Origin of the sequence: Apibacter sp. ESL0404 (assembly GCF_019469245.1) — a bacterium.
Taxonomy (GTDB): Bacteria; Bacteroidota; Bacteroidia; order Flavobacteriales; family Weeksellaceae; genus Apibacter.
Genome location: NZ_CP048267.1, coordinates 865072 through 980414, shown reverse-complemented (window position 1 = coordinate 980414; position 115343 = coordinate 865072). Strand labels below are relative to the sequence as shown.

Genomic DNA, 115343 nt, shown 5'->3' with positions numbered 1-115343 from the left:
ATGAATTTCTGCTGTCTTTTTCATTAAATATTACCGAAAGCAATCGATTGTCTTTGCCCCTGTTAGTCACTAATACCTTAACATCCGTTCGTTGTTTGATGTTTTCTATATCATCAACTATTTTATAACATTTGGTTTCCAAAATAACATCATTAAATTTATTATAAGTATAATCACAATGAAGGTCTTTATCCTTAATATATCCCGTCATTAAATTTTCGTCATCATAAATATATTCTGTAACCATGTGTTCCGATCCATCATCATCTTTATAATATTCTTTTTTTAGATTTCCTTCCTCATCATATTCATACAAAACGGAGCTGTTAAAATCATTATTTTGATAAATATTCTTTTTAGTTATATTTTCATTTGCATCATAATCAAAATAGGTTTCTTCGGTAGTTTGATTAGCATAGTCGAGTTTCACAGATTTATAAGGTAAACCATTTTCATTATAATAATAAAAGGTATCATTTAAATCATCTATGTGCTGTATAAGAAAATCGTTATAAAAATAATTTACATACACATCTTTCTTATCCACACAATCATGCTGAAACAAAGCAATACCCTGTTTATTGAATTCTGTTAATTTACATTTTTTACCGAAAAGACTATCTTTAACAATATATTGAATACTTTTTAGAGCCTTTTGATCATATAAAGTATTACTTGTAGTTTCTAAGGGAATAATATGACTGTACGCTTTCTTATTAATATCTTTATAAGTAATCAATTTTTTGAATAAATCAATCATAGCTACATTATCGGATTCCAAATCATTTAATTCAATATTTTTATTATCAACAATCGGTTCATACCAATCTTGTTTGTAAAAATATTTTACATCATCCGGATTTGAAAAACTATATCCATACCTGGCAAAAATTTCATTTTTCATCAATTCCAACTCTTTCGGTTTTTTATCTTTCAAATCTTCAATACCTAAACGAGTAAAAGCAGTTTGTGGATATTTTCCGGGAAATTCTTGGGGAGTTAAGATAACTTCATCATCATTAATACGACAATTCCTGTTTCCGATTTTATCTTTGGTACAAACCATTAATTTGATTTTCGAATTACTTTCGTTGTGAGATTTATCCTTTTCTTTTAAAAATATAAAAGATGCTTTGACCTGATCTGAAATAAAATTACCGTCTTCTATCTTGATGTTGGTTAATTTTTGCACTTTACGGTGTAAATCGCCCCCTTTTCTGCTGTTAAAATCCAGTTTAATAAACTCACTTATTCCCTGTGCATATGTTTTACCGTCTAGATTTAAAATTTTAATGAAGTAATTTTTTGTATCATTCTTGAAATGAAAAACGGTATTTATTTTAGTAACACTATCTCCCACTTTCTCATCAACTAAAGAGGGATCAACTCTCATTCCACTTTGCGAATAAATTGTTTTTTTTTGTGCAATAAAAAAAATAGGTATACATACCATTACACCTAAAAATACTTTTTTCATATAAAAATGTTTATTAATGCAAAAATACACAAATATGTATAACCTCAAATTTACCTTATATATTTATGCCTATTTTTATATAAACATGGTTTTTTAAAAAAACAAATTAAGCTAAAAGTTGGGTATATAAAACATTTGCATCCATAAATATCAAAAAAATTTAAATATTAATCCTATCATGAATTATAATTATTTAAGCTATATTAATAATAATATAAAATTTTATTATTTTATTACAATATTAAATAAAGTTGATAAAAATAAAATGAATAAATATTATTAATTTTTACTGTTCAGTTACTTGAATTTTTTTATTCCTGACATCTCTGCTCCATCTTCGGGATTTAAATATTTAAATGTGAAGGATGAAAGTATGGTTATAATACCCAAAATGAATAGGGTTGCTTTAAAGCTTGAACTTACTTCGGTAAATATTTCCGATTGATTGAATCCCCTTAAAATTAGAGAACTTAAGGATATTCCAAAACTCACGGATAGCTGTTGTGTAACTGAAAGTATCGTATTACCTCCACTTGCATTAGCGGGAGTTAAATCTGCCAGAGAAATGCTATTCATTGAGGTCATTTGAATGGAATTAAAAAAGCCATACAAAACTAAAATAGGAATCAACCAAAACAATGAAGTATTTTTATCCGGAAATGAAAATAATGAAATCGACAAACCTAAAATTATCGTATTTGAGATTAATAAATTTCTATATCCAAATTTCTTTACCAACCGGATTACCCAAGATTTAGCAAAAATGGTTGAAATAGCAGAAAATATAAGCATCATTCCTGATACTGTGGGTGATTTACCGAATCCGACTTGCAACATAAGTGGAAGCATCAAAGGAACGCCTCCAATACCTAATCGAGTGATCAAATTTCCAATAATTCCAATTTTTAACGTCCTTATTTTAAATAAGTTTAAATCGATAATAGGCCGAACTATTTTTTTTGAATACATCACATATACACTTAATAAGCTAATACCTATGAGTAATAAAATCAAAACATTAATTATATCTGTCATTCCTTCTCCGGCAAATTCTAAACTTAACGAAAGCAATACTAAACCTAAACTGAATAAAATAAATCCGAAAAAATCAAATTTGCCTGTATTTTTTTTATAGTTTGGAAAGGCTTTCCAGGCAACTAAAATTCCTATGATACCTACAGGGATATTAATTAAAAATATCCAATGCCAACTAGCAATTTCAACTAACCAGCCTCCTAAAGTTGGACCAATAACCGGTCCTATTAATCCGGGAATAGTAATAAAATTTATAACTTTCAAAAGTTGATGTTTAGGATAGGAATAGATCAACGTTAATCTTGAAACGGGAACCATCATAGATCCTCCAATGGCTTGCACAATTCTCATGCAAACCAACATTTTCAGAGATACAGAAACTACACATAAGAAAGATCCTATGGTAAAAACAGCAATAGCTAAAATAAATATATTTTTAGATCCGAATTTATCTGAAAGCCAACCGCTTAAAGGAATTAGTAATGCTAACGTTAATACATAAGCTATCAAAACCGATTGCATTTCGAGAGGAGATTTATGTAAGTCTTTTGCTATGGAAGGAAGGGCTGTATTTAATATGGTTGAATCCAGAAATTGCATAAATATAGCCATTGCAGCTATCCAAGGTAAAAATTTTGAAACTTTTCTTTCTTTCATTTTTTATGTAAATCACAAAATAATTTTACAAACCTCTCAATATATACATTATATTTGGTAAAGTTATAGTTTAACCATACAAAATTTGTACTGGAAATATATTTATAAAAAATATGTTAAACATTACAATAAGTTTACATTTTTATATTTCACATAATTTTATCTCTGTTTAATTTTTTATAATTTATAATATATAAAAAAGCCCTTTTTTTAAAAGGGCTTTTTAGTGAGATTAAATCAATTATTCTACTGTAAATTTAAGTTTATATGCTTCTTTACTGTTATGTAAAATCAGATAATATACTCCACTCTGAATTGGACTTATATTAATTAGTTTCTTAAAGTTATCAGTTACTTTTATTTTTTCTTCACCATAAATTTTACGTCCGCTTAAATCATAAATTGACAAATTGAAATTTCCTTCTTTACCTTTCATCAACAAGGTAAAAATTCCTTTATTAGGAACCGGTACTAATTTTAACGTTTTAGTATCAGCTATTTCAATTTCATCAATGGACAAAGAATTATCTACTTTTACTTCATCAAATCGTAGAATATTTCCTCCCATGATGGTGCCGTTTTGGTGATATGTGGATTGAAAAAAATATATGTCATCTCCTTCGTTAATGGTAGCCAATAACTCCTTAGATATGGTAAGTACCCCTTGATTAAATTCCAAAAAACTAGACTCTATGATAGAATCTCTAATGACGGGATATATTTCTGCTGCATAGCTAAAATCATTTTTATCTCTGTTATATGAAAATATTTGGGGTAAGCTTATTTTTATATCTTCTCCTTTATATTCTAACAAGGGTAAGGTTATTTTTTGATGTCTTAAATCATAGTTTCCAATGCTATAAGGCAAGAAACCTTCTATCTCTGAAATTTGATTTTCATTAAGTCTCAAATTATATAAGGTTTTTACTTCTTCCAATTCTTTAGGTACTTTTTTTAAGTAATTGAAGGAAAGATCTAAGAATCCAAATTTACATTTAGAAATTGATGTGGGTAATTCTTGTATTTGATTTCCAGCTATTATTAATGTTGTTAAACTTGACATATCTCCTATGGTGGAATTTATTTGGGTCACATTTGCGAAGGCTATTGATAAACTTTCAAGGTTTTGTAAATCCCCCCAACTTTCTGGTAACGGCCCCTGTATATTACATCCATTTAGAGCTAAAGTATTTAAATTTTTTAATCCGGATAATATACTCCAGTCTGTGCCTTGATAATCATTTTCTTGTTCTATGGAATTAATTGATAAATCTAAAGTTTTTAAATATTCCAAGTTTTTTATACTTACCGGCAGCTTACCTTTTACATTATTAAAATACTCTAAACTAAGTTTGGTAACATGTCCATTCTCTACCGTTACTCCACTCCATGGTATCTCATGTAAATTATTCTCTGTTATGTTCCATCTTTTCCAATTTTCAAATCCATCCCAATTGGAGCCATTCAATTGATTATAGATATCTATTAAAGCCTGGTATTCTTTTTCCGGTATTTGATTGCTAGTAGAGGTATAATCTAAAGTTTGTGATATACTATTGTTTTGAAAAATTAGAAAACAAATAATAAAGTGTAAAAAGTGTTTCATAAATTAATTATTCTATAAAATTAAATTTCACAAATAATTAAAGCATTTAAATATATAAAATGAAAAATAAATTATATTTATATACAATAATTACTATATAATTTATACAAATATACAATAATTATTAATTTATATTTATTTTATTTAAATTTAATTTTAAATATTATAAACAATTTGTTATAACACTAAAAACAAACAATAATAAAATATTTTTTTATATAGTATTTATGTAAATTTTGTGATAGTTATATTATATAAAACAAGTAAAATAGTTTAACTAATTAATAAATATAGATATTTATTAAAAAAATTGATATAAATACATGAAATGAAAGTGAAGAATATTTTAATATGGAAAAATTATATATCTTATTATAATATATTACTAAATTTTAAAAACTAGATTAGATCTTTAAATTTTATTCTATTTAGTTGGATGAAGATTAAGAATATTGAATGGTATATATAATTTTTTATTAATATATTTAAACTATCAAAAAATCTATAAATTTTTGATACCAATTAAATAAACTACTTAAAGGTAAATGAAGATTATTAAAACTGTATGTATGATAAATAGTTTAGCTGAAGAAAGGAGATTGAAATAATTTTAAGATAAATTTAATTTATTTGTTAAATTAATGATTTACAAATGAGAATTTATTAATGATGTATGTAAAACATCATATTGATATCTAGGGTTTATAATAATAAACGATATCGATGACATCAGATTTAGACATAGCTCCCGGATTAATTCCTAATTTTCCTTCCGGAATAGGAATTCCTAATTTTTGAAAATGACTTTCCCAATACGGAATAAATTTTCCTGTCTCGGAGGATTTAAATGTCATTACATTTAAAGGAAATACTTCTTTATTGTCATTGGATATATACAAAATTTTATATATAAGCTCTGAACAATAGTATTGATCATTAGTTAAATCAAAAGCGTCATCGTATTCTTTACCTACTAATTTTTGAGCTTCTTTTATCGCTTGTGGAATTAACTTTTGATAGGGTGCTTTCAATCTCCCAACAACAGAAATGGGTGGTTTATTTTCATATTTTTTTGGAATTAAAAATTCTTCCAGCGGTGTAATTTGTACTTTGGGATGAGTTGCTTCAATTACATAAAATGAATTTGTTATAGAATCTTTATATACCACTCCAACATGGGTGAAATTATAATTATCTATGCCTGAAGTAACCTGTTTGATTGCGCTATCCATATTTTTAGCATAGGATTCTTGAAACAGTAAATCTCCATCTTTTAAATCAAATGTAAATGAACTATAACTTTGTGAAAAAACAAAACAAAATTGATATATAACGATTAGGTTAAAATACTTTTTCATAGATTCTATTTTTCGTTACAAATATAAAAAACACATAATGGTTTATGTGTTTTTTATATTTTTTTATATTTAAATTAAAATTTCAACATTTTAAATCAGTTGATTGTTATATAATCTACACCACTATGAGCGGACATTTCAGGCGCATACACGGATTGCACTGAAGTAAACCCGTTTGAAAATTCTCCTTTATTAGTAGCTATTACCTCATATTCAAACACATACGTTTCCTTTCTTATATGTTCAAAGAAAAAATTAGTAGAAGAATCGCGAGTACTTTCATAATAACTTAATCCGTTTTGATATTTATGCGAAGAAAAAATATTCACAGGCTCAAATCCTGAAGCTCTCATATCTTTAATATGAATAAAATCCATATCACGATCTGCTTTTAGTATCAGTCTTATAGTAATTACATCACCGATGGATATATAATTTTTACTCGTAATTTCCTGTAATATAAAGCCTTGATCGGATACCGTTTTTTTAAATATTTTTTTCTGAATTTTAATAGCATTTCCTGCATCTGTTATTTTATCTAAATCTTCGATATATTGATAATATAATCCTCCCCAAACTATACCGGGAGATGTTTTCTCAATTTTTATATCTCCTATTTCCGATTTCATTTGCTCAGCAATCCATGATTTTTTAAAATATCCTGTAGTTTGAGTCAAGGAAGCATCGAATGATGGATAAATTTGCTTGTTTCCGCTAAAAATGGTCACATTTTTTTCTCCTTCAGACCAATCTTTTCCAAAATTCAATAAAGCATACAAAGCATTAGTTGTAGCTTTCTTAGAGCCCCAAGAATTAGTCTGTTTATTACCTAGCAGCCAAATTTTCATTTCTTCTATAGAATTAATATCTCGGGGATTCACCTCTGCAAAGGCTTCTATAATTTTAGTTTGAGATTCGATCGGTGTTTGGTATCTCGACCATCCGGCTAGATTATCTTTCCAATACATACCTGTATTTTCTGATTTCACCGATGTTTCTTTCAAATTATGAAGCACAGTTTGCGCTGATGTTTTATATCCAAATCTATGCAAAGTGACGGCCAACATCGCTTTATTTTGTGTATCTAACTTTTTAAAATACTTTGTAAAATTTCTGTTAATCTCTTTACTGTAGTTTTCTGTTTCTAACGGTAATTGATAACGATCTTTCCAAAAACTTCTTACATAATAATACTGTAGTAAATCGCCCTCCTCTCCTGTTTTTTCCATTTGATTTTTATGGATATAATCCAATGCGTTTTGATCGGAATATGCAATAGCTTTTTTAATCACCTGTTCCAGATCATTCGGTATATACGTTGAATACTGAATGCCCAACATTTTTCTAAGTTGACCAATTCCGGCAATAATATTATCAGTTATATATGCATTGGAATTTCCTCCTTCAAACCAAGCAAAACCGCCATCAGGGTTCTGTAAGTTTTTGAGTTTCTCTAGAACTTTAGCATTTTCTTGAGCCATTTGGTTTAAATCAAACAGCAAAGAAATTCTCTTTTTCTCTTCGGTTTCATTTTCACTGGTACGTATCCAAGGGGTTTCTTCTAATAGAATATTTTTCAATTCTTGATTCTTTTCTAAATTGGATATGTTGATCCCTTTAGAATTCCAATCATTTAATACATTTTTAATATTCGGAACGGTATTTACTATAAAAGAGGCCAATACATTCCCATACAAACGACTAAACACTTGCTCTGAATTTTCATAGGGATATTCCTTTAAATAAGGAATGGTAAATACAGCCAGCCATATAGGGTTAGTAGCAACCTCCAGATTTAAACTTAATGGAGATAAGGACTTTGAAGAATGAGTACTAAGCTTATCAAAATGATATTCTTTTGTTTCATTTTCTTTTATGTTGATAGGTATAGATTCGGTGATTAATACCCTATCGGAAAGTATAGGAAGTACACTTTCTTCTCCATCCGAAAAATTACCTTCATTTGCAACTATGCGTAAACTGACGGCTTGAATATTTTTTGGAACTTTAATTTTCCAACTTATTTCGGTATTTTTAGAAAGTTCTGCTTTGAAAGGTATAACAGGGGATAAATTATTAAATATATCATCTACCGATTTTTGAGTAAATGCATCAAAAAGAAAAAGCCGGGCATTTCCGGTTATATTTTTTCCGGTTAAATTATTAATTTTTGTACGTATCGTTAGTTCGTCCCCTTCTCTTAAAAATCTGGGAAAATTAGGCACTACCATGAGATCTTTTTGAGTTTGTGCATGAAATTCGGCTGTTCCCGTTTGTAAATCTTTAGTGTGAGCTAAAATAAGAAGTTTCCATTGAGTTAAAGCCTCAGGTGAGGTAAATGAAAATATAACGTTTCCTTTCTCGTCTGTATAAAGATTAGGATAAAAGAATGCGGTTTCTTCTAAATTCGTACGATATTTCAATTGAGAAAGATTCTTTTCTACATCTGCATCTTGATTTATTATCTTTTGCTTATTATTTCTTCCGGTTAATCCTTTTTCCCAATTAGAATCGGATTGCATATAATCAGCGTTTTTAGGAATGGCAATTGCAGAAGTAGCTACCACTTCCCCATCGTATAAAGTACCTATGGATATATCCTTCAAATCAACATTTTTTGGATTTTTATAAATTAAATTAGGTAACTTTTCTGATAATCTATTTGAAATGAGATTATAACCAATGGTAGAAGCCGATTGATATAATACCCCATACGTATAATATTTCCAAGGAGTGAATGTGTAAGTAGTAGGAACAAATTGGTCTAAAGACTCGTCGTACATTGTAGCCAGTACTTCTGCAGCAATTTTATCTTTATCATTCCCGCTAATAGTCAAAGTCCAGGTTTCTTTTTGTCCCGGAATTAGCTTATTCCTAAATACATCAGTTTTAATTTTTAAGTCTTTAGTTTTTTCAACAACCTCAATTTGAAAGCTTTTTACTTGATATCCATTTTCATTAACCAAATAAGTTAAAACAAATAGTCCATTACTAATAAAATCCTTAGTTGCCGTAAAGGAATAGGTTCCTCTACCTTTAACTAAAGGTATTTCTTTGTGTACTATCCATTTCCCGTTACTTTCCAAATGTAAAACGGCTGTTGAATTTTTTAAATCAGAAAAAATGTTGAGTTCAATTTTTTCTCCTACTTGATATGATGATTGTGTAGCGTTTACACTAAAATATTCATAATCTGATGATTTTAATGTTTTATCATCTTTTATTTCAATAATTCTTTGAGTTTTAACGGTATCAGTACCCAATACAGTTTCAGCTTCCACTAAATAAAATCCTTTAGATAATTGTGTAGAAAGATTAAGAGTATCTGATATTTGAGTATCAAACTTATAGGTATTTATTTTTTCTTTTTTCCATGACGACGGATCCTGCTCATCTTTAGCATAAGGTAAATGTGGAAAATAACGTTCAAATGATTCTTTATCGTATAATTGATATTCCGGAACGATTGCTAATTTATTTGGAAGAAGTATTCTGGATGGACCTTCTAATTTATATAGGTTAACAATCCCTTGAGCATATACTTTTACCTCATTTAAATTAGTAGATTGTATGATAAGTTTAGTAAAATCTTTTTGAGTGGATACATCCGGTGTATGTAAGGTTAGTTGCAAAGGGAGATCTCCCAATGAAATTTTAGTTTTTTTAGTTTGGGTTTCTCCGGTATTATCTGTAACATCTACGGTTAAAATATAGGTATAATATCTATATTCATTATCCTTTTTAACATCTTTAGCCTTAGCGAGATAGGATATTGTAAAAGCTCCATCTCTATCTGTATTTACTTCTCCATGTGCTATTATTTCGGATTGATCCGTATAAGGCATGGGATAATACATCCTATATAAAGGTACTAAACCTTTTCTTTCAACACTGTAAATAACTTTTGCATCAGAAACAGGCGATCCGTTATATGATAATGCTTTACCTTTACTTACCACCTGTTCATCTAGTTTATAATTTCCTGAAAAATCATCAAATGTGATTTCAAATTTAGGTCTTTTGTATTCTTCTACTGAAAAATAATGAGTATCATTACTAAAATTGGAAGATATATAATAATTTCCTGTCAATCCTTCTTGAGGTAGAATAAACTCTCCAAATATACTTCCGTAATCATTTGTAGTTAAATTTAATGTTGAAATTTCCTGTCCATTCGCATTATTTAATGATAGAGTCACTTTTTGCTGTTTTACTACTAAAGTTTTATCCTTATCTTTAGTATAAAATATTACTTTAAAAAAAACCTTTTGTCCGGGTCTATAGATGGATCTGTCCGTAAAAAAAGCACTCATCTTTTGAATATCATTTTTAATTACATCACTTTCATCATTGTATATGCTTGAAAGAAGTTTCATATAGGAATGTGAAGAAGGAATATACATATAAGTATCTCCAAATTTTGAGCTGAGTTTAGATAAATCAAAAAGTCCGTGTGAGTCGGTTGTAATGGTATAGGGCTCAAGTAAATTTTTTGAATCTATATTTTTATTTTGTTTTTTGTATACGGTTATAGATTTATTTGGATAGACCTTTCCCATTTTACGATTTAATAATTGAAATAATGGATTTACGTATCTTCCTAATTTAACAATACTCCAATCATGGACCATAAAGTATAAGGTTCCATTGAACTCTAAATTTAATTCTTTATTGGGTATAAATGATGAATTAGTTGACAATTCCAACATATAATTTCCTTCGGAAAGACCTTCCAATTTAATTAACGTGGAATGAGTCTTAAAATCTGAAAACGATTTCCATTCCAACACACCATTTCTTATCTGTTTTTTATTTACCATGGAATAAATTCCATTGGATATAAATTCTGAATTAGTCGAATTTATCATCGTATTATTATCCGTACTTAGCTGAAAAATTCGATAATAAACTTTATTGATATTAGTAGCTTCTATTATCAACGGGATGTTTTCATTTGGTAATTGAACTTCATCCAATGAGGCATTGAGGGATATTTTTTGAATTTCTTCGATAAGATTTTTACAATTTATAGACCACGGGTTATTTTCAGAATAGGTAACATTTTTACAAATTGAATATGCTTTTTCTTTGTTTGAATTCATATTCATACTCGCTGCTTTGTAATATAAATAGGCGGAAAATTTTTGAGTCGGATAAGAATTTGCTAAATTCTCTACTAAAGCTGCTTTCATCTCCAAAGTTTCAGAAGAATGAATAGTATTTTCAATTTGTTTTAATTTAACGTTTAGAAAAGCTGATTTATCCGGATCATTTTTATGAAATTCGTATAAATCTTTATAAAGATCGTTAATTTCTTCTTCTTTATTTTTTTTATCCAAAGACCCTTTGGTCTCAATTGTATTCTGCGTTAAAATAAACTCGCTTGATAAATTATTTTTTTCTAAAGCATGGATATATCGAAACACTAAAATATCGTATAAAGTAGGATATAATTCTATATCTTCATCTGAATTTAAAATGTTTTTCCAAAGTAATGTTTTTTCTTTCTTAAGTAATTGATCATTTTTAATGGATTCTTTATACAAGGAAAAACTTTTTTGCATAAGTTGTTGAGTGGACCAATCGCTAATATCATTGGAATGAAATTCAGTTTCTGTAATATTTCTTCTTTCCCAACGAGTTCTAATTGAATATTCTTCATAAATTTTTGCTAACATCGATTTTGTTAAGGATAAAGTAATCCCTTTAAAAGAATTCATTTCCTTTTCAAAATTTTGGATTACAAGTTTGTACGGATCATTATCTTTATCCTCTTGAGTTTGTGATAAGATTTGATATTGATATATCAAGGAATTAATAATTTCCGAAGAATTATTTTCTTTTTTTGCCTGAATGTAAAGTTGATTAACTTTAGGAAGTAAAGATTTAAACTTTCCATTCTTCATTTCTATATCAATTTCCTTCCATTCTTTATCATAATTGATAACTTGTGCCATACCTATTTGAATTATCCAAAAACTTAAAAATAAAAAAATCGATTTCATATGATTTTATTTCAAATTATAAAATATCTATTGTTAATTTATTACAATAAAGATGCTTAAATTACTAAATTCCATAAAGATTGTATATAATTTTTTAAAAAAACTAATCTTATAGATGGATAAAATAACAATAAACATAATTGATAATATGATATAATATTGTATAAATTATATAATACAATAAAAAAAATATAAAGAATAATTATTCGTATTAGAACTAATTATCTTACTATGATTACTAAATTTTAGCGTAAAAATTACATATAATTTTAAATGAAAATGATCTTTGTGTTAACAAGTAATTTGCTTTACAATACCAATTCATTAAATAATTTTAAAAATGTTTGATTAAGATCCGAAGAAAACCCGGGATGTGGTCTGGATGTTTGAATCATAGTACTTCTTTCAGAAGTTAGCCAACGAAATCTTTCTGCAATACCCATAGCAGCTATGCCTCGTCCTTTAGAATCTCCTATACTAATTTTTTTAAATGCATCCAACGCATTTATGATACAATCAATATCAAAAGTATTATCTTTACTAAAATATTTTATTTTCTCTTGATCAACTATATATTCGACTTTAATAAATTTAGCTTCTTTTGAAAACAAAATAATTCCCACATTTATAAATTCTTCTCTTTCTACTTTCGGCACCAATCGTATGACGGAATATTCATATAATCGTTTTTCTTGCATTATTAGCTTCTTTTATAAATAGTTGTGAATTATTTAATCTGTTAGAAAGGAATTCTTGATAAATATTTTTTATATCCTGTATGGATTCTTCTGAACTTCTCCAATCTAACCAATCATCGGGTATTGAATTTACTATTTCACCGATTTTTTCTAAACTTATTAGTTTTTTGCACTGTTGATCAATTTCTTCGAGGTGCGAGGCAAAAGGTAATAATACATGGTTTTTAATTTCGGCAAAAGGTGTAACCGATAATCGTTCCCAGTTTATCCAAGAATGATGAAAATATAAGGAAGCTCCCATATCAATCAGCCATAATTCTTTATGCCAAATAAGCATATTCGTATTTTTAATCGTTCTGTCAATATTAGTTAAAAACGCATCTAACCATACAATTTTTGAGGCTAGATAAGAATCAACCTTTGTAACCACCGGATCATAAGTTAACGCTCCTGACAAAAAATGTAAACCTAAATTCAAACCTCTACTTGCTTTAAGTAAATCTTGTATTTCTTCATCAGCTTCCGTACGACCAAACGCTTCGTCTAAATAGATAAATACTATTTCAGGAATGTTCAATCCTAACAATCTTGCAATTTCCCCTCCAATTAACTCAGATATTAAAGCCTTAGTTCCGTGTCCTGCTCCCCTGAATTTGATCACGTAATTAAACCCGTCATCAGCTTCTGCCAAGGCAGGTAAGGAACCTCCTTCTCTCAACGGGGTAATGTATCTTGTAACGTGTACGCTTCTCAGTTCCATAGTGAATGGGTTATCCTCGGTAAAGTTACATTTTTTTCTAACTATTAATTTTTATTAAAAATTAAATTTTTACTCAACATAAGTTTTTATCTTAGCTTAAACTCAAATTAAATCCGAATACCCTTTACTAGGCAAGTTAAAAATTTAATATACTTTGATTCATTTAAACTATTCAACTATAGATTTTCTTTAGTAAAAAGTATACATAAATCCATAAAGATTAATACATTTGTACAGACAATAAAAAGGAATTATACTTTTTTATTTTAAGAAAATACAAGATGGCAAGTAAAGAAGAAATTAAAAACTTTTTGAAGGAAATAGAGGTTGATGACTTAGTCAGGAATATACAAATAATGGGTGATACCGTTATCATCGATATGCTTTCTCATTCACCTGCCCTACATGAAAAGAAAAGAATGGAAACAGCTATGCATACAGCTTTTGAACAAAAGTTTGGAAAAGATGTACAGCTTAAATTGAATATTTCAGTAGAAGTACCGGAAAAAAAGGATTCCAGAGGAAATGCTATTCCGGGTATTAAAAATATAATAGCGGTTGCTTCAGGAAAAGGCGGTGTCGGAAAATCTACCGTTGCATCCAACTTGGCAACAGCGTTAGTTAAAATGGGATTTAAAGTGGGCTTATTGGACGCTGATATATACGGACCTTCGGTTCCTACCATGTTTGATGTTACCAATGAAAAGCCTTTATCAGATAATAATAAAATTATACCTGTGGAAAGTTACGGAGTAAAGCTTCTTTCTTTAGGATTTTTTGCAGGAGCCAACCAGGCGGTTATTTGGAGAGGAGCTATGGCTTCCAAAGCGATCCACCAATTACTTCATGATGCCAATTGGGGCGAATTGGATTTCCTTCTTATAGACCTTCCTCCGGGAACCGGAGATATACATCTATCGATCGTTCAGGAAGTTCCCGTAACCGGATCCGTAATCGTTAGTACACCGCAACATGTGGCCCTAACGGATGTAAAAAAGGGGGTGGCTATGTTCCAAATGCCGGAAATTAATGTACCTGTTCTTGGTTTAATTGAGAATATGGCTTATTTTACGCCAAAAGAATTACCAAATAATAAATATTATATTTTCGGAAAAAAAGGTGTTAAAAAATTAGCTGAGTCTATGGACCTTCCTTTCCTCGGTGAAATTCCTATCATACAATCCATCAGAGAGGCTTCTGATTACGGAAGGCCGGCCGTATTACAAGAAGATGAAATGGTATCCGGAATTTATATGAACTTGGCTAAAAATATGATAAGCAGCCTGGTTAAAAGAAATGAAGATTTACCACCTTCAGAAGCGGTAAGAATTACAACAATGGCGGGATGTTCTAACAATTAATTTTTTATTTTACATGCAAATGAATACATTAACAGACAGAATAAATCAAGCATTAGAAGAAATTCGTCCTTTTTTAATGTCCGATGGCGGCGATGTTAAACTTATAGAAATCAGAGATAATAAGGTTTTTGTAAGTTTTACAGGCGCATGCTCTGATTGTTCAATTAATCAAAGTACATTAAAATTAGGAATTGAATCAACTATAAAAAAACATGTACCCGAAATTGAAGAAGTAATAAGTATAAGCGAATAAAAATTTAATCCTGCTCTTTTGTTATTTAATTTTTGGCAATAAGTTTGATAGAATTATGATATTTTAATCTATTTTTATATTAATTACTTTTATTTAATAAATGTTATGAGCTATAACTAATAACCAAAAATTTGGAATGAAAAAATTATTTACGATAGTAGTTACGTTCTTATTCTTTTTTATATTTATATCAGCGGATTATTCAACTCCCTCTCCTACTCAATTTAAAGACGGGGAATTTTTAAAGTATAGGATCCATTATGGTTTTTTAAATGCCGGATATGCTACTTTTACCACAAATGTGGAAACTTTTAATGAGAAAACTCACTATCATGTGGTTGGTAAAGGATATTCTACCGGTGCGGTAAAATTATTTTTTAAAGTGGAAGATCTATATGAAACTTATATAGATAAATCCACTTTGCTTTCTTCTAAATTTATACGTAAAATTCGTGAAGGTTCTTATGTAAGAGATCAAACGATGGTCATTGATCATACGAATAAAAATATTACTTATACCAATAATAAATCCAATACTTCCAAAATCTATAATTATACAGGAGAAATGCACGATATGTTATCGGCATTTTATTATTTAAGGCATATGAATACCGATAATTATACAGCGGGAGATTATATCAGTCTTAATATATTTATGGACGGTGAAACTTTAAATTTTAAACTTAAAATTTTGAATAGAGAAACAATCTCTTCTAGTTTTGGAAAAGTAAAATGTTTAAAAATCAGACCCTACGTCCTTGCAGGAAGAGTTTTTAAAGAGAAAGAAAGTGTAACCATGTGGGTAACCGATGACTCAAATCATGTTCCAATTCAAATTAAAGCTGAATTAGCCGTTGGATCTTTAAAAGCCGATTTAAGTAGTTATAAAAATTTAGAAACTCCAATTAATTTTAGTAAATAATCAAGTTATCTGACAAAACGATATATTCCTTCTCCTTCAGTCCAATTGCTTCCCGATTTTATTAATTTAATGATTCTATTGGCTAATTTATCGCAATTGGATTGAAGAATGTGTAATTTCTTCGGTCTGCCTTCTTTACTTACAGTAAATCCGATAACTATCTTAACTTCATTAGTATCGCATTTTTCTTTTTTAAATGATAGATTTTCATAGATATAGACATTGAAATTTTCCCTTCCTATAGTAGGCTCAGATTCTAAACTTTTATTCATACTACTATAAGATTGTGAATCTCTTACTAAAGAATCGCTTAAATAAGTTTGATTTATTTCTCGTTCAGTTTTGTTGAGTTTTTTTACCGGTTTAAGAGAGGAATCTCTATTCATTGTTTTCAAAGATAATAACGGTTCCTCAACTTTTTCTTGACTGAGTTCAGCGCTTATATCCCGGTGTGCAATAAATTTATTTTCAAAGGTATCGGTATCTTCTTCGATTGATTCCGGTTCTATATTTCGAATAAATTCTTTAGGATCAATTTTTTGTTTCAATGTATGATTAGATACGATAGTCAAAGGTTTACTTTTATTTTGTGATTTTACTTTGAAAGTATCGGAAAAATCCTTCTTTTCATTGTTTGAACTATTGTTGTATTCATTGATTGCAAAGGGAATATTCGTATTCTTGTCGTTACTTCCTGATTTTTCGTAAGCGATTAAATTTCTTTCCTTTCTTTGACCGTTTGTTAATTTATATAGTATACTTATACTGACTAGAAGAACTAATCCAGCAGCTTCGACATAAATTGGAAATATATTCTTTCGAGGATTCGTTTTATCTAAAATTTTTCTTTCGAGCTTTTTAATATCCTTATTTGGGTCTCCTTGAACTTCTTCATAACCCTCTAAAGCTTCTCTTAAAAAGTCATCCTTCATGGATTGCCTTTCAATATCTCTAGCATCTTTACCTCTTTTTTTGCCTCCTATATAGTTAAGTAATTTTTTCATTTAAGATTTTTTTCTAAGCAAAGCTTTAAATTTCTTTTACCGTTCTGTATATAACTTTTAACACTTTTCAAGCTGTATTGAGTAGCATCACAAATATCCATATACGATTTATCTTTGAAAAAAAACATTTCAATGGATGTCTTTTGAGGTTGAGGTAGCCTGGATATACAATCGTCTAACATTTGATATTTTTTATCATCATTATTTTCATCCAATAAGTCCCAAACATCCTCAGATTGCACATTTTCCATAGCATGATCTATATTTATTTCTATACCTTCTCTTCTTAATTGTTGTAAACAATAATTTTTGGAAACTGTATATAACCATGATCTGAAATAATCTATTTTATAATTTAAAATTTTAGGAAGTAAATTTTCAAACAGTTGCATTACTGCATCTTGGGCTTTATGCTCATCTTTTAAATATTTAAGGCAAAGTCCATATTGTAAAGGAATATACCTGCTATATAATACACCAAAATATTCGATATCTTGAGTTTCCCTATATTTATCTAAAAGCTCTTGGTCTTTGTATGTCTTAAGTTCTAAACGATTTTTCAAAAATCCTCGAATAAATAATATTTAACGCTAAAATACAAATTAATTAGCCTGATAGAATTTTCAAAATATATAATTTTCAAAATTATTGTAAACAACTGAGAAAAAACTTAGGTTTTTCCGAGCTTTATCATTTGTTTACTAATAATCTTTAGTAAATTGCAGAAAATTTTGACGTAATGAAAAAATTGTCAGTCGTATCTTATTTGTTTATATCTATTTTATTGGGTGGTGGTCTTTTATCATGCAAAAATGAAGAAAAATCCAAACAATTACCAGATACTTCCATTTCAAAAAAAGATGAAACAAACCGTTCAGGAATATCTTTGAACGCGGAATCAACTTTACCGAGTAATGATACTAATAAACAAGAAAAAAGTAGTCCTGAAATTTTAACCGGTATCTATCAAGATGCGGATAGCCTTTATCATCTTAGATATATTCTTGAAAAAGGTAAAACCTATTCTTTTAATTCCAGAGAAATTAATAAGCAAACAGTATCTTTTAGAGATAAAAGTCAATCTGTTTCGCAAGAATCCATAGATCCAATAAGCTTTACGGTATTAGATATCAAAAATGGTATATATACCTTACAAGTATCCATGGGGGGCAAAAAAGTTATTACTAAAGCGGATGGTAAAGTAGTGGTATTTGATACCAACGGTAAAAAACCGGAAAATCCCGATCAAGCAAAATTGTGGAAAATATACAGAGCAATCAGCAATGTTACTTTTACATTAACGATGGATATTTACGGAAATGCTTCCAACATAAAGGGTATGGACGCCATTTATGAAAAAGCAAAATCAACCTTAAAATCCGAATTGAAAGGAAAAGAACTGGAAGATTTTATTAATGCTTTTAAATTGGGTCTGAATCCTGAAACTTTTAAAGCACAATTTGAAGGTTCCATTATGAAATTTCCTTCAAAAGGATTAAAAATTGGAGAGAAATGGAATTCTCATCCGGAATTGAAAGACCAAGGGTATAATCAGTTAGTAAAAGTGGGTGACAGTTTAACTGAAGTTCGTATTCAGGGAACTTTACCGTCTAAAACAGATTCTAAAGTGGTAGAAGGGATAACTTATAAATTGTCTGTAAAGGGAACTCAAAGTGGAAAAATTATCATAAATAATAAATCCGGTTGGATTTCCAATGCCAATTTTACTATGACTGTTACAGAAACCAAATCAGCCAGTAAAGGTGATGAAACTGAAAAGGTGGTTCAGAAATCTGTAAATAACACGTATATTAATTGATAGGTTACTAATTAATTTATATATTTATCGATGGGAAGATTAATTGAATTTATATTTTTTGCCGCAGTTGCTTATTTTGTTTTTAATATTTTAAATAAAATTTTCTCGGGTACTCGTGCAAAAAAGAAATATTCCAAGTCCAAGCCCCATCAATTTAATAACCAAAGAAAAAATTCTTCTCCGAATAAGGGTATTAAATGGGATGCAGAAACAGTTGATTACGAAGAAGTAGAAACTAAAGACAATGAAAAAAAATAGTTATTTTTTGCCGGTTGTAGGATGTTTGCTTTTTTTTGTCATCCTCTCCTTTATGTATTTTAGTCCATTATTATCAGGTAAATATATTTCTCAACCTGATATCATTCATTATAAAGGCGGCGCGCATGAATTAGAAGAGTATCGATCTATTCATGGAGAAGACACTTATTGGAGCAATTCCATGTTTGGGGGAATGCCCACCTACCAAATGGGAGCTAATTATCCTTCAGATATAATTAAGAGTATCGATCGTTTATTAAGAACTTTTCCTACTCCCGCAAGTTATTTATTTTTATTGTTATCCGGTTTTTACTTGTTAGGTATGGTATGGTTAAAAAATTGGAAATATGCTTTGCTGGGAAGTATTATGTTTTCTTTTTCAACCTATTTTTTTATCATAATTGGAGCCGGTCATAATGCTAAAATTCATACGATAGCCTATTTTGCGCCATTTATTGCAGGTGTATATTTACTGTATCAAAAAAAATATGTTACTGGATTTATTCTTACCACTTTATTCTTATCGTTACAAATTGCAGCCAATCATCCACAAATGACGTATTATCTGTTTTTAGCTTTAGGAATTTTTGGTTTGATTGAACTTATTCACAGCTTTAAAACGAAAACATTAAAATCTTTTGGTATTTCTTCTGGCTTTTTTCTTCTGGCCATTTTACTGGCGCTAGGAATGAATTCTACCCGTTTACTATCAACCTATGAATATTCAAAGGAAACTACGCGAGGAAAGTCAGATTTGACTATAAGTAAAAATAACGTTTCCCCTAATCAGGGATTAGATACGGATTATATTACTCATTGGAGCTACGGCATTTTAGAGACGGCAAATTTATTTGTTCCTAGTTTTATGGGAGGTGGTAACAATGAAAAAGGATTTAAAACCTCTAATCTTGAATCATCTTTACAGGAAAATATTAGATCACAGGAAGAATATACTCAATTTCAACGTGCTTTTAATGGCTCTTATTGGGGAGAGCAACCGGGGACCGTAGGCCCTGCTTATCAAGGTTCTGTAGTAATATTCTTAGCCTTTTTAGCTTTATTTTACTATAAAGGCAAATATAAATGGTGGTTGGTTGCAGCAACCGTTCTAAGTTTCTTTTTAGCTTGGGGTAAAAATTTTGGGATATTTACTGATTTCATGATTCAATATTTCCCATTATATAATAAATTTCGAGCTGTTTCTTCCGCTCTCGTGATTGCTGAATTTACTATTCCTTTATTAGCTTTATTGGGTACGTATTCATATTTTATGGATGAAACTCTTACCCAAGTTTATAAAACTAAAATTTTATATATAAGTTCCGGTTTTATATTGGTTATATTATTACTTCTGTATGTATTAGGATTACAAATATTTAGCTTTCATACTACTTTAGAAGGTAATGCTATAAAATCTGAAATATTAGAAGCAATTAGAAAAGATCGTTTTGCCCTTTTCCAATCAGATATTTTACGAACTTTTTTCTTCGTTTTAGTTTGTTCTGTACTTCTTTGGGCTGCTCAAATTAAGTCCTTTAAATCAAGTTATGCAGTTTTAGCTATTGCCGCATTATCTTTAGTTGATTTATGGGGAGTGGATAAACGTTATTTAAATGATGATAATTTTGTGGACAAACAATTTTATAAAAATCCTTTTCCTACTCAAGTAACAGAAAGTCAATTAGAAAAAGCACAAACCGATCCAACCTTGGCTCGTATTTTCAATGCAGCACCTATTAACCATGCATTAGATATAATTAAACAAAACGATCATGCTCATTACAGAGTATTCAATTTGTTGTTAAGTCCTTTTAATGAAACTAATACCTCTTATTTTCATCAATCGATTGGTGGATATCATGGTGCTAAATTAAGGAGATATCAAGATTTAATAGATTTTTATTTATCGGACAGCTTAAATTTACCTATACTTGATATGCTTAATACTAAGTACATCATCACTGCCGATTCTATAATCAGACCTATTCCTAATCCTAATAATAATGGAAATGCTTGGTTTGTAAATGAAATTGTTTTTGCCAACAATGCCGATGAGGAATTATTAGCATTGGGAAAGATTGATAACAAAAGAAAAGCAGTCATAAATTCAAAATATAAAAAAGACCTTACCATAAAATCTTCCTCTGATAGTTTGTCTTCTATAGAATTAAAAGAATATTTACCGAATAATTTAACCTATATTTCTAATAGTAAAGAGGAAAAATTAGGAGTTTTTTCGGAAATTTATTATCCACATGGTTGGAAGGCTTCAATCGATGGAAAAGAAGTTCCTATTTATAGAGCCGATTATACGTTACGTGCCTTAAAAATACCTGCAGGAAAACATACTATAAATTTTTCCTTTAATCCTCCCGTAATTCAAAAAGGAAAATATATAACTCTGGGCACTTGTCTTCTTTTTGTAATCATAAGCAGTATATTATTGATATATGACTACAAAAAAAGAAGTAAATCCGCTGAGATTTCAAAAGCTTTGTAAGACATGTGTAAAAAGGTTTTGATCATTTCCTATTATTGGCCTCCGGCCGGAGGCCCAGGGGTACAAAGATGGTTAAAATTTACAAAATATCTACCGGAATTCGGTATTGAACCTCATGTTTATATTCCCGAAAATCCCTCCTATCCTATTTTAGATCCAAGCTTGGTTGATGAAATAAATCCAAAAATAAAAATTATCAAAAAACCTATATGGGAACCGTACCGTTTAGCTGAGAAACTCACCAAGAAAAATAAAGATTTTAAAGCCGGTCAATTTGAAACCTCTAAAAAACAAGGCATTTTATCCAGGATTTCCGTATTCATAAGAGGAAATTTTTTTATTCCCGATGCTCGTATGTTTTGGATTAAACCATCTATTAAGTTTCTTGAAAAATATATGGATGAATACAATATAGATACTTTAGTTACAACCGGACCTCCTCATAGTATGCATTTAATAGGATTAGGATTAAAGCAAATAAAAAAAGACAAAATCAAATGGATCGCCGATTTTAGAGATCCTTGGACTCAAATTTCCTATTACTCTCAACTAAAACTAACTCAAAGATCAGATCAAAAACATAAGGAAATGGAAAAAAAAGTTTTTCAAAATGCCGATCTGATTCTTTCGACCAGTTATACAGATAAAGAAAATTTTAAAAAATTGGGAGCTAAAAATATTGAATGTATTACTAATGGTTTTGATTCAGAAGTAAATAGAGCAGATGAACCAACTTCTGTATTCACCATTTCGTATGTTGGGATGCTCGAGATTCTACGAAATCCAACTAATTTATGGAAAGTATTAGCAGAATTAATTTTAGAGAATCCAACATTTGCTTCTCAATTCTGTTTAAAATTAGTGGGAAAAATTTCTGATTCGATTATAGAAGAGATAAATAATTCGGCTTTAAAAAACAATTGGGTCAATATAGGATATTTACCTCATGTTGATTCGATTAAAGAAATGAATAATTCTAATTTATTGCTATTAACCAATTTTAATAATGTAAAATCCAAAGGTATCATTCCGGGTAAATTATTTGAATATTTAGCAACAGGTAAAACCATTTTATCTATAGGACCACAAAATGCTGATGTTGAGAAAATTTTAATTGAAACCGAATCCGGTAAACATTTTACTTATAACGATCACGATCATCTAAAACAATTCATTTTAACTGAGTTTAAAAATTGGAAAAGCAATACTGCGCATGTCCCATCATCTAAAATTTCCAATTTTCACAGAAAATTTCTGACTGAAAAATTAATTAAATATTTATAGAAATTATCTCAAATAATAAATACATTTTCTTAGTTTTAAATAGTTATAGTACTCGTAAATCAAAATTTTACCATATATAATTTTAAGTAATAAAACTAATTCATTTAGGTTGTTATTATTTTGTTTTTTTATAGATATTCATCATATTATTTACATTTTGCTTATAAATTGTCAATTTTAATTAATAATGGCATTTTATATTTATTTTTTTTTTTTAATTATTTTGATTAATTGAATATTTTTAAAAATAACATTTTTAATGTCATACATAATAAAATATAACATGTTTATAAATTAAAATAATCTAATTATTATCATAATTTAATAATAAATATAAATTATTAATTTCTAAATAAAAATTAATATTTATCGCATTTTTATTCATATTTATATATTTGAAAAAAAATAATTATGAAAATAAAAATACTGCCTACCTTATTATTAATTTTAATTCCTTTATTTACTTCTGCACAAATCAAAAGTTTGATATTATTCCCAATATTATATGCTAAACAAATCAGACAAGATAAAATTGAAAAATCTAAAAATGAAAAACGTTTAAAAAAGGAAAAACAATTTATAGATAGTGTTTGGAATGCCCATGAAATCAAAAAGCAAATATTGAAAAAAAAGCAAGATAGCATTTATAAAATTAAAGATAGTATTCAAAAAATAAAATTCATGGAAGAAGAGAAATTAAAAAAAGAAAAAGATAGTTTATTAAAAATTCAATTAAAAAAAAATGAACCTACTCCTAAATTATATGATAAATTTCGACAATCTTTATATGGTATGTCAAAAAATAGATTTTTTACCTTATTTAGAGGAATAGACTATAATTATATTAATTTTAAATTCAGCTTTTTTTTGCAAGAGGATTATATGAATTTAACCCCCACAAATGATTACATAGTTAAAGAAAATTATATAAGTCAAAAATATATACCTGTTGTTTCTTCTAAAAACGAATATTTAAAAGTTAAATTTAATCTTATACCTCATACCGATATAATAGGTTATTTTGCAAGCGAATACGGGGATGAGGAAGAAAAAGTATATTTAGTTGATAGTGTTGAGATTACTGGAACAACTCAATTAATTATTAAATTATTTACCGTTTATTGGAATAAAAAAATTACAATAGGTGGAACTAGAAAAGGTGAAATAGCGCATATACAATATTTGAATGATTACGTCTCATTATTTAGAATAGATCATAATACTTGTAAAATTACTATAACTAAAGGAAATATCACCGCTAATTATAATGAAATATATGGAATAAATCCTAAAAAACAGTAAACTTTGAAATATATTAAGATAGTATTCATTTATTATTATCAAGATTAAATATGATTATGTTGATTAGCTATGCTTGATAGGATTAACTTTTTTATATTTTAAAATGTAAATCATTTATTTGTCTTTTTTTATCCAAAAATTAATTATCTAAAACATTTTCGATATTACATAAGCAACAATGTTTTAAAGTTTTAATTTAAAAAATATTCAGCTGTTATAACTTAAAATTGATTCTCTCTATAATATGTATCATGGAAATAAAGATTGTTAATTACTATCTTAATTCACATTTTATGGGTTTATTTTAACTTTATTTTGTTAATTTATGTTAGTAATATTAATTAATTCAATTATTTGAAAAATTTACTTTACTGATTTATTAAGAAAAATAATATGTAAAATGATAAATGAATATTCTTAACAGTCTCATATTCTTCAAAATAGAAATATGGGGTATTCACTTTTTTAAAAAATTATTATAATGTAATATCTATAAAAGATTAATATCTAAAAAATGAGCATCATAAGATATATTAAAAATTATATATAAGTTAATATAAATTAATAAGATATTTATATTCTAACTTTTAAAGAACAAATTGTATGATAATAGCTTGTAAAAATTTAAAAAATGCTATATTTTAGTATAAAATATAATTACAATTTGGTTAAAATAGTATTGCAAAAAATATATTAATTCAATAGTATAACAAAATGTTTAAAAATTAAATAACATAACCAAATTTTATTAAAAGAACTTATATGAAATACCTCAATTATTACATCTAAATGAAATATTTTATTTTAAATAACTATTATGATTTTTTTTATATTAAAATTTTTTTTTTAGTGAAATTAAAAAATATTTTAATATAGCTTTAATTCGGATTTTATTACCATTTTCTTTCGCAATTTTATATATATTTATCATTTTTTTTCTCCTTCCAAAACGATATGACAATATAATATCATCAGTTAAATCTATTTTAAACGAATTCTTTTTAACGTTTTCTAAATATTTATTTATACGAACTTTAGCTAAAAAATTATGATCAAAATCATCTTCAGAGATCATTTTAAAACATAAACTATCTTTTCTGTAAGTAATACAATAAATTGGAAAATCACTTACATAATATTTTCTTGATAATTCTCCAGCTTTAATTACAAATAAAGCATCTTCACCTATTTTCTCTTCTTCAAAAAATAATTTATTTTTTTCAATAAAACTTCGATTAAACATTTTAGCCCAAGCTTCCCAATTTTTATATACTAATTCATTCTTTGCTTCTTCTTCATTTTTAATAAGTTTTTTATAATATTTTTTACGAGTGGTAAGCAAATATTTATTTCTGAATGCTTTATTCATTGTATCACTATAGACACTAGTAGCTAAAAAATATATTATATCATTATCAGTATCAACATATTTATCTGTTTCAGTTAAAAAATTTGTATTAAAAAAATCATCTGCATCAGCAAATAATATCCATTTTCCTTTGGCTTTGGATAAACCTATATTTCTAGCATAACCAGCTCCTTTATTTTCTTTAGTTAAATAAATTTCAATATTCTCTTTATCGTATCCTGGAAATTTATCAAAGTTAACAATTGTAGGATCACTATTATCATCAACTATAATGGTTTGAATATCATTCCTAAATGGTATAGAATCTAAACATCTTTTTAGTAAATGAGGTATATTTTTATGTGGAATTATGATTGAATAAGTGAACATGTTATTAGCTAAAAATTTTCTTCAAATATATTTTAATTCTTTTCAGATAAGAAATTTTTCTCATATTTTTTTCTAATTCAATTTTAATATATTTTGGAACATTATTTTTAGGAGTTGAAATATAAATCTTTCTTAAAATTTTATTTCGGTATAAAATTGTATCTTTCATAAAATAATTTAAACCCTCTTTTTCACAAAAATTAATACGATCTTCTAAGGCCTCTAAAAATGCTATTTCTTTTTTAAATGAAAATTCTTTATATAATCTATTGGTTGTGCTATTTTCTCTTTTATAATAATAATATAATAATGTATCTATTTCGCAAATTTTTTCAGCATTATACATACACTTATACCATATATATTCATCCTCACAAATTTTTACATCTTCTGGCATTCTTATATTATCGAATAAACATTTTTTATATAGTTTATTCCACAAAACCACATAACGAACAGTATCTTTAGTATATTTAAATTCAGTAATAAAAATACTCCCATTATATACTTTTTTATATGTATTTATTAAATCGGAACTTTTAATTTGTATTGTATTAGAAAAACTTTGGAAATTACATATGCAAATATCGCTATCTGTTTCAATTAACTGATTAAGTAATATTTCAAAAAAATTTAAAGAGATAAAATCATCAGGATCAATAAAACTAATATATTCTCCTTTTGCTTTGTCTAATCCTTTATTTCTTGCATGTGAGGGACCTTTATTTTCCTGATGAATAACAACAATTCTGGAATCATTTTTTGCATATTCATCACAAATAAATCCGCTAGAATCTGTAGATCCATCATTAATTAATAGTATTTCCAAATCTGAATACGTTTGATTTATTACAGAATCTAAACATCTACTTAAATATTTTTCTACGTTATAGATGGGAATTATAACTGATATCATTTCTTAGCCGGATTTATATTAAAAAATAATTGTAATTGATTTTCAAATTCTAATTCTTCATTTAGAACTTCGTTTCTGTACTCATTAAAATCCAAAATTGCTTGCTCATAATTAATCATTGAATATTCTATTTTATCAATAATTTTCGAAAGATCATTTTTTACATATTTAAATTTATATCCAATTGGAATATTTAAATCTTGTTGATATTTTGAAGATCCACCCATACCTGAAATAATAATACATTTCATTACAGATGATTCTCTTAACATTTTGTCTCTTCCGGGATTGTATCCAAAATCTATATATACTTTTGCTTTTTTCATGGTTTCAACCACTTGATCGGGTGTCATATTCTTTATGGCTATCCATGTATACTTCGAGCTTTTCTTTTGTATGGATTTTAAATCTTTATTATTTTTTTTAGGATTATAGATTATTATATTTTCTTTATTTACTAAATTTTTAACTCGATTACTTTCTGCTAAAAAAAGTGGATTAACATAATCACATACAAAAGATATCTTATTTTCTGGTATATGGTTTTCGACAAGATATATATAGGATCGGTAAGATTGCGCCCAATGATACACATCTGGAAGATTTTCCAAATGGTACTCCTGCTCTTCTAATTGACCTTTAAAATATTTTGAAATATAAAATTTTAATCCTCTGTGCCTATTCTTCATACAAATTGAATAGAAATCAACACTCAACCACCAAATAATCTTCTTACTTTTTTTAAACTTAAAAATATAATTAGTAAGAGATTCTGGAATGATAATAATATTATTAGGATGATCATCAATAGTTTCAATCTCTGATGTATCGTAGATATTATAAACTTGCGGTTTGGGATTTTCATTAGACTTTTTATGTATATAATACATTTTAGCATCTAATTTAAAAACAGTTCTTAATTTATGGCTTAATTGATGTAATGCTTCAGGCCCTCCGGTTGAGATATTTGCAGGACAAATTATATATATTCTTGTAGAATAATTTATTCTCATAATTTTTTAGTTTTGTAAATTTAATCATTAATTATTTTTAATTAAATTTAGTGATGTCTTTTTACTTCTATATTATATGATTAATAACTTTTATGATAAACCTAATTAAAATTTTTAAGGAATATTTTTCAATTATTAATTATGCAAAACAACAAAAAAAAGATTTAAATATTTATCCTTATAAAATTCTCTTATCATATAGGATGATAGACCATCTTTTTGTTTCTGTAGAACAATTAGCTAGTCAGATTTTATGGATACAAAATAAATTGTCTGATGTAGTAGTTAAACCCAAACAGATATTTTCTTTTTGGAAAATTTTAGGAAATCCAGCTCACATTTCAGAAAATTCTGATTCAATCTTACTATACGAGATATACAGCAGTATTATTTACCATCTAGCACTAGTAAGTGGATTAGCAATACTTGAGAGACATCCTTCCCCTGTAGATCATTTCACTAAAGAACAAAGAATATACCCATTAGGTGCTGAAGCATTGGTTTTATACGAATCAAAAGATTTAAAAATTAAAAACAATTATGATTTTCCTTTAAAATTTAATTTTGAAATAAAAAATCAAATCTTAAATGGATCTATTTTAAGTACAGAAAAAATAATACGTAATGAAGTAGTTTTTACCTGTAGAGATTTTAAAAAATTCAAAGAAGTTTTAACACGAATTAACCGTAGAACAACAGATGTTTCTGTTTATAAAATTAAAATATAAAAAAAGCTTCATGTATTTTAACACGAAGCTATTATAATATTTTTTTAATCAAATTTTACTGATTATATCTTTCAAAAACCAAAATTTCTTGACCATCATTATAAAATGATAAAATAGAATCTTCTTCTCTTATTTCATCAATATTTTGCATAGCATTTAAAAATTGTGATTCATCAAAATCACAAGGCAATTCAGTAGAAGTTAATCTTGAAATGTTAAAAATAGTATTTTCCCAAGTATAATATGCTGTAAATTTATTACAACCTGTTGTTCCGTAAATTTGTTTCCAAGGTTCATCAAATCTCATCAAGGGAACATTCTCATATAAATCTTCAACATTTTGAGAATTCAACCTTACTAATCTCCATTTCACAACATTTTCATCGCCTAAATAGACTAAAATTTTATCTAATTTACCTTTAGGTTTTCTAATATTTAATGTTTCTTTAACTTCAATTATTTTATCTTCATCACCATTCTCAATTATTTCTAAACTATCTATTACATCTTCGTGTTGATTAATCTGAACTTCATCACTATAAACTATTGCTTTTTTTGATGTTCCACAACTTGTAATAAGAAATAATGGAAATAACCCTAAGAAGATCAAATGAAAATTCAATAAACTTTTTTTCATAATATTTAAGTATGTATTATACGATTAATTAACTTTTTGAGCAAAATAAATATTAGGTAAAGATATAAAAAACCTGCAATAACAACTATTTTTTTAGATTTTTTTTTAACTAATATAAATTTTCCCTATACGCCGTATAACGTTTATTATTACTAATTTATTATCTTAAAGTAAATTAAACCCATATATTTAAAAATTATATTTTAATATAAACTTAATATTAAACTATTATATAAATACATATTTAATACATTTGTAATATTCAAGATTACAATACAGACTAAATGTAAATAATTTATTCTTTATGCATCTAACCGGACAACTAACAAAAATGATAACCGAATATAATTCTCCTATTCAGTATTATCTAAATTTTAATGATGAAATACTTATTATAAATCAACTATTAGATAAAAAAATCAAAATACGATTTGATCATTATAAATGTCTGGGATGTGGTTTGGATAAAGAAATATTTGCCATGGGATATTGTAAGGATTGCTATTTTACTTCTCCCTATGCAGGAGATTGGATCCTAAGACCCGAATTATCTAAAGCCCATTTAGGAAAGGAAGACAGAGATTTAAGTGTTGAATCTAAAGCTCAACTTCAGCCTCACATAGTTTATTTAGCAAACTCCGGTGGAATTAAGGTTGGTGTCACAAGAAAATCACAATTACCTTATCGTTGGATCGATCAAGGTGCCGAGTATGCCATAAAATTAGCAGAAACTGAAAATAGATATGAAGCAGGAGTCATTGAATCCATTCTTAAAAAGCACGTTTCAGATAAAACCAATTATAGGAAAATGTTGAGAGAATCAGTTCCCTATATAGATTTATCAATTGTGAAAAATGAGCTTAAAACATTTATACCCGAACAATTAGAAAATTATATTTTAGAGGATAACGAAATTTTTAATTTTCAATATCCGGTAATCGCATACCCACATAAAGTAAATTCGGTAAACCTTAAAAAGGTTTTTGAATTTGAAGGAATTCTAAAAGGTGTTAAAGGTCAATATTTGCTTTTTGATAATAATATGGTGTTTAATGTTAGAAATCATGAGGGATTCGTAATCGACTTAATCCTTTGATTTTACTAAAGATAATTCATTATCTATCAGCCTGTTATTATATTGTTGAATATACGATTTTATTTTTAATTCAAGGTTTTCTTTAGGATAATTTGAAATTGAATGTTGTAATAAACTGTCTTTTGTATAATCATATACACGTAAAATCTTTTTACCGTCAAAAGTAACATAATACTGATTGATTAAAAATCTATAAATACCCTCATTAAAATTGGCAACCACTCGATCTTTACTTTCAACGGGATTGCCAAAAGAAAAAATTTGTTCTTTATAACCCAGATAATTCAAAACTTCAGGGTAAATATCAATTTGACCCATTAATTTATTTTCAGTTCCTTTTAATTTAGAATTAGAAGGATCAAATAATAATATAGGTATTGAATAATTACCAATTTCTGTTAAAAAATATTCAGGTTTAACCCCTCCTCTACTTGTATGATCGGGAGTTATAACAAAGACCGTGTTAGTATACCATTCTTGTTTTTTAGCATTCTCAAAAAATTTTCTTAAAGCAAAATCGGAATAAGCAATGCTCTCATGTATATCTCTGTTTCCTATAGGAAATTTATTTTTATATTGTTCAGGAATGGTATAAGGAGAATGTGATGAAATGGTGAAAATAGTTGAAAAGAAAGGTTGTTTAAATGTATTAAATTTTTTTAATGCAAACTGTAAAAATTCTTCATCAAAAATCCCCCATACTCCATCATATCCACCTTTTTCCTTGTATTCATTTTTACCATAATAATTATCATAGCCGGAAATAAAGGCAAATTCATTGAAATTTTGACTTCCATTAAATGCGCCGTGAAAAAAAGAAGTACTATATCCTTCTTTTTTTAAAACAGCATTAAAACCATCAATTTGATTAAAGGAATAAGGTGAAGATATATAAGAAACTTCCATAAGACAAGGTATAGATGTAATTATTGAAGGTACAGCATCTATAGATTTTAATCCGTTAGCAAAAGCATTGGTATAATACCTGCCCTCCGTAAGTAAGGAATCTAAAAACGGAGTCAATTTCCTTCCTTCAAATTGTTGATTAATGTTTTCTTTTCCAAAACTTTCCAAAATAAGAATTATTAAATTCTTTTTATTAAAACTTCCATCCGAATTGATATCTATAATCGGATTATAAATAGTTTTTAATTGTTGAGAGGTAAAATAATTCTTCTTTTTTAAATTATCTTTTTTATTTATAGTTTTAAAAATTGTAAAAGTTGTGTTTAATACCACTGCGGTATTTTGGGGATAATCGGTGTAATTGATAGCATCAACCGTTTTGATTGGAGCTCTTTGGATTCCTCCTCTCCCCAATAATATAATTAAGCCGATAAATAATAAAAAAACTAATGAGCTTACGAAAATACCTTTCCATCCGTTTTCTTTTTCTTGTCTATATGAAATTTCAGGAATAAATTTCCAAAAACAAAACATAGCCAATAAATATCCTAAAAACATATACCAATATTGAGTTAGGAATACAGGAATTAGTCTGAGTATGTCTCCTTCCATACCGGAAGCAGTAATCAATGAATAGGTACTTCTTTTATTAGTATATATATAATATTTTATATCAATGAAATTTAAACCTATAAAAAAGGCATTGATTAAAAAAAATAGTATTTTTAAACTTTTTTGATAGGTATGATTGTACTTGAAGTTGCCCGGAATCGTACTTAATACAATTATGAGTATATTACTTAAAAAAATTGCTGCCAAATCAAATCGTAAGCCTCCTAAAAACTCCGATAATCCTATATTTTTAAAACAATGTAAATTGAATAGATAGAATATTGTTCTACAAAGCTGATAACAAAAAATTAAGAATAATAATCTAAGCAATAGCAATTTTATACTTAATTTATAATTCATAATAAGTATTGAATAGTTAGTAATTCAAAACTATACAATTTTTCATCATTTTAATCAATAAAATTTGTTTTTTTTTAATAATTCGATACTGATTCTGAGTATAACATAAAAAATTTAATCTCATTCCATATTTTTTTCCTAGTTTTGTCTTTCTAATTATTAATTATGGCTGAATATAAACTTATATTACCTCCTATGGGAGAAGGTATAATGGAGGCTACTATTACCGGATGGGCAAAAAATGAAGGAGATTATGTAGAAGAAGACGAAACTATTGTTGAAATTGCGACAGATAAGGTCGATTCAGATGTTCCTTCCTCCATTTCGGGAAAACTACTAAAAAAGCTTAAAGAAGTAAATGACATTTGCAAAATTGGAGAAGCTTTTGCTATATTAGAAATTGAAGATACTGATGAAAAATCATCTGCTGTTTCTAAAACCGAAATATCTTTAAATCAGGATGATACTTTAACAATCAATACATCTATAAATGTACCTAATATAACAGCTGAATTAGAAAAACCTTTGATTTCTAACTCTGAACTACATAATAGTAATGCTTCTAAAAGTTCGTATTATTCACCCTTAATTAGATCTATTTGTAAAAAAGAAAATATTTCTCAATCGGAATTAGATTTATTACAAGGTACTGGATTAAACGGTAGAATTACAAAAGAAGATATCCTTTCCTATTTAAAAAGTAGAAATCTTTCCGCTACCGTAAAAGTATCACCTATACTGGAACCGGTTCATAATAGCCCTAAAGTATCAGAAAATACATCTGAAACCTCTATATTAAATTCTTCTCCTTCCATATCGGATGGTGACGAAATCATAGAAATGGACCGAATGCGTAAGCTTATTTCTAAAAATATGCTGCAAAGCAGACAGATTTCAGCTCATGTTACTTCATTTGTTGAAGCAGATGTTACCAATATTGTACTTTGGAGAAATAAAAATAAAGATTCTTTCTTCAAAAATGAAGGTGTAAAGCTCACTTTTATGCCTATGTTTATTCAGGCAATTGTAAAAGCAATAAAAGATTTTCCTATGATTAATATTTCCGTAGATGGGGATAGAATTATAAAAAGGAAAAATATTAATATAGGTATAGCAACTGCTGTTCCTAATGGCAATTTAATTGTTCCAGTTATAAAAAATGCTGATCAGTTGAGTTTATCCGGGCTTGCAAGATCAATAAATGATTTAGCAAATCGTGCAAGAAATAATCAGCTAAAACCGGAAGATACCAATTGTGGAACGTATACTTTGAGTAATATTGGAAGTTTTGGAAACCTTGCAGGAACGCCGATCATCAACCAACCTCAAGTTGCTATTATGGCTGTTGGATCGATTGTTAAAAAACCGGCAGTTATTGAAACTCCACAAGGAGACATGATAGGTATACGCCATATGATGATTATCTCACATACCTATGATCACAGGGTCATAGATGGAGCTTTAGGAGGTGCTTTTGCTAAGAGGGTTTCTGATTATTTGGAAAAATTTGATCCTAATACAAAATTTTAAAGTTGAAATATATTTAATAAATTGATTGTTTCCTGTGAACATCCATTCAATACAATATTATATACTGCTAATTATATTTAGTTGCCTTTTGAACAGTTGCGATAAGAAACAAACGATTAAAGCTTCTAACCAAACTGATTCTTTATCAGTATCTTCTTCAATTAGGGATACTTTACCTAAGAAATTTATCGGAACTTATCAAGGAAGTATTTCATGTGATGATTGTGAATTTGTGGTTCTTACTTTAGATCAAAATTATTCGTATATGTTAAAAATTCAGCTTTTTAATGATGAAGATTCTAAAGGATCAATTATTTATGAACAAGGAAATTTCAATTGGGATAGAAAAAATTCAATGATAGCTTTAGACAAGTTTGGTTTTAAATTTAAAGCTTTTGAAAAAAAACTATACTATCTTGACAATACAGGTCAATACGATACTGAAGATTATTTACTTAAACAATAAACTATAATTAATCAAGTATGTTTAGAGTAACTTGATTATTTCAATCTCATTAAATTTTGCCGATTTTTTGAAATAAATATTTAAAATTCTAAATCATAATTAGAGATAGATAAACTTATTAAAATATTTTTTTCATTAAAGTAAAAAGTAGTATAAATTTTATCTGACACTACTTTATATGTAGGCTGTTTCGTATTTTTAAATTTTATTAAACGCTTAGCATATATTTTTTCAATGGAACTTAGAGAAGATTGATATAAGACAATTGAATTTGATAATTCTACTGAATTGATTCCTCCATAATTGAAACTAACCAGTGAAATTTTATCATTACTTCCTAATCGTCCGCCACCCTCTGATATTGCACTAATTTGAAAACCATTCATGAAATCCCAAGTATAAATGTTTCCTGAACCTTCGATGGGTTCTGCATCCGTATAAGTAGCTATAGTATTGATTGCCTCTATTTTTTGCGGTAATTTAAATCCTTTAGCAGTAAAAAATAATTCTTTAATTTTAGCCGCAGATTTGGGACCTAAAATAAGGCTTTTCTTTTTTAATTTAGTAGTTGTTATCCTATTGGTTTTATTTTGTGAAAACAGCTCTCCGCTGTTTAAAATCATTAGTAGAGTGAAAACGAATACAATTTTTTTCATTATAATTATTTTAGTATCTTACAATATATCTAATTTTTTGGCTTTAAGATTACAATTTCAAACGGTAACGTCTGTTTTAGCCTATTGTTTAATTCCATTAATTTATGGAACAAACATTTGTTTTATTTTATAAGTAAACTTTGAAAAAATAGAGGTAAAAAAATACTTGTTTTCCGTCTGATTAGTAGAGAAACTAATAAGAGCTACAAGACTATGATCATTATCGGCTAATTTTAATAGCTTGATTATGATTTTTTCTTTATCTAAAGATGGTAAAAACTTTATACATTTTAAATTTTCAATTATAATCAGCTTACGAACTTCTTTATCACTTTTTAAAAGTAAGAAGTTGATATTTTCATCAGACAATAATTTTTCCAACCCTGAATATAACGCATTTTTACTTATTTTATTAATACCTCTATCATAAATGAATTTACGAATATCCTGAAACTTTTTCAAAAAAATATAAGGTGTAATAGGTTGAGAATAATAAGAAATTTTTTTTCTGTACCTTACGTCATAATTTTTACGAAATTCTTCATTGGATAAAATATGATATGCTTCGTTAATATCTATAAAAAGCTTTTCATTATCTTTATTATTTAAATTCCTATCCGGATGATATTTAAGAGCTAATCTTCTATAAGATTTTTTAATTTCCTTACGCGATGCAGTCGGATCGACTTCTAATATAGTATAAAAATCTTTCATTATTTTAGGCTACAACCAGTATTAAAAAGAACATTTGGCACAAATATAAGCTATTTAAAATACATTTACACCGATTGATAAACATTTAAACGAAAAAAGACTATTTAAAAATAGTCTTTTTTTAAGATATAAGATAGTTATAATCACTACGATTCACAGCTGCTGCAATTAACCAAATTAACCACCAGCTCTTTGGCCACACTTTGACTTCTTTGATAATAAAGAGTTTTAATACCTAATTTCCAAGCTTCTATTAATAATCGGTTTACCTCTTTTACCGGAAGTTCAGCAGGTATATTTAAATTCAAAGACTGGGATTGGTCCACATATTTTTGTCTTATAGAGGCCTGTTGAACAATTTCCAATTGGCTGATCTCTTTAAAAGTTTTGAAAACTTGTTTTTCTTCATACGATAAATCTTTTAAATGTTGTACACTTCCACCATTTAGCATAATACTTCTCCAAGTGTCTTCATTATTAATATTTTTCTCTGTAAGAAGCATATCCAAATACTTATTTTTACGCATGAAATTACCTTTGGAAAGACCCGCTTTGTAGTAATTGGAACTGAACGGCTCTATCCCCGGCGAGGTTTGACCTAAGATCGCAGAAGATGAAGTGGTTGGCGCAATAGCCAATAAAGTAGAATTTCTTCTTCCATAACCTTTTAATAATTCTGGTTCTCCGTAAATTCTGGCTAAATCTTCAGTTGCTTTATTGGATTTATCCTGCAGATATTTAAAAATCTCAACGGTTTTTTGTTTAGCAACCATTCCTTCAAAAGGAATCATGTTTTTTTGCAAATAAGAGTGCCATCCTAATACACCTAATCCTAGTGCTCTGTGCTTTTTAGCAAATTTATTTGCGGGTGACAAGTAATAATTACCTTCTGTTTTTACAATAAATTCCTGTAAAACAGCATCCAAAAAGAATACGGCTAATTTTACTGCTTCCGTGTCTTTCCATTCATCATATAATTCCAAATTCATGGATGAAAGACAACATATAAAAGATTCTTCTTCTGTGGAAGGAAGCATGATTTCAGAACAAAGATTAGAAGCATGAATAACCATTCCTTTATCTTTGTATACCTGTGGCTTATTTTTATTAATATTATCAGTAAAGAATATATAGGGTAAACCTTTTTGTTGACGACTTTCTAAAACTTTAGCCCAAATTTTTCTTTTATCAATATCTCCGTCAATCATTTCCTGCATCCAATAATCAGGAACGCATATACCGAAAAATAAATTTTGAATTGGATTTCCTATATCGCGTATGGATAAAAATTCTTCAATATCGGGATGATCAATATCCAAATAAGCTGCAAAAGCCCCCCTTCTCACTCCCCCTTGAGATATGGTATCCATGGCAGTATCAAATAATTTCATAAAACTTACCGCTCCACTACTTTTGCCATTATCCGAAACCGCTGATCCTCTTTCTCTTAAAGCTCCAAAATAACCGGAAGTACCTCCGCCAATTTTGGTCTGCATGATTACTTCTCCTAATTTATGAGTTATTCCTTCTATACTGTCAGGAATATGAACATTGAAACATGATATAGGCAATCCTCTTTCTGTTCCCATATTTGCCCATATGGGTGAGCTTAAACTCATCCAGCCCCTTTCAATCATTTCCTGAAAAGCTTCTTTTAGTTCAGGTTTGTATAATCGTTGAGCTGCAGCGGAAGTAATACGATCAATTGCTCCTTCAACCGTCTCTCCCTTTAGAAGATACCCCCTATTTAATATTTGTTCACTTTCCGAATTTTTCCACCAAAGTTTTTCGCTCATAATATATATTAATCTAATCTTTTAACCATTAATTCTAATTTACCTTTTAATCCGGTTTCATTATTTACTGCCATTCTTCTTAAAAAATACCCGTTATCTTTTCCTTCTTCATCAATAAAAGGCATTTCATATATTTCAGATAAAGAAAATACTCGAAGATATCCTGAAATTATTTCTATTAACTCTTCCCATATTTCTATATGACGATCTCTGTCTTCTAATTTGGTAGCAATTTCTCTTTCGATAGTTGCATTAAAATCAAGATATATAAAATTGGCTTTAATTAAATAAAAATCTCCCATTTAAAATAAATCGTTTTCAGTTATACTTTTATCATATTTGGTATATTCGGTAGGTCTTTTCGCAAAAAAGTCGTCCAAACTATTGGCAAATACTTCCTCTTCAAACCATGCCATTGGTTTGTATTGCTCTGGTGTAACATGATACAACCGTTCCATTCCTATTTGTTGTAAGCTTTCATCTACCCTGAATTTCATGAAGTTTAGGAGATTTTCTTTTTCAATTGAGTTTACTTCTCCTTTCTCAAATATCCAATCTAATATTTTACCTTCAATGATGATTGAATTCTTAACGGTATCTTGAATGTGCTTAATGGTATCTTCATCAAAAAAGTCGGGATATTCTTCTTTAATTTTATTAACTAAATAGATTCCCGCATTTGCATGAATTTGCTCATCTACCGAAGTCCAACCAATGATATTGCTAACATTTTTCATCAGACCTTTAAATCTTGTAAATGATAAGATTATGGCAAATTGACTGAATAAAGATACATTTTCAATAAGAATGGTAAATAAAATAAGTGATACTACGTATTTTTTTCGGTCATCGGATTTAGCATATTTTAATGCATTATCTAAGTATTCCACTCTTTCCTTGATAACGGGAATTTCCAACAACTTTTCGAATTCATTATTATATCCCAAAACCTCCAACAATCTTGAGTAAGCTTCTGAATGTCTAAATTCACATTCCGCAAAAGTACTTCCTAATCCATTGAACTCCGGCTTTGGAAAATGCTGATATATATTTCCCCAAAAACTTTTAACAGCGACCTCAATTTGGGCAATTGCTAATAAACTGTTTTTGATTGAATTTCGCTCTCTGTCTTCTAAATGCGAATGAAAATCCTGTATATCGGCGGTAAAATCTACTTCTGAATGTACCCAATAGGCATGATTGATTGCTTCTGTAAATTGTAAAATTTCAGGGTATTCAAAAGGCTTGTAATTAATTCTTCTATCAAATATTGACATAATCCTTAATTTATTTTTCTTTTTTTATAATTTTTACTTTATTTTTAAAAGACAGAAAATTCTTTATAAGAGCCGGTCTCGTGTATAATTTTTAACGTATACAAACCCTTACACTCAAATTTTATAATCTTATGATTTTTATAATTAACTTTCTTTCAATTAATTAATTCTTTTGTTTTAGGCTCTTACTATGTATTTAAAATTAAAAATATTTAACATACTTGACTCTAGAGAAACTCAAAAGATATTAAGAAGTTATAAACACAATTTTATTTTGAATTGAAAAAACAAGTTTTTTAATTCCTCGAATCAGTTCCCCATTTTAATTTTTCCCGAAGATTTTTAAAATAAGAATAATTATTATACTTGACTATTTTTATTTTAAATGGTGCTTTTTTTATGATTATTTCATCGTCTATTCCTACCGTATTATATCGTGAATCCAGACACAAGGAATATTTTTCCGATCTACTATGAACTTTCAAACGTATTTCAACATCATCTTTTAAAATTAATGGTCTTACATTTAAATTGTGCGGACAAATTGGGGTTATAACAACAATATCGGCTTTAGGATAAATGATGGGTCCTCCACAACTTAAAGAATAGCCCGTTGAACCGGTAGGTGTGGATATAATTAAACCATCTGCCCAAAAGGTATTCAGAAATATATTATCTACATAGGCATCTATGGTTATCATTGAGGTTGTATCCTTACGCATTACTGCAGCTTCATTTATGGCATAAGGCAAGAATTTATGAAAATTACTTTTCACTTCTAATACGGAACGTTCACTTATAGTGCAATTACCATCTAAAATATGGGGCAATTCTTTCAAAAATTCATTTTTCTGAAATGTGGCTAAAAATCCTAATCTCCCTGTATTGATTCCCACAATCGGAATATTAGATCCTTTAATATAAGCAACAGTAGACAAAATAGTTCCGTCTCCACCAAAAGTAAATAATAATTGGGTTTCTTTTGGAAGCCCTTTCTTTTTGGTGAAAGGAATAAAGCCGGGATTTTTTAATCCTAACATTTCTTCTAATTCCTTTACGTAGGATTCATATACATAAATGGTTATACCTTTTTTTTCTAATTGTTGAAAAAAAGCCGCATAAAGTTCATAATCTTCTTTGTGAACTACTTTTCCATATACACCTACTATCATTGAATTATAATTAATTTATACTTCCATAAATTTTTGCAACTGATCAAATCTCTCTTTTAAAAGCTCTTGCTTGGAATCTTCAAAGTATTTGTTGGAAATTTGATATCCAAATCTCTCGAAAGTATCTCCAATGGAACTTATATTTTCTGCACTAATTTTAAGTACTATTTGAGTTGAGTCTTCATCGGTATTGACTAATAACATCCCTAATATCCTTCCATTATTGCTTTCTACTATATTCGATATTTCACTGGTAGAATATTTTTTTATAGGAGTCGTAATGATCATAAAAACTCCATATTCGGTAGTAAATTGAAAGGAGGCTAATTCATCAATAACTGTTTCCTCTAATACTACTCCTAAAAATTTTTCTTGATAGGATAAGATTGGGATTATATTGGTTTCATTTTCGCTAAAAACGCGTAAAGAATCAAAAAGTATAGCACTATCAAGTAGATAGAACTGTTCTAAATCTAAAAGATGATCTTTTAATGATTCTGATTTATCTAAATCTCTAATGATATTTAAACCTATATTTCCTTTTACTCTTTCTTTACTTATAACAGGATAATGGCTAACTCCCAGATCAATCATCAATTGCTCTGCTCTTCCAACGCTGTCATTTTCATAAAGAGTTAATACATCATTTGAAATATAATTGGTAATTATCATTATGCTAAGATATAATAAGATTTTTGAGTAACCAAAATTTTAAAATTTTGTTCTTCTCTTTTTAGTTATTTTTTTAAGCACCTCTGTATAAGATAGTTTAATAAGATTTTTTATAAAATCATCCGTTAAATTTCCATTCATAAAAACTGTATTCCAATACTTTTTATTCATGTGATATCCGGGTTGTATTTCCGAATAATTTTCTCTTAACTCCAATGAATATTCTGCCTCACACTTTAAAATTATCTTAAAATCCGGATCATATAAATTCGTTAATGCAAACATCTTACCCTTTACTTTAAAAACTAAAGTTTTTTCATCAAAAGGAAAACATTCTTCCACATCTGAAAATTGTAAACAATATTCTCTAAATTCTTCGATATTCATAGATTGATTAGCTTAAATTTTAAAAATTTTAAATTTAAGATAAAAAATTAGATTATAAGATTTCATAGTAGTACATTTGAATGAAATGCTATAAATTAGTTATCATATGAAAAAAATATTTTTTATAGTTTATTATATTTTGATAAGTATATCTCTTTATTCACAAAAAACATTTTTAATTAACCATTTTGATTCTGATTTTTATACAAAACAGTGGGCCGGCTTTTATTTATATGATCCTGTGCAAAAAAAGGAAATTTTTAATTATAATGGTAATAAGTATTTTATTCCGGCATCCAATGTAAAAATTTTTACCTTATATACCGGATTGAAATTAATTTCTGATTCTATACCTTCCCTAAAATATGTTTCCAAAAATGACACGCTTTATATTTGTGGAACAGGAGATCCAACTCTATTGGAACCCTATTTTAAACAAAATAAAGTAATTGAATTTTTAAAAAATCGAAAAGAAACTATAGCTTTATTTACAAAAAATTTTGATGATACTATTTACGGCCCCGGTTGGTCTTGGGAAGATTATAAAGAATATTTTTCACCCGAACGCACTTCTTTTCCTATGTACGGAAATTTAGTAACTATTTCTTCACCAACTCAAGTATATCCCTCTTATTTTATAAATGATGTACTATTGGACCATAAAGAAATTGTAAGAGATTTAAGAAAAAATAAGTTTCATTACTCCGATAATAAAAAAATGGAGATACCCTTTATTACTTCCGATTCGTTAACTAAAATACTTTTAGAAAGAGAACTAAATAAATCCGTTTATTTAACCGAAAAATTTCCCAAAGAAAAACCTTCCTATTTATATAGCATACCCGGCGACAGTTTATACAGGAGAATGATGGTTGTAAGTGATAACTTTTTAGCAGAACAAATTCTACTGATGGGAAGTCTTTCCATTTCAGATAAATTAAACAGCTCCTCTGCAATAAATCTTATGTTATCTTCTTACTTAAAAGATTTGCCACAAAAACCCAGATGGGTTGATGGATCCGGACTTTCCAGATATAATAATTTTACTCCTAAGGATATGGTTTATGTTTTAACTAAGCTCTATGAAGAAATTCCGTATAAAAGATTAATTTCTTTATTTCCGGCAGGAGGAGTTAGTGGAACTTTAAAAAATTATTATAAAGGGAATCCGCCGTATATATTTGCAAAAACAGGAGGAATGAAAGGAGTATCAAACCTGAGCGGATATTTAGAAACCAATTCGGGAAAAGTATTGATATTTAGCTTTATGAATAACAATTTCCAAGGTTCATCCGGGGAAATAAAGGAGAAGATGCAAAAAGTATTGGAATATGTGAGAGATTATTATTAATCAATGTTTCACAGCACATGTGGATATTTGCGTAGGTATATTTCTGCTAAATTCTATTCCAAATCCAAGTTCTCCGTAATCATTCCTACCCCATCCCCATAAGCTCCCATCTTCTTGGATGCCTATACTATGCTCAAAACCGGCGGAAACTGTTTTCCATTGGGAATGATCCAATAATACGGGGGAATTTTTATTAACTTGAGTTCCGTCTCCTACTTGTCCGCTATTATTCTTTCCCCATCCCCAAAGTGAACCGTCTTCTTGAATACCTAAGGAATGGTATTCTCCTGCAGCAACCATTTTCCATTTAGAATGACCGATACGAACAGGAAAATCTTTATCCCGATTGGATTTATCACCTAATTGGCCAAATTCATTGTATCCCCAAGCCCAAAGGCTACCATCTGCTTGAATTCCTAAAGTATAGTCAAATCCGGACGTAATGTATTTCCATTTACTGTAACCAATTCGAACAGGAATATTCGAGTATTTAAATTGGTCAGTCCCTAACTGCCCGTCTTCATTATTACCCCACCCCCACAATGTCCCGTCTTCCTGTATTCCCATACTATAATTAAAACCGGCCGTTATAGATTTCCATCTTGCATTTCCTATTTTAATCGGTTTATTTTTATCGTCGGTGGTGCCATCTCCTAACTGACCTTCTTCATTGCTTCCCCATGCCCATAAAGTACCGTTTTCTTTTATAGCTAATGAGTGATATTCTCCAGCGGAAACACTTTTCCAATTGGAATGATCAATTTGAACCGGATAAATTTTGGTATAGTTAGTTCCTTGACCTAACTGACCATTATCATTCAATCCCCATCCCCATAGGGAACCATCTGACTTTATACCTAATGAATGATTGTAACCGGAATACACCAATTTCCATTTTTTGGAAAGATCCACTTCGGTTGGGAGAGACTTATTTTGGTCGGAGCCATCTCCTAATTGTCGTTTATCATTTTTTCCCCAGCCCCATAAAGATCCATTATAATGTATACCCAAACTGTAATAATTTTTTACAGATATATACTTCCAGCATGCATTAATTTGTGCATTGATTTTACTTATAGATAAACACGATATTGCCAATAATAAACAGTTAATTTTCATACAACGTTAGTTTTTCTATTTACTATAATTTTATAGTATATATAAAATATACTTAATAAGTAATTTGATTAACTTATTAAGATTAATTTATAATATAAACAAAAGATGTATGAGTTTTATTATAGATTATACAATTTTTTATTAATTATTTTGTAAATTAACATTAAAATGAGCTTCTAAATCAATTTCACCACCTAATAATGCTGCAGAAGTTGCTTCAGGATCTTTCTTTGCCGGTTGATGCAGTAAATAAATATACACCGTTGAAAAAGCTTGATCTTCTACGGTCCACACTGTATGATGTCCTAACTTTCTGCCTAATGTATCAATATTATCATAATCAGCATAGGTAATGCTTAACCCTTTAGAATCAACCTTTTGATATAATACAAAATGATCATCGGCATCTTCAATAAAAATTTCATCGGTCAAATCGTGTAAATGATTTTCATGTTGTGAATAAAATTTTATTTCAACATTATACGTTCCTGTGGGTAAGCTAATATCCGTAATCGGTATTTCGGTGCTTCCTTCCGGTACTTCGTAAACATATTCTCGAATTAAATTTGGGTCTGAACTATTTCTAAATTGCAATATCACCTTTGACATTTCATCGTGATCGTGTTCCGGTAGGGAATTTAAAATGTCATCTCTGTCATGGGAAGAACAAGAAAAAATAGTAACTAAAAGTAAAGTTAACGGTAACCAAAAAATTAAATTTTTAATTTTCATATATGTATTGTATATTTTTAAAAGTTAAATTGTATTTTTAATAAAAAGCTTCTTCCGCTTTCGTCCGTATAATAACGCAACCGATTCATATAATCTCTGTATGCGGTGTCAAAAATATTTTTTACACCTAATGAAATATTCATCGTGTGTATGGTTGTGATATCGAATGAAAAACCGGTAATAAAATCAAATAGCTGATAAGCAGCAGGAGGAGAACTAATATCTAATGTTTCCGAAACCACTGCTCCATTTTTCACTATGTCAATTTCAAAATTATAATTAGGAAAGTGCGTTTGCTTAAACACCGAAGTGGAAGTAAGTTTTGCAAAATAATTTCTCCATTTTTTATTTTTATATTCTATTGAATTGATCCATTGCAAAGGAGGCATGGAAATTAAGGACGTTTTATTTTTTATATCATTTCCTCTCAAATAAGAAAAATTAGTGGAAAATTTCAATGGTCCCAATATTTGATAATCAGCCATTACATCGATACCGTAAATTTTAGCATTGGTTTGTTTATATTGCCAAACCGGAAATGCTCCTCTAATCGTATATTCAGCACTTACAGGAATTGAGTTTATAAAATCATTTATATAATTATAATAAGCCGTTAATTCAAAAGTTAGCTTATTATCCAATCCAAGCCCTTTATAGGTTGTCATGAACTTATTAGACTTCTCATTTTTTAAGTCTAGGTCTCCCAATTCAATAGCTGCGGCTGAATGATGCAATCCGTCGCTAAATAATTCACTTGGGTTGGGTGCTCGACTGCTTAATGAATAATTAAATGTAATTTCATCAAACATTCCCAACTTTAATTTTAAGCCTAAAGTAGATGCAAAACCGTTATAGGTAAGAATCGGATTTACCAAATAATTAAGACCGGTATCTTTAAGTATTTTTTTTGAATATTTTTTATCGTAACCCAAAGATACCCATCGGCTTTTTTTATAAAATTTTAAAGCATCTATTTTTTGATGATCAAATCGTATTCCTCCTTCGATTAGTAATTTTTTATTTATGGTAAAATATTCAATCCAATAGAAGGAATAATTATTTTTTTCATAAAAGGGGATTAATGGACTTACGCCGGTTCCAGCATTTGGAAAATTTTCTTGATAAGAATAGCCGCTTCCTAATTTTGTTTTAAGCTTAGTATGGGCAATCGATTCGTAATCTAAATTGAGAGTATGTGTAGTTAAATCCAAATTGAGAGACGCCTTGTCGGCAAGTTCGCTTCTTCTGATATCATATTCTTTCCGATTATTAAATTGATATCCGTACACTAAACTTAATTTACCAAAATTAAAATTATAATGAGTATTGAATTTAAATAAATTATGCTGAATTTTCTGTTTGGGCGCATCAATTTTCATCGTAAAATCATCAATAACTAAGGGTTGTTTATTATTGATGGCATTTAAAAGATTTTCCAGGTTACCTACATGCGCTGCTTTTAAAATCCCAGTGTCTGAACCGAAATAACTATAGAATAATTCAATGCCGTAATTTCTTTGATTTTTACCTACTTGAATTGAAAAATCATTTTCTTTAAGCCCCGTATTAGACATAATATAATCAGGCGCTGATAGATCTCCGGATCTTTTATAAGTACCTTGTAAGCGCATAGCCCATCCTTTTTTCCATCCTTTTTCAATTTGGGCTGTAGTATTTCCTCCTTTGCCGTTGGAAACATAGGAAGTTATAAGACTTCCCGTAAGAGTATCTTTTGTATATAATTTTTTTGGTTCAACCAATACGATACCCCCAGTAGCATCGCCCGCATATTGTAATGCTCCCGCTCCTTTAATGATTGAAATGGAATTGGCAACATTAAGGTCAATATCCGGAGCATGTTCAACACCCCATTGTTGATCTTCCTGTCTTATGGCATGATTAAATATGGGCACTCGGCTGCTATGCAATCCATGAATAATTGGTTTAGCTATATTATTTCCCGTTTTTAATATACTCACTCCTGCAATCGAAGCTAATGCACTAGCTAAGTTAGTATCCGAAAATTCATTAATTTGATTTTTGGTTAATTTATTTTCTGTTGAAGTTTTAGTTTTTCCTAAAGATTTTCCAACAGTTACTATTTGTTGTAATTCTTTTTCATTATGTTCTAATGAAATATCTTGATTTAAATTATTCTTTACTGTTATTTCTAATGTTTGAGAACTATAGTTAGGATGTGAAATGATAAGTCGATACATTCCTGGACAAACATTGGAAATAGTATATTCTCCGGATAAATCAGTTATTGTTATGGATTCTTTTCCATTAGTTGCTATGAGCTGTATAGAACCGTTTTTTATACCACGAGTGGAATGTAAATCGGTAAGTTTACCTTTAATATGCAAGGTACATTGAGCATACGATTTTATATTTAATAAAATAAGAAACGTAAAAAAAACGTATATTGTCTTTTTCATAAAATAATTATTATAAGGTATGACTTAACTAAAAAAGTTATATCCTTTAAAAAGATATAAATACGGATCTTTTTTTTTAATTTTTATTAAAAAATCCGCATCATATTATTATTTTTATGAAAATTTAGGAGGTGGCCTGTTGAAATAATTAGATTTATTTATATTTTTATAAAATATAAAGGTATAAATATCTTCAGGGTGATTAATTATTTCAGAGTGATGATGAAGTATAAATGTTGGGTCTTCCGCTACATCAAATAATTGATATTTTCCTAAATGAAAAATAGTATGACATTGTTGGCAATGATCATGACTAATTTTGTTTACTTTATGTTGTTCTAAGTGAATATATTCCTGTATAGAAAATATCTTAAATACGAATACTATCGAAAATAAAAGATAGATAATTCGTATTTTATTGGAATGAAGAAATTTCACTTTAGATTGTATAAATTATTTGGAAGCAAATTTAAATAAAAAAAATCTTTCAACTTTATGAAAGATTTTTTATTTTATTATTTTTTGCTAACTACAGCTAATTTTTCTTTTTCTGCAATTTGTTTTTTTTCAAGTTCTTTGCCCAATTCAATAATGTAGTCATGCAAACTATCTTTTATTTGTGGATGGACTAAACCATATTGAATATTAGTTTTCATAAAACCGAATTTATCTCCTACATCATAACGGGTACCGCAAAAATTACGAGCAAAGACTCTTTGAATTTTATTTAGTGTATCAATTGCGTCTGTTAATTGAATTTCACCACCGGCTCCGGGAGCTTGATTTTCCAAAATACTAAATATCTCAGGGGTCAATAAATATCTACCGATAATTGCCAGATCACTGGGAGCATCTTCCGGCTTGGGTTTCTCTACAAAGTTGAGCACATTATACAACCCTTTTTCAATTTCTCTTTCAGGAGCGATAATTCCATATTTTGAAGTTTCCTCATGGGGAACTTTCATTACTGCAATGGTAGAAGCATAGGTTTTTTCAAAATCCATAATTAATTGCTTTGTTAATGGTATTTTATCTTCCATTATATCATCTCCTAACATTACCACAAAAGGCTCATTACCTACAAATGCTTTTGCTTGTAATACAGCATGTCCTAATCCTCTAGGATGAGACTGTCTAATAAAATGTAAATTTATATCAGTCGTTTCTTCAACGAGTTTTAATAATTCCGTTTTATGCTTTTCTCTAAGATTAGCTTCTAATTCAGGATTGGAATCAAAATGATCTTCTATAGGTCGTTTTCCTTTGCCGGTTACAATTAAGATATCTTCAATACCGGAGTTTATAGCCTCTTCTACTATAAATTGGATAGTAGGTTTATCTACAATAGGAAGCATTTCTTTAGCCAATGCTTTTGTAGCTGGTAAAAACCTGGTACCTAAACCAGCAGCCGGAATAACGGCCTTTTTTACTTTTTTCATAATTTTATAAATAACGGTTAAAAATAGCTAGTTCAATAAAATATATAAATGATTTATTTATGTTTGTTAATTCATATTTTATTTTATACAAATATAGAAAAAATGAACTTCAATTTCTTTCAATTAACAATATTAAATTAATTATTTAAATAAAAAAACATTTTAAAAATTTAATTTTCTCGACGATAAAAATGATACAGAAAATCCTATAAATAATACAGTAATCAATACAATAAGATAGTTAGTAAGATCGAATTTAACCGGAAATGGCATAAAAGGATTTGCCATTACTAGTCCGAAATTAGATTGTAACCAGGTCAAAAAGGTTCCTAGTACTATACCTATAACAACTCCAAACATGGTTATGATAATACCAATGGTAAAAAATAATTTTTTTAATCCTGAAATGCTATATCCCAGAGCAATAAGCGATTTGGATTGATATTTCTTATCCAATATAATAATAATAATAGCCCCCGCTAAATTAAATGAGGCAATTATAATTACTAAAATAAATATCAAATAAATAAACAATTGCTCCACTTTCATCATTTTTAAAAAAGAAGCATCTTGCTCTTGTCTATTTTGAATGATATAGTTCTTTCCCAGTTCGTCTTTTAATTGCTTTTGCAAGGATTTTACATTGTTCTTAACTTTTAATTCAATAGAAAAAGCACTATTAGGAGGTAAATTCAAAAGATTGCGTGATAACTGTATGGGTACAAAAATATAATTTTCATATTGATCATTTAAAGCAAATACCCCTGTCATATGCACCGTTGCTTTTTTAAATGCATCATCCGTATTAGATATCAATTTTTTCCCCGGCTTAGGCATATATAAAGAAGCGTAATATTCTTTATCAATAGGAACACCCAGACGATAGGCTAAAGCATTACCAAAAGCTGCTTCATTATCGGAAGATGTGTTAGGAAATTTACCCGCTTGAAAACAAGTATCGATTTTTACAACTTTCAAAAAATTTTCATCCACCCCTTTAAGATATGCTATTTCATCCTTTTCATAAAACAAAACATATACTTTCTCTTCTATGACTTTCGTAAATGCTTTAACTTCTGAATGAGAAGAAAGAATTTTTTCAACCCGTTCAATATCAGGCAAGGTTTTACCTGTTGCAGGTAAAATTCTTAGATCGGGATTTACATCACTAAAAAGTTTAATATTAAAACTTTCTAATCCACTAAACACCGAAAGGATAACAAACATTGCACAGGTAGCAATCGCTATGGCCGTTAAAGAAGTATACATAATGATACTTACAGCTTGAGTGCTCTTTTTGGATATAAAATACCTGAAGGCTATGTACCAGGATAGATTTTTCACAAATTACAAAAATTACAAAATAGGATTTTCATCTTTGCCTTTTAAAGCTTTCTCTATCTTTTCAACTGTATCTAAGGTTACATCAAGATAAAATATCAATTCGGGAACTTGCCTTACCTGTTTAGCAATTCTATCACCTAAAATTTTTCTAATTTTTGGATTAAGAATTTGTATTTCCTTAATTAAGGCCTCTCTGTACTCTTGCGGATAAATACTTAAATAGACTTTAGCCACTCCTAAATCTGAAGACACTTTTACTTCGGTAACAGATATTAGTATTTTAGAATTCATCTCCGCTGATTGTTTCCTAAAAATTTCAGCTAACTCTTTTTGTAATAATTGATTTATTTTCTTTTGTCTATTGCTTTCCATAACTATTTTACAAATTTAGATAATTTTAAGTACTGCAAAAATTTTAATTTTATAATCTTATTTCTATTTAATTTTTCAAACTACTTTACATTCACTACGTTATATCTATAATTTATATTAATTTATAATTATTAATTTTCATTTTATACGTATCAATTTTTTTTATAATATACTATATGTATTTTAGTAATTATTTACCAAAATAAATAAAGTTCTATTAAAATAACCGGTAAATTATAATTTATCAGAAAAAAGTGAAACATTCAACAAATAAAAATTTCAGACGGATAAACTATTTTTTCTAATATCTTAATAACTCGAAGATTTAATTATAAAATAGTATTATTTTTGCTTATATATATAATAATGTATAATTAATAGATAATAAATAAATTAAAAATGAATTTGTACCAAGTAAATCATCAATCAATTTCCAACGAAATAATCAATCCCACAGCTATTGAAAAATTGCTAAATAAATTACTTGATTTGGTTTATGATCTGGGAATAAAAATTGTTACCTGCTTAGTGGTTTATTACCTGGGAAGGTTTTTAATAAAATGGATTGAAAAATTATTTCATAAATTTTTAGAAAGGAGAAAAATTGATCCTTCTGTCAAGTCATTTCTGGGAAGTCTATGTAATATTACATTAACCATTTTGTTGGTTTTGTCCATAATTGGAATTTTAGGAATTCAAACCACCTCCTTTGCAGCATTAATTGCATCTGCCGGTTTGGCTATTGGTATGGCAATGAAAGACAATCTTGGAAATTTTGCCGGAGGAGTCATGATTCTTTTTAACAAACCTATAAAAATTGGAGATCACATCTTAGCTCAAAATCAAGAAGGAGTGGTGCAATCCATTGGTATATTATATACAGTTTTAACGACCGGTGATAATAAAACCATCTATATCCCTAACGGACCATTATCCACAGGATCCATACTTAATTTTTCTACGCAACCACAAAGAAGAATAGATATAACCATAGGGGTTGATTATGGAACTTCACTTCAAGATGTCAAAGACATTCTTAATGAAATTATCAGATCTAATACTTCCATATTAAAGTCTCCTGAACCTTTCATTGGATTATTAAAATTAAATGACAGTTCTATTGACTTTGTAATTAGGGTTTGGGTTGAATCATCCAACTATTGGCCAGTTTATTTCTTTCTCAATGAAAACATTTATGAGAAATTTACACATGCCAAAATTAATATACCATTCCCTCAGCTTACCGTGCATATGGCCAATGATAATTAATAGCTAAAACTAGCTTTTTAAAAATCTAGCTTCCCTTTAAACTAACTTAATTATTTTGAAAAATTTTACGAATGTCTTTAAAAATTTAAGTTAAAAATTTATTCATATTGTTAAAATAACTATATATTTGCACCGTCAAATATTTAGGTCAAATACATTTTGGCTTAGTATTTGATATTGTAAAACACGATTAATAAGCACACTTATTATATGGAAACTTATAAATTTAACAAACATTAATTTGTATTTTAGTAAGTATACATATTATATTTGCACTTTCAATTTTTGTTAAAGAAAAATTATGCAAACTAATTATAAGGGATTTCTCCTAAATATTACAGATAGCGACAAAACAGGATTTCTGCTTTGGAAAGTAAATAATCTTTGGCAAAGAGAATTTAAAAAAAACTTTGAACACTTAGATTTGACACATAGCCAATTAGTTTTGCTTTTATCTATTTTATGGGGAGAAACTAACCAGACCGAAGTAACTCAAAAAGGCCTTTCAGATAAAGCAGGTATTGATCCCATGACTACTTCTACCGTTTTACGAACATTACAAAAGAAAGGATGGATTAAAAGAAAATTTAACAAAAAAGATTCGAGAACTAAACTAATTTCATTAACAGAAGATGGAAAATCAATTATTAAAGATGCAACTAAGATTATAAAAAAATTCAATACATCATTTTTTAGTTCATTAAAAGATCAACAAAACCAATTTCAACAAAATTTGGTAACTCTTTTAGATGACGATATCTATACTGATGAAATTAAAAAAACTTGTTGTAAAGAATACGAATTTAATAATATCAATAATTTAGAAAAATCATAAATATGAAACTCAGAAAAATACAAATTATAGCTTTGCTATTCACTGCTGCAACATCCACATTGTATGTGTCTTGTGGCGGTGATAAGAAAAATGCAGCAGGTATGGCTGCTATGGGCGGGCAAGCCAATCAAGTGTTACCCTATCCGGTAAAAGTAGTTAGTTCACAAACTGCTGTTTTGGAAACAGATTATCCGGCAACCATAAAAGGTGAAGAAGATATTGAAATTCGACCAATGGTTGAAGGATTCATAAAAACAATTAATGTTGACGAAGGTTCTGTAGTTAAAAAAGGACAAGTTTTATTTACATTGGATGCTCCACAATACAAACAAAATGTATTAAATGCAGAAGCTGCCATTAAAACTGCAAAAGCTCAAGTTGACAATGCAGTTATGGATGTAACAAAAATCACCCCTTTGGTTGAAAAAGGAATTGTAAGTAAATATCAATTAGAATCTGCACAATATGCTTTACAGACTAAACGTGCCGCTTTAAATCAAGCACAAACTGCTTTAGCTATTGCGAACACTAATTTATCTTATACCGTTCTTACCAGTCCGGTTAATGGAATTGTTGGTTCCATACCTTATCGTTTAGGTAGTTTAGTTAATAGTACCACTACCTTAACTACTGTGGCGAATACTTCCAATGTATATGTATATTTTTCTTTAAATGAAAAGCAATTATTGGATTTCCTTAAAAATACCCCGGGAGCAACTCAAGCAGAAAAAATTAAAAAATCCGAACCGGTGACTTTAATTTTAGCTGACGGTACGGAATATAATGAAAAAGGAAAAATTGAAACTATCAACGGTATTGTAAATACATCTACAGGTTCTGCAAATTTCAGATCTAGTTTTCCTAACCCGCAAGGTATTTTAAGAAGTGGTTCAACCGGATCCATACGTATCAGTACAACTGTTGAAAATGCTTTGGTTATCCCGCAAAAAGCAACCTTTGAAATTCAAGGTCAAACTTTTGTTTTCGTGGTACAAAAAGATAATAAAGTAAAACAAGTAACCATTAAAGTTACTCCAACACCGGATGGACAATCCTTTATCGTAAATTCAGGATTAAACGAAAACGATAAAATAGTTGTTAACGGAATCCAGAATTTAAAAGAGGGAATGGAAATCAAACCTCAACTTTAATTTTCTTAACGTAAAAAGAAGTATTATAACTTTAAATAATAAAAAAGAAATAAAACAATGCTTAAAACATTCATAGAAAGACCCGTTCTTTCCACAGTTATATCCATTATAATTGTGATTCTGGGTATTTTAGGGGTAGTTTCTCTACCGGTTGCCCAATATCCCGAAATTGCTCCGCCAACGGTACAGGTAACTACAAACTATCCGGGAGCAAATGCCGACGTGGTCATGAAAAGTGTTATCATTCCATTGGAAGAACAAATCAATGGAGTTGAAAACATGACTTATATAACATCGAGTGCAACCAATGACGGTAGTGCTACCATTACAGTCTATTTTAAACAAGATGCGAACCCTGATATTGCTGCCGTTAACGTTCAAAACTTGGCAGCTCGTGCCAACAGTTTACTTCCATCGGAAGTAACCAAAAACGGGGTGATTGTACAAAAAACACAAAGTAGTAATATCTTGTTTATCGGTTTAGTTAGTAAAAGTAAAAACTACGATCAAAAATTTTTACAAAACTATGCGAACATCAACATATTACCTCAGATAAAAAGAATCTCCGGAGTGGGTGATGCTCAAGCTAGAGGTGCTAATACCTATTCCATGCGTATATGGTTGAAACCTGACGTAATGGCAACGTACGGTATTACTCCTGCTGACGTAAATGCTTTATTAGCAGAGCAAAACTTAGAAGCAGCTCCCGGTGCATTAGGTGAAAATAGTGCACAAACATTTACCTATACGTTAAAATACACCGGTCGTTTAGTAAGTACTGAACAATTCGGTGATATGGTTTTAAAATCTCTTCCAAATGGAGATGTTTTACGATTAAAAGATATAGCAAGAGTGGAAGTTGGTTCTGAAAACTATCAAATTACTTCTACCATCGACGGAAATCCATCTGTAATTATCAGTATTGCGCAAACTGCAGGTTCTAATGCACAACAAATTATCAACGAAGTTGAAAAAGTTTTAGATAATGCAAAAAGTTCTTATCCTCCGGGAGTAGAAACTGTATATATGATGAATGCGAACGATTTCCTTAATGCTTCCATTGAAAAAGTTATTCATACCTTATTTGAAGCATTCGTATTAGTATTTATCGTTGTTTTAGTATTCTTACAAGATTTACGATCTACTTTGATTCCTGCCATTTCAGTTATCGTGGCTATCGTAGGTACATTCTTCTTCTTGTTAATATTTGGATTTACCATTAATATTTTAACCTTATTCGCATTAATTTTGGCAATTGGTATCGTGGTGGATGACGCGATTGTGGTCGTCGAGGCCGTCCATGCTAAATTGGAAGACGGAATGAAAGATGCCAAAAAAGCTTCTTTACATGCGATGGACGAAATAGCAGGAGCAATTGTAGCTATCACATTGGTAATGTCTGCAGTGTTTATTCCGGTAAGTTTTATTGGTGGAACCTCAGGAGTTTTCTATAAACAATTCGGGTTAACCTTAGCGGTTTCTATTGTACTTTCTGCGATTAATGCGCTTACGTTGAGTCCTGCATTATGTGCATTATTATTAAAACCTCATGATGACAAAAAACAAAATTCTGTTGTTAAAAAATTAAAAGACGGATTCAACGGAGCTTTTGAAAGTTTAACCAACAGATATAAAAAAGTTTTAATTTGGACCTCTAAAGCTAAATGGTCTGCATTTGCAATTATTATTGTTTTCTGCGGAATTTTATATTTTCTTATGAAAACAACTCCTACCGACTTTGTACCTCAAGAAGATAGTGGATTTATCATCGGGGATATAAGTCTTCCTCCGGCTTCAACACTTGAGCAATCAACAGCTATTGCTAAACAAGTATTTGAAGTTGCGAAAGGAATTGAAGGAGTATCCAATGTTGCTCAAATTAACGGTATGAGCTTTATTAGTGGTGCGGGAGGAAACTACTCCGTAATATTAGTAAAATTAAAACCGTGGAAAGAGCGTCCTAAAATCCAAATAAACGATGTAGTAAAACAACTGTTCATTAGAACAGCAGGAATACAAGGTGGTAAGATTATCTTCTTCGGAACTCCTACCCTTCAAGGTTTCGGTATCAGTAACGGATTTGAATTCCAAATTCAAGATAAAACCGGAGGTGATATCCGTAAATTCTCTGAAATCAGCGGTAAGTTCTTAGGAGCGTTAAATCAACGACCTGAAATCATGTATGCAACTACTTCATTCAACCCGAACTATCCTCAATACCAAATTAATGTAAATGTTGCTAAAGTTAAACAAGCCGGTTTAGCCGTATCAGACATTTTAGGTGCTTTACAAGGATACATTGGTGGTGTATATGCTTCTAATTACAATGAATTCGGTAAACAATATAAGGTTATGATCCAGGCAGATCCTAAATACAGAAAAAATGTAGAAGATCTTAATGGAATGTATGTAAGGACCAATAGTGGAGAAATGGCACCAATTGCCGGATTTATTACCTTGACTAGAGTGTACGGTCCGCAATCTCTACAAAGATTTAACCTTTACCAATCCATACCTGTAAATGGACAACCCAATGCAGGATATAGTGCCGGTGATGCGGTTAGAGCTATTGAAGAAGTTGCTAAACAAACGCTTCCTCAAGGATATTCTTTCGAATATTCAGGAATGACCAGAGAGCAAGTGAACAACAGTGGTTCACAAACTGTTTATATTTTCTTATTGTGTTTGATTTTCGTATATTTCTTATTATCAGCTTTATATGAAAGCTACATTTTACCTTTAGCTATTATCATTTCTTTACCTATAGGTTTAGCAGGAGCTTTCTTATTCGCTAAATTATTCGGAATTACAAACAATATTTATTTACAGATCAGTTTAATTATGCTTATCGGTTTATTAGCGAAAAACTCTATTTTGATCGTAGAGTATGCAGTTCAACGTAGAGAGCATGGAATGAGTATCATTGATGCTGCCGTTGAAGGTGCCGTTGCCCGTTTAAGACCTATATTAATGACCTCCTTTGCATTTATTTTCGGATTATTCCCGTTAATGGTAGCAACCGGTGCAGGAGCTGTTGGTAATCGTTCAATTGGTACAGCTGCTATTGGTGGTATGTTAATTGGTACTGTAATTGGATTAGTAGTTACTCCTATGCTGTTTGCAGTATTCCAATCTTTACAGGAAAAGGCAACGCATAAACCTTCCGTGGTTTTAAGAGAACAAAACGATAACGATGATGATGATGATGAATAAGTATAACAAAATAAAAGAATTAAGAATGAAAATTCGACCAATTCAATATACAACCTTATTATTAGTTTCAGTAGTACTTAGTTCATGTATTACCGCTAAATATGAGAAACCTCAGATAACCGATAATCAATTGTACAGGGATATGCCTGTTAAAGATAGTACAACTATTGCAGATATTCCTTGGAGTGATTACTTCAAAGATCCCAATTTGCAAAGTTTGATTAATGAAGGTATTCAAAACAGTTATGATTTAAAAATTGCTGTTGCAAGAATAAAACAAACAGAAGCTGCGCTTCGTTCTGCCAAACTAGGTTATTTACCTAGTTTGTCTGCAGACGCTTCTTATTCTAACAGTAAATTAAATACTGTTCAAGGAAACGGAGTTAAAACTCATTCAGAAGTTTTCCAATTGGGAGCATCTGCAAGCTGGGAGCTTGACATTTGGGGAAAAATTTCCAGTGCCAAAAGATCAGCTTTGGCTTCTTATCTTCAAAGTGATGCGTATAGACGTTTAGTTCAAACTTCTTTAGTGGCAAATATTGCAAATAATTATTATTCTCTAATTGCTCAAGATGAACAATTGAAAATAACGCTAAACACCATTAAATTATTAGAAGATAATGTGAAAACTATGGAAGATCTAAAAGAAGCTAACATAGTAACCGGTGCAGCTGTTGAACAAAGCAGAGCTTTATTATACTCTACTCAAGTGAGTGTTCCTGATTTGGAAAATAATATCAAAGCTTTGGAAAACAACATCTGTTATTTATTGGGTAGAACTCCCGGACCTATACAAAGATCTTCAATGGCACAACAAACAGTTCCTAGTCAATTTGACTATGGAGTGCCTGCTCAATTATTGTCAAAAAGACCTGATGTAATGATGTATGAACTTGCATATCGTGCTGCATTTGAAGATACCAATGTTGCGAAAGCATCCTTATATCCATCTTTAACAATTACCGGTAATGCCGGGTATTCTACCTTAAAGAATTTAGATAATTTCTTTGACCACTCCAGTCTTTTTGCAAGTGTGGTAGGAGGTTTAACACAACCTATTTTTAATCAAGGAAAATTAAGAAGCCAACTGAGAATAAGACAAGCTCAACAAGAAGAAGCCTTGCTTAATTTCAAAAATTCGGTTTTAAATTCAAGTGTTGAAGTTTCTAATGCTTTATTTGCTTATGAAAAAGCTAAAAGTAAAGACTACGACAGAAGTTTACAGATAAATTCTTTAGTTAAATCTGTTGATTATACTAAACAATTATTAATATACAGCGATGCTAATTATACAGAAGTTTTAAATGCTGAAAGAGACTTATTAAATGCAAGATTAAGTCAAGTAAATGATAAACTTCAACAATTACAAGCTTCAATTAACCTTTACAAAGCTTTAGGTGGAGGTGTTAACTAAATCAAAGATGTGTAATGTATTAAAAAAGTCGGATTTTATAAAAATCCGACTTTTTTATTTTATGCTGTAAATTACCGGTATGCTAAAATGTGAACACACGTATTATTTTAACTCTTGCATTAACTTTAAATAATGTGAGTATCTTTTTTCTGATATTCTTCCTTCCTTGACTGCTTCAATAACGGCACATTTCGGTTCATTGATATGCAAGCAATTATTATACTTGCAATAAGCCTTTTCGCGTAAAATTTCGGGAAAATAATCTTGTAATTCTTCTTTATGAATGTCTACTAATTCAAATTCTTTAATTCCGGGTATGTCAATTATTGCCCCCCCAAAATCCCACTCATACATTTGCGCAAATGTGGTGGTGTGTTTTCCTTTTTCATTATAATTTGATATAGTCGCTACTTTTAAATTTAAATTTTCTTGTAAAGCATTAATGGTAGAAGATTTTCCACTTCCTGAATGTCCTATAAATACAGAAGTTTTATCTTTTATTTTATTTTTCAACTCTTCTATATGAAGATTGGTCAATGCAGAAATTCGTAAGGTTGAATATCCTATATTTTGATAAATATTTTCAATCTCTTGCAATTCTTCTAACTCCGTTTCGGATAACAAATCGATTTTATTAAACACAATCAAAACAGGAATCTGATAGGCTTCACAAGTAATTAAGCATCGATTTAAAAAACCTAAAGAAGTTTGAGGATGTTTTAGGGTAAAAACTATACAAGCCAAATCTATATTAGATGCGATAATGTGCGTTTCTTTAGATAAATTAACCGATTTGCGAATAATATAATTTTTTCGAGGATAAATTTTCTTTATCCAAGCAATATCATGATCTTCTAATTCGTATTGTATGCGATCTCCTACAGCTAACGGATTGGTATTTCTAATTTTATCTTTTTTAAATTTCCCTCGAATTCGAGCATCATAAACTTTTCCCGTTATTATGTCTTTTACTAAATACCAACTTCCTGTAGATTTTAATACGATTGCTTCATTCATAACTCAAAAATATAAAAAAAATGCATCCTAAATTGATGCATTTTTAGTACTATCTAAAACTTATGATTATTCTTCCATAATTTTATTCTGCAATTCAACGGATTCTTTATGAATGGAAACTAAAAGATGTTCTAAAAAATCTTCTGATAATCCCATTCTTTCTCCATTGCGAATGGCTAAGTTTTTTAACACATTCCATCGATCGGGTTGAAATATAGCCACATTATGTTCTTTTTTAAGATTTCCGATTTTTTTGGCTACATCCATTCTGGCTGCTAATAAACCTAACAATTGATTATCCAACTCATCTATTTCTCCTCTATATCGGTTTAATTTGGCTGAAAAATCATCCGAGTTATCATTTTTTTTTCGCAAAGTAATATCTACCAAAATATCCTTCAAGGCTTCAGGCGTAATTTGTTGTTTGGCATCACTCCAAGCTTCATCCGGATTATTATGAACTTCAACCATTAATCCGTTATATTCTAAGTTAAAAGCTTGTTGAGCAACTTCTGCAATTAAATCTCTTCTTCCTGTTATATGTGACGGATCTCCTAAAATAGGAATATTGGGGAATCGGTCTTTAAGTTCTAAGGCTATCTGCCATTGAGGGTTATTTCTATATTTTGATTTATTGTGTGAAGAAAAACCTCTATGAATGACCCCTAAATTTTTAATTCCTTGAGCTGCCAATCTTTCCAATGCCCCGATCCATAAATCCAAATCAGGATTAACAGGATTTTTAACTAAAACGATTTTATCTGTATCTCGTAAAGATTCTGCTATTTCTTGTATGGTAAAAGGGTTTACAGTTGAACGAGCTCCGATCCAAAGGTAATCCACATCAAATTCCAAAGCTAATTTAGCATGAGAAGCATTCGCTACTTCCGTAGCTATAGGCATATTAAATTCATCTTTTACCCTTTTAAGCCAATTAAGACCTATAGCCCCTACCCCTTCAAAGCTTCCGGGTTTAGTACGAGGTTTCCAAATTCCGGCACGAAACACCTGCATATAATTCCGATCCATTCGCTCAGCTATTTCCATAACTTGCTTTTCACTTTCTGCACTGCACGGCCCCGCAATTACTAAAGGCTTTTCGAATTGTTTAATCCAATTCTGGTCTAAATCTTGTAAACTCATAAATATGTTTTCTAAAAGTATGTAAATCTAAAATTTTTTTATTAAATGTCATAAAGTATTTTGCATTTTAAGAGAATTTTTTATGCTTATATGAGAAGTTTTTTAGTAAAAACTACAAAAGAGAATGAAATAAAATAATTTGCTTCTTCGTTTTTCTTCCATACGAAATATGAGTTGTACATTATTCATGTTTGATAAGTTTACATGATTGCTAATAAATTTCATTAATTGTAGTTTGCTTCTCAAAAAAATTAGAATTTGTAATTGTATTTTTGTTAACTATTTAAAAAATTATGAAAGAAATTATAATTAGTATTTTTTTCAATATAGTTGTTTCAATCCTATTAAAACTATATAATAAAAAATCCAAAGGGGTTTCTTTAGTCATTACGTATAATTATTTATTTTCAGCAATTTTTTGCTATATACTTTTCAAACCCGATCTACCTTCTTTAAATTATTCATCGGCTCCGTGGTTCATTTATTTTCTGATGAGTATTTTAATGCCCGTAGTTTTTTTATTGATTGCAGAATCTATTAAATATACGGGAATTGCACGAACGGACATAGCGCAAAGAATGTCTTTACTATTAACAGTGAGTGCATCTTTTTTATTTTTTAATGAGTCTATCAATTCTCTTAAAATCTTGGGATTATTGATTGGATTTATCTCAATACTCTTTATATTTTACGCTAAAAAAGGAGATCAAACTTTTCCTTATACTAAATTGTATCTCCTTATTCTTATATTTTTCGGATTAGGAATTATTAACATCTTATATAAGTTAATAGCAGTAAATCAAAATTTTTCGTTTACGACTTCCACCTTTTTTATATTCATTGGTTCTTTTATAGTTGGTTGTATTATTACTTTCGCGCAAAAAATACGGTTTACTTTTAAAGAAATTTTATGGGGAATTGCTTTAGGTATTTTTAATTTCGGAAATGTATATTTTTATTTAAAAGCGCATCAAACTTTTAAAGATAATCCTTCTCTTGTTTTTGCTTCGATGAATTTAGGAGTAATTGTATTGGGCAGCTTAGTCGGAATATTAGTTTTTAAGGAAAAAATGAATAAACTCAATTATTTGGGATTGGTACTTGCGCTTGCGGCCATTACAATAATTTCTTTATCCACTTAACTTGAAAATCTTTCGAAAACTCCCAGTCCGAATAAGGCAAAATCATATTTCACGGGATCGTCGGCATCCAGCATTTTTAAATTTTTCATGAGAAGGGAAACCGATTTCCAATCATTTTGAGTTCTGGACAACAAATTTAAAGATCTTGCTACATTTCCGGAATGCACATCCAGTGGACAAACCAATTGGGATGGAGAAATGGAATTCCATAATCCAAAATCAACTTTATTAGGATCGTTTCGTACCATCCATCGAAGAAACATATTAATTCTTTTAGCTGATGAATTTTTGGCCGGACTGCTTATATGTTTTTGGGTTCGCTGTAAATGTTCTATTTCGAAAAATCGTTCTCTAAAACGTTCTATTACTAAGAAAGTGTCTTCTTCTTCTTTTTCTGCAGAAAAAACTTTTTCAAGTCCTCCGTGATTTTTATAAATATTTTGCAGGGATTTGATAAAAAACACTAAATCGTGTGAATTAAAAGTTCTATGTATACTTCCTTCAATCTTTTTTAAATCTTGAAAAGAATGATTTAAGATAAAATCATGGGGTGCATGGTCTAAAAAATGCATTATTTTTTCTGCATTTTTAATTATAGACTTCCTGTTTCCCCAAGCTATAATTGCTGTCAGAAAACCTGAAATTTCAATATCTTCTTTTTTACTAAATCGATGAGGAATTTGAATGGGATCTGTTTCAATAAAATTGAGTGTATTATATTGTTCTACCTTTTCATCTAAAAAGGGCTTCAATTTCAGAATTTTTTCCACGTTTATTATTTACCCAATAATGCTAATTAGCTAAAAGGAGCGATTTGAATCTCTAACCCATTTAGATCATTGGTAATTGGAATTTGACATCCTAAGCGACTATTTTCTTTAACATGAAATGCCTCTGAGAGCATAGCCTCTTCCTCATCTCCTTTTTCCGGTAAAGGAATATTGTTACTTAAAATATAGATTTGGCATGATGCACACATCGCCATACCTCCACAAATTCCAATCGTTCCTTCGGGTACTAATTCATAAGCTCGTATTAATTCCATGATATTCATGGACATATCCGTCGGCGCTGAAACCGCATGTTTATTTCCTTCTCTATCGGTGATATTGATAGTTACTTCTGACATATAATTTGTTAAAATTATTGAATTGATTTAACAACCGGTTTTTCTGCTTCTTTTACTGTTCCGTCAAATCCTTGTACACCTCCAACGGTAGTATATTTTAAAACATACTTTCTGTCGGGATATATTTTACTGTAAATACTTTGACACATCAGGGTGGCCTCGTGAAAACCGCAAAGAATTAATTTTAATTTTCCCGGATATATATTAATATCTCCAATGGCATAAATCCCCTCAATATTGGTTTGGTAATCCAACGCATTATTTACCTTGATAGCATTTTTTTCAATTTCCAATCCCCAATCGGCAATAGGTCCTAATTTAGGAATAAGACCAAATAAAGGAATAAAATAATCCACTTCTTTATCAAAGGTTAGCCCTTCCTTTTCAATAACTAAGGATTCTACCTTACCGTTCCCCTTGATTCCAACAATTTCGGCAGGAGTGATTAAATTTACTTTTCCTTGATTTTTTAATGATTGAACTTTCTCAACGGAATCCAAAGCGCCTCTAAATTCATTTCTACGATGTACCAATGTTACTTCTTTAGCGATATCTGCTAAAACAATGGTCCAATCCAACGCCGAATCTCCACCTCCGGCAATTACTATTTTTTTATCCTTATATTTTTCGGGATCTTTTACAAAGTATTCAACTCCTTTTTCTTCATAATCGGCAATATTATCTATCAAAGGTTTTCTAGGTTCAAAACTCCCTAATCCGGCTGCAATCGCCACAGCTTTAGCATGATGCCGGGTACCTTTATCTGTAGTAACAATAAAAGTTCCGTCTGCTTGTTTATCAATGGTTTTAGCTGTTTCATTGAGAGTAAACCCGGGTTGAAATTGCTTGATTTGCTCGCGTAAATTTTTAACTAATTCACCTGCCTGAATGGAAGGATACCCCGGAATATCAAAGATCGGTTTTTTAGGATAGAGTTCTGTTAATTGCCCTCCAATATTTGGAAGCGCATCAATAATATGACATCTTAATTTTAATAATCCCGCTTCAAATACGGCAAAAAGTCCTGTAGGACCTGCTCCTATTATCAAAATATCTGTTTCAATCATAATTTTTTTCTAAATATTTTTATATAATAACAAAGTATACAAGGTTTATTTAAAATCTATTTTTCTTAAGGAAAATAAGTTCTGTATTTTTTATTTTCTATTTTAAATAATGCTGAAACTTACAGATAACTTATTTCCTAATAAATATTAAATTACTTTTAATTGGGGCTTATGTTCTATTTTATCTTCTAAAAACAATTTCCCTCTTAAAATACTTTTAATTAAATCCACAAATTTCTCTGCAAAAGTCGTTCTAATTTGATTGGTTGAATAAATTAATGATATTTCCCTGGAGGGTGAAGATGAAAAATATCTTATATTTTTCTTTTCTTCTTCCGATAAATTTTCAGATTCTAATAAAGGTAAAATGGTAAATCCGAATCCTTCATTAACTAAGTTAATCAATGTAGTAAAACTTCCTCCTTCTAATTTTATATTAGAATTAATGGCTTCTCTATGCTTGCAAAGATCCAACACTACATCTCGGAAGCAATGGCCTTCTTCCAACATTAAAAGATAATTAAAGTCTAATTTATCAACATCTAAAACTGTTTCTTTATACATTTTAGCATCTTGCGAAGAAACGTAAGCTACTAATGGCTCTTTGTAAATTGGTTTTTCAATAATTTGATTGTCATGTAAAGGTGTACTTGCAATTCCAAAATCCAAATAGCCTTCTTTGATGCCTTTTAAAATGTCCTCGGTTTTCATTTCTTTAATAACCAAGTCGGATTCCGGGTATTTACTCCTGAAAGTTTTATAGAAAAGTGGCACTAAGGTGGGGGTTATTGTTGGTATAATACCAATGACAACCGTTCCGTTCATACTTTTTTTATCTTCTTCTACAATTTGTGATAATTTATTAGCTTCAGATAAAATTATTTTAGCCTGTTCTACAATTTTCTTTCCTATAGGAGTTATTTTTATAGGATTGGTTGTTCTGTCGAAAAGCTCAACTCGTAACGTTTTTTCAAGCTTTTGTATCTGCATACTCAAAGTAGGCTGACTTACGAAAGCTTTTTCTGCTGCTATCGTAAAATTTTTATATTCGGCAACAGTTAATACATATTGCAGTTGAATTAAGGTTATCATTTAAGATAATGTTTAATTATTCTTTGCAATTTAACAAGATTATTCGAAATATTCACAAATTAATGCAGGTATTGTAACCTTTTACAAGTAATTTTCGTATATATAATAAGTAAGTATAATTTGTAGGTGAGTAAACAGTTCATCTACTTTTGTTTAAGATAAAAAGAGTTACTATTAAATGAGACAATTAAAGATTACTAAGCAGGTAACGAACAGAGAAACAGCCTCTCTTGACAAGTATTTACAAGAAATTGGAAAAGTGGATCTAATTACTGCTGATGAAGAAGTTGATTTGGCACAGCGTATTAAAGCGGGTGACAGGGTGGCTTTGGAAAAATTAACTAAAGCAAACCTAAGGTTTGTTGTTTCTGTGGCTAAGCAATACCAAAATCAAGGACTTAGTTTACCTGACTTAATTAATGAAGGAAATTTAGGATTAATTAAAGCGGCTAAACGCTTTGATGAAACCCGCGGTTTCAAATTCATTTCTTATGCTGTTTGGTGGATTCGTCAATCCATACTTCAAGCATTAGCAGAACAATCCAGAATTGTACGTCTGCCCTTAAACAAAATCGGTTCTATTAATAAGATTAATAAAGCATATGCCCATCTTGAACAAGAACATGAAAGGGCTCCCTCTGCTGCCGAATTAAGTGAGGTATTGGATATGAGTGAGGACGATATTAAAGAATCCATGAAAAATTCAGGTCGCCACTTATCTATGGATGCGCCTTTAGTGGAAGGGGAAGATTCTAATTTATACGACGTTTTACGTTCGGGTGAATCTCCAAGCCCTGATAAAGAATTGATGTTGGAATCTCTTCAGATTGAAATTGAAAGATCTCTTTCTACCTTAACTCAAAGAGAAGCCGATTTAATCCGTTTATATTTCGGTTTAAGCGGTCAACATCCGATGACCTTAGAAGAAATTGGTGAAACTTTTGACCTTACTCGTGAAAGGGTTAGACAAATAAAAGAAAAAGCTATTCGTCGATTAAAACATACCAGTAGAAGTAAAATTTTAAAATCTTATTTAGGAAAATAATTTTTTATTTACCTGATACTAAAGTACAAAGGCTATTTATTGTATAAATAGCCTTTATTTTTTTTATTTAAAATTTGCAGTAATAAATTAAATAACTATATTTGCAAACGCAAAGCAGCAGCGGTCCCATAGCTCAGTTGGTTAGAGCATCTGACTCATAATCAGAGGGTCCTTGGTTCGAGCCCAAGTGGGACCACTTTAAAATTAAAATCCTTACAAAATTGTAAGGATTTTTTTGTATTATTATTTATTCATATAATTAATACATCAATTAATTCAATTTACCAAATCCAATTATTTAAACTTAAATTGTTATAGGAAGTTATACTCTACTTAATTAAAATTCATGTCTATAATTTTGATCATATGTATAATTATAAATTTACTATGCTAAATTTGATTTTGATAAGATTGATGCATATATTTAAGGTATAGTTCTTTAGGAATATAAAATAAAGGAAAAGAGAAGTTTTTCGATTGTATTAGACGTTTGAATTTAATCATTGAATTATTAAACATCAAGTTATTGAGGCGGTCTTAAATAATTGTCTCTATAGCCTTATTTGCACTATTTCTTAAATGTACATGCTTTAGCATACTGTCAAATATATTAAGAGCTTTATTTATAAGGTATTTATCTTTATTAATTTCTGAAACAAGTTTACTATATATACCAAGAATTAATTGAACCGGTTCTTTATCATAATATCCACACTCTTGAATATTAGGAATAGTTCTAAAATCCATATTTTCCAAAAATTCCATGCAATCTTTAGGATAATATTTTGAACAATTTAACAGATAATCAAGAAAATATTTAGGATCTAATCTACACAGTTTAGATTTTGAGTATTCTTTAAGAAAATCAAAAAGAGAAACAAAATGACTACATTTAAATTTCCTTAAAAAAATACATGCATATTGACCAGCTAAATCTTTATCTTCTTCATTTATTAAATCATAAAGTATTGATAATGCATTTTTATTTATCGTAGCATCTTCTTGATTAATTAAAAATTTTTCAGCAACATTTATAGCACACAATTTTGCATTTTTACCATATGTAATAAATTTTTTATATAATTTTTTATCATGATCAAATCCCAATAACCAGCTTGATACCATTATATCACATTGTTTATAAAGTTCCGGAGTATTCAATAATATATCAAAATAATAATTCATATCATCGTGATATTTATTATTAAAATATTGAGCTATATCAAGAGATGATTTTAGTATATTTATATCATCAGTTTGTGTTATTTCAACGAATATTTTAAAAGCTCTTTCTATATCTAAATAATTCAGGTAACCTAAATTATTTAAAATTAAAATTTTTAAAGTATCATAACACAAAGGATTTTGAATAAAATTCTCAACGGTTGAAAATATTAATTCTTCAAAATTTTTATTATTATAGCAAAACATTAATGTATGTAAAGCAGAGCTTCTAACTGAATTAATAATATCATACAAAGATTTTGTTGAATCATATTCATTTTCACTATTTGGGTAATTAAATATTGTATTTTTTAAAAAATTAATTATATCTAAATCTATATTTTTATTTCTTATAAAATATTTTGCCTGTTGATTTAATAAAAGAACATAATAAGCATTTTTTAGATTTAGCGACATAAATTTTTTATAAAGAATTTTAACTTTATCAGGATTAAAATTTCCTTCAATTAAACCTAAAATACCATAAATAATATAGTGTGGAGATATTCTAGCATCATCAAATAATTCATTTATAAAAGTGTAAAATTTATCTGGACATTCTTTTACTTTATATGAAAAAGCTAATGAGTGTTGAATTATATTCTCTTTATGATTTTCTAAATATGGATAGTTTTCATCATATTTTATCATACTTTTTTTCCAATTTTTCATATCCATCTTATCACAAGCCAATTGATTCACTGGATCCTCAAATCTATCTAATACATTTCTTGAAGTATCTATAGCTATATTATGATTTACATCTCCAAATTTTCTATTAAGTTCTTGATATACTCTATAAAGTGATGCATTTTTTCTAATTCTTTCAATAGGCAAAGATTTTATAAATAGATATTTTTTCTTTCCAAATTCTCTTAAAGAATATTTTTTAACACCTTTATAATCCGTCCAAAAATGGTAATCATATGTTGATCTTATACTTAATAGAGTTTTATCTATAAATTTTGTTTGATTGACATTTAAATACTCATAAACATTACTAATTAATTTTCTTAGTAACAATTGTAAATTATCATCACAACCCGAAAAAACATTTTTCTTACTTAATATATCTAATAATTCAATTATAATATCTTTATGCTCTTCGGGACTTGTATTTAGCCCCTTTACTATTAATTTAATTATGAGTACATTATTTGTATTCTTGTGATTATTATAAAACTCAGTAATAAACTTAGTATCACAACTTTCTATAAATTCATATAAAAATTTTTTTAAATTATTTTCTCCATAAGTTAAAGAATCTTTAAATATTGAGCTGCTATAAAGAGGAGAAGTTATGTTTTCATTGTTAAAGTATGGAATTTTATTTTTTTCTGATAGTTGTTGATATAGTTTAAAAAGATATTCAAAAGTATCTTTAGGAGAATCTATAAAAAATTTTTCAAGGGTGTCATTTAATGAGTAATTAAACTCATAGTTGTTTACATTATCTTCATAAAAATCTAATATAGGCTGTTTTATTTTATTATAAACATATTTTTTATTTACAGGGATAATTTTTTTAAGAATTTCATAAAACCAAAAATTATCTCTTTTTCTTTCAGATTCTTTTTCATATGGAATGTAATTTTCAAAATAATATAGTAGTCTCTTATCATCCCAATTATCTATTTGTATAAGTAAATAATATATAAAGTTTTTTTTGTTTTCAAAATCCAATTTATCAAAATATTCCAGAATTAAAAGAGGACATTCATTCATATTATCTCTAAATAATAACCAATTATAATTTATCTTAGTATCTAAATAATTAAATTCATTATTATTATTTCCATTTTCCTGAATAATAAAATACTTTCTAGGGATATCTTCCGAGATAAAAAATTGTATCCAAGATTCAGAAAATATTGAACTCACAAATACATTTTCATATTCTTTATTTGTTAATATTATATTTGAAACAAATTCCTTTTCTGATATGCTGGGGTTTCTCAACAAACCGATTTCACTTATAATCAAGGATTTTATATGAAATCTATAATCATTAGAATTAATTATGTTTTTAACTGTCTTAAGATAAATAGTTATATTATATTCTCTTAAATACTCCAAAACCATTTTTATAACAGATCTTACATATAAACTTTGCTCATTATGTATAATATAGCTTTCTAAATTTTCTTGATTTTCTACAAACTGTCTGGCAAAACAATATTCATAAAATGTTTGATGAAAGAATTGCAAATCCTTATTACTCTCATTTAACAAGCTATGTGAACATAAATAATTAATTTCAGAAAAATACTCATCTTCGTAGATATTTCCCACAGATATCCTCTGTTCATTGTACATTTTCTGAGATAATAAATAAATAAACTTTTTCAGATTCATATTTCTATTTGAAGAGATATACTTTTTCCACAGTTGATCATATAAATCTTTTAATGTAGAAACAGAGTTTAAATCCTTTTTAATTCCACTTTCAAATATTCTACAATAGATATCTAAATGATTAGGAGTTCTTAATAACTCTAATACTTTTGTTGAAGAGCAGATTATATTAAATTTTGAAAGAGAATTTTTAACTTCTTCTATAGAAAATAGGTTAACTGATATTTTTTTGTATACATCCGAATTATATATACTTAATTCAGCATCATATTCTAAATCATAAGATCTTGAAGATAGAATTACTCTAACGTTTTTATTATCTTCTAAAGAAGAAATCAACCTGATATAAGTTTCAATAAATTCTCTACTGGATGATAAGGTAAGAGACATTGCATCAATTTGGTCAATTATTACAACTAGTTTTTCTCCCTTATCTTTTGTAGTTTTTATAATTCTATCAAATGTCAGTTGATTATTAAATAATTGAGTTTCAAGATCAAAAATTGATTTGCAATAAAACTTATCAGCTTTTATACCTAATACCGTATAGTTTTCGTTTTCAAGTTTTTCATAAATATCTTTGAGAATTACTGATTTACCAAACCCTTTTTCACCTTTTAGTATTAAAACATTCTTTTTATTAATATGCAAATCAGTATTTAACCAATCATATATTAATACTGTTTCTGATCTTTGTATGTGTGTGCTAGTTTTATTTTCAATATAATATTTTACTTGACGTAAAGCATAAGATGCATTTTTTAATACAGTTTTTATATTAATTTCCGAAACACTATTTTTTTTTACAACTTTAAATATTTCTTCTATTTTAATGCTATCCTCTATCTCAAAAGCAGTATTATAAAGATTATTTTTTTTTAGAAGATAGACCAATTCATTTCCATCTTTTAATTTTATAAACTCATTGGTTAAATTATATTCATTTTCATTTCTCCTTTTCCAGGAACACCACCATTTGTTTTGTTGTATATCAAATGTGTTAATAATACATAAAGTCCAACTTTTTGTTTTAAATTCCTTAGAATTAATTACAGTTTTAAAAGATTCTCGTATTTGTGACTTTTGAGATTCTCCCACTCCGTTGATAAAAAATTTACATTGAATTACATCTATTGGTTCAACCCCGATCTCACCAATGAATATATCAATTCCTCCATCCCCTTTGTTCACTTTAACTTTTCTAACATTTCCAGATTGAGATTCACTTCTATAAATGCTTTCACAAATTTCCTCAAATTTACTTCTGGAACCAGCTTCACCATATTTATTAATTAAAATTAGCCACGCATCATTCATTTCATTAATTTATAATTTTTATAAGTATACAAATGATTAAATATATAAAAATAATTAGTAAATACTTATAATTCATATATCAATAAATCTTAAATATAATAATTTCTAATCTCAATTTTTTAAAATATAAGTGAGTAAACAAATCCAGAGATATGAAGGACAACTATAAATTTTAAATAATATTTCTTTTTTAAGATATTGTTACAAACAGGGTAATCTTCAGTATAAATAAAAATAACATTTTAATAAGTTAGATTGAATTTATAAACTATAAATCTTATCTACCCCAAAAACTATTGATAGGATTAATTGTCTCAAAAATGCAAATAATTTAATAATTCCAAAGCCAATTAATTAAGCAAATCAAATTTAAGGAAATATGAGTCATTAAATTAAGGTAATTCTTCATGTTTGAAATTAAATAATTTTATTGATGTATAATCATCTGAAGTTAGATTTCCATTATAAGATTCATTTTGATTAATTAGATTATCAAATACATATTATAAATATATATATTATATTATAAGGTTAAATAAAGAATATAATAAATAAATTAATATTTTATTTTATTGAAAGATATCAAAAACACATTCTTTAGTAATTTATAATATATTATATTCACCTTTCAAACCTAAATTATTTTTTATATCTTTTGTATTACTTAAAACATATATTATTATACTTTAAATAATTAATAAACAATAACTGATATTAATCATAAAAATTATTTTATTTTTTTAAAAATTATTTAAAGATTTTATATTTATTAAAAGACAGTTAAGCTTTTATTTACAATGAATTAATCACATTCATCACAAATAAATATAATATTAAACGAATTACTATTTTAGACCGTAATGTCATACAAATACATATATAATATATTTTAAAACATAAATTTTATCATATTTGATATTATTATTGAAAAAAAATAACTAATTTGCAGATAAATTAGTAAATCATAATTCATTTAGTATGTCTTCATTTTTAGCAAAATTAACTCTCGACGGTGAAACGTATACCGTTTTAAAGTGCGATTACGACTTTAAAAAACCAACCGATTCTACTACTAAACCTTCAGGAGAAGTAACCGGCGGTAAAATTAAATTAACCATTGAAAGCCGTGGTAATACAGGACTTTTAGAATGGATAATAGCGCCTGATAAAGAAAAAGATGGTACAATTACTTTTTTTCGTAGAGATGCCATAAGTAAATTAATGGAAGTAAATTTCAAAAAAGCGTATTGTATAAAATTTAAGGAAAAATTTAATGCTGATGATAATCAGCCCATGCGTATCACTTTTACCTTGGTAGCCCGTTCCCTTGCATTTAATCACTTGGAATATCAAAACGATTGGACAATGTAAATTTTTATTTTATATAAAATCATAGTTAATTACAAAACCATAAATTAATGACGACTTATCATCGAAGCGGATACGGAGAATCTAACTCAACTTTTGCCTTAGTTACTATTAACGGTACAGAAATATCCAAAAAGCATGGTCTTACCATTCATATACATCAATCGATGCTGGAGCATACAACTTTTGAGTTACATTGCCCCAGTGAAGCTTTTAGCGATAAAATTACTTATCCTCTTAAAAATTCAATTAAACTTTTAGGAAAAGAGATAACCATACAATTTCGAAGAAAAGGTGCAAATGAGAGTATTTTTTCAGGATTTATAACTCATGTAAATTATCGAAAAAATAATAAATATCCTTTTATCGTTATAAGCGGAAAATCCTACAGTGCACTTCTTGATAGTCAAAAAGCCTGTCGTACGTATCATAATAAAACACTTAAAGACATTTTACAGGAAGCTTTCAAAGAATATACCGGCTCCAAAATAGATTTTATTTGCCAACCCAATAAAACGGAAATAATCCCTTATACTATCAGTTACAACGAAACCCTTTATGAATTTATTCAAAGGCTGGCTAAACGTTACGGAGAATATTTATTCTGGAATGGATCACAACTTGTTTTCGGTCGTGGCAATCAAAAAAAGATTGAATTGAAAGAAGGAAGAGATTATTTGGAATACAATATAGAAGTAGGAGTAGCTCCTCAGCATTTAATATATGAAAATTACAATCCTCAAACTGCAGAAGTACAATCCGAGCAAAGCAAATCGGCTAGTTCTTATGTAAATCTCTTACAGGAAAAAGCCGTAAATGAAGCACATAAAGTTTATACGAAAATACCTACATCGGTATATTATGATACTTTATCGGAAGAGCAAAGTCTAATCCTGGAACAAAAACTGACAGCACATCAAAAATCATTGGAAAATCTGGTACTGGTGACCGCCAATACTACCCATGCCCGGCTACGTTTGGGAGATATAGCCAAAATGTTAGCACATATTCCTGAATATGGGCAACAAATAAATTCGGGTACTCCCATTGAAAGTTATTTAATTACTCAAATTGACCATATTTATACTGCCAAAGGATATAAAAATCAATTTACAGGTATTCCTATAGAACAGCAAGTTGCTCCCTATTGGGACATTCAAGCTTATCCGCAGGCGGAAGATCAGAGTGCGGTAGTGGTAGACAACAATGATCCTTTAAAACAAAATCGTATAAAAGTTCGTTTTTATTGGCAAAAATACAATAATGAAACAACCCCATGGATCCGCTTATTACAAGGACATGGGGGGAATGAACAAGGATTTCATGTAATCCCGGAAATTGGACATGAAGTACAAATATCATTTCGAGGCAATAATGCCGAAATGCCTATTGTTACCGGATCTTTATATAATGGAAAGCAAATGAGCGGGGTACATACTCCCAAAAACTATTTAAAAGTTTTTAAAACCCGATCAGGAAATACCATAAAAGTTGATGACACCGATGATAAAGAGAAAATACAAATATTTGATAAAGAAAATAATATATTTGAGATTGATACTGCAGCCAATTCAATCAATGTTTCGGCCAATTCCACAATAAATTTAGTGGCAACCGATATCAATATTTTAGCAAAACGAGCTATTAACTTCAGCGCAGGAGCAACGATTACAGGGGAATCCGGGGTAACTACTACTTTATTTTCTGCCGGAACATCTGTGCTATCCTCTGCTAAAGATACCCAATTTATTGCAGGAAAGTGCCTTTCAGCAAAAGGTGGGAAAAATCTTGATTTATTTTCCGGTAATAGTTCATCCATGAAACTAAATGCACAAGGAAATGCTCATATACAGGCAAAAAAGAAAGTGCAAATGATGTCAGATAATAATATAGAAATTAACGGTAAAAAGAAAACCATGATGACAAGTAAAGAAGCTTTTGTAGAAGGTAAAAGCAAAGCTGTGATCAAAGGTTCAAAAATAAAAGAAAATTAAAATCATTACAATTATGGGAAAAAATGATGAATTTGTTGTAGACGGAGCAACTATAAAATGCTCTATGGGAGATGTATCAGCTAAATTAAATGTAACTTCTAATAATACCGTATTGATAAAAAACAAATGTGCAGCCACAAAATATGATTGTACTAATGCCAATTTGATACCCCCGGTAGCAACATTTGGTACTTGTAAACCTTACAAAGCCGTGCCTCCTCCGGGGTGTCTTTGCACATTTGTACCAAACGGACCATGGAAAGGTACATATTCCAAAAAAACGATAAAAGGTAAAGAAGTTGTTATTGGAAGCTCCTTTCTTGTTTGTCCAAGAGGATTCGGAAAAATAACTATAAAAAAAACAGGTCAATAGTATGAGTAGTAATAATTTAAAAGAACCATTAAAATGTCCTAAGTGTGGCGTAATTTTAAGTATAAATGATGATAAACACAAAAGAGGCAGAATACAAGATGGTAACCCAGTAGGAAATGGGGGTAAACTAGGTTTAAACATAGTTAATTTGTATTATAATAAAAAATATTCTGAACACCCTTTTTATATCAAATGTGACATTCCTTCAAAGAATGAAAAAAACGGTATAGAAGCGCACCATTTAATTACAAGTTCATCTTTATGTCAAGATAAAACTTATCAAGATTTAGCCTTATACTTAGGATATAATATTAACCATTCCAAAAATGGAGTTCTACTTCCTAATTCTATGACTGTAGCTTGCCACTTTGGTGTTCCTCTGCATAGAAGTAGACATAATGTAACATTTATTAAAAAACAAAGATCTCGAACTGATATAGATACTTTTGAAGGTATGATAAGTGGTATAAAAATATGGGAACACGGATTTAGTCAATTAGTAGATGAAGAAATTGTTTTTCCTAGTTATGATGTTCCCGAAGAATTAACTACTTTAAATTATGAAAATCATGTAAACAATTTAGTTTCAAATGTTTGTAAAGGCTACATTTTGGATGAAAAATTCTGTGAGTTACCAATTGATAAAATTGAAGAATTAGCTAAAAATTTTATAAATGATCTTGATGACTTAAGTCAATCAATTTTTCGTGAGCTATATTCATTTGACTGGACTTTAACATCTGATGGTTTTGATTATAGACCTGGAGACATTGGATGCTGTAAACTGGTACATATTCCTGATAAAAGAAAATTATTCAAGAAATTAGATAACAAGTTAGCAGATATGAATACTAGGCAGCTTATGAGTACCCTTTATTCAGATAGGAATAGGTATAATAAGTTAAAAGAAAAATTAGAAAAAAAATGTAACTCTGGATCAAGACAACACGAAAATTTAATTACCAATAATAACCATAATTATTTTTTAGAAAGAAAAAATTTAAAACCATTTGAATTTGAATAAAGATATGGAAAATTATTATTTTATACAAAGAAAATCAGACCAGGCTTACCCATTAATTCGCATAACTAAACGTGATGATCTTGTAAACACTACTTTAATAAATTTAGAATTTAATGGTACCATACCACGTAATCCTGTTTTGTCTGATTTTTTATCGGGTCCTGAAATTTTTATTACAAATAAAATTGTAAATATTATTAAAAATTTTAATCCTAAGGGTGTTAAAATTATTAATACAGAATTAACAACTCCTAAAGGTGATCTAATAGAAGACTATTTTTGTCTAATTACTGAAAATATAATCGAGGCATTAGATAAAGAAAAATCTGATTTTGAAAGACCTAGAAGATCTTATTTTATAAAAAAATTAATTTTAGACAGAAAAATTTTAAATGAAATTCCTTTGGAGAAAAGATTAGTTTTTATGTTAAGAGAATCTCTTCATACAGTTTTTCATGAAAAATTAGCCAAAACCATAATGGAAGTAAACCCTACTGGTATGGAATTTATTAATATTGAAACAGGGGGCAAACCGTTGGGGTAGATTATTATTTTTAGACCATGATAATATACGAGCTAAGTATTGATGGAAATAACGCAACCCAAATAGAATTTCCTTTACAAGAGGAGCAAGATAAATTCTTGCTCTTTGCCGAAGAAAAAATTACAAATTTCTATCTGTAAAAAGAAGAATGGGAAGAATTTATGGTTTTAAAAAAAGAACCTAAAATTGATATGGATTTTTATGATATCATGGATATTGGAATCTATATTATTAACCAACGAGTTTATGAACTCCTTTTACCATTATTAGATGAAACGGTGGAAATTTTAATACGTAGTGACGACAGCGATTATTATTTGCTTAATATCATCCTTTCTACCGATTGCTTGGATAAAGAAAATTCAGAATACACTGCCCTACCCAGCGGTCAGATTATGGAATATAATTTTTTTGTATTGATTCACAAAAAAAATAATCATCGGAATCTTACTACCTGCAATTTTTATCAAGAAAAAGAAAATATAGATCCATTTCAAGGATTTAAAAAAAACGAAAAAAATAAAATATGAAAGATTTTGAATATTATTTTATGGAAAGCAAAGAAGACCAAGCGTATCCAATGATTGATCTTTTGGATGAAAATGGTGAAATAATTGAAGCTCAATTAGGTGATCCTTTGCCTCGTCGTCCTATATTAGCCGATTATTTAACAGGCGCTAAAGATTTTGTTACTAAAAAAATAGCAGATGTGATGTTAGCTATGAATATGGAAGGAGTGCGTATTGTTCCTATAGAGTTATCAGACCAAAAAGGTGGCTATATTGAAGATTATTACTGCATATACGTTGATGATAATACCTACGAAGCCTTAGATAAAGAAAAATCTGATTACGAATACGATGAAGAATGCGATATGTACTATATAAATGGATATGTCTTAGATAGAGAAGTTTTAAAAAAAATACCGTTAAATAAACGTTTAGGATGGAGATTATTAGAAGACCCAGGAATTTATTTATATCATAAATCAGTAATTGATGAGATAAAAAAACTAAATCCAACCGGTGTTGAATTTATAAATATTGAAGAATATGAAGGAATCTTTTAAGAGTATATTATATGATTTTTTAAACAAATGATAATATACGAGCTAAGTATTGATGGAAATAACGCAACCCAATTAGAATTTCCTTTACAAGAGGAGCAGGATAAATTCTTGCTCCTTGCCGAAGAAAAAATTACCAATTTCCTATCTGTAAAAGAAGAATGGGAAGAATTTATGGTTTTAAAAAAAGAACCTAAAATTGATATGGATTTTTATGATATCATGGATATAGGGGTCTATATTGTTAACCAACGAGTTTATGAACTCCTTTTACCATTATTAGATGAAACGGTGGAAATTTTAAAACTGCGTAGTGACGACAGCGATTTTTATTTGCTTAATATCATTCATACTACCGATTGCTTGGATAAAGAAAATTCAGAATACACTGCTCTACCCGGCGGTCAGATTATGGAATATGATTTTCTCTGTATTGATCCACAAAAAATAACTTGTCCCATATTTCGAATCCCTGAATTACCCTATACGGTATTAATAACCGAACAAATAATTGAATTATTCTATTTGAATCAGTTAAAAGGATTGCATTTAACTGATGCCGAATATGTAACCAGTGATATTTAATTATTAAAAAATGAGTATCGAATCCCCCGTATATAATACTTTAGCCCTAACTATTAAAAAAGCTATTCCTACTTTAGAAAAAGACGGTAAAATATTTGCCCATCAGATTATTGCCATATCCGAATCGGGAAAATCTTATATTATTAAAGAACGACGCGGCATACCTATTCAAAACTACATTGGAAAAAAAGTACACTGCGTCATTGAAATACTTGATGCCGAATTTTATACGCCAACCAATAAAAAAGAAAGGGAAGATTTACCATCCAATGTAATGAAAGGTATTTATTTATGGAAAGAAACCGGATATAAATTTATTCCGGAATTAGTTAAATTAGTTGATGGAGATCCAAATGAAATCGATCATGATTATGATGAAAATGAATATGATAAACAAGCACCCGCCTATTTTGAAGAATGGGGTGAATATGGTCTAGGGTTAGATATCTATCAAACAAAGCCTATGATAAAAATAGGAAATGGCGTTTGTTTTCTAAATGAATATTGTCAAGAAGAAATGATTGATGAATGGAAATATGGACAAGAAGTATTTTTTTCACCTAAAGAAATGCTCCTTAGAGGTATACACACCGGCAAAGCAAAGATCAATTCAAGTAAAGTTGATAAAAAAGCCAACATATCTTATAATGAAGAAAATGACTATAAAATATATGAAGGAAAAAAATATACTAAGGAAGAATGGATAATAAAAGAGAAAAAAATTTGGAAAGAATATGCTAAAAAAAACAATATTTACCTTGATGATTCAAATGAAAAAGAAAATAATAAACCATCCGACTCTTTTTTATTTGATTAATATAAGGTTTTACACACTCTGAAAAATTCAACTTAAATTAAACAGGGAACTATTTTTTTTATAATTATTGTTGCCTAATTGGATTCAACATTATTAGATAATAAATTCAAAGCATGATAAAAAAGTTTATTTTACATAATTGAGATGGATAAAATTGATGATCATATTCAAATAGTAGGAAGATTTATACATACCTGAAAACACTAATCAATAAAAGAAAAATCAATTTAAACACTATTTTTAGTTAGTAATTATATTTAATTATTAAAATAATAAAATAGATTTTAATACATAGTTATAATTATAATTTAAATAATAAAGATGATTAAGATTTATAAACAAAATTAAGAATCGATTTAATATTTTTTTTCTTTTAACTAAGTTAAATTTATATTTTACATCCATACATTTGCTTTATATATTTTAGCGCAATTAAACCGAGTTACTCTTCTTCTTATCTAATTAGTTAAATTTTTAATTTATAAAATAACATGGGTTAAAAATAATTTTAAATTTTTATTTTTATTTTTGACATAAAATAATTAATTATATATATTTATAATTTATTAAATATACTTATTTATATTTTATATATATATTTAATTTTAACTAAGTTTGCTGCAATACTTACTATTATTTTTAACTACTATGAATTATAAATTAAGGAATACTCTGACTTATTATGTACATAAAGTAGATTTACGAATATTTTTAGTTTTTTCAACATGTATTTTAATTGGTCTCTTACTTTTATACTATAAATATTCTAAGCAAAAGGAATGTAATCAAATTAATTTTGAAATTATAGCTGAAAACAGTCAAGTTGGTGAATCTATTAAATTTAAAGATCTTACCCCCGGTGCCAAAAATTGGGTTTGGGATTTTGGAGATTATACTGAGAAAAAAAAGGATCAATATCCTGTGCATACCTATGAGAATCCCGGAACTTACATTGTGACCTTACACGTTAATGGCACTTGTAAATTGCAAAAAACAATTGAGATTAATCCCGGGGATAGGATCACAGATTCCTTAAAAATGCCAAAAATTATTGTTCCAAGTGTAGTTAGAGTAGATGAACCCCTCGATATCTATTATGAATATATTGGAGAAGCTTTTTCTTGGGAATGGTCATTTGGAGAATCAGGACAAATGGACTCTACACAGGAATATCCTGTATACAGTTATAGCTTACCTGGAAAAAAAAGATTGACCTTGGTGATCAACGGGGATATGACGCATATTGCAAGTAAAGATATTATCGTGATACCTAAAAAATTAACTGCCGAAATGTATAAAACGTACAAAGAAAATTTTAAAAATAAAAATAAGATTGTTTATACATTACCTCCGGGTAAAATTCAAAAAGATCCATTTGAAGAGTTTTTAGAATCCATTCCCTTTCAACCCATGGATAGTTCTTCTAAAAAGAGTAAAACTAAAACAGAAAATACTTCAGCTCCCTCAATTTCTGAAAATCAATTCGAATTATTATTACTGGATGTTTCAAAACAAACGAAAACCATGGAAGACTTTGGAAAATATACGTGTAATAATTATGAATTTCCGGTAATTCATAATAATGAAATAATTACATTTTCAGAGTTTTGTAAAAAAAATTAAAAATAAAAAAATTAAAATTAAATCACTACGACTAGTAAAAAATAAAAAGAATTGTATAGAATCTATAATACTAAGATGCAAAATCAAAAAAACTCGAAAGTAGATTTTTAATCTACTTTCGAGTTTTAATTTATTAAACTGTCAATAATTTCCAATTTTTGCTCGATGCGACTGTCTCTTTCACGACTCCAACTTACTTATCGGTTAGCCGCTTCATTCAAAGAACAAACCGTAGGATGTTGTCTTCTATATTATAATTAAAAAGTTCGAACATAGAATTTTTAAAACTTTCGATTAGAGAAGATTGATATTAAACTCAATCATAATTAAATAATTCAGGAATTGCAGCCGGTTGTCTTCTAAATAATTTTTTTTCAGTTATATTAAAATCTTTAAAATCTGATTGTTCCGAATGGTTAATATCTTTTATTTGGGTAATACTATCTTCTTTTTTATTTAGTATGATGGAAAATTTATCAGAATTTCGATGACTCATTTTTTTGTTAATTAGTTAAATTGTTTCTTAAAATAACGTTCAAATTAGCTGCATAGTACTTTTTAAAGACTAGTTTTTTTTTCAACATTTAATCCTCTTAAGGACCTATAAATACAGCAGGATGAGAAACAAGGGTTTTTGCTTGAGCGGAATTCCAACTTTGTAAGATTCGGGCATTCCAAAAAATATTTGCTAACGGCAGCGGCTCCGGCGTGGGAATCGCTCCTTTGATAGTATTATCCGGCAAACGAATAACGTTGATCGCATCAGGAACATCATAATTTAGATGGATTCTTGTATCAAAATCAATATGTGTATATGCCCAAGGAAACTTAGAATTTACCGATTGTGAAGATGATTGTTTTTTTATAGTTGCCGTTTTTCCTCCGTTTGAAATTGGATATACCCCATCGGCATATCTCGGATTTAAATTAATTCTGTCTAAAGTCCATTCCGGATAATGGCATATTTGCTTTTGATCATGCTCTTCAATAATCGGTCGGGTCATCCGTTTGTTTACATCCCATATTCCCATTCCACCTTTTTTCCTTTGAACCCAAGTATACATTTCGGTGGTACCTGCTTCTTTAACCACAAATTCTGCCGAAAAATCTTTTACAGGCAAACCCAAAGCGTTTTCTGTATAAACATTTTGTATAGTTCGTATTTCAATTAAATTATTACTAACCTCCACAAAATGAACTATACTTTCTTCATTTACCTTTGAGGGATCAGAAAATGATAAAACTTTAAAATAAATTTTCATGGTTGAAAATTCGTGTAACGGTTGTCTGGCTAAATCTCTCCACCACTCTAACGGCATTGTGTAAGAAGCCTTACCCGAAGCATCTAAAGTCAAAGGGATTTCGTCATGAGAATAGCTGCTAAACGTTTTCACAGAAATCCTTTCCACAGATAATTTATTTTTATCCCAACTGTCGGATATTCCTACCGTATTTGTTAATAAAGAAGGATCAACCTTTGCCACCTGAATATCAATTGGTTCCCCGGGTTCTCCGTCGGTAATTTCAAATTCCAGATTGGGAAATCTTGGGCCGAATAAAGTTCCGTCCTTTTTCAACACTACTGTATATTGATCTTGAAGGGCTTTTATTTTTATTTTCTTTTTGGGAATCGGTATGGGAGCTCCTTCCATATTGAGTTCGGGTTTATTGATTTGACCGCTGTCGATAATTTTTATATCTACTCCGCCATAATGGCAAGGAATCGTGCTTTTGAGCAATAAAGGCGGCCGATCTTGGACTTTCATACTTCCCGTGTTTTTCCAATCTCCCGTTATCATGGATACTTGACAAGGAAAAGAACGGTTCGGGCTTTTTTTACAATTTCCCCGAAAAACAAGACTCAAGGAACTTTTCTCTTCTATGGTTGCTGTTTTCTTTTCTTGTGTAGTGGGCGTATCCAAATTTACTTTAAGTATTCCTTTGGGATTGGTACACAACGGACATTCCAGCTCTGCTCCGTCAATAACGATTAATTCATCCCATATTTTCTGCCTTTCTTTTTCTCTTTCTGTATTATCTGATTCGAGTATCCGGGCATTTTCTTCTTCCATTCGGCTAATTTCATTCCATTGCTTATCCTCGGAAGTAGCTGTTTTTCCCATAATCGGAAGTTTTTCAAACTCCTTGTCCCAAGCTTTTTTACTAACTCGAGACGCATCTTGTGGTGTGGGAAAATGGTTTGCTTTATTGTTCGAAAAGAGTTTTTTTAACCAATCCATACTATTCTGTATTTTTTAAGTTGATTTTCATAAATTATATCCAAATATCCCTCATGCAATAGCCCCGAAGAATAGAGATAGCTACCTTCATATAGAGTCGTGTTTGTCTCTTTTGTCTGCCAAGGTTTTCCTTTTACTTGGAACCATTTTTTTATGTCTCCTTCCCTTTTTTTCACTTCATTCCATTCTTCCGCAAAAACTTTATTCCAATGTGGATGTTTTACTTTTCTTGGATACTTCGTATCATTTTCATTTTTTAAATTCCCGATACGGCTTCCGTTAAAAAACATACCGTACATTTCATAACTTAACAAGTAGCCGATCATTCTTAATTCATCTTGAAGTAAACGGCTTAAAAAATCAAAGTACGATTCAATAGAAGAGCCACTATGATAAGCTTCCAATTTTCTCCGCTCTGTGTTCCACCGTTCCTGTATTTTTTTTAGATTTTTAAGCTTAACGGCTTCTCCTTTCTCATTAACACAAATACGTATATCATTAAAAAGATAGGAGATTTCCCGAAGCAAATTATATTGGGGTATGGCTTTTTCCAACTTTACTTCCGTGCGAAAACACAGAATTTGAAAGTGAAAGTGTTCACGGGTTTTTTCGGTAAATAAGACTCCGACATTTCTGGTCCAAAGTTTTTCCTTACCTTTTCCATGATTCATTTGATCCATAAAACTTGTAGTGAGTCGGTAGTAGTACGTTTTTCCCGGCTGCATTTTTATTTCAATTGGTGTCAACGGTTCCATCGGCATTATAATATTCTCTTTTTCTGCTTTTATTGGGCGTATTGCCCAATTCTCCCCAATGGGAAGACCAATGCAAGTAGTAGTTTCTTATTTTCTTTAGCAATCGATCGGAATCGGTGACATATATTTCTTCTAATTCTTTTTCGATTGGTTGGTGGTTAGTTTCTGTTAGTATCTTCTTGTCTGCTTGATTCAAGTGATTTTCCTTGATTTCTTTTGTTGAAGTGGCTTGGTTGAGTTTTTTTTCTTCCTTTTCGCTTTTCAATACCCAGTCTTCATTCCATTTCATGGTATAAAGCTGTAGATACTCTTTGGCCTGTTCCAGGATCTTGTTTCCCGAAAGACTGTATTTCTCCATTTCGCCGGGCATATAATACTTCCCCATATAGGGTTCTGATTCTTCCCGCATCAGGTGTAGAAAGATATAGCTGTATTCTTTCCTTAGGTTCCGTTCGCCTTTTAAGCTGTAATGGCTGTGCTTGGTTACCATTTTAGGTTCTATTTTTAATTGTTCCGGAGTGTACCATCCGCCTTGGATCAGTTCTGCTCGATAGTCTATCAGCTTTTCCAATTCATATTTTGACCTTTTTTCGATCAACAGGTTTTCGCTGCCGGTTTCGGTATAGTTGGAATAGCTGCCTCCTATATCACTGTGAACTCCCGGGAAATTGCGTTCTATGCGATTAGTCCCCGGCTTAATGCGGGTAAGTGGAAAATATTCCCGATGCTCGTCCAACGAGGTAAAATGAACGATTTTTTGTGGTCTTCCTAATTCATCTAAATGTAATTTAGATATTTTACTTTTGAAATTCGGTAAAAGCCAGGTATCCGGATCGTAAGAAACTACTGTATCGTAGATTCCTAAAAAACGCAAATGAATGAAGGTATTGTCAATCAGTTCATGACTAATTTTCTTTTTTAATAAGGCAGTTCCTAAATTACCCATTCGGGGCAGTTTTCCATTTTTTACCCAAGCTTGTGGCACTTCTTTTCCTTCATGATCATAATATCTACCGTTTTTTACTTTCGCCGGATACGCTAATTTTTGAATATTGTATGCAAAATAGCGTGCGGCCGCCGCTCCTCGGCTAAAGCCAAAGACATCTACGGTTATTAGAATAGTATCAAATTGAATATTACCCCTTTTAAATTTTTTAGAAAATTCAGTAATTTTTTCAGCTAATGTTTCACATCCATTGGTTACCTTTCCTTGAATACCTGTCTCTCCCCTTCCTAAGGCATACCCCCATAGTTTATCCTCCTTTTTGTCTTGAGTTCCTATTCCTTCCACGTAAATGGTATATTCTCTATTACAACTTAACGATTTTCTGCCTACATTGGTAAAATCATTTAAATAGCTGGTACTTTCTTTATCTACTCGTTTTCTGCTCAAGAATTTTTTTTCTTGTGCATTTTGCTCAAATATTTCAATCTCTTCTTTGGTGGGATTTCCATAGCCGTCTATGCCCCGCACTTTTTTCCATATTCGGGTATTTTCTCGGTTATTAAGTGTTCCGTCAAAAAACAATCCATAGGTTAGTTGAAGCTCTCCCGGTTCAGATCGGGCCTCTCCGCTGTTAAATACAAAGGTTTTTCCCATTTTAAAATACTTTTACCTCACTTTTATACAACCCGATGCTTTTTCCGTTTCCTTCCAACCATACCGAGGCATCATCTCCGGTATGGGTGATTCGTATGGTTATTTGTAGAGGTTCTTCCGCCTTACCTTGTGTAAGCTCTTCAAAGGCTTTAAATATTTGATCTTCATTAAATTTGATATATCCTCCACAATTCTCTTTTGTTTTTTCCTTCCAACGAAAGCTTATTTGTTTAGGTATGGCTTTTTCCTCTTCATAGTTCCAGTGCAATTCCTTTGGTATTTGATATCTTTTTATTTGATAGTCTCCAAATAAATTTGTTTCTTCTCCGTTATAGAATTCATACGTCATCTCATCCAATTCTGCCTCTTTGGGTAGTTCATAATTTATTTTCCAATTGTATTTTTTCCTGTATGTATCCCATAACCCGTAAGGAATGGGTTTGTCTTTATTAGCATCTTGCACATCTTGTGGGATGATCCCCGGATTTTTCATTATGGATTCTTGATATTCAGGCCGTAGCATGCTGTATTCCGGTTCGTCTTTTAATTTTTCTATTTGTTCTTTGGGTATTTCCGTTTTCACTCCCTGGTATCTGCCTATTTCTAATTGACGACCTATTCCCGCTGCCCAAACTACGGCTACTCCTCCCGGGGCAAAACCTACATTGATGGTTCTATAGTTTTCTTTAAACGGTTCCGGAATTTCTTCATTGTATGAAGGGATGTAGTACCCCTTTCTGAAAAGCCCGGCTATTTTTTCATAATCCAGTTCTGCATCTACATGATAAAAGGTTTTTTCGGCAAATGAGATCCATATTACATTTAGTCGTTTAGGCAACGGCTTTTTTCCATGACTCATACTCCTCCCCTCACTGCCCCACTCTGCATGATCTACCACTCCCGAATATAAACTTGTATAACCTCCATCCGTTAATTCAAGTCCCCCCATAAATACGTCTACCGGATAGCCTGAGGGACAGGAGACGGTTTCTTTCCATTTAAATTCTTCTTTCATAGTTTTTTTATTTTTATCCTGACAGCTTACCACTACGGAAAGCAGTTGTAGCAGTGCTATCAGATAATGATTTTTTATTTTTAGTTTCATTATTAAATATTTATATTATAAATGGTTTCCCATTTTTAAAATATTTTTACCTCACTTTCATACAATCCTATACTTTTTCCGTTTCCTTCCAACCATACCGAAGCATCATCTCCGGTATGGATAATTCGTACGGTTAATTGTATTGATTCTTCCGTATTTCCCTGAGTTAATTCTTCAAAAGTCTTAAATATCTGGGCTTCATTAAAAGTTATTGCTCCTGATCTTAATTTATTTTCTTTTTCAATCCAACTAAATGATATTTTTCGAGGTATGGCTTTTTTTTCTGATTTGTTCCATCTTAATTCTTCCGGTATTTGATATAATTTTATCGGTTTATCCCCGAATAAGATTTCTTTTTCTCCATTAAAGTAAAAACAAGTTACTCTATTGGTTATTTCATTTGAATTCGGAAAATCAAAGTTAAATTTCCAATTATATTTTTTCCTGTATGTATCCCAAAGCCCAAAAGGAATGAGTTTGCCTTTATTGGCCTCTTGCACTTCTTGAGGGATGATCCCAGGATTTTTTATCACCGATTCTTGATATTCCGGACGAAGCATACTGTATTCCGGTTCATCTTTTAATTTTTCAACTTGCTCTTTGGGTATTTCTGTTTTTACTCCCTGGTATCTGCCTATTTCTATTTGACGACCTATTCCCGCGACCCAAACTACGGCTACTCCTCCCGGGGCAAAACCTATATTGATTGTTCTATAGTTTTCTTTAAACGGTTCCGGATTATCTTTATTTATAGATGGAGTAAAATATCCTTTTCTAAAAAGACCGGTTATTTTTTCGTAATCCAATTCGGCATCCACATGGTAAAAGGTTTTTTCGGCAAAAGAAATCCATATCACATTAAGCCGCTTAGGAAGAGGTTTAATACCACTACCCATAATTCTTCCTAAACTCCCCCAACCCTCTCGTCCTGTATGTAAGCCAGAAAAGAGGCTGGCATATCCTCCATCAGTTAATTCAAGTCCTCCCATAAATACGTCTACCGGATAACCTAAAGGACAGGAGACAGATTCCTTCCATTCAAATTCTTCTTTCATAGTTTTTTTATTTTTATCCTGACAGCTTACCACCACAGAAAGCAGTTGAAGCATGGCCACCAGGAAATGATTTTTTATTTTTAATATCATTGTTTAAAATATTTTTACCTCACTTTTATACAACCCGATGCTTTTTCCGTTTCCTTCCAACCATACCGAGGCATCATCTCCGGTATGGGTGATTCGTATGGTTATTTGTAGAGGTATCCCTTCCGCCATACCCTGTGTCAGCTCTTCAAATGCCTTAAATATTTGATCTTCTTTAAATTTGATATATCCTCCACAGTTTTTTTTTACTTTTTCATTCCAGCGAAAGCTTATTAGTTTAGGTATGGCTTTCTCCTCTTCATAATCCCAATGTAATTCTTTCGGGATATCATATTTTTTTATTTGATAGTCGCCAAATAGCACTACTTTTTCCCCATTATATAATTTATAAGTCATTTGATCTAATTCTGCCTCTTTGGGTAATTCATAATTTATTTTCCAATTATATTTTTTCCTGTACGTATCCCATAGCCCATAAGGAATGGGTTTGTTTTTATTAGCATCTTGCACTTCTTGAGGAATAATCCCCGGATTTTTCATTATGGATTCTTGATATTCCGGACGAAGCATGCTGTATTCCGGTTCATCTTTTAATTTTTCTACTTGCTCTTTGGGAATTTCCGTTTTTACTCCCTGATATCTGCCTATTTCTAATTGACGACCTATTCCCGCTGCCCAAACTACGGCTACTCCTCCCGGGGCAAAACCTACGTTAATAGTACCATAATCCTCTCTAAATGGTTCTGGACGTTCTTTATCCATGGATAATGTATAATAACCTCTCTTAAATAGTCCTACTATTTTTTCATAATCCAATTCAGCATCTACATGGTAAAAGGTCTTTTCGACAAATGAGATCCAGATAACATTTAATCGTTTAGGCAACGGCTTTTTTCCATGACTCATACTTCTTCCCTCGCTTCCCCAACCACCTTTTCCAGTATGTAAGCCAGAAAATAAACTGGTATATCCACCATCAGTTAATTCTAATCCTCCCATAAATACGTCTACCGGATATCCTAAAGGACAGGAAACAGACTCTTTCCATTTAAATTCTTCTTTCATAGTTTTTTTATTTTTATCCTGACAGCTGTTGAATATAAATGAAAGCATGAGTAGGAATTTATATATTGTTGTTATTCGAATCACCTTGTTTTTATCCTTTATTTACTCTTGCATCAATGGTCCCTAAAATTGTTGCTGTTCCTGAACTTTGTATCCAAAGATCCCCTCCTACTATTTTATAGGTGGAAGTAGCTGTTGTTTCGGTTAATTCTCCGTTAACCGTAATTTTTTTATTTTCGAATACCCTCTGTGTATAAGAATGAGAAATATGTTTGTGCTCATTCCCTACTTCCAAATGATTGTCATTTCCTACTTGTACATGAAAATTATTCCCTATGGTAACCGTAAAATCATTTCCTACGGTAAAATTCATATTATTAGGGGCATTTACGGAAATATTTCCTTTTCCGTCCATAAACCAGCTGCTTTTTCCGGGATCGGTTATTAAAATGCTACCCTCTGCATCATTAAACAGTATTTGGGTTCCGCTTCTTGTTTGTATGACTTTAATGTCATTTTCGGCTGTGTAATAGGCCGCAATTTCTCCTCCGTTGTATGCTGTTCCTACTACGATAGGCGCTTCGGCATTGCCGCCTTGAAAGGCTATCAATACGGTTTCTCCTATTTCGGGATTCATAAAACAGCCTTTTCCTGATCCGGCATGGGGTTGGATTACTTGAATCCAAGGGGTTTGCTGATTGTCGGGTTTCTGCCAAACAAATTGTACGCGCACTCTTCCCATTCGCAAGGGATCTTTATTATCTGTAACGACGGCATGTTGCAGGGGGGCTTTCGGATATTCGTATTCATCACAATACGCAGGAACGGTTACCTCTTTGGGTAACCCGATAAAGGTATTGGTATATCCTTCTCCATCTGAAAATTCGTGAGTTATTTCTGTTATTCGGTAGGATTCAATGGGGGTTTTACCTGTTTTGAAGATTTCATGCCCGGGCATCCAAATATTTATTTTGGCAATATCTCCTATCCGTAGTTCAGGGTTATTAGAGGTGGCTTCTATATATACCAAATTTTGTTGTTTAACCTTTTGTTTGATAATCGCCTCTTCTATTTCAACCTGTCCTTTGTGTAAAAGACTATGATGGAAATGTGCGGTAGGTGCTTTGGTAAACAAATTTTGACTGGAATTAAAGGCTGATTGTTGAAAGGGATTTGTGGACTTTTGGAGGTTTTCTCTTTCAGAGTTTACCGTGTAATCTTTTTCTTGTATGGGATCGTAAACGGCATAAGAGAATTTTTGAGGTTTGGTTTCCAGTTTAAGTTCATAGTCATATATATCTTCGCCCTCGGACAATTCAACAATGCGGCTGCCCCATGAAGAAAATTGAAATTTTTCTCCGTTATAATAAAAGTATTCTCCATATCTTACGGCGAGATTTTTTATAAATTGAAAATCATTTTGATTGTACTGAACGGTATAGGGTAATTTGTTTTTAAGGTTGGGATTGCAATCAAACGAAACTATATCTTTTGGATAGTCTTGGGAAACTTCTCGTATAATCTCTTCTAAGGTTTGATTTTCAAAACTTCGGCAATGAATTCCATTTTCCATTAGAAAAGCCGGGGTTTTTCCTCGAATAATAATCTTCTTTATCCCGTCTTTTTTATTGGAGGATATGGATGATATAAGTCCTGTCCATACGGAGACAATTTTTCCAAATTGTATGAAACTAAAAGTTATGCGACTTCCCAAATATTTTTTTGAATTCTGAAGCAAATAGGCATTGGATTCATCGAATTCTCCGGGATCAGCGGTTAGAGTAAATTCATGATCTGCATTGATTTTCTGAATTAGCTTCAAATGTATACAGGTATTTGAAAAAAACGGATTTCCGTTTATTTGTACTTCTATATGAACCAAATGTGAATTTCCATAGAGTTGTTGTTTACTTCCTCCATAGGCAGCTATAACTCCTTTTTGTTGTTTAGCTTCTTCTATTTCTTTTTGAGTTAATAGTTTGAAGGATTCTCCTTCATCCGGCATAATTGGATTCATGACAGGAATGTTTTAGTTAGTTTGTTTATAGATATATAAATATATATACAGGATAAATATAAAGATATTTTTAAACCAAATAAAATATTTTTTTATTTTATTTTTTATTAAAATACCATTTATAAATAATTTAAATAGTTTCCAATTATGAACGGTTTATTGTAAAAGATATGTTTAAAAAGTATTTATTTTATATTCATTATAAACGTTAAACATTAATTTATTCCTTGTTTACTCTTTTTTGTTAAATATAGTTCATGATATCATCATTATGGATTAAAATTCAATATTGGATATATGATTAATTCGTTTACATTACGTAATCTTCTATAGTACCGGTTTTTCATTTATTAATGAGGGATGGATCGGCGTCTAAATAAATCGTTTAAGTCAACTCCTTATTAGATTTATTGTAAGGTCTAAATTTGAATCTTTCTTTATAAGAAAAAAGTTTCAAGTAAATTTGTAGAAATAGTTTACCAATAGACAACTATAATTTTTAAGCCTGATTACAATTTTTCTCTAATTTGTTACTTTTTCTTTTTTGTTGACGTGTAGATCAAATGTTTAATTAAAAGTTATTTAAAATTTTCAATTTTATTTTTTATTTCACTTATAAAATCGGATGCTAAAGTACTATTAAGTACATGTTCTTCAAATGTCATGGTTAAATTCATAATAACTTTATAAAACTTTTCATTATTTTTTACAATCGGAATATTTTTTAACTTATCTAAACTTATACTCATTGTTGAACTTATGACAGGAACTTCTGTAATTAGATCATTATCCTTTAGCGAAGTGATCATAAAACTTCCCTGTATGCGGTGTCTTTTAGCCAAATTTTTATAAATCAGAAATGAAATCAAACGTCTTAAATATTGGAGTTGAGCTTCTATTAATCTGGTTTCTTTAAAAAAGATGGAAGTATTATAGTCAGAAAATTTGCATTTATCTATAATTTCTTGAATTTCTTCAGTTTTTTTTCATCCGAATCTTTAATTACACAAGATATATTTTTCTTTTGCCCATTGATCTCTTTGTCTAACATAAATTTTGCATTTATGGATTCGTATTCTACCACTTTCGGAAAAAATTTGGAACGTTTGACAGCTATATTTAGTTCCGGAAAACATCTTAATACATCTGATATTATATATATCATATAAGCAGTATAAGAAATTTTTTTTCTTGTATTGTTATTTCTATGCTCAACGAGATTAGTACCATCTACGGGTACGGAGAGATGGATGGCATTTATTTTTGTGGTGTATATACTCCCTTTATTTGTCTTGATATAGGCTTTATTGGGTTCATTTTTTTATTATTTAAATGTTAGAATCTTTTAGCGATAAATTCTTTACATTCTTTATTAATAAAAAATATTTATTTGAAAATATCTTTACTCCTTTTTCAACATACGCAACTATCTCTAATGGAAATAAAGAATTCCATTTTTCACCTATTTGTGGTGTTGCCCCAAATATGATCATTTTGTATAGCAATCCTTTCAAAAATTCACCTAATTTTTGAGTTTTATTCTTAAGTATTACTTTTTAATAGTTTAAATTTAGTTTGATTGAATTTCGAGTGGTTAGCAGATTCTCTTATTGATTATTTATTTTTTATCTCATATCATTGTATCATTTTTTTATTTTAAGCCATATATGAATTAACAAACGAACCTGTTTTTTGCTATAAAAACACATTCAATCTAATCCTAGTCAATAATAGGAAAATTTTTCCGTAATTATTTTTTTTTAATGAATTAGTTTCATTCACTACTGCGTTCCCTATATTTAGGATTATCTATTCTTAAAAGAATAGCACCTACTTAATTTCTATTTTTTATAATTCTGATTGAAATGACTTATATTCTATCTGATATGTGCAAATCAATATTATAATCGTTTTACTTAATTTTTCATATTTCAAGCAGGATATATTAAATTCATGACTGATCATATATTATTTCTATTATCCTGATGTATGCTTTTTATTTATAAATAATTATTGTCAACGCTTTTGATTAAATTTTTAATTGAATTAATCGAATTAACCTACCGGCTAACATGTCTTTCTTTTAGAATTTAAATACTTACTTTTTGATATTAATTTCATTAAATTATATTTTATATTAGTATAAATACTCAGTGTTTCATCTAAGGTAGTACTACGCAACTTTTCAAATGAATCGAATCCCATCTGTTGTAATCTTTCTATGATTTTATCACCAAAGTATTTAGTTCTAAAAGGTGTTTCTTTTCTTGTTCTGAAAAAGCCATACAGTTCCTTATCTTTTTTGCAATAAATGTTATGATTTTACTGATTCGAATTTAATTTTTTCCATTTTCTAATTTTAGTTCTAAAGGATTTAAATGGTGCAACAGAATTAATATGGATAAATCGTGCAACAGTCCATGCTGGAGGAAAAGGTTTAGTCCAATTACGCGAGTCTTTTATGAAAAGTGTACTATCATCTAATGAGTTAATCCAATTATTCCAGATAACAAGTTTCTCATTAAATAATTTAATCAGTTCTTGTAATGAATAATCCTCATAAATCTTATAAAAGTGTTGATATAATGTGCCTAACTGATTCCATTTGTAGCCTTCTGCTGGTAATGTTGGGGTTTGTCCAGCGAGTTCAAGATCATCCCAAGACTTGACAAGATCCATCCATCCTAATTGATAAGCAATCATTTGACCTGGAGTTCGATCCACTCCATCTATTAATTTATCTTTATCTAATTCGGATAATTCACTGAATTCATCAATAAATAGCTTAGCAGTTTTATTTATGTCATCCAATAGATGCTGTTTATTCTCGTAATTCATTTTATTTTTTTTTAACTTATTAAAATGTTTCATTTTTTCATTTCAAATATATGAAAATAAATATACAATATTTTATTTGTTTTACATTTTTTCAATATATATAAGTTATTTATACATTTTAAAATATAAAAATATGGTTATTTACACTTATTCACTCGAATTTATAATATAAAAATTTATTTTTTAGTTTAATAAAATTATTTTTTTTTATAATTAAATAATAAAAAATATTTACTGAATACGAGTAAAATATTTCGTACCGATTCAATCAAAAAACACAATAACAATAATATATAAATAAACACAAAAATGACAATTATCAGGAGTTTAACTTATATATTTTTATTAATTTTAAAAAATTATTTTAAAATTTATAAGTATTATTGTGTATAAATAATTTAATTTTAAAATGATTTATATGAATGATTATGACTTTAAAAAAGAATGTTCATAAATTAATCAGTAAACTTATTTTATCTAACATGATAAAATTGTATTATCTTATTTATAGTTGTAGATTTTTTTAATAAAACCAATTTCTAAAATTAAGCATACATTATATACTGCCTAGTAAGGAGTAATTATTTATACCAACCGGATACGATTAAAATAATTACGATAAATATTATTGAATAAATATAATTTAATATATGAAAATGAAAAATAAAATTACCTTAAGCTTCTTATGTCTATTATTTATTATTATCAATTTTTCTGCCCAATCAATCTCAAATAATAATAATAATAGTTATAATGTAGGATTTCGTGAATTAAATTTAGATGATAATTCACGACCGCTTCAAATTGCTTTAGTATATCCTACTTCAGCAAAACATCCCATGGCAAGAATTGGAGACAATGAATATATCATTGGCGAAAGTGTAATTTATGATGCTAAAATATCCGATAAAAACTTTCCTTTGGTTATTTTTTCCCATGGACTGAATGGGTCTTGGGATAATCATGTTTGGTTAGCTACAGCTTTAAGTAAAAGGGGATTTATTGTGGCAATGCCTAATCATCCCGGAACTACCTTACAAGATATGGATCCGCAACTTGCTCGAAATATGTTAGCCCGTCCGGAAGATATTCGCCGTACGATCAGTTATTTATTGGAAACTAAACAATTTTCGGATCATATAGATGCTAATAATATCTCTATTATCGGGCACTCTTATGGAGGATGGACTGCAGTAGAAGCTATTGGCGGTAAATCTTCTGCTAAAGTTTTCAAAAAAGAATGCCGAAAATATCCCATCATGTTGGCATGCGATGTTTTCAATGAGCAAATGAAAGACTTAGATGAAACATCAGATTTTTTAAAATTAGATAAAGACATGAAGGATCCCCGTATCAAAAAAGCTGTAATTTTAGATATAGGATTTGGCCGCATGTTTATTCCGTCCAGCTTATCGGAAATAAAAATTCCGGTTTTAGTGTATTCCGCCGGACCATTTGTAGAAAGAATACCGGCAAAATTAGAAACCGGTTATTTAACTAAATATTTACCATCAAAAACAACTAAGCACATACCTTTAAATAAAGCTACCCATTATAGCTTTATGGCTATCTGCAGAAACAATGCAATTGAACTATTTCAAAAAGACAGACCGGATCAAGTTCCTACTTGTCAATTTGATACGAATGAGCGTGCAAATATTCATATTCAATTGATTGACCAAATAAGTAATTTCTTAGTAAAATAACCAGAAGCTTTAAAAAAATTTCATAAATGACAAGGCTGTTAAAACTATTTAATAGCCTTGTCATTTTTATATACATCATTTCAATAAAATTAGCAAAAAATTACCGATAATTATATATAAGTTACTTAATCTTTAAAAAACATGACTTAACTTCTATTGCTGTTATGATATCCTCAAAACCCTTTTCCTTATTTCGTTTTTAATCTCTACTAAAAAAGTGTAAAATTTTATCCCTGAATTTTAAAATAATAATCTTATTTTTGCAGGCAATACAAAGACAACAACACAACGCTAAAAAGTTTTATTATGTTTGAAAAGATTCTTATTGCAGAGAATTTCTCTAACGATAATTTTGCTGTTAAAAAGATAGTTGAAGAACTAAATATTCCTCATATTGACCAAGCAAATTATTGTGATGATGCCATTTCTAAAATTCGAAAGTCTTTTTCTAATAATTTACCTTATGGACTATTAATTACAGACTTAACATTTGACCCTAATCAAGAACATGTCATTACATGCGGGGAAGAACTTATTAAAGTAGCCAAAGAGGAATTTCCCGATCTTAAAATTATTGTTTTTTCCATTGAAGACAGACAGCCTATTATTAATTCTTTTTTTGAAAAATATAATATAGATGCTTTTATAACGAAAAGCGCAGAAAGTGCAAAAGAATTAAAGAAAGCTATAGAAGATGTTTATGAAAATAAAATATACCTGTATTCCAACAAATCTCAAAAAGGCGGATTATTTGAGTTCACAAACAACGACCTGGAATTAGTGCGCCTATTATCGGTTGGTATGAATGTGCCTGAAATTTCAGTCAAATTCAAAACAGAAAAGGTATATCCCAACAGTGAAAGTTATTTAAATAAAAGATTGGTATCGATTCGACAACATGCCGGAGCTGCAACTACTTTACATTTACTTACTTTATTTTCAGATTGGAACTTAATATAAATCGTACGGTAAAATTTATTAAAAAATATTTTACAACCTAATTGATTTATTTTCAATTACATATAAAAGTTTAATGCATATATTCATGAAATCCATCAATTAAACAGTAAATATCCGATCCCTATATCCTTTCGGTATATAAATGATTGTTGAAACAGTTAGCACCTCATAAATATGCCTTTATTTTATTAAGGATATATCATTGATATTATCTAAATATCAATCAAATTGCTATTTTATCGCTTCTTTTTCAACATAATTCATAATAAATTTGCATTTATGAAGCGAAAAGATAATTTATCTTTATGGTTTGCAGGAGACATCAAAGCCGGATTTCCTTCGGCAGCAGATGATTTTCACTTGGAACGAATTAATTTGAACGACGAATTAATAAGAGATCCCGAAACCACTTTCTTGGCACGAGTAAATGGGGATTCTATGAAAGATATGAGGATTTATAACGGAGATCTTATTATCGTGGATAAAGCATTGGAACCTAAAAACGGCAATATTGCCGTATGTTATATAGACGGGGAATTTACATTAAAAAGACTAAAGGTAGTAAAGGAAAAAGGAATAGTAAAAGAAATTATTCTCCTGCCGGAAAACAAGGAATACGAACCGATCCGGGTTACTCCTGATCAAGATTTTATTATTTGGGGAATACTTACCCACACTATTATAAAATTTTCATAGCATGTACGCTTTATTAGATTGTAATAACTTTTATGCTTCTTGCGAAAGAGTGAGTAATCCCTCTTTAACAGGTAAACCTGTTTGTGTGCTTTCAAATAACGACGGCTGCGTAATTGCCCGCTCCAATGAAGCAAAGGCCCTCGGCATCCCTATGGGAGCTCCTGCATTTAAATATGAAAAAGTATTTGAAGAAAATCAAATATTCCTCTATTCCGCCAATTTTCCTCTGTATGGTGATTTAAGTAACCGTGTAATGAATATCATCGGGCGTTATTGCAAAGAAGTTGAAATATATTCTATCGATGAAGCATTTATGAACTTTAACGGCTATATGCAATTAAATTTGCGGGAACATTGTTTAGACTTAAGAAAATATATACTTAAGGGTGTAGGCATTCCTACCAGCATAGGAATTGCTCCTACTAAAACACTTGCCAAAGTAGCTAACAGAATTGCCAAAAAATACCCTGAGCAAACCCATAATGTATATGTTATTGATTCTCCCGAAAAAATTGAAAAAGCACTCAAGTGGTTGCATATTGGAGATATATGGGGAATTGGAAGAAGATTAAACAAACGATTTCAGGCAAAAGGTATTCGTAAAGCCTATGAATTGGTTAATCTTCCGGAAACATTTATACGTCAAGAAATGGGAATAGTAGGAATCCGCATGATCAATGAATTAAAGGGAATTCCTCAGCTGGATATAGATTTGCCGGCTCGTAAAAAGTCTATTGCCACTACCCGCACCTTCGATTATATGACCGACAAACTAGAAGATTTAAAAGAAAGAGTAGCTACCTTTGCCGTGAAATGTTCAGAAAAATTACGCGCACAACAAAGTTGTTGTAATTATGTGACTGTATTTCTGCATACAAATTTCTATAGGGGCGATTTAATTCAACATCACCCCGCTGTTACTTTAACGCTGTCTAATCCCCACAATTCAGCTATTGAGTTAAGTAAATGCGCTCAAAAGGCATTGGAAACCATATATAAAAAGGGGTATCAATACAAAAAAGCAGGAGTTATTGTTTCAGGCATAATCCCTGAATCGGAAAGACAAATTTCTTTGTTTGACGAGGATTATTATCTGAAACACCAACCTATTATGAAGATTATGGATAAGTTGAACCATAAATACCATGAAGATAAACTGAAATTGGGTTGTCAAGATATTAAAAGGACTTGGAAGATGAAGCAGACCCGACTTTCTAAACGTTTCTCTACCGATATGAGGGAACTTATACAAGTTAAGGTATAAGGAAGATCCGGCTAAATATCATCCGATGATAATTTTATAAAAAACAGAGTGAATATGCGTGAGGATTTAAAAAAGATGGTTTCCGATTTACCCACCGTTCCGGGAGTATATTATATTTATACCCATGAAGAACGATTGATTTATATCGGAAAAAGCAATAATATCAAAAAAAGATTAAGCCAACATTTTACCTGTACCGACCGTAAATCGGTAAAAATACAAAACTTTGCTTCCAAAGTCAGGTATGAACCTACAGGAAGCGAATTAATTGCGCTGCTTATGGAATCTGAGGAAATAAAACACCACAAACCTATTTATAATAGAGCGCAAAGGCATAGCATTTTTTATTATGGTTTATATCCCGAAATAACTCAAGAAGGGTATATATCTTTACAATTGAAAAAAATAGATAACCGATCACAGGAAATTAATTCTTACTTGAGCTTAAAGCAAGGAAAAGAAGATTTATTCCGCATTACGGAAACTTATAAACTTTGCCAAAAAATAAACGGATTGTATAAATCCAAGGCTCAATGTTTCCAATATACGCTACACGAGTGTTTAGGCGCCTGCGTTAATGAAGAACCCGTAGATGAATATAACAAGCGTGTGCATCAATATTTAGAAAAAAATTCTTTTCCACAAGAAACCGTATTATTAAAACTTCCGGGAAGAACAAAGGATGAAAAGGGATTAGTTTTAATTGAAAACGGAATTTATAAAGGATTCGGATTCTGCCCGAAAAGATCTCGAAAAGATCCGTTAACGTTTATTATGCCTAAATCGGATAACAAAGATGCAAGAAGAATTTTAAGAAGCTATTTGAAAAAACAATAAAACAGGTTCATTACAAACCTAATAATTTTGTTTTCAATCAATTATTATTTCCATACCGGTAATGTACTGTATTTTTACCCCCGTTAAATACAGACAATTGTTTACGTTTAATAGAACGTTTTTAGCGTTATATTATTTTGCCTAATAATCCTAATAATCATTTATTTTAAAAAAATTTTCAAGATATCTTTTATAAATTTTTACATGAAAAATTAATAATAAAATAAAAATCATACTAGATAAAAAAGTAAACCATAAAGGCGAAAAAACTATCAACCAAGACCATTCTATAATATTTAAAAGTTTTAAAATAATAAAAGTAATTGTTAAAAATCCCGGCAAAGAAGAAAGAAAAATTAATAGTTTCATTTATCTAGAAGTTAGTTTTAATTTTTCAATTATATTGTGAAAAATTTATTTAGTGCACACAAAGATACAAATTTCTAAAAAAATATACGAATTTTAATAAAAATACATGTATTTTATACAAGAAAGATAAAATAAAATAAAATATAGTATAATTCTAAGAATTCTTGATTAGTCGAATTTGATCGTATTCCATATATAAAACACACTGAGCCATTTTGTTAACTTCGTCTTGATCGTGAGAAACTACTAAGGTAGTAGAACCAAAAACAGCATGTGTCTTTAAAATTTCGTTTTGAAGTTTTATCCTCATCGTCGAATCTACAGAAGACAAAGGTTCATCCAGAAGTAATAGATCCGCTTTTTTAGCCAAAGTTCTTGCAAGAGCTGTTCTTTGTTTTTGTCCTCCTGAAAGTTTATCAGGTTTCTGATTTCGTAAAGCATCTAATCCATAAGACTTAATTAGAGTATCCACCCATGCTTTATCTTTTACTTTATTTTGTGCAAAAGATATATTTTCTTCCACCGTCATATTGGGAAATAAAGCATAATCTTGAAACATGAAACCTATGTTTCTTTTTTGCGGACTTAAATTTATGTTATTTAAAGAATCGTAGAAAATGCGATCTCCTACTTGAATTATTCCCCTATCGGGTTTTGTTAAACCGGCAATCATTCTAAGAAGTGTAGTTTTTCCTATTCCCGAAGGCCCGGAAATACATATTAATTGGTTTTCGGTAAGTTCAGTTTGCACAGATAAAATACGACTTCCTTCCGAGGTTAAAATTCTATATTCAATATCAATATATATCATTAAGAAAATTATATAGTTTTAATTTTAAAACCTTTATTAATGCTATAAATGAGAGTAAGCAATATAAATGAAATTAAAAATAAAATAAATGAATATTGATTCGCGGTTTTATAATCTAATGCTTGTACCTGATCGTATATGGCAATGGAAGCTATACGAGTTTCTCCGGGGATATTTCCTCCAACCATTAGCACAATTCCAAATTCTCCTATACAATGCGCAAAAGTTAATGCTACACCGGTGATAAGAGAAGGCTTTATATTAGGTAATAAAACTTTGAAAAATGTAGTTGTTTTGGATTTTCCTAAAGTATAGGCAGCTTCTCTGTAACTTACAGGAAGAGACGAAAATCCATTTTGAAGAGATTGTATCATAAAGGGCAAACCTGCTATAATACTTGCTATAATTATGCCTTCAAAAGTAAAAGCTAATCTGGTATTAAAGTGTTTCTCTAAAAAAGCGCCCGGTATGTTTTGAGGACTAAAGGCCACCAATAAATAATAACCCAGTACCGTGGGAGGAAGAACTAAAGGCATACAGATCAAAGCTTCTACCAGGGGTTTTATTTTGAAATGCGTATATGCCAACAGGTAGGCAACCGGCAACCCTATAAACAATAAGAAAACGGTTGATAGAGTTGCCAACTTACCTGTAAGCCAAAGAGTGTTTATAAAATCTTCGCTCAATTAATTAATCTTTTTTTGCTAAACCGTATCCGTATTTTTTCCAAATATTGTCACATTTGGAACTGATGATATAATCCAAGAAACGAGAAGCTTCACCGTTTTTTTCCCACCCGTTTATAAGTACGGCAGCTTGTGCTATCGGTGGACATATATCTTCCGGTAATACATAATAGTGCCCCTTATTTTTCATTTCGGGTGCTAAGGCCAGCGATAAAGCAATAAACCCTATTTCTGCATTTCCTGAAAATGCATATTGAGCCGTCTGATTAATGTTTTCACCCCATACAATACGTTTACTTATTTTATCGTATAAATCCTCCTTTTTAAGTGCATTAACAGAATTTAAACCATAGGGAGCATTGTCCGGATTAGCAATGGCTATTTTTTTAACTTCCGGTAATAAAACGGCTGACAATCCTTGCGATAAATTCAATGTAGAACTCCACATGGCTACTCTTCCGTAACAATAGTTAACTGCCGATGCAGAAGTTAACCCTCGATCTTCTAATTTGCCGGGAAATTTAGTATCTGCAGACATAAAGAGATCAAAAGGGGCTCCATTAATAATTTGTTGAGTTAGAGTTCCTGAAGACCCATAAGTAATTTGGAGATCTGCGCCCGGGTAATCTTTAAGATATTGTTCTTTAATTTCTTCCAGTACATATCTTAAATTAGCAGCAGCGGCAATAGTAGCTTTACGTTCTTTTGTACAGGATATTAAGCCGAATAAAAATAGTAATATCGGCAAAAAAACTAGCTTACGTTTCATGATTATATAAAATTTTTAGTGTTGTGCTCCTTCAATTATTTTGAAAATATGCAGTATCGAAGGAAAAACTGCATCCATAGATTCTTCTGCTCCTTTGGTAGAACCCGGCATAGTAATTACTAAGGTATTTCCGATTAATCCGGCTATGCTTCTGGATAACATGGCTAAAGGCGTTCTGTTTTGCCCATAGCTTCTTATCGCTTCAGCCACTCCCGGAATTTCTCTTTCCAGTAAAGGTTGAACCGCTTCAGGCGTAACATCCCTCTTAGATAATCCGGTACCGCCGGTTACCAAAATTAAATTTACTCCTTTACGGTGAAATTCTCTAATTTTGGTTTGTATATCCTCTTTTTCGTCCGGAATAATTTCATAATCGGAAACATCTACTCCTATGGTTTGAAGTTTTTCCATAATTACTTTACCAGCACGGTCTTTTTTATCACCCTTAGAAATGCTGTCAGAACAAACCAATATGGATGCAGTTAATGGTAAATCAAATGAATTACTTTTATCTGATTTTCCTCCTCTTTTTTCCAGTAATTTAATTTGTTGGATTTCGACATTCTTATCAATGGGTTTAAGCATATCATACATCGTTAGGGCAACTACCGATGCCGCATGCATAGCTTCCACTTCAACTCCTGTCTTATAAATGGTATGTATTTCAGCATAAATATAAATCTCTAACTCTTTCATTTCATAGGTTATGGAAGTATATTCTATGGGCAGCGGATGACAATCAGGAATCATGTCACTTGTTTTCTTTGCCGCAAATAATCCGGCAACTTTTGCCATTTCAAAAATATTTCCTTTGGGAACTTTGTTATCCTTAATAGTTTGAATAGTTTGTTGAGATCCCACCTTAACCATCGCTTGAGCTATGGCTTTTCGTAAAGAATTACTTTTATGCGTTATATTTACCACTTTTTTATTTTTTAAAATTATTTTTCTGCTTTGGTTGAAAAGAATACCGGTTTGAAAGTAATCATGATATAAGCCCATTGTGGAAACTTGGTATCAACCCCCAATTGATCTTTTAGTATTCTTGTTCCTTTGTTTTTCATATAAGTACTCCAACCTGCTTGTAAAGATAATGTTTGAGAAACTGTATAATCTGCCAATAAATCAATTTCAGATCCTATGCCTTTGTTATTTCGGTTATCCATTTTTTCAGCAGTTGAGAAAGTATGGAATCCTCCGTCAAAACTTAATTTTGAATTTGCTTTTACAGACACTCCACCGTATAAATCAAGTAACCCTTGCTTAGGTAAGGTTGCCCAATACTCCATAGATCCATTAAAAGAATGGTTAGCACCATAAAGTTTATTAAAGGTGTGATCTTTAGATTTTGATAACGTGGATTTGGAACCTGAATAATAATCAACCCCTACGTTAGCTGAAATGAAATCGGAGAATCTATACTTAGTCTTCAAAGCTAATAAAGAAGCATCTAATTTACTGTCAGATCTGTCATATCCAAACTGGTAATATCCGGTTGCATAAAATGAAAAAGGAATGCTGCGATCATCTAATCCAAAGTTAGCTCCTACTGTATTTCTAAAGATAGAAGTTTTTACTTCTTCAGGAACTTCTCCTTTTTGGAATCCTTCATTAACCCATATGGCAGAAGCTGTAAATTTTCCAATTGGTTTATATAACCAAGTATAGAATAATGATTTATAACTTTTGTCATACACAGATTCATAAAGGACATCCGCTGCATTGTTCCAACCTCCTCCGACATGTGCTTTAAATTTAGAGGTTTCGTATTTTAATTTTAAAAGGTCATGTGCATTAGGGGTATTGCTCCAATTACCGGATGAAAAGAGACGCTTATCGTCATATTCCAATATTTGACGTCCTAAAACTCCTGAAAATTCAGGGGTAAAGAAATATTCTGCCCAAGCTTCGTATACTCCTAAATTATTTCCGGTTTTATTTATTCCATTTGATCCGTACGTTTCCGTATCTTGTAAAGTAATTTTAACTTTATAATCTTTTTCAGAATAAGTAGCACCCAATCGTACCCTTAAGTTATTCACATAAGCAGCATCTAAAGAATCTGCCAAAGGCTTACGAAAACCACTTCTTAATTCTCCTCTGGTTCTCAGTTCTCCGTCAATTTTAATTTTCTGTGCAGTTAAGAGACTTAAACTCCCTAAACTAAAAAACAACAAATACCAAATTTTTTTGTGTTTCATAAATTTAATTTTAGTTAATAATTAATTTTCTCTATTTAAACAACCGTTTATCCCAATTTTCAATGGTTCCATTTTCTAAACGATTGCTAAATATTTTTTTCCAACTTAGTGCTAATGATTTTATCTTTAATAATTTGTTTAAAATTTCCTTATCTAAACAATTTTCTTTTTTATATAAAATAGTTAATAAATAGGTTAAACTATACTCGGGGTATGGCCGATCTATTAGCTCAATAGTATCTCCTTGTTTCAAACTTCCTTCTTCCAATACACGATAATACCATCCTGTTTTTAAACTTTCTTGTACTCTAAGCGACATATCACTGCATTGAAAATGATAATTTAATTTCCAACACGGTTGTCTGGCTTGACTGACTTCTAACACGCAGCTGCCGATTTTATAAATATCTCCGATCATGACCGTCTCTTCCGTCATTCCTAATGAGGAAATATTTTCACCGAATGCTCCTGATTTCTCTAATAAAGGAAGTTCAGGCAAAGACGTTTTCCAATATTCATAATTTTCAAAGGCATATTGATGTACCGCTTTTTCTTCTCCTCCATGGTTGATCTTATCACTCTGTTCATCATTAATTAATCCCAATTTGGATACCTTTTGCGAATCGGTAACTTTTTTTTTGTTAATGGCGCTTTGATATTCTGTGTTAGCCAAGCGTTGTATTTTACCTGCATGTAAAGAGCTAATTAAAGGTTTTTTCATGGTTTTATTGTTTGTTTTCTTTCCATTGGTAGCTGTTATCGCTAAATATTTCTTTACCCCAAATGGGAAGTTCTTTTTTTATTCTCTCAACTAATTCGTCACAAGCCAGCATAGCAGGTTTTCTATGTTTAGATGATGTAAAAACAAAAAGACAAATTCCGCCTTTTTTTACTAAACCGAGACTATGATATACATGTATACACAACAAATCGTATTTAGAAAATATTTCTTCCCGTAGTTGTGAAAGTTTTTCAACGGCCATTTCTTGATAGGCGGTAAATTCTATTCCTTCAACTTCCTTTCCTTCAACTATATCTGCTCTAACTTGTCCTAAAAAAATGCTATGTCCTCCAATATCTTTTTTATGAGTATGGCTTTGAATACTTTCAGAAATAAATTCTGCGGGTATAGCTCCCTCTAAAAATGGATATATTTTTTTCATATAATTTTCTATTTAAAAAATCGTGTCAATTCCGTTTCGAATATGCCATATAGCTTTATTGGGAAACAATTCTTTGGCTATCTCGACAGCTCGGCTGCTGCGTATTCCCGTTTTACAAACAAATACAATTGTGTCAAATTTTTCAAGAATAGGTATATTTTCTTCAATCACAGACAACGGAATTTGTATATAATCGAAACCGGAAATTTTGGGTAGTTCATTTTCATTTCTTACATCAACCAGTATCGATTTTTCATTGGAAAGTACTTCTTCCAACCGGGAAAGATTTTCAATTTCATTTTCGGATGAAAAAATTCCACAACTACATTCATAATCGATTGCTTTAAATTCATCTTCATTTTTTGGAGTTGAATTTTTTTCCGACTCGGCAAAATTAATAATTCGAGTACTATAATACAAGATGTTAAATATCATTAATTTATGTACTAAAGGTTCTCCGATACCTGTAATTAATTTTATAACTTCTTGGGCTTGTATAGTGCCAATTATACCCGTCAGAGTACCCAAAACTCCTGTCTCATTGCAGGTTGGAACTTCTGAAGGTTTGGGTGGATCAGGAAACAAATCTCTGTAATTGGTTTTCATTTTATCTTTTTCCACATTGAATACAGAAACTTGACCTTCATATTGGTAAATGGCTCCATATACTAAGGGAATATTTTTTAAAGTACAAATATCATTAAGAAGGTACCGTACCTGAAAATTATCTGTACAATCTACAACGATTTCATAGGAATCTATAAGTTTACATACGTTTTTTGAAGTAACCTTTTCCTTGAAAGAGATAATTTTAATAGTTGAGTTCATTTCTTCCAGCCTTTCTTTTGCTGCTTCCGATTTAAACTTTCCTATATCGCCTTCTTTGAATAAAATTTGTCTATGCAAATTGGTTAATTCAACAGTATCATAATCAACAATTCCCAATTGTCCAACTCCGGCTGAAGCTAAATATTGAAGCACGGGGCAACCCAATCCTCCAGCTCCCACCACCAATACACGAGACTTACAAAGTTTATTCTGGGCTTCCACACCAAATCCGGACAAAATTATTTGTCTGTTATATCTTTTAAAATCCATCGATTGATTAAATTAAATTTTTATCCTCCGGAATATGGCGGAAGTAAAGCTATTTCTGCACCTTCCGGTATCGGGTCTGTTTCTTTTGCATTTTGGTTATTAACAATAATCAAATAATTTAAAGATTTTAATTCAGGAAAATAAGTTTCCAATATTTCTTTAAGCTCTGAAACAGTATTAACTTTATCATTTAGTTGATATTTTTCGTTCTGAAAAATATCGGTTAATTTCCCGAAAATTTTAATATTCATATTGTTTTAAAATTTTTTTCGATTTTCTTAAATTCTTCTTGGGTATTTATATTTGAAAAGATATCTTTTTCAATTATCTCAGTTAGATCAATTACTTTAGATTCGGATTCTATAATAAATTCCGTCAATTTTAATTGGTTATCGGCTAGTTTATCTTCTATAAATTGTAGTGCATCATAGGTATATATTCCAAACAATGGTTGAATTCTTCTGCTATAACTTGCTATGGTGGCTAAATTAGTACTGAGGTTGTTAACTAGATAATTAATTGCTTCGAGGGTAATAAAAGGCATATCACAACTTACAACAAATACATCTTTTTTTGAGTGATCTAATGCTGCATGAATTCCTCCCAATGGTCCTTTATTTTTAATCTTATCTGCAACCAATTCTAAACCGAATTGCTTATATTCTTCTTTATCCGTATTAATTTTAACCGATGGAAAACATTGGGATAAAACTTCAATGCTGTATTGTATTATAGGAATTCCGTTTAGTTTTTTTAAACCTTTATCCTCTCCCATGCGAGTACTTTTTCCTCCTGCAAGGATATAAGCTTCCATTGTTATAAAGTTTTGGTTTTAAACAAATTAAACTGTCCGTTTATTTTTTTATATTCTTCCACAATTTTTTTCCCTTCTTTTGTCAAGAAAGCACCTCCCCCATTTTTACCTCCCAGATTTTTAAAAACCAGCGGTGTATTGGAATATTCGTTCATTTCTCTTACCATTCCCCATGCTTTTCTATAAGGTATACCGATTTCTCTGGCCGCAGCGGCTATAGATCCGGTTTCCTCAATACTGTTCAATAATTCGGCCCGTCCCCTGCCTATTTTTAAGCCGTGGGTGGTTTCTAACCAAATAAATCCTTCTATTTTTAAATTCTCCATACTCTAACTTTTTCCCCTTGACGGATCATTCTTTCCTCTCCCGATATTTCCACTATACAATTCGCACTACTAAATGAATTCATTTTATAGGATTCTTGAGAGGATGTTATGCTTACCTCTCCATTTTTTAAATGCCCTTTTAAAAAATTAGTGAGTTTATTTTTTTTGTTAAAGTCATTTAGCAACTGGGCATCTTCATAGGAATTAAAAATATGATTTTCCCCTTTCAATCCTTTTAAGAAAGGACGAACATATTGATAAAAACACGTTAAAACGGATGCGGGATTACCGGGTAAGGCAAATACATAATGTTGTTCTTTTTTACCAAAATACAGAGGTTTACCCGGTTTTTGCTGAATTTTATAAAAAAGTTGGTGTATCTCTGCTCTTTCTAAGCTTTCTTTTACATAATCATAATCTCCTACAGAAATACCTCCTGTAAGCAATAATACATCAACTTCAGCTATTCTTGTTTGGATTTCATGAAATGTTTTTTCTTTATCATCAGAAACTTTTACTATAAATTCAACTGAAATATCCATTTCTTTTAAAGCAGATTGGAGCGTAATTGAGTTACTCTCATATATTTGTCCTTTTTTTAAAGGTGTTCCTGCCGTAATTAATTCATTCCCTGTAACAATAATACCAATTTTTGGTGAAGAAAAAACGTGTACCTTTTCAATTCCAAAACCTGCTAACATACCTATAACACCCGGTGTAATCAATGTGTTTTCTGCTGCCACTAATTCACCCTTTTTTGTTTGAGAACCTAGGGGGCGTATGTTATCTCCTTTTTGAAATTCTCCTTTTTGAACTAGTAATTTATTATTTTCAACGGTTGCTTTTTCTTGCATGACTACTATATCTGCGCCGATCGGAATCATTGCTCCGGTAAATATTCGAGCTGCTTCTCCTCTCTTTAGAGTTGGCAATTCAGTTTGTCCCGCTTGTATGACGTATTTAACCGTTATTTCGTTTTTATCCACCCAATCTTGATAGCAAAAAGCGTATCCGTCCATCGCTGAATTGGTAAAATTCGGTACGTCTATGGGTGCATATATTGGTTTAGCTATATACGAATGCAAAGAATCGCTCAAATTCTTCTCACGAATGGGACATTTAATACGTATTTCATTGGAAATAAGGGTTCTCGCTTCAGATACTGTTATAAATTCATTCATGTTTCAATAGGTTTTTTTTAGCATATCGAAAAGAAAAGTTAACCGCCAATTTTAATCATACTCCTGTTTTTAAGATATTCGGGATTTAATTTTATAAAATTTTCAAATTGACCTCCCATCTTTTTATGTTTGTTTTTTAGAAAAGATTGTATGAGCGGTTCAATATCTTCACCTTTTCGTAAGGTTCCTAAAATATCAAATTCATCTTTTCCAAAAAGACAATTTTTCATCTTTCCGTCAGCAGTAATTCTCATTCTATTACATCCTTGACAAAAAGGTTGACTCATGGTTGTTATAAAGGCAAAAGTTCCTTCATAACCTTTAACTTTGAATTTTTTGGTTGTATCGTGGTTGTGATCCTGAATTTTCTCATAAATAAAATGAGAATCTATTTCATCCAACATTTCGTCCATAGTAATTACCTTATTTTTTTCCCATTGATTTCCATTAAAGGGCATAAATTCTATGAAACGAACTTGTATTGGAAAATTTTTGGTTAATGAGATGAAGTCTTTTATTTCGTCATCATTAACATTTTTCATTAGTACTGTGTTGAGTTTAACCTGAAAACCTCGGTTTACGAAAAGTAAAATATTATTCCAAACTTGAGAGAATGCATTACGCTTTGTAAGGAATTTAAATTTTTCTTCTTGTAAACTGTCAATGCTGATATTTACTGTATGCAATCCTATCTCTTTTAATAAATCCGCATACTTATGTAAAAGCACCCCGTTGGTTGTTAAATTCAATTCTACCGGTAAAGTAGACAACCTTTTAACTATTTCTTCAAAATCACGTCTTACCAAAGGTTCTCCTCCGGTAAGACGTATTTTATTTACTTGATATTTAGTAAACGTTTTAGCTATGCTGAAAATTTCTTCCGGACTCATTAATTTTCCGTAAGGCAAACACTGCATTTTTTCATTGGGCATGCAATAAATGCAACGAAAATTACAACTGTCTGTAAGAGAAATTCTCAAATAATTATGAATTCGATTATAACTATCAACTAGTTTATTCATATTTATTATTAGGATCTTTTTTTAGATTTTTAGGTGGTTCCGGTAAATATCTTAGTAAAAAGACGGCTGAGAAGAAAAGAAAAACCGAACCTCCAAATGTTGCCCAAGCAAACGCCTGGTTATCATCTAACGCATTGTTCAATGCTCCATACATCATCCATACCTGCAAGGTTAAAATTAATATTAATATAACAATAATTGCAGACATTAATGTATTAATTTTATTTGAATTTGCTGAATTTTGAACTTCTTTGAAATTATTCATATTCTTAGGCTTTATCTTTATCTGTTACGTATACTTTTCCATCTCTTATTACAACAGACAGTTGCGGTAAGGGTCTTGGCGGCGGACCTTGCAGTACTTCTCCTGTTTCAGGATTAAAAAACCCTTTATGACAAGGACAAACGATTTTATTTTGATCGTGATCATATAATACCGCACAAGATAAATGAGTGCATTTTTGTTCAAAACATCTCCATTTATCTTCACCTAAATGTATAAGTATATAGGGTACTTTATGGTTTTCATTAATTACAAAGGCTTTCATCTTTCCAATAGGAACTTCTGTTGAGTTACAAACAAAATATTCTTCATCCAGCCTTTTTTTAGGAAATAATAAAGATTTAGCAGCTATTGCACCGTTTCCTATAGCCAATCCACCGGATAGTAGGCATAAAAACTTTGCAAATTCTCTTCTTGAAACATGCGTTGCTTCATCCTGCTTTATAGGAAAATCTGTTTTCCAAATGGGTTTCTCTTTATCTTTTTTTGACATTTTCTTCAATATTATTAGTGAACTTTTAACTCGGTACTTCCTTTTGGCATCATAATATTTACTTTGGTAACTACTTCTTGTTTACCAAAAATAAACTTATTCACCGGTGTACTGTTCGGACGTTTTGCTTCTATTTCTTCTAAAGTTCCATAGAATAGTGCTCCACTTGGACAAACCGTTGCGCACATAGGTTTTAGTCCTGCACTGGTACGGTCGTAACACATATTACATTTCATCATTAGTTCTGCTTCTTCCATTTTTTTAGGTACTCCGAATGGACAAGCCATTACGCAGTTAGAACATCCGATACAACGAGAAGTATTTGCTGAATGTACTACACCGAAAGTATCTTTAGTTATGGCATCAGCCGGACAAACATTAGCACAAACGGGGTCATCGCAATGCATACAAACCTGTACAGTGGTTTGTATGGTATGTTTACGATCAACATAATGGATATTGATCATACTGTCCTGTCCGTTAGTTTCACACTCAGCACACGCCATTTCACATGCATGACATCCAATGCACCTTTGCATGTCCACGAAAAAGCCTACATTTTTATTATATTCTGTACTTACCATATTTTCTAATTTATCCAATTGAACTTTGGAATGCTTTGGATTCTTCTTCTTTTGATAATTTTTTACCTGTATTAATTAATTTACATGCACATACTTTAAATTCGGGCATTTTGGAAACAGCATCTAAAGTTGATATTGTTAATTGATTCACCGAATGTTTTCCTCCCCAGTGATACGGTATAAATACGGTATCTTCTCTGATGGTTTCTACAACATTGGCAGGAACTATCATTTCTCCTCTTCGAGTTACTACTCGAATTAAATCACTATCTTGTATACCGTATTTTTGTGCCAGATTAGGATGTATTTCTAATAAAGGTTCAGGATATTGGTCCACCAATTTTCCGATCCTTCTGGTTTGCGTACCGCTTAGATATTGAGAAACAACCCGTCCTGTAGTTAAAATAATCGGATATTCTTCATCGGTCATTTCTGAAGATAAGCGATAAGGGGCCGGATTGAAATGTGCTTTTCCATCAGGTGTTTTAAATTTATAATCTTCCCAAAGCCTAGGAGTACCCGGATGTCCTATTTCGGGACAAGGCCAAAAAACTCCCATTTCTTTTTCAATTCGATCGTAAGTTATTCCATAATAATCAGCTCTACTGTTTCTGGAAGCTATTCTCAATTCATTGAAAATTTCTTCGCTGTTTTTATACGGGAAATAAGATTCTACTCCTAACCTTCTGGCTAATTCCAAAATAATACTGGTATCGGTTCTGGCATCTCCCGGAGGAGTTACACATTGACGCACACGAACAACCCTTCCTTCTGCTGTGGTAACCGTACCTTCTTCTTCTTCCTGCAGGGATCCTGCTAAAACTAAATCGGCATAACGTGCGGTTTCACTTAAAAAGAAGTCTATGGCTACATAGAATTCTAATTTTTCTAAGGCAGAACGTACGTAATTATTATTAGGTAAAGAAACTAAAGGATTAAAGCAAATGGATATAAGCCCTTTGATTTCTCCTCTATGGATTGCCTCAATAATTTCCCAAGCACTGTACCCTTTGTGCGGTAAATCTTTTTCATCGATTCCCCATATTTCGGAAACTACTTTTCTGTCTTCAGGATTTTCTATATCTCTGTTACCGGGAAGTTGATCACATTTGTGTCCGTGTTCTCTACCTCCTTGTCCGTTTCCTTGACCTGTTATGGTACCATAACCACAATAAGGCTTTCCAAGTCTTCCGGTTGCCAACACTAAATTAATGCATCCAACTACATTATCTACCCCTTTGGAATGTTGCTCGATTCCTCTGGCATGTAATAAGAAGCTGGTTTTAGCTTTACCCCATATTTCGGCTGCTTTGCGTATTTTATCTGCTGAAACACCGGTTACCTCTTCAGCCCATTCTACCGTATGATCTTGAATTGACTGTAAGGTTTCTTCTAAACCTGAAGTGTGTTTTTCAATAAATTCATGGTCTACCCAATCGTTGTCAAATAAGATTTTAAGTATAGCTCCGTATAAAGCAGAGTCTGTACCCGGACGTAAATCTAAATGTAAGTCTGCAGTTCTGGCAAACGGAGTTACTCTTGGATCGACTACCACTAACTTTGCACCGTTATCTCTGGCTTCCCAAAGTCGATAAGTTAAAGTAGGAAACGTTTCACTCACATTTGCTCCGGCTACCATGATAACTTCCGCATGTTTCAAATCTGCCCAACTGTTGGAAGATCGGTCCATTCCGAATGCTTTTTTATTACCTGCTCCGGCACTAACCATACAAAGTCTTCCGTTGTAGTCCAAATTAGCTGTTTTTAAAGCTACACGAGCAAATTTACCGATCATGTAACTCTTTTCATTGGTTAGTGAAACTCCTGAAAGCATAGCAAAGGCATTGTTTCCATATTCCCCTTGAATTCTATGAATTTCTGAAATTATCTTGTCAAATGAATCATCCCAAGAAATAGGTTTAAAACCTTCGTTTTCAACCCTTTGCATCGGATGAAGTAATCGATCCGGATGATTATCTTGTAGATAACGCTGAACTCCTTTCGGACAAAGTCTTCCTTCATTAAAAGGAAACTCTTTCCAAGGTTCGAATCCGATTACTTTATTATCTTTTACTTTTAGCTGAATACCACATTGCATTCCGCAAAAACAACAATGTGTTTTTACAAGTTTATCTGGATCTGAAATTCCTTTGAAACCTTCTTTTGGTGTATAATTTTTATGAGGTCCAAATTGCTCTATAATTTTATCTCCATCTACAGGTAATTTAGCCATATAATTAATTTTATTTTATCTTTTTAATTACTATAGTTTCTATTTTATTATCCGAAGAAACTACCGGATTCTTTTCTAGCTTTGAGGTGAGCGATTGCAAGGGCAGATCGTTTTCCTTCCGGGCTATAGTCTAAATGACTGCTACCGTCTTCTAAGGTAAAGTCAAATCCCAATTCTTTGGTAACAGTTTTAAGGTCATTAACGTGCATTTTGGTAGCAAATTCCTCTTTGGTGTGAGGACACACCGCCATACCTTGTCTTATACCTTCTGTTTTATATATATTGGCACCTAGTTGCGCCGGACGTTGGAATATGTGGAAAAATTTTCCAAACGGCATCCATACTAAAAACAATATCACAGTAACCGCATGTGAAACTGACATGAATTGATTGGTTTTTCCGTCCAAATAGGTATAGTCGAAAACAATTCCTATTCCTGTTAATGATATGGCTATCAACAAAAGTAGCGGTAACCAATCTCCGTCAAATGTTTGCGTAGCTATTAAGCCTCCGTTGGTAAGCCTTCTTTTCATCATCATAATTGAACCGATGATAACTAATATAGAACACCAAACCAAAGCATGAAATACTAAAAAAGCAAAGAAAGATCCTAATTGAAAATCCATTACTTTAAAACCAAACATATGAGCTTCATAGGTGGACATTGAACCTGATTCTAAGGTAAAATGTATCCAACCGAAAGTTAGCGGAAAAGTTATACAAAATGCGATTAAACAACCGGTGGCTAACATAAAATGTCCTATCCATCGGGTTCGACCTCTCGGGTATATAAATTTTTGAAAAAGTATATTTTGACAAAATAATTTAAGCCCTCTTATTGCATAAGCGATAAAATGCTTACTGAAAAAAAACTGCCAAGAACGTCTCCAATACATTTTAGTTGGCGGACGTTGCAACCAAATGGAATAACGATAGGTTACTCCAAATACACAAAAGACAGCTCCAAATAAATAGGCTATTAATGCGGCGTCAAAATTTTGAAGATTGCGCGAACCTATAAAAACTAAGGCAATAATTAAGAGTGTAGCAATAGTTGCTTTTAACAATGCCGGTTTATTAAGTGTACTAAATGATTTAAACATAATTTTTATGATTTATTTAGCTTGGTCTTTCAGCTCCTTTTCTTTGATAGTAATACCAATTTATAGCAGTTGCTAAAAGTGAAAATATAAGTATTCCCCAGAAAAAAGAATTTACACTTTTCAATCCTGAAGCTTTAGATGATTGTAATTCAGCTCCAATAATCATTGAAAATATAAACGGTCCATAGGCTGCAATAGCTGCTGTCCACCCTATTACTCCTGCAGAATGTACCGGGTTATCTTTGAATATGATAGGAAATTGTCTGAAAGTTCCCGCATTTCCCATTCCTGAGAAAAAGAATATGGTTAACATCATAGCTAAGAATAAAGGAAATTGATCTATGGAAGTCGGTGCTACCAATCCCATAGTAATCATAACTGCAATACAACCTGCAAATCCTAGACCTGTAATTGTTGTTAATACGGCTCCTCCTACTCTATCTGCAACGAATCCAAAAGCTACTCTACTGGCAGAACCGATTAATGGACCATAAAATGCATATTTTAACGGATCCGGAGCTCCCGGAAAGTCACCATATAATGATTTTATCATTAACGGAAATGCTGCTGCAAGTCCGGAGAAAGTACCGAATGTCATAAAATAGGTAATTGTACAAAACCAAGTATGTTTAATTTTGAAAATCCCTAATTGTTCTTTAAATGATGATTTTAAAGGGATGCTTCGTAAGCCAAACCAACAAACTAAAGTCATTATTATTAGTATCGGTGCATATATTAAAGCCGGGCTTTGTAGATAAATCGGTTTAGTCGTTACTTCATGAGTAATTGGATCGGTAGTTTTTAAAATTTCCGGAGCTCCAACAATGGCTACTCCCAGTAAAGCCGGAGTTAAAAATTGTACGATACTTACTCCAAAATTACCAATACCTGCTTGTACTCCTAAAGCTGTTCCTTTTAAACGAGCCGGGAAAAACATATTGGTTGAAGGCATAAAAGATGAAAAGTCTCCACCTCCGAATCCCATTGTAAAAGCCAATACAGCAAATACCCAAAATGGAGTTTCGGGATTCATTACTGCTAAAGCTATACCGATTACCGGTATTAATTTTATTAAGGTAGAAAATGTAACGGTATGTCTTGTCCCGTAAATTGGGATTAAGAAAGTATGGACAATACGTAAAGTTCCGGCTGCTAATCCGGGAAGTGAAGCCAACCAGAATAGCTCTTTTTCAGTAAAGTTAAAACCAATACCCGGAAGTTTAGTTACAATACCACTCATTAAATACCATACGATAAATGATAGTGTTAGGGATATTGTAGTTATTGTCAATGTTCTCCAAGCTATTTTCTTACCTGTAGATTCCCAAAAATTATTGTCTTCAGGCTTCCATTCTTTTAGCCATGTACCCATATTTGAATTTATTTTAAGTTATAATTTGATTCTTTTATTTTTTTTCTATATCATTATAAATTTCAGGCATTTTCTCACGAGTCATTTTTAATATTACTCTGTGCATACAAATTAGACAGGTTAATGAAATAATAAATATTAATATCCAAGAACTGGTCCACAATCCTGTATAATTAAGAAAATATCCAAAAATAATTGGTCCGATAAATCCTCCCAATCCACCGATAAGGCCTACCATACCTCCTACAACTCCCACTTCATTAGGAAAATATTCAGGTATATGTTTGTAAACAGCTGCTTTTCCTATTCCCCAAGAAATTCCTATACATATTACCAATACTAAATAAACCCACATATTTGCATCAAAACTGATTTCAGTAATTCCTTTGGCTAATAAATCCTTTTTATTAACCTGCTGGTTTTCTTTTACAACAATTTCTTGCCAAGATTCTTTAGTTGGAAATATATCTTTTTTCTTATCTGCTCTATCTTCCTTTTCTTTAATTACATATTCTTTAGTGTCTACAGTTACGCTATTTGCCGTAACTTTAGTTACTATTCCTTTTTTGGCTGCAGAAACTCCTTGTCCATCCGTATAAATATCCATTTTAGGGAACATTAATAAGAAACTTAATGCGACAGAAGAGCCTAATACCCAATACATAACTTTCCTTGCTCCGAATTTATCTGAAAGATATCCCCCAAAGGCTCTTATTACTCCTGAAGGAAGACTAAAGTAAGAAGCAAACATTCCTGCTACAACTAGAGACGTTCCGTAAACGTTCATGAAATTGGGAACCAACCATTGAGAATAAGCTACGAAAAAACCGAATACTAATAAATAATACAAACCGAAACGCCATACTCTCCCTTTTTTTAATGGAGATAACATCTGATTCAAATTTCTGGCATTTCCGGCCGGTTTTTTATTTTTTGCAAATAGTAAAAATAAAATTCCTATAACCAACAACACTGTTGCATAAGTTATCGGAAGCATTTTCCATCCGTTATCTGGATCATTTTTTGAAAAATAATTTAAAAGAGTCGGTGCAAAAAAAGTGGTTAAAGCTGC

General features: G+C 30.1%; 105 protein-coding genes and 1 tRNA gene (2 of these 106 only partly in view). 37 read left to right on the top strand and 69 right to left on the bottom strand.

The annotated features are described in order from the left end of the window. From GYM72_RS04120 to GYM72_RS04090, 7 genes are all read right to left on the bottom strand, one after another. Nucleotides 1-1477: the 5' portion of a YARHG domain-containing protein gene (locus GYM72_RS04120; protein WP_220264804.1), read on the bottom strand. The gene continues 35 nt to the left of window position 1, outside the view; 1477 of the gene's 1512 nt are visible here — the first part of the coding sequence; the start codon lies at nucleotides 1475-1477; its stop codon lies beyond the left edge, outside the window. Nucleotides 1478-1774: 297 nt separating this feature from the next. Next, nucleotides 1775-3169 (bottom strand): DHA2 family efflux MFS transporter permease subunit, encoded by a 1395-nt coding sequence (locus tag GYM72_RS04115; RefSeq protein ID WP_220264803.1) that lies wholly within the window; start codon nucleotides 3167-3169, stop codon nucleotides 1775-1777. 241 nt (nucleotides 3170-3410) lie between these two features. Continuing rightward, the gene (locus GYM72_RS04110; protein WP_220264802.1) at nucleotides 3411-4775 is read right to left on the bottom strand and encodes a T9SS type A sorting domain-containing protein; all 1365 of its coding nucleotides are present in this window, start codon (nucleotides 4773-4775) and stop codon (nucleotides 3411-3413) included. 695 nt (nucleotides 4776-5470) lie between these two features. Further along, entirely contained in the window at nucleotides 5471-6133 is a 663-nt protein-coding gene (locus tag GYM72_RS04105) for a YiiX/YebB-like N1pC/P60 family cysteine hydrolase (protein ID WP_220264801.1), read from the bottom strand. Nucleotides 6134-6228: 95 nt separating this feature from the next. Beyond that, nucleotides 6229-12138, bottom strand: a complete 5910-nt coding sequence (locus GYM72_RS04100; protein WP_220264800.1) for an alpha-2-macroglobulin — start codon at nucleotides 12136-12138, stop codon at nucleotides 6229-6231. 308 nt (nucleotides 12139-12446) lie between these two features. Beyond that, the gene (locus GYM72_RS04095; RefSeq protein ID WP_220264799.1) at nucleotides 12447-12836 is read right to left on the bottom strand and encodes a DUF3037 domain-containing protein; all 390 of its coding nucleotides are present in this window, start codon (nucleotides 12834-12836) and stop codon (nucleotides 12447-12449) included. Beyond that, entirely contained in the window at nucleotides 12814-13596 is a 783-nt protein-coding gene (locus GYM72_RS04090) for a HipA family kinase (RefSeq protein WP_220264798.1), read from the bottom strand. The genes GYM72_RS04095 and GYM72_RS04090 overlap by 23 nt, the downstream gene beginning before the upstream one ends. A 281-nt stretch (nucleotides 13597-13877) precedes the next feature. Between GYM72_RS04090 and GYM72_RS04085 the strand changes: the two genes are divergently transcribed. The 3 genes from GYM72_RS04085 to GYM72_RS04075 all read left to right on the top strand — a co-directional run bounded on the left by GYM72_RS04085 (nucleotide 13878) and on the right by GYM72_RS04075 (nucleotide 16132). Continuing rightward, nucleotides 13878-14957, top strand: a complete 1080-nt coding sequence (locus tag GYM72_RS04085) for an Mrp/NBP35 family ATP-binding protein (RefSeq protein ID WP_105297481.1) — start codon at nucleotides 13878-13880, stop codon at nucleotides 14955-14957. Nucleotides 14958-14970: 13 nt separating this feature from the next. Beyond that, a complete protein-coding gene (locus GYM72_RS04080) occupies nucleotides 14971-15210 on the top strand; it encodes a NifU family protein (RefSeq protein ID WP_220264797.1) in 240 nt (79 codons plus the stop codon). 136 nt (nucleotides 15211-15346) lie between these two features. Further along, the gene (locus GYM72_RS04075) at nucleotides 15347-16132 is read left to right on the top strand and encodes a DUF3108 domain-containing protein (RefSeq protein ID WP_220264796.1); all 786 of its coding nucleotides are present in this window, start codon (nucleotides 15347-15349) and stop codon (nucleotides 16130-16132) included. Nucleotides 16133-16137: 5 nt separating this feature from the next. On the opposite strand, the gene GYM72_RS04070 is transcribed toward GYM72_RS04075, so the two are convergent. After that, nucleotides 16138-17136, bottom strand: coding sequence for a hypothetical protein (locus GYM72_RS04070; RefSeq protein WP_220264795.1), 999 nt, complete (start codon nucleotides 17134-17136; stop codon nucleotides 16138-16140). Beyond that, complete coding sequence (locus GYM72_RS04065; RefSeq protein ID WP_166003548.1) at nucleotides 17133-17699, bottom strand: RNA polymerase sigma factor; 567 nt, start codon at nucleotides 17697-17699, stop codon at nucleotides 17133-17135. Before GYM72_RS04065 ends, GYM72_RS04070 begins: the two co-directional genes overlap by 4 nt. Nucleotides 17700-17875: 176 nt before the next feature. Between GYM72_RS04065 and GYM72_RS04060 the strand changes: the two genes are divergently transcribed. The 5 genes from GYM72_RS04060 to GYM72_RS04040 all read left to right on the top strand — a co-directional run bounded on the left by GYM72_RS04060 (nucleotide 17876) and on the right by GYM72_RS04040 (nucleotide 24299). After that, a complete protein-coding gene (locus tag GYM72_RS04060; RefSeq protein ID WP_220264794.1) occupies nucleotides 17876-18955 on the top strand; it encodes a DUF6263 family protein in 1080 nt (359 codons plus the stop codon). A gap of 30 nt (nucleotides 18956-18985) precedes the next feature. Next, nucleotides 18986-19213: a hypothetical protein gene (locus GYM72_RS04055; RefSeq protein ID WP_220264793.1), complete on the top strand. Its 228-nt coding sequence runs from the start codon at nucleotides 18986-18988 to the stop codon at nucleotides 19211-19213. After that, nucleotides 19200-21713, top strand: a complete 2514-nt coding sequence (locus GYM72_RS04050; RefSeq protein WP_220264792.1) for a YfhO family protein — start codon at nucleotides 19200-19202, stop codon at nucleotides 21711-21713. Before GYM72_RS04055 ends, GYM72_RS04050 begins: the two co-directional genes overlap by 14 nt. A gap of 3 nt (nucleotides 21714-21716) precedes the next feature. After that, a complete protein-coding gene (locus GYM72_RS04045) occupies nucleotides 21717-22997 on the top strand; it encodes a glycosyl transferase family 1 (RefSeq protein ID WP_220264791.1) in 1281 nt (426 codons plus the stop codon). Nucleotides 22998-23408: 411 nt separating this feature from the next. Continuing rightward, the gene (locus GYM72_RS04040) at nucleotides 23409-24299 is read left to right on the top strand and encodes a hypothetical protein (RefSeq protein WP_220264790.1); all 891 of its coding nucleotides are present in this window, start codon (nucleotides 23409-23411) and stop codon (nucleotides 24297-24299) included. Between the two features lie 832 nt (nucleotides 24300-25131). Here GYM72_RS04040 and GYM72_RS04035 read toward each other — a convergent pair. The 3 genes from GYM72_RS04035 to GYM72_RS04025 are packed head-to-tail and all read right to left on the bottom strand — an operon-like array spanning nucleotide 25132 to nucleotide 27966. After that, entirely contained in the window at nucleotides 25132-26037 is a 906-nt protein-coding gene (locus GYM72_RS04035) for a glycosyltransferase family A protein (protein ID WP_220264789.1), read from the bottom strand. A 4-nt stretch (nucleotides 26038-26041) separates the two neighbouring features. Beyond that, on the bottom strand, nucleotides 26042-26953 hold the full coding sequence (locus GYM72_RS04030; protein ID WP_220264788.1) for a glycosyltransferase: 912 nt from the start codon (nucleotides 26951-26953) through the stop codon (nucleotides 26042-26044). Continuing rightward, nucleotides 26950-27966, bottom strand: a complete 1017-nt coding sequence (locus tag GYM72_RS04025) for a hypothetical protein (RefSeq protein ID WP_220264787.1) — start codon at nucleotides 27964-27966, stop codon at nucleotides 26950-26952. Before GYM72_RS04025 ends, GYM72_RS04030 begins: the two co-directional genes overlap by 4 nt. Nucleotides 27967-28058: 92 nt before the next feature. On the opposite strand from GYM72_RS04025, the gene GYM72_RS04020 reads away from it, so the two are divergent. Further along, entirely contained in the window at nucleotides 28059-28694 is a 636-nt protein-coding gene (locus tag GYM72_RS04020; protein WP_220264786.1) for a VanW family protein, read from the top strand. 55 nt (nucleotides 28695-28749) lie between these two features. Here GYM72_RS04020 and GYM72_RS04015 read toward each other — a convergent pair whose 3' ends face one another. Further along, nucleotides 28750-29331: an META domain-containing protein gene (locus GYM72_RS04015; protein ID WP_220264785.1), complete on the bottom strand. Its 582-nt coding sequence runs from the start codon at nucleotides 29329-29331 to the stop codon at nucleotides 28750-28752. Between the two features lie 304 nt (nucleotides 29332-29635). Between GYM72_RS04015 and GYM72_RS04010 the strand changes: the two genes are divergently transcribed. After that, the gene (locus GYM72_RS04010) at nucleotides 29636-30427 is read left to right on the top strand and encodes a DUF2797 domain-containing protein (RefSeq protein WP_220264784.1); all 792 of its coding nucleotides are present in this window, start codon (nucleotides 29636-29638) and stop codon (nucleotides 30425-30427) included. On the opposite strand, the gene GYM72_RS04005 is transcribed toward GYM72_RS04010, so the two are convergent. After that, nucleotides 30416-32305: an LTA synthase family protein gene (locus tag GYM72_RS04005; protein ID WP_220264783.1), complete on the bottom strand. Its 1890-nt coding sequence runs from the start codon at nucleotides 32303-32305 to the stop codon at nucleotides 30416-30418. The two genes, GYM72_RS04010 and GYM72_RS04005, sit on opposite strands and share 12 nt — an antisense overlap. Nucleotides 32306-32470: 165 nt before the next feature. Here GYM72_RS04005 and GYM72_RS04000 point away from each other — a divergent pair, with 165 nt between their 5' ends. Then, entirely contained in the window at nucleotides 32471-33835 is a 1365-nt protein-coding gene (locus tag GYM72_RS04000; RefSeq protein ID WP_220264782.1) for a dihydrolipoamide acetyltransferase family protein, read from the top strand. Nucleotides 33836-33923: 88 nt separating this feature from the next. Further along, nucleotides 33924-34301, top strand: a complete 378-nt coding sequence (locus GYM72_RS03995) for a copper resistance protein NlpE N-terminal domain-containing protein (RefSeq protein ID WP_220264781.1) — start codon at nucleotides 33924-33926, stop codon at nucleotides 34299-34301. An 80-nt stretch (nucleotides 34302-34381) separates the two neighbouring features. On the opposite strand, the gene GYM72_RS03990 is transcribed toward GYM72_RS03995, so the two are convergent. From GYM72_RS03990 to GYM72_RS03955, 8 genes are all read right to left on the bottom strand, one after another. Further along, nucleotides 34382-34957, bottom strand: coding sequence for a hypothetical protein (locus GYM72_RS03990; RefSeq protein ID WP_220264780.1), 576 nt, complete (start codon nucleotides 34955-34957; stop codon nucleotides 34382-34384). 102 nt (nucleotides 34958-35059) lie between these two features. Next, nucleotides 35060-35671, bottom strand: coding sequence for a J domain-containing protein (locus GYM72_RS03985; protein WP_220264779.1), 612 nt, complete (start codon nucleotides 35669-35671; stop codon nucleotides 35060-35062). A 146-nt stretch (nucleotides 35672-35817) separates the two neighbouring features. Continuing rightward, nucleotides 35818-37467 (bottom strand): ribonucleoside-diphosphate reductase subunit alpha, encoded by a 1650-nt coding sequence (locus GYM72_RS03980; protein ID WP_105297435.1) that lies wholly within the window; start codon nucleotides 37465-37467, stop codon nucleotides 35818-35820. Between the two features lie 8 nt (nucleotides 37468-37475). Next, on the bottom strand, nucleotides 37476-37769 hold the full coding sequence (locus GYM72_RS03975) for a hypothetical protein (protein WP_220264778.1): 294 nt from the start codon (nucleotides 37767-37769) through the stop codon (nucleotides 37476-37478). Continuing rightward, entirely contained in the window at nucleotides 37770-38744 is a 975-nt protein-coding gene (locus GYM72_RS03970; RefSeq protein ID WP_220264777.1) for a ribonucleotide-diphosphate reductase subunit beta, read from the bottom strand. Between the two features lie 296 nt (nucleotides 38745-39040). Continuing rightward, nucleotides 39041-39916, bottom strand: a complete 876-nt coding sequence (locus GYM72_RS03965) for an NAD kinase (protein WP_220264776.1) — start codon at nucleotides 39914-39916, stop codon at nucleotides 39041-39043. Between the two features lie 15 nt (nucleotides 39917-39931). After that, nucleotides 39932-40588, bottom strand: a complete 657-nt coding sequence (locus GYM72_RS03960; RefSeq protein ID WP_220264775.1) for a CBS domain-containing protein — start codon at nucleotides 40586-40588, stop codon at nucleotides 39932-39934. Between the two features lie 39 nt (nucleotides 40589-40627). Continuing rightward, on the bottom strand, nucleotides 40628-40975 hold the full coding sequence (locus tag GYM72_RS03955; protein ID WP_220264774.1) for an MmcQ/YjbR family DNA-binding protein: 348 nt from the start codon (nucleotides 40973-40975) through the stop codon (nucleotides 40628-40630). 106 nt (nucleotides 40976-41081) lie between these two features. Here GYM72_RS03955 and GYM72_RS03950 point away from each other — a divergent pair, with 106 nt between their 5' ends. Next, nucleotides 41082-42326 carry a D-alanyl-D-alanine carboxypeptidase gene (locus GYM72_RS03950; RefSeq protein WP_220264773.1) on the top strand — a complete coding sequence of 415 codons (1245 nt, stop codon included), beginning with the start codon at nucleotides 41082-41084 and terminating at the stop codon, nucleotides 42324-42326. On the opposite strand, the gene GYM72_RS03945 is transcribed toward GYM72_RS03950, so the two are convergent. From GYM72_RS03945 to rbfA, 7 genes are all read right to left on the bottom strand, one after another. Further along, the gene (locus GYM72_RS03945) at nucleotides 42327-43445 is read right to left on the bottom strand and encodes a hypothetical protein (protein ID WP_220264772.1); all 1119 of its coding nucleotides are present in this window, start codon (nucleotides 43443-43445) and stop codon (nucleotides 42327-42329) included. A 141-nt stretch (nucleotides 43446-43586) separates the two neighbouring features. Continuing rightward, nucleotides 43587-44177, bottom strand: coding sequence for a hypothetical protein (locus GYM72_RS03940; protein ID WP_160556523.1), 591 nt, complete (start codon nucleotides 44175-44177; stop codon nucleotides 43587-43589). A gap of 17 nt (nucleotides 44178-44194) precedes the next feature. Next, nucleotides 44195-46615 (bottom strand): TonB-dependent receptor domain-containing protein, encoded by a 2421-nt coding sequence (locus tag GYM72_RS03935; RefSeq protein WP_220264771.1) that lies wholly within the window; start codon nucleotides 46613-46615, stop codon nucleotides 44195-44197. A gap of 114 nt (nucleotides 46616-46729) precedes the next feature. After that, on the bottom strand, nucleotides 46730-47053 hold the full coding sequence (locus tag GYM72_RS03930) for a hypothetical protein (RefSeq protein ID WP_220264770.1): 324 nt from the start codon (nucleotides 47051-47053) through the stop codon (nucleotides 46730-46732). 77 nt (nucleotides 47054-47130) lie between these two features. Continuing rightward, nucleotides 47131-48054 carry a UTP--glucose-1-phosphate uridylyltransferase GalU gene (galU, locus tag GYM72_RS03925; protein ID WP_160565384.1) on the bottom strand — a complete coding sequence of 308 codons (924 nt, stop codon included), beginning with the start codon at nucleotides 48052-48054 and terminating at the stop codon, nucleotides 47131-47133. 162 nt (nucleotides 48055-48216) lie between these two features. Further along, nucleotides 48217-49398, bottom strand: coding sequence for an ABC transporter permease (locus GYM72_RS03920; RefSeq protein WP_160549983.1), 1182 nt, complete (start codon nucleotides 49396-49398; stop codon nucleotides 48217-48219). 12 nt (nucleotides 49399-49410) lie between these two features. Beyond that, complete coding sequence (gene rbfA / locus GYM72_RS03915) at nucleotides 49411-49770, bottom strand: 30S ribosome-binding factor RbfA (RefSeq protein WP_220264769.1); 360 nt, start codon at nucleotides 49768-49770, stop codon at nucleotides 49411-49413. A 399-nt stretch (nucleotides 49771-50169) separates the two neighbouring features. On the opposite strand from rbfA, the gene GYM72_RS03910 reads away from it, so the two are divergent. The 5 genes from GYM72_RS03910 (at nucleotide 50170) to GYM72_RS03890 (ending at nucleotide 57652) form a co-directional block, all read left to right on the top strand. After that, nucleotides 50170-51039, top strand: coding sequence for a mechanosensitive ion channel family protein (locus GYM72_RS03910; RefSeq protein ID WP_160542257.1), 870 nt, complete (start codon nucleotides 50170-50172; stop codon nucleotides 51037-51039). A 301-nt stretch (nucleotides 51040-51340) separates the two neighbouring features. Continuing rightward, nucleotides 51341-51874 (top strand): MarR family winged helix-turn-helix transcriptional regulator, encoded by a 534-nt coding sequence (locus GYM72_RS03905; protein WP_160556517.1) that lies wholly within the window; start codon nucleotides 51341-51343, stop codon nucleotides 51872-51874. 2 nt (nucleotides 51875-51876) lie between these two features. Then, nucleotides 51877-53025 carry an efflux RND transporter periplasmic adaptor subunit gene (locus GYM72_RS03900; RefSeq protein ID WP_220264768.1) on the top strand — a complete coding sequence of 383 codons (1149 nt, stop codon included), beginning with the start codon at nucleotides 51877-51879 and terminating at the stop codon, nucleotides 53023-53025. A 57-nt stretch (nucleotides 53026-53082) separates the two neighbouring features. Then, nucleotides 53083-56238 (top strand): efflux RND transporter permease subunit, encoded by a 3156-nt coding sequence (locus GYM72_RS03895; protein ID WP_220264767.1) that lies wholly within the window; start codon nucleotides 53083-53085, stop codon nucleotides 56236-56238. A 25-nt stretch (nucleotides 56239-56263) separates the two neighbouring features. Further along, entirely contained in the window at nucleotides 56264-57652 is a 1389-nt protein-coding gene (locus GYM72_RS03890) for an efflux transporter outer membrane subunit (protein ID WP_220264766.1), read from the top strand. Between the two features lie 102 nt (nucleotides 57653-57754). Here the strand turns inward: GYM72_RS03890 and rsgA are convergent, their stop codons facing one another. Continuing rightward, nucleotides 57755-58669, bottom strand: a complete 915-nt coding sequence (rsgA, locus tag GYM72_RS03885) for a ribosome small subunit-dependent GTPase A (protein ID WP_220264765.1) — start codon at nucleotides 58667-58669, stop codon at nucleotides 57755-57757. A 66-nt stretch (nucleotides 58670-58735) separates the two neighbouring features. Continuing rightward, complete coding sequence (locus GYM72_RS03880; protein ID WP_105297417.1) at nucleotides 58736-59812, bottom strand: bifunctional 3-deoxy-7-phosphoheptulonate synthase/chorismate mutase type II; 1077 nt, start codon at nucleotides 59810-59812, stop codon at nucleotides 58736-58738. A gap of 293 nt (nucleotides 59813-60105) precedes the next feature. Here GYM72_RS03880 and GYM72_RS03875 point away from each other — a divergent pair, with 293 nt between their 5' ends. Next, nucleotides 60106-60954 (top strand): DMT family transporter, encoded by an 849-nt coding sequence (locus GYM72_RS03875; protein WP_160542261.1) that lies wholly within the window; start codon nucleotides 60106-60108, stop codon nucleotides 60952-60954. Here GYM72_RS03875 and GYM72_RS03870 read toward each other — a convergent pair. The 4 genes from GYM72_RS03870 to GYM72_RS03855 all read right to left on the bottom strand — a co-directional run bounded on the left by GYM72_RS03870 (nucleotide 60951) and on the right by GYM72_RS03855 (nucleotide 64242). Further along, nucleotides 60951-61724 (bottom strand): TIGR02757 family protein, encoded by a 774-nt coding sequence (locus GYM72_RS03870; protein ID WP_255571577.1) that lies wholly within the window; start codon nucleotides 61722-61724, stop codon nucleotides 60951-60953. The genes GYM72_RS03875 and GYM72_RS03870 overlap by 4 nt on opposite strands. Nucleotides 61725-61750: 26 nt before the next feature. Continuing rightward, on the bottom strand, nucleotides 61751-62083 hold the full coding sequence (locus GYM72_RS03865; RefSeq protein WP_105297415.1) for a 2Fe-2S iron-sulfur cluster-binding protein: 333 nt from the start codon (nucleotides 62081-62083) through the stop codon (nucleotides 61751-61753). Between the two features lie 14 nt (nucleotides 62084-62097). Further along, nucleotides 62098-63150 (bottom strand): NAD(P)/FAD-dependent oxidoreductase, encoded by a 1053-nt coding sequence (locus GYM72_RS03860; RefSeq protein ID WP_220264764.1) that lies wholly within the window; start codon nucleotides 63148-63150, stop codon nucleotides 62098-62100. Between the two features lie 147 nt (nucleotides 63151-63297). Beyond that, the gene (locus tag GYM72_RS03855) at nucleotides 63298-64242 is read right to left on the bottom strand and encodes a LysR substrate-binding domain-containing protein (protein ID WP_255410595.1); all 945 of its coding nucleotides are present in this window, start codon (nucleotides 64240-64242) and stop codon (nucleotides 63298-63300) included. 178 nt (nucleotides 64243-64420) lie between these two features. On the opposite strand from GYM72_RS03855, the gene GYM72_RS03850 reads away from it, so the two are divergent. Beyond that, nucleotides 64421-65287 (top strand): RNA polymerase sigma factor RpoD/SigA, encoded by an 867-nt coding sequence (locus GYM72_RS03850; protein ID WP_055425808.1) that lies wholly within the window; start codon nucleotides 64421-64423, stop codon nucleotides 65285-65287. A 122-nt stretch (nucleotides 65288-65409) separates the two neighbouring features. Continuing rightward, a tRNA-Ile gene (locus GYM72_RS03845) sits at nucleotides 65410-65483 on the top strand. Nucleotides 65484-65824: 341 nt separating this feature from the next. On the opposite strand, the gene GYM72_RS03840 is transcribed toward GYM72_RS03845, so the two are convergent. Beyond that, entirely contained in the window at nucleotides 65825-70183 is a 4359-nt protein-coding gene (locus GYM72_RS03840) for an NACHT domain-containing NTPase (RefSeq protein WP_220264763.1), read from the bottom strand. A gap of 978 nt (nucleotides 70184-71161) precedes the next feature. Here GYM72_RS03840 and tssD point away from each other — a divergent pair. From tssD to GYM72_RS03790, 11 genes are all read left to right on the top strand, one after another. Beyond that, nucleotides 71162-71554 carry a type VI secretion system tube protein TssD gene (gene tssD, locus GYM72_RS03835; protein WP_166003432.1) on the top strand — a complete coding sequence of 131 codons (393 nt, stop codon included), beginning with the start codon at nucleotides 71162-71164 and terminating at the stop codon, nucleotides 71552-71554. 47 nt (nucleotides 71555-71601) lie between these two features. Continuing rightward, nucleotides 71602-73545 carry a type VI secretion system Vgr family protein gene (locus GYM72_RS03830; RefSeq protein WP_220264762.1) on the top strand — a complete coding sequence of 648 codons (1944 nt, stop codon included), beginning with the start codon at nucleotides 71602-71604 and terminating at the stop codon, nucleotides 73543-73545. 13 nt (nucleotides 73546-73558) lie between these two features. Beyond that, nucleotides 73559-73918: a DUF4280 domain-containing protein gene (locus GYM72_RS03825; RefSeq protein ID WP_220264761.1), complete on the top strand. Its 360-nt coding sequence runs from the start codon at nucleotides 73559-73561 to the stop codon at nucleotides 73916-73918. A gap of 1 nt (nucleotide 73919) precedes the next feature. Continuing rightward, nucleotides 73920-74942 (top strand): AHH domain-containing protein, encoded by a 1023-nt coding sequence (locus tag GYM72_RS03820; RefSeq protein ID WP_220264760.1) that lies wholly within the window; start codon nucleotides 73920-73922, stop codon nucleotides 74940-74942. After that, a complete protein-coding gene (locus GYM72_RS03815) occupies nucleotides 74929-75486 on the top strand; it encodes an imm11 family protein (RefSeq protein WP_220264759.1) in 558 nt (185 codons plus the stop codon). Before GYM72_RS03820 ends, GYM72_RS03815 begins: the two co-directional genes overlap by 14 nt. A gap of 17 nt (nucleotides 75487-75503) precedes the next feature. Then, a complete protein-coding gene (locus tag GYM72_RS09885) occupies nucleotides 75504-75626 on the top strand; it encodes a hypothetical protein (RefSeq protein ID WP_255571575.1) in 123 nt (40 codons plus the stop codon). A 21-nt stretch (nucleotides 75627-75647) separates the two neighbouring features. Beyond that, a complete protein-coding gene (locus tag GYM72_RS03810) occupies nucleotides 75648-76016 on the top strand; it encodes a hypothetical protein (RefSeq protein WP_220264758.1) in 369 nt (122 codons plus the stop codon). After that, nucleotides 76013-76555, top strand: a complete 543-nt coding sequence (locus tag GYM72_RS03805; protein WP_220264757.1) for an imm11 family protein — start codon at nucleotides 76013-76015, stop codon at nucleotides 76553-76555. The genes GYM72_RS03810 and GYM72_RS03805 overlap by 4 nt, the downstream gene beginning before the upstream one ends. A 27-nt stretch (nucleotides 76556-76582) precedes the next feature. Then, nucleotides 76583-77137: an imm11 family protein gene (locus tag GYM72_RS03800; protein ID WP_160556502.1), complete on the top strand. Its 555-nt coding sequence runs from the start codon at nucleotides 76583-76585 to the stop codon at nucleotides 77135-77137. 10 nt (nucleotides 77138-77147) lie between these two features. Beyond that, entirely contained in the window at nucleotides 77148-77954 is an 807-nt protein-coding gene (locus GYM72_RS03795; protein ID WP_220264756.1) for a hypothetical protein, read from the top strand. A gap of 648 nt (nucleotides 77955-78602) precedes the next feature. Then, a complete protein-coding gene (locus GYM72_RS03790; protein ID WP_220264755.1) occupies nucleotides 78603-79577 on the top strand; it encodes a PKD domain-containing protein in 975 nt (324 codons plus the stop codon). Between the two features lie 316 nt (nucleotides 79578-79893). On the opposite strand, the gene GYM72_RS03785 is transcribed toward GYM72_RS03790, so the two are convergent. The 12 genes from GYM72_RS03785 to GYM72_RS03730 form a co-directional block, all read right to left on the bottom strand. Further along, complete coding sequence (locus GYM72_RS03785) at nucleotides 79894-80073, bottom strand: hypothetical protein (protein WP_220264754.1); 180 nt, start codon at nucleotides 80071-80073, stop codon at nucleotides 79894-79896. Nucleotides 80074-80170: 97 nt separating this feature from the next. Continuing rightward, nucleotides 80171-81817: a DUF4280 domain-containing protein gene (locus GYM72_RS03780; protein WP_220264753.1), complete on the bottom strand. Its 1647-nt coding sequence runs from the start codon at nucleotides 81815-81817 to the stop codon at nucleotides 80171-80173. After that, the gene (locus GYM72_RS03775) at nucleotides 81805-82572 is read right to left on the bottom strand and encodes a hypothetical protein (protein WP_220264752.1); all 768 of its coding nucleotides are present in this window, start codon (nucleotides 82570-82572) and stop codon (nucleotides 81805-81807) included. The genes GYM72_RS03780 and GYM72_RS03775 overlap by 13 nt, the downstream gene beginning before the upstream one ends. Continuing rightward, complete coding sequence (locus tag GYM72_RS03770; RefSeq protein WP_220264751.1) at nucleotides 82550-84172, bottom strand: phospholipase effector Tle1 domain-containing protein; 1623 nt, start codon at nucleotides 84170-84172, stop codon at nucleotides 82550-82552. The genes GYM72_RS03775 and GYM72_RS03770 overlap by 23 nt, the downstream gene beginning before the upstream one ends. A 1-nt stretch (nucleotide 84173) precedes the next feature. Continuing rightward, nucleotides 84174-85277: a DUF2931 family protein gene (locus GYM72_RS03765; RefSeq protein WP_220264750.1), complete on the bottom strand. Its 1104-nt coding sequence runs from the start codon at nucleotides 85275-85277 to the stop codon at nucleotides 84174-84176. Nucleotides 85278-85312: 35 nt separating this feature from the next. Beyond that, nucleotides 85313-86422 carry a DUF2931 family protein gene (locus GYM72_RS03760; protein WP_220264749.1) on the bottom strand — a complete coding sequence of 370 codons (1110 nt, stop codon included), beginning with the start codon at nucleotides 86420-86422 and terminating at the stop codon, nucleotides 85313-85315. 3 nt (nucleotides 86423-86425) lie between these two features. Next, nucleotides 86426-87493 (bottom strand): DUF2931 family protein, encoded by a 1068-nt coding sequence (locus tag GYM72_RS03755; protein ID WP_220264748.1) that lies wholly within the window; start codon nucleotides 87491-87493, stop codon nucleotides 86426-86428. 43 nt (nucleotides 87494-87536) lie between these two features. Further along, nucleotides 87537-89462: a type VI secretion system Vgr family protein gene (locus GYM72_RS03750; RefSeq protein WP_220264747.1), complete on the bottom strand. Its 1926-nt coding sequence runs from the start codon at nucleotides 89460-89462 to the stop codon at nucleotides 87537-87539. A 578-nt stretch (nucleotides 89463-90040) separates the two neighbouring features. Continuing rightward, nucleotides 90041-90304 carry a hypothetical protein gene (locus GYM72_RS03745; protein WP_220264746.1) on the bottom strand — a complete coding sequence of 88 codons (264 nt, stop codon included), beginning with the start codon at nucleotides 90302-90304 and terminating at the stop codon, nucleotides 90041-90043. A 113-nt stretch (nucleotides 90305-90417) separates the two neighbouring features. Then, nucleotides 90418-90627: a hypothetical protein gene (locus GYM72_RS03740; RefSeq protein ID WP_220264745.1), complete on the bottom strand. Its 210-nt coding sequence runs from the start codon at nucleotides 90625-90627 to the stop codon at nucleotides 90418-90420. 163 nt (nucleotides 90628-90790) lie between these two features. Further along, nucleotides 90791-90976, bottom strand: coding sequence for a hypothetical protein (locus GYM72_RS03735; protein ID WP_220264744.1), 186 nt, complete (start codon nucleotides 90974-90976; stop codon nucleotides 90791-90793). A gap of 808 nt (nucleotides 90977-91784) precedes the next feature. Beyond that, complete coding sequence (locus GYM72_RS03730) at nucleotides 91785-92333, bottom strand: ClbS/DfsB family four-helix bundle protein (RefSeq protein WP_220264743.1); 549 nt, start codon at nucleotides 92331-92333, stop codon at nucleotides 91785-91787. A 623-nt stretch (nucleotides 92334-92956) separates the two neighbouring features. Here GYM72_RS03730 and GYM72_RS03725 point away from each other — a divergent pair. The 5 genes from GYM72_RS03725 to GYM72_RS03705 all read left to right on the top strand — a co-directional run bounded on the left by GYM72_RS03725 (nucleotide 92957) and on the right by GYM72_RS03705 (nucleotide 97763). Then, nucleotides 92957-94006 (top strand): alpha/beta fold hydrolase, encoded by a 1050-nt coding sequence (locus GYM72_RS03725; RefSeq protein ID WP_220264742.1) that lies wholly within the window; start codon nucleotides 92957-92959, stop codon nucleotides 94004-94006. Between the two features lie 306 nt (nucleotides 94007-94312). After that, a complete protein-coding gene (locus tag GYM72_RS03720) occupies nucleotides 94313-94966 on the top strand; it encodes a response regulator (RefSeq protein WP_160567445.1) in 654 nt (217 codons plus the stop codon). A gap of 279 nt (nucleotides 94967-95245) precedes the next feature. Beyond that, a complete protein-coding gene (locus GYM72_RS03715; protein WP_105297408.1) occupies nucleotides 95246-95662 on the top strand; it encodes a LexA family transcriptional regulator in 417 nt (138 codons plus the stop codon). Nucleotide 95663: 1 nt separating this feature from the next. Further along, a complete protein-coding gene (locus GYM72_RS03710) occupies nucleotides 95664-96926 on the top strand; it encodes a Y-family DNA polymerase (protein ID WP_220264741.1) in 1263 nt (420 codons plus the stop codon). 54 nt (nucleotides 96927-96980) lie between these two features. Next, the gene (locus tag GYM72_RS03705) at nucleotides 96981-97763 is read left to right on the top strand and encodes a GIY-YIG nuclease family protein (protein ID WP_220264740.1); all 783 of its coding nucleotides are present in this window, start codon (nucleotides 96981-96983) and stop codon (nucleotides 97761-97763) included. A gap of 150 nt (nucleotides 97764-97913) precedes the next feature. On the opposite strand, the gene GYM72_RS09975 is transcribed toward GYM72_RS03705, so the two are convergent. From GYM72_RS09975 to GYM72_RS03600, 21 genes are all read right to left on the bottom strand, one after another. Then, nucleotides 97914-98132: a hypothetical protein gene (locus GYM72_RS09975; RefSeq protein WP_160542280.1), complete on the bottom strand. Its 219-nt coding sequence runs from the start codon at nucleotides 98130-98132 to the stop codon at nucleotides 97914-97916. A gap of 154 nt (nucleotides 98133-98286) precedes the next feature. Continuing rightward, nucleotides 98287-98943, bottom strand: coding sequence for an ATP-binding cassette domain-containing protein (locus GYM72_RS03695; RefSeq protein WP_220264739.1), 657 nt, complete (start codon nucleotides 98941-98943; stop codon nucleotides 98287-98289). An 8-nt stretch (nucleotides 98944-98951) separates the two neighbouring features. Continuing rightward, nucleotides 98952-99629 carry a molybdate ABC transporter permease subunit gene (gene modB, locus GYM72_RS03690; RefSeq protein ID WP_160567450.1) on the bottom strand — a complete coding sequence of 226 codons (678 nt, stop codon included), beginning with the start codon at nucleotides 99627-99629 and terminating at the stop codon, nucleotides 98952-98954. Nucleotides 99630-99633: 4 nt separating this feature from the next. Next, a complete protein-coding gene (modA, locus tag GYM72_RS03685; RefSeq protein ID WP_105297402.1) occupies nucleotides 99634-100398 on the bottom strand; it encodes a molybdate ABC transporter substrate-binding protein in 765 nt (254 codons plus the stop codon). A gap of 15 nt (nucleotides 100399-100413) precedes the next feature. Beyond that, complete coding sequence (moaCB, locus tag GYM72_RS03680; protein ID WP_220264738.1) at nucleotides 100414-101322, bottom strand: bifunctional molybdenum cofactor biosynthesis protein MoaC/MoaB; 909 nt, start codon at nucleotides 101320-101322, stop codon at nucleotides 100414-100416. A 17-nt stretch (nucleotides 101323-101339) separates the two neighbouring features. After that, nucleotides 101340-102599 (bottom strand): alginate export family protein, encoded by a 1260-nt coding sequence (locus GYM72_RS03675; RefSeq protein WP_160542284.1) that lies wholly within the window; start codon nucleotides 102597-102599, stop codon nucleotides 101340-101342. A gap of 31 nt (nucleotides 102600-102630) precedes the next feature. Continuing rightward, nucleotides 102631-103320: an MOSC domain-containing protein gene (locus tag GYM72_RS03670; protein WP_166006553.1), complete on the bottom strand. Its 690-nt coding sequence runs from the start codon at nucleotides 103318-103320 to the stop codon at nucleotides 102631-102633. A gap of 4 nt (nucleotides 103321-103324) precedes the next feature. After that, entirely contained in the window at nucleotides 103325-103762 is a 438-nt protein-coding gene (locus GYM72_RS03665; RefSeq protein ID WP_220264737.1) for a molybdenum cofactor biosynthesis protein MoaE, read from the bottom strand. Nucleotides 103763-103774: 12 nt separating this feature from the next. Next, a complete protein-coding gene (gene moeB / locus GYM72_RS03660) occupies nucleotides 103775-104860 on the bottom strand; it encodes a HesA/MoeB/ThiF family protein (protein WP_220264736.1) in 1086 nt (361 codons plus the stop codon). Between the two features lie 20 nt (nucleotides 104861-104880). Continuing rightward, nucleotides 104881-105111, bottom strand: coding sequence for a MoaD/ThiS family protein (locus tag GYM72_RS03655; RefSeq protein WP_160556462.1), 231 nt, complete (start codon nucleotides 105109-105111; stop codon nucleotides 104881-104883). Continuing rightward, on the bottom strand, nucleotides 105108-105674 hold the full coding sequence (locus GYM72_RS03650) for a molybdenum cofactor guanylyltransferase (RefSeq protein WP_220264735.1): 567 nt from the start codon (nucleotides 105672-105674) through the stop codon (nucleotides 105108-105110). Before GYM72_RS03650 ends, GYM72_RS03655 begins: the two co-directional genes overlap by 4 nt. 2 nt (nucleotides 105675-105676) lie before the next feature. Then, nucleotides 105677-106000: a winged helix-turn-helix domain-containing protein gene (locus tag GYM72_RS03645; RefSeq protein ID WP_160542289.1), complete on the bottom strand. Its 324-nt coding sequence runs from the start codon at nucleotides 105998-106000 to the stop codon at nucleotides 105677-105679. Then, complete coding sequence (locus tag GYM72_RS03640; RefSeq protein ID WP_220264734.1) at nucleotides 105988-107181, bottom strand: molybdopterin molybdotransferase MoeA; 1194 nt, start codon at nucleotides 107179-107181, stop codon at nucleotides 105988-105990. Before GYM72_RS03640 ends, GYM72_RS03645 begins: the two co-directional genes overlap by 13 nt. Nucleotides 107182-107219: 38 nt before the next feature. Beyond that, nucleotides 107220-108203, bottom strand: a complete 984-nt coding sequence (gene moaA / locus GYM72_RS03635; RefSeq protein ID WP_220264733.1) for a GTP 3',8-cyclase MoaA — start codon at nucleotides 108201-108203, stop codon at nucleotides 107220-107222. After that, the gene (locus GYM72_RS03630) at nucleotides 108196-108468 is read right to left on the bottom strand and encodes a hypothetical protein (protein ID WP_105297392.1); all 273 of its coding nucleotides are present in this window, start codon (nucleotides 108466-108468) and stop codon (nucleotides 108196-108198) included. The genes moaA and GYM72_RS03630 overlap by 8 nt, the downstream gene beginning before the upstream one ends. 4 nt (nucleotides 108469-108472) lie before the next feature. After that, a complete protein-coding gene (locus GYM72_RS03625; protein WP_105297391.1) occupies nucleotides 108473-108979 on the bottom strand; it encodes a Rieske (2Fe-2S) protein in 507 nt (168 codons plus the stop codon). 14 nt (nucleotides 108980-108993) lie between these two features. Beyond that, nucleotides 108994-109563 carry a 4Fe-4S dicluster domain-containing protein gene (locus GYM72_RS03620; RefSeq protein ID WP_105297390.1) on the bottom strand — a complete coding sequence of 190 codons (570 nt, stop codon included), beginning with the start codon at nucleotides 109561-109563 and terminating at the stop codon, nucleotides 108994-108996. Between the two features lie 10 nt (nucleotides 109564-109573). Then, nucleotides 109574-111796: a molybdopterin oxidoreductase family protein gene (locus GYM72_RS03615; RefSeq protein ID WP_160556454.1), complete on the bottom strand. Its 2223-nt coding sequence runs from the start codon at nucleotides 111794-111796 to the stop codon at nucleotides 109574-109576. A gap of 47 nt (nucleotides 111797-111843) precedes the next feature. After that, entirely contained in the window at nucleotides 111844-112899 is a 1056-nt protein-coding gene (locus GYM72_RS03610; protein ID WP_160542293.1) for a respiratory nitrate reductase subunit gamma, read from the bottom strand. Nucleotides 112900-112915: 16 nt separating this feature from the next. Beyond that, nucleotides 112916-114271, bottom strand: coding sequence for an MFS transporter (locus GYM72_RS03605; RefSeq protein WP_160542294.1), 1356 nt, complete (start codon nucleotides 114269-114271; stop codon nucleotides 112916-112918). Nucleotides 114272-114305: 34 nt separating this feature from the next. Next, nucleotides 114306-115343, bottom strand: the 3' portion of a protein-coding gene (locus GYM72_RS03600; protein ID WP_160567470.1) for a nitrate/nitrite transporter. It continues 438 nt past the right edge of the window; 1038 of the gene's 1476 nt are visible here — the last part of the coding sequence; the start codon falls outside the window, past its right edge — the gene reads right to left on this strand; its stop codon occupies nucleotides 114306-114308.

What these genes read in the sequence shown, in the direction of transcription:
- GYM72_RS03800 (WP_160556502.1), top strand. Translation starts at nt 76,583, where the DNA reads ATGATAATATACGAGCTAAGTATTGATGGAAATAACGCAACCCAATTA.
- GYM72_RS03895 (WP_220264767.1), top strand. Translation starts at nt 53,083, where the DNA reads ATGCTTAAAACATTCATAGAAAGACCCGTTCTTTCCACAGTTATATCC.
- GYM72_RS03840 (WP_220264763.1), bottom strand. Translation starts at nt 70,183, where the DNA reads ATGAATGATGCGTGGCTAATTTTAATTAATAAATATGGTGAAGCTGGT.
- GYM72_RS03760 (WP_220264749.1), bottom strand. Translation starts at nt 86,422, where the DNA reads ATGATATTAAAAATAAAAAATCATTTCCTGGTGGCCATGCTTCAACTG.
- GYM72_RS03705 (WP_220264740.1), top strand. Translation starts at nt 96,981, where the DNA reads ATGCGTGAGGATTTAAAAAAGATGGTTTCCGATTTACCCACCGTTCCG.
- GYM72_RS04045 (WP_220264791.1), top strand. Translation starts at nt 21,717, where the DNA reads ATGTGTAAAAAGGTTTTGATCATTTCCTATTATTGGCCTCCGGCCGGA.
- GYM72_RS03825 (WP_220264761.1), top strand. Translation starts at nt 73,559, where the DNA reads ATGGGAAAAAATGATGAATTTGTTGTAGACGGAGCAACTATAAAATGC.
- moaA (WP_220264733.1), bottom strand. Translation starts at nt 108,203, where the DNA reads ATGAATAAACTAGTTGATAGTTATAATCGAATTCATAATTATTTGAGA.
- GYM72_RS04055 (WP_220264793.1), top strand. Translation starts at nt 18,986, where the DNA reads ATGGGAAGATTAATTGAATTTATATTTTTTGCCGCAGTTGCTTATTTT.
- modA (WP_105297402.1), bottom strand. Translation starts at nt 100,398, where the DNA reads ATGAAACGTAAGCTAGTTTTTTTGCCGATATTACTATTTTTATTCGGC.
- GYM72_RS03860 (WP_220264764.1), bottom strand. Translation starts at nt 63,150, where the DNA reads ATGATTGAAACAGATATTTTGATAATAGGAGCAGGTCCTACAGGACTT.
- GYM72_RS03740 (WP_220264745.1), bottom strand. Translation starts at nt 90,627, where the DNA reads ATGATATATATAATATCAGATGTATTAAGATGTTTTCCGGAACTAAAT.
- GYM72_RS03645 (WP_160542289.1), bottom strand. Translation starts at nt 106,000, where the DNA reads ATGGAGAATTTAAAAATAGAAGGATTTATTTGGTTAGAAACCACCCAC.
- GYM72_RS04075 (WP_220264796.1), top strand. Translation starts at nt 15,347, where the DNA reads ATGAAAAAATTATTTACGATAGTAGTTACGTTCTTATTCTTTTTTATA.
- GYM72_RS03675 (WP_160542284.1), bottom strand. Translation starts at nt 102,599, where the DNA reads ATGAAACACAAAAAAATTTGGTATTTGTTGTTTTTTAGTTTAGGGAGT.
- GYM72_RS03770 (WP_220264751.1), bottom strand. Translation starts at nt 84,172, where the DNA reads ATGGGAAAAACCTTTGTATTTAACAGCGGAGAGGCCCGATCTGAACCG.
- GYM72_RS03945 (WP_220264772.1), bottom strand. Translation starts at nt 43,445, where the DNA reads ATGAAAATTAACTGTTTATTATTGGCAATATCGTGTTTATCTATAAGT.
- GYM72_RS03935 (WP_220264771.1), bottom strand. Translation starts at nt 46,615, where the DNA reads ATGAAAAAGACAATATACGTTTTTTTTACGTTTCTTATTTTATTAAAT.
- GYM72_RS03715 (WP_105297408.1), top strand. Translation starts at nt 95,246, where the DNA reads ATGAAGCGAAAAGATAATTTATCTTTATGGTTTGCAGGAGACATCAAA.
- GYM72_RS04060 (WP_220264794.1), top strand. Translation starts at nt 17,876, where the DNA reads ATGAAAAAATTGTCAGTCGTATCTTATTTGTTTATATCTATTTTATTG.
- GYM72_RS03780 (WP_220264753.1), bottom strand. Translation starts at nt 81,817, where the DNA reads ATGGATTGGTTAAAAAAACTCTTTTCGAACAATAAAGCAAACCATTTT.
- GYM72_RS04015 (WP_220264785.1), bottom strand. Translation starts at nt 29,331, where the DNA reads ATGAAAAAAAGTTTATTGAATTTTCATTTGATCTTCTTAGGGTTATTT.
- GYM72_RS03775 (WP_220264752.1), bottom strand. Translation starts at nt 82,572, where the DNA reads ATGGAACCGTTGACACCAATTGAAATAAAAATGCAGCCGGGAAAAACG.
- GYM72_RS03875 (WP_160542261.1), top strand. Translation starts at nt 60,106, where the DNA reads ATGAAAGAAATTATAATTAGTATTTTTTTCAATATAGTTGTTTCAATC.
- GYM72_RS03980 (WP_105297435.1), bottom strand. Translation starts at nt 37,467, where the DNA reads ATGAGCGAAAAACTTTGGTGGAAAAATTCGGAAAGTGAACAAATATTA.
- tssD (WP_166003432.1), top strand. Translation starts at nt 71,162, where the DNA reads ATGTCTTCATTTTTAGCAAAATTAACTCTCGACGGTGAAACGTATACC.
- GYM72_RS04100 (WP_220264800.1), bottom strand. Translation starts at nt 12,138, where the DNA reads ATGAAATCGATTTTTTTATTTTTAAGTTTTTGGATAATTCAAATAGGT.
- GYM72_RS03765 (WP_220264750.1), bottom strand. Translation starts at nt 85,277, where the DNA reads ATGAAACTAAAAATAAAAAATCATTATCTGATAGCACTGCTACAACTG.
- GYM72_RS04010 (WP_220264784.1), top strand. Translation starts at nt 29,636, where the DNA reads ATGCATCTAACCGGACAACTAACAAAAATGATAACCGAATATAATTCT.
- GYM72_RS04070 (WP_220264795.1), bottom strand. Translation starts at nt 17,136, where the DNA reads ATGAAAAAATTACTTAACTATATAGGAGGCAAAAAAAGAGGTAAAGAT.
- GYM72_RS03890 (WP_220264766.1), top strand. Translation starts at nt 56,264, where the DNA reads ATGAAAATTCGACCAATTCAATATACAACCTTATTATTAGTTTCAGTA.
- GYM72_RS03725 (WP_220264742.1), top strand. Translation starts at nt 92,957, where the DNA reads ATGAAAAATAAAATTACCTTAAGCTTCTTATGTCTATTATTTATTATT.
- GYM72_RS04095 (WP_220264799.1), bottom strand. Translation starts at nt 12,836, where the DNA reads ATGCAAGAAAAACGATTATATGAATATTCCGTCATACGATTGGTGCCG.
- GYM72_RS03975 (WP_220264778.1), bottom strand. Translation starts at nt 37,769, where the DNA reads ATGGGAGATTTTTATTTAATTAAAGCCAATTTTATATATCTTGATTTT.
- GYM72_RS03970 (WP_220264777.1), bottom strand. Translation starts at nt 38,744, where the DNA reads ATGTCAATATTTGATAGAAGAATTAATTACAAGCCTTTTGAATACCCT.
- GYM72_RS03985 (WP_220264779.1), bottom strand. Translation starts at nt 35,671, where the DNA reads ATGAAAGATTTTTATACTATATTAGAAGTCGATCCGACTGCATCGCGT.
- GYM72_RS04090 (WP_220264798.1), bottom strand. Translation starts at nt 13,596, where the DNA reads ATGGAACTGAGAAGCGTACACGTTACAAGATACATTACCCCGTTGAGA.
- GYM72_RS03820 (WP_220264760.1), top strand. Translation starts at nt 73,920, where the DNA reads ATGAGTAGTAATAATTTAAAAGAACCATTAAAATGTCCTAAGTGTGGC.
- GYM72_RS03710 (WP_220264741.1), top strand. Translation starts at nt 95,664, where the DNA reads ATGTACGCTTTATTAGATTGTAATAACTTTTATGCTTCTTGCGAAAGA.
- GYM72_RS04035 (WP_220264789.1), bottom strand. Translation starts at nt 26,037, where the DNA reads ATGTTCACTTATTCAATCATAATTCCACATAAAAATATACCTCATTTA.
- GYM72_RS03670 (WP_166006553.1), bottom strand. Translation starts at nt 103,320, where the DNA reads ATGAAAAAACCTTTAATTAGCTCTTTACATGCAGGTAAAATACAACGC.
- GYM72_RS03665 (WP_220264737.1), bottom strand. Translation starts at nt 103,762, where the DNA reads ATGAAAAAAATATATCCATTTTTAGAGGGAGCTATACCCGCAGAATTT.
- GYM72_RS04000 (WP_220264782.1), top strand. Translation starts at nt 32,471, where the DNA reads ATGGCTGAATATAAACTTATATTACCTCCTATGGGAGAAGGTATAATG.
- GYM72_RS03960 (WP_220264775.1), bottom strand. Translation starts at nt 40,588, where the DNA reads ATGATAATTACCAATTATATTTCAAATGATGTATTAACTCTTTATGAA.
- GYM72_RS03955 (WP_220264774.1), bottom strand. Translation starts at nt 40,975, where the DNA reads ATGAATATCGAAGAATTTAGAGAATATTGTTTACAATTTTCAGATGTG.
- GYM72_RS03610 (WP_160542293.1), bottom strand. Translation starts at nt 112,899, where the DNA reads ATGTTTAAATCATTTAGTACACTTAATAAACCGGCATTGTTAAAAGCA.
- GYM72_RS04030 (WP_220264788.1), bottom strand. Translation starts at nt 26,953, where the DNA reads ATGATATCAGTTATAATTCCCATCTATAACGTAGAAAAATATTTAAGT.
- GYM72_RS03655 (WP_160556462.1), bottom strand. Translation starts at nt 105,111, where the DNA reads ATGAATATTAAAATTTTCGGGAAATTAACCGATATTTTTCAGAACGAA.
- GYM72_RS03620 (WP_105297390.1), bottom strand. Translation starts at nt 109,563, where the DNA reads ATGGTAAGTACAGAATATAATAAAAATGTAGGCTTTTTCGTGGACATG.
- GYM72_RS04025 (WP_220264787.1), bottom strand. Translation starts at nt 27,966, where the DNA reads ATGAGAATAAATTATTCTACAAGAATATATATAATTTGTCCTGCAAAT.
- GYM72_RS04085 (WP_105297481.1), top strand. Translation starts at nt 13,878, where the DNA reads ATGGCAAGTAAAGAAGAAATTAAAAACTTTTTGAAGGAAATAGAGGTT.
- GYM72_RS03910 (WP_160542257.1), top strand. Translation starts at nt 50,170, where the DNA reads ATGAATTTGTACCAAGTAAATCATCAATCAATTTCCAACGAAATAATC.
- GYM72_RS03720 (WP_160567445.1), top strand. Translation starts at nt 94,313, where the DNA reads ATGTTTGAAAAGATTCTTATTGCAGAGAATTTCTCTAACGATAATTTT.
- GYM72_RS03650 (WP_220264735.1), bottom strand. Translation starts at nt 105,674, where the DNA reads ATGGAAGCTTATATCCTTGCAGGAGGAAAAAGTACTCGCATGGGAGAG.
- GYM72_RS03755 (WP_220264748.1), bottom strand. Translation starts at nt 87,493, where the DNA reads ATGCTTTCATTTATATTCAACAGCTGTCAGGATAAAAATAAAAAAACT.
- GYM72_RS03880 (WP_105297417.1), bottom strand. Translation starts at nt 59,812, where the DNA reads ATGAGTTTACAAGATTTAGACCAGAATTGGATTAAACAATTCGAAAAG.
- GYM72_RS04105 (WP_220264801.1), bottom strand. Translation starts at nt 6,133, where the DNA reads ATGAAAAAGTATTTTAACCTAATCGTTATATATCAATTTTGTTTTGTT.
- rsgA (WP_220264765.1), bottom strand. Translation starts at nt 58,669, where the DNA reads ATGAATGAAGCAATCGTATTAAAATCTACAGGAAGTTGGTATTTAGTA.
- GYM72_RS03695 (WP_220264739.1), bottom strand. Translation starts at nt 98,943, where the DNA reads ATGATATATATTGATATTGAATATAGAATTTTAACCTCGGAAGGAAGT.
- GYM72_RS04110 (WP_220264802.1), bottom strand. Translation starts at nt 4,775, where the DNA reads ATGAAACACTTTTTACACTTTATTATTTGTTTTCTAATTTTTCAAAAC.
- GYM72_RS03730 (WP_220264743.1), bottom strand. Translation starts at nt 92,333, where the DNA reads ATGAAACATTTTAATAAGTTAAAAAAAAATAAAATGAATTACGAGAAT.
- GYM72_RS03905 (WP_160556517.1), top strand. Translation starts at nt 51,341, where the DNA reads ATGCAAACTAATTATAAGGGATTTCTCCTAAATATTACAGATAGCGAC.
- GYM72_RS03990 (WP_220264780.1), bottom strand. Translation starts at nt 34,957, where the DNA reads ATGAAAAAAATTGTATTCGTTTTCACTCTACTAATGATTTTAAACAGC.
- GYM72_RS03940 (WP_160556523.1), bottom strand. Translation starts at nt 44,177, where the DNA reads ATGAAAATTAAAAATTTAATTTTTTGGTTACCGTTAACTTTACTTTTA.
- GYM72_RS09975 (WP_160542280.1), bottom strand. Translation starts at nt 98,132, where the DNA reads ATGAAACTATTAATTTTTCTTTCTTCTTTGCCGGGATTTTTAACAATT.
- GYM72_RS03790 (WP_220264755.1), top strand. Translation starts at nt 78,603, where the DNA reads ATGAATTATAAATTAAGGAATACTCTGACTTATTATGTACATAAAGTA.
- GYM72_RS03630 (WP_105297392.1), bottom strand. Translation starts at nt 108,468, where the DNA reads ATGAATAATTTCAAAGAAGTTCAAAATTCAGCAAATTCAAATAAAATT.
- GYM72_RS04050 (WP_220264792.1), top strand. Translation starts at nt 19,200, where the DNA reads ATGAAAAAAAATAGTTATTTTTTGCCGGTTGTAGGATGTTTGCTTTTT.
- galU (WP_160565384.1), bottom strand. Translation starts at nt 48,054, where the DNA reads ATGAAAAAAGTAAAAAAGGCCGTTATTCCGGCTGCTGGTTTAGGTACC.
- GYM72_RS03900 (WP_220264768.1), top strand. Translation starts at nt 51,877, where the DNA reads ATGAAACTCAGAAAAATACAAATTATAGCTTTGCTATTCACTGCTGCA.
- moeB (WP_220264736.1), bottom strand. Translation starts at nt 104,860, where the DNA reads ATGGATTTTAAAAGATATAACAGACAAATAATTTTGTCCGGATTTGGT.
- GYM72_RS04040 (WP_220264790.1), top strand. Translation starts at nt 23,409, where the DNA reads ATGAAAATAAAAATACTGCCTACCTTATTATTAATTTTAATTCCTTTA.
- GYM72_RS03805 (WP_220264757.1), top strand. Translation starts at nt 76,013, where the DNA reads ATGAAAGATTTTGAATATTATTTTATGGAAAGCAAAGAAGACCAAGCG.
- GYM72_RS03950 (WP_220264773.1), top strand. Translation starts at nt 41,082, where the DNA reads ATGAAAAAAATATTTTTTATAGTTTATTATATTTTGATAAGTATATCT.
- GYM72_RS04080 (WP_220264797.1), top strand. Translation starts at nt 14,971, where the DNA reads ATGCAAATGAATACATTAACAGACAGAATAAATCAAGCATTAGAAGAA.
- GYM72_RS03850 (WP_055425808.1), top strand. Translation starts at nt 64,421, where the DNA reads ATGAGACAATTAAAGATTACTAAGCAGGTAACGAACAGAGAAACAGCC.
- GYM72_RS03810 (WP_220264758.1), top strand. Translation starts at nt 75,648, where the DNA reads ATGGTTTTAAAAAAAGAACCTAAAATTGATATGGATTTTTATGATATC.
- GYM72_RS03830 (WP_220264762.1), top strand. Translation starts at nt 71,602, where the DNA reads ATGACGACTTATCATCGAAGCGGATACGGAGAATCTAACTCAACTTTT.
- rbfA (WP_220264769.1), bottom strand. Translation starts at nt 49,770, where the DNA reads ATGGAAAGCAATAGACAAAAGAAAATAAATCAATTATTACAAAAAGAG.
- GYM72_RS04115 (WP_220264803.1), bottom strand. Translation starts at nt 3,169, where the DNA reads ATGAAAGAAAGAAAAGTTTCAAAATTTTTACCTTGGATAGCTGCAATG.
- GYM72_RS04005 (WP_220264783.1), bottom strand. Translation starts at nt 32,305, where the DNA reads ATGAATTATAAATTAAGTATAAAATTGCTATTGCTTAGATTATTATTC.
- GYM72_RS03785 (WP_220264754.1), bottom strand. Translation starts at nt 80,073, where the DNA reads ATGAGTCATCGAAATTCTGATAAATTTTCCATCATACTAAATAAAAAA.
- GYM72_RS03795 (WP_220264756.1), top strand. Translation starts at nt 77,148, where the DNA reads ATGAGTATCGAATCCCCCGTATATAATACTTTAGCCCTAACTATTAAA.
- GYM72_RS03625 (WP_105297391.1), bottom strand. Translation starts at nt 108,979, where the DNA reads ATGTCAAAAAAAGATAAAGAGAAACCCATTTGGAAAACAGATTTTCCT.
- GYM72_RS03615 (WP_160556454.1), bottom strand. Translation starts at nt 111,796, where the DNA reads ATGGCTAAATTACCTGTAGATGGAGATAAAATTATAGAGCAATTTGGA.
- GYM72_RS03965 (WP_220264776.1), bottom strand. Translation starts at nt 39,916, where the DNA reads ATGATAGTAGGTGTATATGGAAAAGTAGTTCACAAAGAAGATTATGAA.
- GYM72_RS03865 (WP_105297415.1), bottom strand. Translation starts at nt 62,083, where the DNA reads ATGTCAGAAGTAACTATCAATATCACCGATAGAGAAGGAAATAAACAT.
- GYM72_RS03605 (WP_160542294.1), bottom strand. Translation starts at nt 114,271, where the DNA reads ATGGGTACATGGCTAAAAGAATGGAAGCCTGAAGACAATAATTTTTGG.
- GYM72_RS03640 (WP_220264734.1), bottom strand. Translation starts at nt 107,181, where the DNA reads ATGAATGAATTTATAACAGTATCTGAAGCGAGAACCCTTATTTCCAAT.
- GYM72_RS03750 (WP_220264747.1), bottom strand. Translation starts at nt 89,462, where the DNA reads ATGAATCCAATTATGCCGGATGAAGGAGAATCCTTCAAACTATTAACT.
- GYM72_RS04020 (WP_220264786.1), top strand. Translation starts at nt 28,059, where the DNA reads ATGATAAACCTAATTAAAATTTTTAAGGAATATTTTTCAATTATTAAT.
- GYM72_RS09885 (WP_255571575.1), top strand. Translation starts at nt 75,504, where the DNA reads ATGATAATATACGAGCTAAGTATTGATGGAAATAACGCAACCCAAATA.
- GYM72_RS03855 (WP_255410595.1), bottom strand. Translation starts at nt 64,242, where the DNA reads ATGATAACCTTAATTCAACTGCAATATGTATTAACTGTTGCCGAATAT.